Annotated in this window: 67 protein-coding genes and 1 pseudogene; 40 read left to right on the top strand and 28 right to left on the bottom strand. The window is 48.8% G+C overall.

Annotation, left to right across the window (positions count from 1 at the left end; all coding sequences use genetic code 11):
• The 4 genes from BP71_RS33645 to BP71_RS33630 form a co-directional block, all read left to right on the top strand.
• On the top strand, nucleotides 1-894 hold an 894-nt coding region (locus BP71_RS33645; protein ID WP_496386053.1), incomplete at its 5' end, for a T9SS type A sorting domain-containing protein.
• Between the two features lie 40 nt (nucleotides 895-934).
• On the top strand, nucleotides 935-3,409 hold the full coding sequence (locus tag BP71_RS33640) for a DUF8693 domain-containing protein (RefSeq protein WP_496386052.1): 2,475 nt from the start codon (nucleotides 935-937) through the stop codon (nucleotides 3,407-3,409).
• 33 nt (nucleotides 3,410-3,442) lie between these two features.
• On the top strand, nucleotides 3,443-4,243 hold the full coding sequence (gene ubiG / locus BP71_RS33635) for a bifunctional 2-polyprenyl-6-hydroxyphenol methylase/3-demethylubiquinol 3-O-methyltransferase UbiG (protein WP_496386051.1): 801 nt from the start codon (nucleotides 3,443-3,445) through the stop codon (nucleotides 4,241-4,243).
• Nucleotides 4,244-4,440: 197 nt separating this feature from the next.
• Entirely contained in the window at nucleotides 4,441-5,424 is a 984-nt protein-coding gene (locus BP71_RS33630) for an aldo/keto reductase (RefSeq protein WP_496386050.1), read from the top strand.
• Nucleotides 5,425-5,655: 231 nt separating this feature from the next.
• On the opposite strand, the gene BP71_RS33625 is transcribed toward BP71_RS33630, so the two are convergent.
• The 3 genes from BP71_RS33625 to BP71_RS33615 form a co-directional block, all read right to left on the bottom strand.
• Nucleotides 5,656-6,498, bottom strand: coding sequence for an SDR family oxidoreductase (locus BP71_RS33625; RefSeq protein ID WP_496386049.1), 843 nt, complete (start codon nucleotides 6,496-6,498; stop codon nucleotides 5,656-5,658).
• An 84-nt stretch (nucleotides 6,499-6,582) separates the two neighbouring features.
• Complete coding sequence (locus BP71_RS33620; protein ID WP_496386048.1) at nucleotides 6,583-7,455, bottom strand: helix-turn-helix domain-containing protein; 873 nt, start codon at nucleotides 7,453-7,455, stop codon at nucleotides 6,583-6,585.
• A 93-nt stretch (nucleotides 7,456-7,548) separates the two neighbouring features.
• The gene (locus tag BP71_RS33615; RefSeq protein ID WP_496386047.1) at nucleotides 7,549-8,454 is read right to left on the bottom strand and encodes a helix-turn-helix domain-containing protein; all 906 of its coding nucleotides are present in this window, start codon (nucleotides 8,452-8,454) and stop codon (nucleotides 7,549-7,551) included.
• A gap of 185 nt (nucleotides 8,455-8,639) precedes the next feature.
• Between BP71_RS33615 and BP71_RS33610 the strand changes: the two genes are divergently transcribed.
• The 10 genes and pseudogenes from BP71_RS33610 (at nucleotide 8,640) to BP71_RS33565 (ending at nucleotide 19,473) form a co-directional block, all read left to right on the top strand.
• A complete protein-coding gene (locus tag BP71_RS33610; protein WP_496386046.1) occupies nucleotides 8,640-9,092 on the top strand; it encodes a cupin domain-containing protein in 453 nt (150 codons plus the stop codon).
• A gap of 30 nt (nucleotides 9,093-9,122) precedes the next feature.
• Nucleotides 9,123-9,587, top strand: a complete 465-nt coding sequence (locus BP71_RS33605; protein WP_496386045.1) for a nuclear transport factor 2 family protein — start codon at nucleotides 9,123-9,125, stop codon at nucleotides 9,585-9,587.
• Nucleotides 9,588-9,615: 28 nt separating this feature from the next.
• Nucleotides 9,616-10,248 carry a flavodoxin gene (locus tag BP71_RS33600; protein WP_496386044.1) on the top strand — a complete coding sequence of 211 codons (633 nt, stop codon included), beginning with the start codon at nucleotides 9,616-9,618 and terminating at the stop codon, nucleotides 10,246-10,248.
• Between the two features lie 4 nt (nucleotides 10,249-10,252).
• Nucleotides 10,253-10,966 (top strand): carboxymuconolactone decarboxylase family protein, encoded by a 714-nt coding sequence (locus tag BP71_RS33595; RefSeq protein WP_496386043.1) that lies wholly within the window; start codon nucleotides 10,253-10,255, stop codon nucleotides 10,964-10,966.
• 16 nt (nucleotides 10,967-10,982) lie between these two features.
• Nucleotides 10,983-11,462 (top strand): (2Fe-2S)-binding protein, encoded by a 480-nt coding sequence (locus BP71_RS33590; protein WP_496386042.1) that lies wholly within the window; start codon nucleotides 10,983-10,985, stop codon nucleotides 11,460-11,462.
• A 17-nt stretch (nucleotides 11,463-11,479) separates the two neighbouring features.
• Nucleotides 11,480-12,121 carry a hypothetical protein gene (locus BP71_RS33585; protein ID WP_496386041.1) on the top strand — a complete coding sequence of 214 codons (642 nt, stop codon included), beginning with the start codon at nucleotides 11,480-11,482 and terminating at the stop codon, nucleotides 12,119-12,121.
• Nucleotides 12,122-12,148: 27 nt separating this feature from the next.
• On the top strand, nucleotides 12,149-14,305 hold the full coding sequence (locus BP71_RS33580; protein WP_496386040.1) for a molybdopterin cofactor-binding domain-containing protein: 2,157 nt from the start codon (nucleotides 12,149-12,151) through the stop codon (nucleotides 14,303-14,305).
• Nucleotides 14,306-14,429: 124 nt separating this feature from the next.
• Entirely contained in the window at nucleotides 14,430-14,885 is a 456-nt protein-coding gene (locus BP71_RS33575) for a (2Fe-2S)-binding protein (protein ID WP_496386039.1), read from the top strand.
• A gap of 31 nt (nucleotides 14,886-14,916) precedes the next feature.
• A complete protein-coding gene (locus BP71_RS33570) occupies nucleotides 14,917-17,169 on the top strand; it encodes a xanthine dehydrogenase family protein molybdopterin-binding subunit (RefSeq protein ID WP_496386037.1) in 2,253 nt (750 codons plus the stop codon).
• Between the two features lie 36 nt (nucleotides 17,170-17,205).
• A pseudogene (locus BP71_RS33565) lies at nucleotides 17,206-19,473 on the top strand (xanthine dehydrogenase family protein molybdopterin-binding subunit).
• A gap of 24 nt (nucleotides 19,474-19,497) precedes the next feature.
• On the opposite strand, the gene BP71_RS33560 reads toward BP71_RS33565, so the two are convergent.
• On the bottom strand, nucleotides 19,498-20,607 hold the full coding sequence (locus BP71_RS33560) for a serine hydrolase domain-containing protein (RefSeq protein ID WP_496386036.1): 1,110 nt from the start codon (nucleotides 20,605-20,607) through the stop codon (nucleotides 19,498-19,500).
• A 494-nt stretch (nucleotides 20,608-21,101) separates the two neighbouring features.
• Here BP71_RS33560 and BP71_RS33555 point away from each other — a divergent pair, with 494 nt between their 5' ends.
• Entirely contained in the window at nucleotides 21,102-21,500 is a 399-nt protein-coding gene (locus BP71_RS33555; RefSeq protein ID WP_496386035.1) for a hypothetical protein, read from the top strand.
• 168 nt (nucleotides 21,501-21,668) lie between these two features.
• Here BP71_RS33555 and BP71_RS33550 read toward each other — a convergent pair whose 3' ends face one another.
• The 7 genes from BP71_RS33550 to BP71_RS33520 all read right to left on the bottom strand — a co-directional run bounded on the left by BP71_RS33550 (nucleotide 21,669) and on the right by BP71_RS33520 (nucleotide 29,656).
• Nucleotides 21,669-22,517: a DUF6625 family protein gene (locus BP71_RS33550; protein ID WP_496386034.1), complete on the bottom strand. Its 849-nt coding sequence runs from the start codon at nucleotides 22,515-22,517 to the stop codon at nucleotides 21,669-21,671.
• A 97-nt stretch (nucleotides 22,518-22,614) separates the two neighbouring features.
• The gene (locus BP71_RS33545; RefSeq protein WP_496386033.1) at nucleotides 22,615-22,812 is read right to left on the bottom strand and encodes a hypothetical protein; all 198 of its coding nucleotides are present in this window, start codon (nucleotides 22,810-22,812) and stop codon (nucleotides 22,615-22,617) included.
• A gap of 83 nt (nucleotides 22,813-22,895) precedes the next feature.
• Nucleotides 22,896-24,443: a cysteine peptidase family C39 domain-containing protein gene (locus BP71_RS33540; RefSeq protein WP_496386032.1), complete on the bottom strand. Its 1,548-nt coding sequence runs from the start codon at nucleotides 24,441-24,443 to the stop codon at nucleotides 22,896-22,898.
• 84 nt (nucleotides 24,444-24,527) lie between these two features.
• Entirely contained in the window at nucleotides 24,528-25,364 is an 837-nt protein-coding gene (locus tag BP71_RS33535) for an O-fucosyltransferase family protein (protein ID WP_496386031.1), read from the bottom strand.
• A 57-nt stretch (nucleotides 25,365-25,421) separates the two neighbouring features.
• A complete protein-coding gene (locus BP71_RS33530) occupies nucleotides 25,422-26,249 on the bottom strand; it encodes a hypothetical protein (protein ID WP_496386030.1) in 828 nt (275 codons plus the stop codon).
• A gap of 169 nt (nucleotides 26,250-26,418) precedes the next feature.
• Entirely contained in the window at nucleotides 26,419-27,228 is an 810-nt protein-coding gene (locus BP71_RS33525) for a beta-barrel domain-containing protein (RefSeq protein ID WP_496386029.1), read from the bottom strand.
• Between the two features lie 43 nt (nucleotides 27,229-27,271).
• Nucleotides 27,272-29,656: a peptidase domain-containing ABC transporter gene (locus tag BP71_RS33520; protein WP_496386028.1), complete on the bottom strand. Its 2,385-nt coding sequence runs from the start codon at nucleotides 29,654-29,656 to the stop codon at nucleotides 27,272-27,274.
• A gap of 518 nt (nucleotides 29,657-30,174) precedes the next feature.
• Here BP71_RS33520 and BP71_RS33515 point away from each other — a divergent pair.
• Nucleotides 30,175-31,392: a T9SS type A sorting domain-containing protein gene (locus tag BP71_RS33515; protein ID WP_496386027.1), complete on the top strand. Its 1,218-nt coding sequence runs from the start codon at nucleotides 30,175-30,177 to the stop codon at nucleotides 31,390-31,392.
• Nucleotides 31,393-31,660: 268 nt separating this feature from the next.
• On the opposite strand, the gene BP71_RS33510 is transcribed toward BP71_RS33515, so the two are convergent.
• A complete protein-coding gene (locus BP71_RS33510; protein ID WP_496386026.1) occupies nucleotides 31,661-32,149 on the bottom strand; it encodes an OsmC family protein in 489 nt (162 codons plus the stop codon).
• 217 nt (nucleotides 32,150-32,366) lie between these two features.
• Here BP71_RS33510 and BP71_RS33505 point away from each other — a divergent pair, with 217 nt between their 5' ends.
• The 3 genes from BP71_RS33505 to BP71_RS33495 are packed head-to-tail and all read left to right on the top strand — an operon-like array spanning nucleotide 32,367 to nucleotide 34,067.
• Complete coding sequence (locus tag BP71_RS33505) at nucleotides 32,367-32,693, top strand: ArsR/SmtB family transcription factor (RefSeq protein WP_496386025.1); 327 nt, start codon at nucleotides 32,367-32,369, stop codon at nucleotides 32,691-32,693.
• A gap of 1 nt (nucleotide 32,694) precedes the next feature.
• Nucleotides 32,695-33,189, top strand: coding sequence for an SRPBCC family protein (locus tag BP71_RS33500; protein WP_496386024.1), 495 nt, complete (start codon nucleotides 32,695-32,697; stop codon nucleotides 33,187-33,189).
• Nucleotides 33,186-34,067, top strand: a complete 882-nt coding sequence (locus BP71_RS33495; RefSeq protein ID WP_496386022.1) for an alpha/beta fold hydrolase — start codon at nucleotides 33,186-33,188, stop codon at nucleotides 34,065-34,067. The genes BP71_RS33500 and BP71_RS33495 overlap by 4 nt, the downstream gene beginning before the upstream one ends.
• Nucleotides 34,068-34,182: 115 nt before the next feature.
• Here BP71_RS33495 and BP71_RS33490 read toward each other — a convergent pair whose 3' ends face one another.
• On the bottom strand, nucleotides 34,183-34,659 hold the full coding sequence (locus BP71_RS33490) for a group II truncated hemoglobin (protein WP_496386021.1): 477 nt from the start codon (nucleotides 34,657-34,659) through the stop codon (nucleotides 34,183-34,185).
• A 436-nt stretch (nucleotides 34,660-35,095) separates the two neighbouring features.
• Here BP71_RS33490 and BP71_RS33485 point away from each other — a divergent pair, with 436 nt between their 5' ends.
• Nucleotides 35,096-35,710 carry a RhiA family protein gene (locus BP71_RS33485; protein ID WP_496386020.1) on the top strand — a complete coding sequence of 205 codons (615 nt, stop codon included), beginning with the start codon at nucleotides 35,096-35,098 and terminating at the stop codon, nucleotides 35,708-35,710.
• A gap of 25 nt (nucleotides 35,711-35,735) precedes the next feature.
• On the opposite strand, the gene BP71_RS33480 is transcribed toward BP71_RS33485, so the two are convergent.
• The 4 genes from BP71_RS33480 to BP71_RS33465 all read right to left on the bottom strand — a co-directional run bounded on the left by BP71_RS33480 (nucleotide 35,736) and on the right by BP71_RS33465 (nucleotide 38,731).
• Nucleotides 35,736-36,548, bottom strand: a complete 813-nt coding sequence (locus tag BP71_RS33480) for a helix-turn-helix domain-containing protein (protein ID WP_496386019.1) — start codon at nucleotides 36,546-36,548, stop codon at nucleotides 35,736-35,738.
• A 38-nt stretch (nucleotides 36,549-36,586) separates the two neighbouring features.
• A complete protein-coding gene (locus tag BP71_RS33475) occupies nucleotides 36,587-37,558 on the bottom strand; it encodes an aldo/keto reductase (protein WP_496386018.1) in 972 nt (323 codons plus the stop codon).
• A 215-nt stretch (nucleotides 37,559-37,773) separates the two neighbouring features.
• Nucleotides 37,774-38,154: a hypothetical protein gene (locus BP71_RS33470; protein WP_496386017.1), complete on the bottom strand. Its 381-nt coding sequence runs from the start codon at nucleotides 38,152-38,154 to the stop codon at nucleotides 37,774-37,776.
• 232 nt (nucleotides 38,155-38,386) lie between these two features.
• Nucleotides 38,387-38,731, bottom strand: coding sequence for a carboxymuconolactone decarboxylase family protein (locus tag BP71_RS33465; RefSeq protein ID WP_496386015.1), 345 nt, complete (start codon nucleotides 38,729-38,731; stop codon nucleotides 38,387-38,389).
• A 322-nt stretch (nucleotides 38,732-39,053) separates the two neighbouring features.
• Here BP71_RS33465 and BP71_RS33460 point away from each other — a divergent pair, with 322 nt between their 5' ends.
• From BP71_RS33460 to BP71_RS33435, 6 genes are all read left to right on the top strand, one after another.
• Nucleotides 39,054-39,662 carry a sigma-70 family RNA polymerase sigma factor gene (locus BP71_RS33460; RefSeq protein WP_496386014.1) on the top strand — a complete coding sequence of 203 codons (609 nt, stop codon included), beginning with the start codon at nucleotides 39,054-39,056 and terminating at the stop codon, nucleotides 39,660-39,662.
• Between the two features lie 251 nt (nucleotides 39,663-39,913).
• The gene (locus tag BP71_RS33455) at nucleotides 39,914-40,966 is read left to right on the top strand and encodes a FecR family protein (protein ID WP_496386012.1); all 1,053 of its coding nucleotides are present in this window, start codon (nucleotides 39,914-39,916) and stop codon (nucleotides 40,964-40,966) included.
• Between the two features lie 182 nt (nucleotides 40,967-41,148).
• Nucleotides 41,149-44,670 carry a SusC/RagA family TonB-linked outer membrane protein gene (locus BP71_RS33450; RefSeq protein ID WP_496386011.1) on the top strand — a complete coding sequence of 1,174 codons (3,522 nt, stop codon included), beginning with the start codon at nucleotides 41,149-41,151 and terminating at the stop codon, nucleotides 44,668-44,670.
• An 11-nt stretch (nucleotides 44,671-44,681) separates the two neighbouring features.
• Nucleotides 44,682-46,133, top strand: a complete 1,452-nt coding sequence (locus BP71_RS33445) for a RagB/SusD family nutrient uptake outer membrane protein (RefSeq protein ID WP_496386010.1) — start codon at nucleotides 44,682-44,684, stop codon at nucleotides 46,131-46,133.
• An 87-nt stretch (nucleotides 46,134-46,220) separates the two neighbouring features.
• Nucleotides 46,221-50,924, top strand: coding sequence for a VPS10 domain-containing protein (locus tag BP71_RS33440; RefSeq protein WP_496386009.1), 4,704 nt, complete (start codon nucleotides 46,221-46,223; stop codon nucleotides 50,922-50,924).
• A 76-nt stretch (nucleotides 50,925-51,000) separates the two neighbouring features.
• Nucleotides 51,001-52,347, top strand: a complete 1,347-nt coding sequence (locus BP71_RS33435) for an amidohydrolase family protein (protein ID WP_496386008.1) — start codon at nucleotides 51,001-51,003, stop codon at nucleotides 52,345-52,347.
• 143 nt (nucleotides 52,348-52,490) lie between these two features.
• Here the strand turns inward: BP71_RS33435 and BP71_RS33430 are convergent, their stop codons facing one another.
• Nucleotides 52,491-53,474 carry a GlxA family transcriptional regulator gene (locus tag BP71_RS33430; RefSeq protein WP_496386007.1) on the bottom strand — a complete coding sequence of 328 codons (984 nt, stop codon included), beginning with the start codon at nucleotides 53,472-53,474 and terminating at the stop codon, nucleotides 52,491-52,493.
• A gap of 195 nt (nucleotides 53,475-53,669) precedes the next feature.
• Between BP71_RS33430 and BP71_RS33425 the strand changes: the two genes are divergently transcribed.
• The 4 genes from BP71_RS33425 (at nucleotide 53,670) to BP71_RS33410 (ending at nucleotide 55,824) form a co-directional block, all read left to right on the top strand.
• On the top strand, nucleotides 53,670-54,239 hold the full coding sequence (locus tag BP71_RS33425; RefSeq protein ID WP_496386006.1) for a dihydrofolate reductase family protein: 570 nt from the start codon (nucleotides 53,670-53,672) through the stop codon (nucleotides 54,237-54,239).
• Between the two features lie 280 nt (nucleotides 54,240-54,519).
• A complete protein-coding gene (locus BP71_RS33420) occupies nucleotides 54,520-54,777 on the top strand; it encodes a hypothetical protein (RefSeq protein WP_496386005.1) in 258 nt (85 codons plus the stop codon).
• Nucleotides 54,774-55,058 carry a helix-turn-helix domain-containing protein gene (locus tag BP71_RS33415; protein ID WP_496386004.1) on the top strand — a complete coding sequence of 95 codons (285 nt, stop codon included), beginning with the start codon at nucleotides 54,774-54,776 and terminating at the stop codon, nucleotides 55,056-55,058. The genes BP71_RS33420 and BP71_RS33415 overlap by 4 nt, the downstream gene beginning before the upstream one ends.
• 7 nt (nucleotides 55,059-55,065) lie before the next feature.
• Complete coding sequence (locus BP71_RS33410; RefSeq protein WP_496386003.1) at nucleotides 55,066-55,824, top strand: SDR family NAD(P)-dependent oxidoreductase; 759 nt, start codon at nucleotides 55,066-55,068, stop codon at nucleotides 55,822-55,824.
• Between the two features lie 6 nt (nucleotides 55,825-55,830).
• Here BP71_RS33410 and BP71_RS33405 read toward each other — a convergent pair whose 3' ends face one another.
• The gene (locus tag BP71_RS33405) at nucleotides 55,831-56,724 is read right to left on the bottom strand and encodes a helix-turn-helix domain-containing protein (RefSeq protein ID WP_496386002.1); all 894 of its coding nucleotides are present in this window, start codon (nucleotides 56,722-56,724) and stop codon (nucleotides 55,831-55,833) included.
• Between the two features lie 206 nt (nucleotides 56,725-56,930).
• Between BP71_RS33405 and BP71_RS33400 the strand changes: the two genes are divergently transcribed.
• The 7 genes from BP71_RS33400 (at nucleotide 56,931) to BP71_RS33370 (ending at nucleotide 72,945) form a co-directional block, all read left to right on the top strand.
• Entirely contained in the window at nucleotides 56,931-61,019 is a 4,089-nt protein-coding gene (locus BP71_RS33400; RefSeq protein ID WP_496386001.1) for a hybrid sensor histidine kinase/response regulator transcription factor, read from the top strand.
• Nucleotides 61,020-61,318: 299 nt separating this feature from the next.
• Nucleotides 61,319-64,459 carry a SusC/RagA family TonB-linked outer membrane protein gene (locus tag BP71_RS33395; protein WP_496386000.1) on the top strand — a complete coding sequence of 1,047 codons (3,141 nt, stop codon included), beginning with the start codon at nucleotides 61,319-61,321 and terminating at the stop codon, nucleotides 64,457-64,459.
• A gap of 78 nt (nucleotides 64,460-64,537) precedes the next feature.
• The gene (locus BP71_RS33390; protein ID WP_496385999.1) at nucleotides 64,538-66,121 is read left to right on the top strand and encodes a RagB/SusD family nutrient uptake outer membrane protein; all 1,584 of its coding nucleotides are present in this window, start codon (nucleotides 64,538-64,540) and stop codon (nucleotides 66,119-66,121) included.
• 12 nt (nucleotides 66,122-66,133) lie between these two features.
• Nucleotides 66,134-67,327 (top strand): IPT/TIG domain-containing protein, encoded by a 1,194-nt coding sequence (locus BP71_RS33385; RefSeq protein ID WP_496385998.1) that lies wholly within the window; start codon nucleotides 66,134-66,136, stop codon nucleotides 67,325-67,327.
• Nucleotides 67,328-67,412: 85 nt separating this feature from the next.
• A complete protein-coding gene (locus tag BP71_RS33380; RefSeq protein ID WP_496385997.1) occupies nucleotides 67,413-69,542 on the top strand; it encodes a glycoside hydrolase family 44 protein in 2,130 nt (709 codons plus the stop codon).
• A 53-nt stretch (nucleotides 69,543-69,595) separates the two neighbouring features.
• Nucleotides 69,596-70,492, top strand: a complete 897-nt coding sequence (locus tag BP71_RS33375) for a hydroxypyruvate isomerase family protein (RefSeq protein WP_496385996.1) — start codon at nucleotides 69,596-69,598, stop codon at nucleotides 70,490-70,492.
• A 134-nt stretch (nucleotides 70,493-70,626) separates the two neighbouring features.
• Nucleotides 70,627-72,945 (top strand): RICIN domain-containing protein, encoded by a 2,319-nt coding sequence (locus BP71_RS33370; protein ID WP_496385995.1) that lies wholly within the window; start codon nucleotides 70,627-70,629, stop codon nucleotides 72,943-72,945.
• Between the two features lie 391 nt (nucleotides 72,946-73,336).
• Here BP71_RS33370 and BP71_RS33365 read toward each other — a convergent pair whose 3' ends face one another.
• The gene (locus BP71_RS33365; RefSeq protein WP_496385994.1) at nucleotides 73,337-74,305 is read right to left on the bottom strand and encodes a GlxA family transcriptional regulator; all 969 of its coding nucleotides are present in this window, start codon (nucleotides 74,303-74,305) and stop codon (nucleotides 73,337-73,339) included.
• Nucleotides 74,306-74,438: 133 nt separating this feature from the next.
• Between BP71_RS33365 and BP71_RS33360 the strand changes: the two genes are divergently transcribed.
• Nucleotides 74,439-74,993 (top strand): dihydrofolate reductase family protein, encoded by a 555-nt coding sequence (locus BP71_RS33360; protein ID WP_496385993.1) that lies wholly within the window; start codon nucleotides 74,439-74,441, stop codon nucleotides 74,991-74,993.
• A gap of 18 nt (nucleotides 74,994-75,011) precedes the next feature.
• Here BP71_RS33360 and BP71_RS33355 read toward each other — a convergent pair whose 3' ends face one another.
• From BP71_RS33355 to BP71_RS33345, 3 genes are all read right to left on the bottom strand, one after another.
• Entirely contained in the window at nucleotides 75,012-75,650 is a 639-nt protein-coding gene (locus BP71_RS33355; protein ID WP_496385992.1) for a class I SAM-dependent methyltransferase, read from the bottom strand.
• 219 nt (nucleotides 75,651-75,869) lie between these two features.
• Nucleotides 75,870-76,973 carry a redoxin domain-containing protein gene (locus tag BP71_RS33350; RefSeq protein ID WP_496385991.1) on the bottom strand — a complete coding sequence of 368 codons (1,104 nt, stop codon included), beginning with the start codon at nucleotides 76,971-76,973 and terminating at the stop codon, nucleotides 75,870-75,872.
• Between the two features lie 68 nt (nucleotides 76,974-77,041).
• A complete protein-coding gene (locus tag BP71_RS33345; protein ID WP_496386061.1) occupies nucleotides 77,042-77,800 on the bottom strand; it encodes a M56 family metallopeptidase in 759 nt (252 codons plus the stop codon).
• A gap of 505 nt (nucleotides 77,801-78,305) precedes the next feature.
• On the opposite strand from BP71_RS33345, the gene BP71_RS33340 reads away from it, so the two are divergent.
• Complete coding sequence (locus BP71_RS33340) at nucleotides 78,306-78,665, top strand: SnoaL-like domain-containing protein (RefSeq protein WP_496385990.1); 360 nt, start codon at nucleotides 78,306-78,308, stop codon at nucleotides 78,663-78,665.
• Between the two features lie 37 nt (nucleotides 78,666-78,702).
• Here BP71_RS33340 and BP71_RS33335 read toward each other — a convergent pair whose 3' ends face one another.
• The 5 genes from BP71_RS33335 to BP71_RS33315 form a co-directional block, all read right to left on the bottom strand.
• On the bottom strand, nucleotides 78,703-79,629 hold the full coding sequence (locus tag BP71_RS33335; protein ID WP_496385989.1) for a helix-turn-helix domain-containing protein: 927 nt from the start codon (nucleotides 79,627-79,629) through the stop codon (nucleotides 78,703-78,705).
• Nucleotides 79,630-79,753: 124 nt separating this feature from the next.
• Nucleotides 79,754-80,659 (bottom strand): NmrA family NAD(P)-binding protein, encoded by a 906-nt coding sequence (locus tag BP71_RS33330; RefSeq protein ID WP_496385988.1) that lies wholly within the window; start codon nucleotides 80,657-80,659, stop codon nucleotides 79,754-79,756.
• A 613-nt stretch (nucleotides 80,660-81,272) separates the two neighbouring features.
• The gene (locus BP71_RS33325) at nucleotides 81,273-81,629 is read right to left on the bottom strand and encodes a nuclear transport factor 2 family protein (RefSeq protein WP_496385987.1); all 357 of its coding nucleotides are present in this window, start codon (nucleotides 81,627-81,629) and stop codon (nucleotides 81,273-81,275) included.
• Between the two features lie 85 nt (nucleotides 81,630-81,714).
• On the bottom strand, nucleotides 81,715-82,410 hold the full coding sequence (locus BP71_RS33320; RefSeq protein ID WP_496385985.1) for a cytidylyltransferase domain-containing protein: 696 nt from the start codon (nucleotides 82,408-82,410) through the stop codon (nucleotides 81,715-81,717).
• Between the two features lie 199 nt (nucleotides 82,411-82,609).
• A complete protein-coding gene (locus BP71_RS33315) occupies nucleotides 82,610-83,005 on the bottom strand; it encodes a hypothetical protein (protein ID WP_496385984.1) in 396 nt (131 codons plus the stop codon).
• Between the two features lie 314 nt (nucleotides 83,006-83,319).
• Here BP71_RS33315 and BP71_RS33310 point away from each other — a divergent pair, with 314 nt between their 5' ends.
• On the top strand, nucleotides 83,320-84,000 hold the full coding sequence (locus BP71_RS33310) for a flavin reductase family protein (protein WP_496385983.1): 681 nt from the start codon (nucleotides 83,320-83,322) through the stop codon (nucleotides 83,998-84,000).
• Nucleotides 84,001-84,269 lie beyond the last annotated feature (269 nt).

Genomic DNA, 84,269 nt, shown 5'->3' with positions numbered 1-84,269 from the left:
TTGCTGCAAGGCACAGGCCGGATCCCGTCCGCCAATTTTACGGGGGCAGGAGGAACAGTCTCGCCCGGCTATTCACCCGGGACAATGACTTTTAATGGTAACGAAGATTTCAGCAACAGTACCATAGCCATGGAAGTGAATGGAACCGGTGTTGCGGGTACGGATTTCGACCAGATCGTAGTCAATGGAACGGCAACATTGGGTGGTACGCTGGCACTCACTTTCAACTTCCCGATACCACACGACGGCGATGTAGTTACAATTATTGACGCTACTGCGCTATCCGGTACATTCAGCTCGGTAACGGGCCTGCCGGAGCACTGGGATGTAAAATACAATTCGCCCAATTCCGGGGAAGTAAGCCTCGAATATACCAATGCGATGCCGGTAACCCTGGTACGTTTTACTGCAAAAAAGCAGGACAATAGTGTCAAACTGGATTGGCAAACTTCGGAAGAAATCAACAACCAGGGGTTTGAAATTGAACGCAGGCTTGACAATGGAATGTGGGAAAAAGTCGGTTTCGTGGACGGAAGCGGGACCACAAAAGAAAATAACGCTTACGCTTTCCTGGATCTTAACCCTTTATCCGGTATGAACTATTACCGGTTGCGCCAGCTGGATTTCGATGGTAAAGTGGAACTCTCCCGGATTATTGGCGTAAAAATGGACAGTGGGAAACTCCTGAAAATTTACCCCAATCCAACCACCGGAATTATCCATATAGAGGGAGCAGGCTCCAAGATCAGAGTCCTGAATATTCTGGGCAGAACGATGATGAATGGAACAATCGTCAACCAAAAAATCGACGTTTCCCATTTACCCGGTGGCTTTTACATCCTGTCAGTTTCTTCTGACAACAAAGTAAAATCAATTCCAATTGTGAAACAGTAGCACCGAAATCACCGGCTTCGGTGAGCATGTCGAATTAATCATGTATTTACTCAAAGTTATTATGCATAACTATACTTTATCGTCTAATTATCGCCTTCAAAAAACAGCCGGATCCGGAAGAAGCAAATTCAGCTTTAAACTATTTGAGCTATCCATCAGAGGGCTAGTCACTGTTGTACTGCTCTTTGCCAATAATGCATTTGCAGATACTTACTGGCAAGGGGACATCAGCAATGATTGGAACACAGCAGGCAATTGGACGGCTGGTGTGCCCGATGCGTCCGACGTCGTAGAGATCCAAGGTGTGGCGCTGCCCAATGTTAATCCCATTATCACCAGCGCAGCCGTTGCCAAGACTGTTATCGTAGCTTATGGTGGATTTCTCACCATAGCTGTGGGCGGAACTTTGTCCATTGCTGATTCTCCAGCACATGGGCTAGACATTTATTCGGCCTCGTTTGAAAATAACGGAACGTTGAATATCAATAATGTCGCTTTTACTGGTATTGGGATGTTTGATGGCGTTTTTACGAATAAGGGCACGATTAATGTCGGAAATGCAGGGGATATTGGCTATAGCGCTATCGACAGCGACGCCAGCACTTTTGTAAACGAAAGTGGGTCCATTTCCATTAACCGGACCTGTAAGACGGCAACAAACTGCGGAGCAATTACAAATACCGGCTCAGGCAGCTTCACTAACAAGGCCAGCATCACCATTGGCGGGGTTATACCTGGACTTTACGACGGTAAGGGTATTTGGTGCGCCGATGAATCGGTTTTTTTAAATGAAGCTGGCGGCCTTATTTCAATTAGCCAAACGGTCTCGGATGGGCTCTATAATGGTGCGACTTTTACCAATCAGGGATCAATTGATATCGGTGCAGCGGGGGACATTGGCGGTGATGCCATATTCAACCGTGGTTACTTTGACAATACCGCCAGTACTGCCTACATCAATATTGCATCAGATAACGTCATAAACAATGCATTCGGAGAATTCTACAATGGAGGCGTAATCATTGAAAACGCTTCGGGCAATAGCAGCATCACTGAAAACACAGGCGTAGTGCAAAACCTGAATGGCGGCAGTTTCGGAATTCCCTCAGGTCCAGCCGCAATTACGGCGACCGGTCAGATCTGGACGGGCTTCTCCGATGCGGAATGGAATAATCCATCCAATTGGCAAAACTCACTAGTGCCTACGGTAACCGATGATGTGACCATCGCACATGTGGCTACCGACCCCATCATCAACCCCCTTGATGCTGTGGCAAAGTCAGTCACCGTGCAAAATGGCTCTGTTTTGACAATAGGGGGTTCAGGCATTTTATCTATTAATGGCGGGGATGTTCAAGGTTTGTTAAACAAAGGAACGGTTGTAAATAACGGCCTGCTCAAAATTGGTCTCACCACAGGCACTGGAAGCTATGGAATTAGAAATGAGGGAACATTCAGCAATAGTTCGGGGGCGGTGAATATCGACAATGCTACTCATGCAGCGTTGTATAATTTTTCAGGCACGTTCACAAACAGCGCATCGCTCTCTCTTAAAACTGCGGATGCGGCACCCTTTTTAGTCAATTCAGCAGCGGGCACTATAAGCAATGACGTATCCGGGATATTGTCTGGTACCGGTGCAATCAACCCTACGCATTTCACCAACAATGGCGGTGTCCTATCGCCGGGATATTCGCCTGGGGTACTCACTTTTAATATCGGTGTAAATTTAAGCAACAGCACCATGGCCATGGAAGTGAATGGCGCTGGTGTTGCCGGTACGGATTTCGACCAGATCGTAGTGAATGGAACTGCGACATTGGGAGGTACTTTGGCGCTTTCTTTCAACTTTCCGGCGCCGCATGACGGCGATGTAGTTAAAATTATAGACGCTAATGCGCTATCCGGCACATTCAGTTCGGTAACAGGCCTGCCAGAGCACTGGGATGTAAAATACAATTCACCCAGTTCCGGGGAAGTAAGCCTGGAATATACCAATGCGATGCCGGTAACCCTGGTACGTTTTACTGCAAAAAAGCAGGACAATAGTGTCAAACTGGATTGGCAAACTTCGGAAGAAATCAACAACCAGGGGTTTGAAATTGAACGCAGGCTTGACAATGGAATGTGGGAAAAAATCGGTTTCGTGGACGGAAGCGGGACCACAAAAGAAAATAACGCTTACGCTTTCCTGGATCTTAACCCTTTATCCGGTATGAACTATTATCGGTTGCGCCAGCTGGATTTCGATGGTAAAGTAGAACTCTCCCGGATTATTGGCGTAAAAATGGACAGTGGGGAACTCCTGAAAATTTACCCCAATCCAACCACCGGAATTATCCATATAGAGGGAGCAGGCTCCAAGATCAGAGTCCTGAATATTCTGGGCAGAACGATGATGAATGGAACAATCGTCAACCAAAAAATCGACGTTTCCCATTTACCCGGCGGCTTTTACATTCTGTCAGTCTCTTCTGAAGACAAAGAGAAATCAATTCCAATTGTGAAACAGTAAATAAACCTTTAAACCAACCTAATCAGAAAAAACATGGAAAAGATAGCACCGGAAATTTATAACCAGATAGACAACGACCTTTACAACGCGGAAGGTGACCTGTGGTGGAATCCCGAGAATGTTTTGCACATCTTAAAAACTTCTGTAAACCCTTGGCGGGTAGGTGTTGCTACTGATGCGTTGAAGAAGCTGAATTTTGACCCCAAAGGTAAAACAGCCCTTGAAGTGGGTAGCGGCGGTGGAATTCTGACCGAGGAAATTTGCAGGATGGGGTTTATCACAACCGGCATTGAGCCAGCAGAAGAGTCGATACGCACTGCGGCGGGCCACGCCAAAGCCATGGGGCTTGATATCACCTATGACCAGGGTACAGGAGAGCGCCTTCCTTACCCCGATGCGTCGTTTGATTGTGTTTTTTGTTGTGATGTCCTGGAACACGTTGCCGATTTGCCGAAGGTAATTTCTGAAATTTCAAGAGTACTCAAACCCAACGGTGTTTTCCTTTATGACACGCTCAACCGAACATTTGTCAGCAAGCTTGTCGCCATCAAAATCTGGCAGGAGTGGAAACGATGGGCATTTATGCCACCTAACCTGCATGTATGGAAAATGTTTATCAAACCGGAAGAAATAAAGGGACTTCTCGCCAAAAATGGTTTGGAGTGGAAAGAGCATAAGGGCTCCGAACCCAACGTGTCTATTCCTAAAATGCTGGGTTACCTCAGAAAGCGGGTTAAAGGGGAGTGGACTTTCGTGGAACTTGGGCAAAAATTCCGGTTGGTCGAAAGCAACGACATGAATATACTTTACGCCGGGTACGCAGTAAAAAAATAGCGACTTTGTTTGCTTTTTCTCTCACGAATCCCTTTCCGTAATTTGGAAGGGTCGTGAGAGAATTTGTTTGTTAAGCAACCTATCCATCGCAAAGTGGTCAAAGGCGAAACAGTGATTTTGGTAGATAATCCCGTAATTGATATAAGCCTTGCACGCTAAATGTGCGCGAAATTTGTGAGGTCTAAACAACTGGCACAATGGAAAAGAGAAAACTCGGAAAAAGCGGACTTGAAGTATCGGCGATCGGATTTGGCTGTATGGGGCTGAACTACGCTTACAGTCAGACGCTGGACCGCAAGCAGAGCATTGATCTCATACGCGCTGCCGTTGAGCAGGGGGTCACATTTTTTGATACCGCTGAAATTTACGGGCCCTATACGAATGAAGAGCTGGTGGGTGAGGCTTTGGAACCCTATAGAACGGAGGTAGTGATCGCTACCAAGTTCGGTATCACGCTTCAAGACGGCAAGCAGGTCCAGGACAGCAGCGCGGCATATATCCGCCGCTCGGTAGAAGGCTCTTTGAAAAGGCTGAATACCGATTACATCGACCTTTATTATCAGCACCGTGTCGACACGAATACCCCGATCGAAGAAGTAGCCGGCACAATCGGTGACCTGATCGGCGAGGGCAAAATCAAGCATTGGGGACTTTCCGAGGCGGGTACGCAGACGGTTCGTCGGGCACATGCCGTGCAGCCTGTGGCAGCCGTGGAAAGCGAATATTCCTTGTGGTGGCGACGACCGGAAGTGGAATTAATGCCCGCGCTGGAAGAACTAGGGATCGGTTTTGTTCCTTTTAGCCCGCTCGGTAAAGGATTTTTAACCGGAAAGATAACCAGGGATGCCACTTTTGATAAAAACGACTTCCGCAGCATCGTCCCGCGCTTTTCTCCCGAAAACCTGGATGCCAATCAGGGACTGATCGATCTGCTTAATGAGGCAGCTGCACAGAAAGGTGTGACGGCTGCGCAGGTTGCGCTGGCGTGGTTGTTGTATCAGAAGCCATGGATAGTTCCGATCCCGGGTACGACGAAATTGAACCGCCTGCAAGAGAATCTGGGCGCGGCCGAGGTGATATTGTCGGATGACGATCTTGCCAATATCGCCGCAGCCCTCGACCAAATCGAGGTGTCGGGAGAACGATACCCCGAAGAACTCGAAAAACGGACCGGATTGTAGGAGTATGTTTGGCGCTGCCATGGCGGTTGTCTCAAAAGCCCTGGATAGTGCCATTTCCGGAAAGAGTATAGCGGCTTTCATCGCTACCATTGTAGATAATCCCACATTGTATCAAAATGAGAATTTGGGGATCAGTAAGCCGGAGTAAGATGTAAAAACGGTTGCATCGCTGTTCCAGTCAGTTCGAAGATGCCATCAGATGATTTAGCATCTGGAATTCAAGATGAAATGCTAGTCGTCCCCGTATGCGAGCGAGCACGACAATTCCCGATGAGCATTAATTTGCGCCTGGAGTGTTAAGGCCACCTGTTCGGCAGCACCAATGGCATCTGCGCCTGCAATGAAGCGAACCGGTGGGTTTTCCAGGCTTGCAATTTTAACCAGGGCTTGTGCAAGTTTGAACGGGTCGCCGGTTTGCTGGCCATTTGCTCCGCTCCAAAACTGCATTTGTTGCGATCTTCCATGGTCATAATCTTCAACGGAGGCCGCCGCGTAGTGGGTCGATTCTTCGGTGAGAAGTTCCGTCCGGAAAAAGCCGGGATTGACAATCGTGGTATGGATACCAAACTGCGCTACCTCAGCTTGCAACGACTCCATCCAGCCATCCAGGCCAAATTTGGATGCTGCGTAGGCCGAACAAAACTCAAACCCAACCAAGCCGGCAAGTGAAGAAATTGAAATGATTTGTCCCGACCGTTGCCTGCGCATTTGCGGAAGAGTTGCGCGTGTTACATTCATAGGTCCAAACAGGCTCACCGACAGCTGCTTCTCGATTTGCTCCGGTGTCAGTTCTTCAAAGTAACCCGCATAGAAGCTTGCTGCGTTGTTAACCAACACATCGATGCGACCAAACTGCTCCACGGCAGCATTCACCGCCGAAACCGCATCCGATTTACTGGTAACATCTAACTTCACTACCAGCAAATTATCAGATGATCCGATTGCCCCGGCGACCTTTGACGTATTACGGCCTGTGGCAACTACTTTGTGCCCCGCAGCAAGTACTGCCTTGGCAATATCAACGCCCATTCCGCGTCCTGCGCCGGTAATAAGCCAAACTTGTTCTTTTTGCATTATTTTCTTTGCTTTAATAACCCCACAAAGGTCGGGCTCCCTGACGACGAGAAATAAAGAAAAACAAAGAGAAATATAAGAAAATCAAAGATGGGCGACTCGAATAGACCTCGGCGCCTGACCGGTTCTTTTTTTAAAAAAATTATTAAAATAGGTCGGATATTCGAAGCCCAGCGCATAAGCTATTTCTCCAATACTCCAGTCCGAATGCAGCAGCAATGCTTTTGCTTCAGTGACAATACGTTCGGCAATATGGGTGGTAGTGGATTTTCCGGTAACCCGTTTTACGGAGCTGTTTAAGTAATTGATGTGAACTGCCAGGTTTTGGGCAAAGTCCTGGGCTGTTCTCACCCGGAGCGGAGTAGCAGCGCTTTCAATAGGAAACTGCCTTTCTAAAAGCTCAAAGAAAACGGAAGTAATTCGCTCTGCCGCGTTTTTATTCCCGGAATAATTTTCCGCTGGCTGTATTTTCAGCGCCTCATGCACGATCAGGCTAATGTAGTTGCGGATAAGCTCATCTTTGAAGGCATAGGCGGATGTTTGATCTGCGAACATTTTTTGAAAAATCGGCGAAGTAGCATCTTTCTGAGCGCCGGTTAATGCTAAAATTGGTGTCCCGCCGACCTTAAACAACGGCGATTGCAAAAGACTTTCCGACCGCTCATTGAATTGTAAAAATGTCTCGGTAAACAAGCAGGCATATCCATCGGTTGTTGGGGATATGATTTCGCAGGAGTAGGGGATCCGCGGGTTCCCAAAAAACAGGATGGGGCCATCGGTTTCAAAACTCCGGTCCGCATAGTGAAATTTGTATTTTCCGGACGTCAGGCTGATTTTATAAAAATCCTTCCGGCTATAACTATGTCCCGTGGCATTCTGGTCGGTCTCGTACACTTTGAAACCGCTAAGCCTTATTTCAGAACTGAAATCGGTTGTCTTTGGCGTGATATTGCACATGCCGCAAAATTAAGAAAAACAAAGTTTTAGTAAAATGCGCCTGGCATCCCGTTAAACGTTCTTATCGTTCCGTAGCTACCCGATTCCGTTTGCTTAGTTTAAATCTCTCAGCATGCGGTATTCATGGGGTGTTTTGCCGAGGCGCTGCTTAAAAAGACGTGTAAAATGCTGCGGGTACCGGAAGCCCAGCTCATAGGCGATTTCACTCACCGATTTGTCCAGATCGAAAATGCACTCCCGGGCCATGTTGATGATCTTCGCCTGGATGAACTCCTGCGCGGAATTACCGGTCTCTTTTTTTATCATATCTCCAAAATAATTGGCCGACAGATGAAGCTGATCGGCACAATACCCAACCGTGGGCAGCCCGAGCTGGTGCGGCTTATCGGAGTGAAAATAGTCATTAAGTAAGGCTTCGAATTTCTCCAGAATACCCTTGTTCGCCACATCGCGGGTGAGGAACTGGCGGTCGTAAAACCGCACGCAATAGTCGAGAAACAGTTCGATATTGGCCGTAATGAGCTTCTTGCTATGTTTATCGATACGCTGGCTTATTTCGTATTCAATTTTGGCGAAACAGTCTTTGATAATCTGGCGCTCCTGCTCGGAAAGGTGCAAAGCTTCATTTACTTCATAGGAAAAAAAAGAATAATCGCTCATATGGCGGCCGAGCGCCGTGCCATTCAACAGGTCGGGGTGGAATATGAGGGCGTGTCCTTGCGGCTGATAAACGTTGTCGGGGTTGTTTTCGCCGATGGCCTGGCCTGGTGCCAGAAACACCAGCGTGCCTTCCTCATAGTCGTAGGTGTTGAGGCCGTAACGCAGATCACCGCAATGGATTTTTTTCAGGAACACTACATAGAACTCATAAACCATCCGGCGTGATTGCCTCGGATCGGCCTTCGAAAGATCGACTATGCTGACCAGCGGATGGAGGGTTTCGTGATTGTTGAACGCATTGTACTCGCGTATGCTGTTGAACCGGAGGACATTTTCCATAAACCTGAAATTTAAGACTTAACCAAATTTACGGCTTCTCCAGCGACTTGCGGCACCGGCAAAGAGCAATCAGTAATATTGGTAGGTTATACAGTAATCTGTATACAGCAATTAGGAATAATTGCAGGCAACTTTGCATACCGTCGTTTTGTACGTCACAAACCGGCCACTAACAGTTCATTAAAATGAAAAATCTAATCATTCCGATAACTCTTGCATTCGCCGCGTTAGCCATCCAGGCAAAAGGACAGGAAGGCCCTCTTTTCCCGAAAGGAGAAAAATCGCCGAATGTGCATCACGTGGGAAATGTGTGGCTTACGGAAATCAATACGGCCGACAGCGTATTCAGCTACGGAACTTCTGTCGCGATCTTCGACCCCGGTGCACGATTGGATTGGCATTCGCATCCGGGCGGCCAGATCCTCATTTTCACGGAAGGCGTAGGGTATTACCAGGAAAAGGGCAAAACCCGGCAAACCGTTCGCAGGGGAGAAGTGATCAAATGTGCACCCGGTGTGGAGCATTGGCATGGTGCAACACCCGAGAGCGGCGTCACCTACATTGCTACGTCGCCTGCCCAAAAAGGGAAGACCGTATGGCTACACCGCGTTTCCGACGCGGAATATGGCAGCAAATAATCAGTAAAAACCACATAACCGAACAGGCCAATGCAAATCAGAACACCTTTTCTCCTGGCGGCGCTATCGCTGGGATTTTCTCTTCCAATGATCAATGCATCCGCACAGACAACCCGGAATGAGGGCGGTTCAGAGCGGGAGGTTATTAATTTATCCAAAAAGAAATGGCTTTGGATGGCTGATAAAAAAGTCGATACGCTGGCCACGTTGTTCGATGAAAAGGCGGTTTTTGTGCATATGGGCGGCACAATGAGCAGGGAGCGGGAGCTGGACGTGATCAAAAGCGGCGGCATCCATTACAAGCGCGCCGATATCGAGGAAACATCAGTGCGGTTCATCGGCAACACGGCCATTGTTTTGACCAAACTTCGCCTGCTGGCGGTCGTCGGAGGCAATGAAGTTACCAACCCTTTTGTAGTGACCGAGGTATATGTGAAACAGGACAATGCCTGGAAGCTGGGCTCGATGTCGTTTACGAGATTGCTGGGGCAATAGTCCGGAATATTATAAAATGGGATGGCGTATGAAGATATCCGGCTCTGGAAGGCAGTTACTATTGGCTTTTTTGTTTCTGATCTCAGCTTGTTCCTCCGCCCAAAATGAGGGTGTGGAGGTTACGGTTGATAGCGATGCGAAATCGGGAAAAGTCTTGACAGTATACTTATCGAGGACGAATAACACAAAAACGGTGGCGGAAATCATTCAGAAGCACGTAGGTGGGGAACTGGTTGCGCTGGAACTGGAAAGGCCGTATCCTGCCAACTATCAGGCTGCGGTACAACAGGTTGCAGATGAAAACGAGACGGGCTATTTGCCGCCATTGAAGACCAGAATCGATAACATTCAAAACTATGGTGTCGTCTTTATAGGCTTTCCCACCTGGGGTATGAAACTGCCTCCACCTGTGAAAAGCTTCCTGAAACAATATAATCTAAGTGGAAAAACGGTCATTCCTTTTAATACCAACGGCGGCTATGGTATCGGGAGCACCTTCGATACCGTCCGTGAGCTCTGTCCGAATAGTAAGGTCCCTGAAGGTTTCACGACCCGGGGTGGACTGGAGAGAGATGGACAACTATTGATGATCCTTGGAGAAAGGGCAAAACAGACAGAAACCGAAGTGAAAGTATGGTTGCAAAAGCTGAAAATGATTTAGACGCATGGTTCGGATTTTCGTGATAATATCAATCGTCGTATGCAGCCAGGCAATTGTTTACAGTCAAGCTCGTAACAGCGAGACGCTGGACGCGAAACAGGAAAGCATTGTGGCCATTTCGGCGTTTACGGCAAAGGGAGATTTGCCGCGTCTGAGGCAGGCATTTCACGAAGGGCTCACGGCTGGTCTTACTATCAATGAAATTAAGGAGGAATTGGTCCACCTTTCGGCCTATTGTGGTTTTCCAAGAAGTCTGAACGGAATCAACGCATTCAGTGCTGTCCTAAATGAACGCCAATCGAAAGGCATTACCGATGTACCGGGTAAGCCGGCGTCCAAAGTGGCGGATTCAAATAAATATGATACAGGTAAAAAAGTGCTGGAGTCACTCACGGGACGGCCGGAGGTTTGGCCAAAAACCGGCTATGCGGCTTTTTTGCCCGCGATCGATACGCTTTTAAAAGAGCACCTTTTCAACGACATTTTTACACGCGGCGTACTCGATCACCGGCAGCGGGAACTTGCTACGGTTTCTGCGCTGGTCACATTGGGAGGTGTCGAATCCCAGCTGGCCGGGCACATTAGCATTTGTCTGAACCTGGGTTTGACCCGAAAACAGCTCGAACAAGTACTCTCGATCATTAAGATCAAAATAGGGAAAGATCAGTCGGATGCAGGCACGCTAGTTTTAGATAAAGTTCTCAGTGCGACCAGGTAACAAACCACTATTCATCATGGCGAAGATCACATTAAATATCAACCAAAAGGATTACCCGCTCGAAGCGGATCCCCAGATGCCGCTACTATGGGCAATAAGGGACCTTGCGGGGCTAAAAGGAACCAAATACGGCTGCGGCGTCGCGCAATGCGGGGCGTGTGTCGTGCACCTGAACGGGGAGGCGGTACGCTCGTGCGTCACGAAGGTAAGCCGCGCAGTGGGTAAGAAAGTCACGACGATTGAAGGGTTGTCGGAGAACAATAACCATCCGGTTCAGCAAGCCTGGCAGGAAATTGACGTGCCGCAATGCGGCTATTGCCATTCGGGCCAGATCATGTCCGCGGTGGTATTGCTCCGAGAGAAGCCCGATCCGACCGATCAGGATATCGATGACGCCATGGCCGGCAACATTTGCCGCTGCGGCACTTACCTGCGCATCCGCAAGGCGATCCATTTGGCCGCAGATATGCAGAAAAAGAAAGTGAGCCAGGGATAAACCTTAATTCCGTGAAGATGAGACATTCAAAAAGAGGGAAGGGCAAGTTCTTTTCCATACAAACGGCCACCCTATTGTCGGTCTTTCTGTTCATGATTGCCGTTGGGGCAACTGCGTTCAGAAACGACGGACCGGTAGCGGATGAAATAGCGCTCCGGCCGATGGCGCCGGACAGCGTCGGATCGGTGAAGGCATTTGAAACAGTTTATAAAGTGCTGATGAGCCCGCGCTGCATGAACTGTCACCCTGCCGGCGATGTGCCATTGCAGGGCGACGACAGCCATTTGCATACGATGTTCCCGAAACGGGGCGTGGATGGCAAGGGTGTGTACGCGATGAAATGTTCCAATTGTCACCAGGAAACCAACACACCGGGCTTGCACACGCCGCCGGGCAATCCCGACTGGCATTTGCCGCCCGCGAACATGAAAATGGTTTTTCAGGGAAAATCGCCGCATGAGCTTGCCAAACAGCTTGTTGATAAAAAGCGGAATGGGAATAAGGACTTGAAAAAGCTGATCGAGCATGCCGACGACGGGCTGGTGCTTGCCGGCTGGAACCCTGGGGAAGGGAGAACGTTGCCGCCGGTAACGCACGCCGAGTTTAAGAAGGCGTGGCTGACCTGGATCAATAAGGGCGCTTATGCCCCCCGGAAATAACTTCATTCAACAGCAAATAGAAAGGTCATGGACAACCAGACATTATCCAGAAGAAATTTCCTGAAAGCCTCGGGTATGACCGGGGCAGTGCTTTCGCTGGGTTTTTATTGGCCCGAAAATGCGAAATCCGCGAAGGTTATCAATGCTGCGGAAGCCGGTAAATTCGGGGTTGAAATGAATTCCTGGGTTCATATTGATGCATCGGGCAAGGTTACGATCTTCGATCACCGGGCTGAAATGGGGCAGGGTTCCTACCAGGCCGTTCCGCAGATCGTGGCGGAGGAGCTGGAAGTTAACCTCCACGAGATCAATGTAGTTTTTGCCCAAGGTGATAACAAGAAATACGGCAACCAGATCACCGGCGGCAGCTCGACGGTGCGGGGTTCTTATAAAAACCTTTTGAAACTGAGCGCCACCGCCCGCGAAATGCTGGTGCAGGCCGCAGCCAACCAGTGGGGCGTGCCTAAAACCGAATGCTTCGCCGAAGGTGGCCGCGTCATCCATAAACCTTCCGGTAAGAAGTTACATTACGGCGAGCTGGTGGAGGCTGCTTCGAAACTGGAAGCGCCGAAGGATGTAGTTCTCAAAAAACGGTCGGAATACAAGCTGATCGGCAAGCCGCTGCGACGCCTGGATACGCCATTGAAAACGAATGGTACCGCGGTGTTTGGTTTGGACAAAATGATCCCTGGCATGCTATACGCGGCCGTTGAACGCAACCCGAGACTGCGGGGTGTAGTGAAAAGCTTCGATGACAGTGCGACGCGAAAAGTGCCGGGGGTGAAAAATGTCTTTAAGGTTAGAATGGGCGTTTTCAATACCTATCGGGAGGGTGTGGCCGTCGTGGCAGATTCGACCTGGGCCGCCATTCAGGGAAAAAAGGCATTGAAAGTGGAATGGGACGACACAGGCTTCGAACATCTGAATACCGAGGATATTTACAAGCGGCAAGCCGAGGCTTTGCAAACCCAGGAAGGACTGCCATTTAAAAAACAGGGAGAACCTTCCGAAATCATCGCCAAGGCAGCCAAAAAAATCGACGTCGTTTACGAAACCCCCTATCAGTACCATGCGTGCTTGGAGCCATTAAACTGTGTGGCGCACTACCAGGCCGACAAACTGGAAATCTGGGGGCCTATCCAGGCGCCGGAATGGGTACAGGACTACATCAGTAAGGAGATGAGCCTGCCCCGCGAAAGCGTGATCGTGAATATGACGTTTCTGGGCGGCGGCTTCGGCCGGAAGGCATTTATGGACTATCCGCACGAGGCCGCGGTGATATCGAAGGAGATCAATGCGCCGGTGCAGGTGGTGTGGACGCGCGAGGACGATGCTATCCAGGGGCCTTACCGCCCCGGGATCACCTATCGCTGCGAAGGCGTGATCACCAACGGCGAGATCGAGGCATTTAAAGTGAAAATGGCCGGACAAAATAACGACCATTGGCGCGGAGGAAAAAAGGATGTGCCCAACCGGAGTACTTCCGAAGGGTTCCTGAAACCTTATATGGACTCGATTAAAAATCTGGCGATCATGGACGTGCCGTTTGAAACGCCCATTCCGACCATGTGGTGGCGGTCTGTGTATGCCTCGACCAATGGGTTTGCCTATGAAAGTTTCCTGGACGAACTGGCCTTGGAGGCCGGTAAGGACCCGCTCGACTTTCGGCGTGCCTACCTGAAAGAGGATCGCCTGCAAAAGCTGATCGATAAGATCGAAGCCGTGTCGGGCTGGAAAAACCGGAAGAAGGGAGAGGGTTACGGCGTGGCCATTACCGAATGCTTCGCGAGCACGGTCGGGCAGGTGGTCAAGGTATCCAGGGCGGCAAATGGCGGCGTGAAGATAGACCAGGTGTGGGCCGTCATGGATTGTGGCTGGTATGTGAATCCCGACACGATCAAAGCACAGATCGAGGGCTCGGTAGTAATGGGGCTCGGCGCGGCAACGATCCATCAGGTCACTTTTAAAGACGGAAAGGCCGTCGACAACAATTTCAGCACTTACCAGATGCCGCGCATCAACGACGTCCCGCCCATTGAAATACACATTATGGACAATGACGCCGATGCCGGTGGAGTGGGTGAGCCCGGTTTGCCGCCTTTCGCCCCGGCGCTTACCAACGCGATATTCGACCTGACGGGTAAAAGGATCAGGAAATTGCCGTTCAGTTTGCAGACAGTTTAGACAGTTGAAGGTCGTTTGTCGAGAAAACGTGTTGTTGAGGAGCGGGTGTCATCTCCTGTTTTTTTCTTTGAGTCAATAATAATTATATTAGATCTTGTATATTAAATATTAAAATACTACAACATTGGCGAAATTCAGCTTAAAGATCAACGGAAAAATCAGGCAAGTGGATGTGGATCCGGCCACGCCTGTGTTATGGGTCCTGCGCGACCACCTGGACATGCCGGGGACCAAATATGGTTGCGGGATCGCCGCTTGCGGGGCTTGCACCGTTCACCTCGACGGAAATGCGGTCCGCTCTTGCCAATTGCCCGTCTCGGCAGTAGGGAAGGCTTCTGTAACAACCATCGAAGGGTTGTCGGAAAAAGGCGATCATCCGATACAAAAAGCCTGGATCAAGCATGACGTGGCGCAGTGCGGCTACTGCCAGTCGGGTCAGATCATGAGTGCTGCGGCGCTGTTGAAATCGAACCCTAACCCGAAGGACGAAGATATCGATGCTTTCATGAGCGGTAACATCTGCCGGTGCGGCACTTACCTTCGCATTAAGGAGGCCATCAAGTCGGTAGCAAAGAAGTAATGACGGCCTTCACTCCCTACAAAACTCGACTATGAACGATAGCAAAACCACCTATAACCGGCGCTCTTTTTTAAAAGCGTCCATACTTTCCGGCGGCGGCATGATGCTGACTGTCAGCTGGCTTTCAAGTTTTAAGTCCGCCGATCATTTACAGGCATTCAACCTGCCCGCAAAGGGTGCACAGCTCAATGGCTACATTCAGATCACTGCCGACAACGTCGTCAGACTGATTTGTCCCAATCCTGAATTCGGGCAAAACGTGATGACCTCGCTGCCGATGATCCTGGCCGAAGAGCTGGATGTGGATTGGAAAAACGTGGTGGTGGAAATGGGCCCGCACGACAGTACGAAACTGGGCGCGCAATTTACGGGCGGAAGCAACTCGGTGCGCATGTACTGGAAGCCGCTTCGCGAAGCAGGCGCCGCAGCCCGGCAAATGTTGCGGGAGGCAGCAGCCCAAACCTGGGGAGTGCCGGTTGGAGAAGTCACAGCCGAGGCAGGGCTATTGCGTCATGCAAGCGGAAAATCGGCTAAATATGGCGAAATGGCAACCACGGCGGCTACGCTGCCTGTGCCGAAAGACATTAAACTGAAAGCCCCGAAGGATTTTTCGATCGTAAGAAAGCCGACGAAGAATGTGGAGGGACAAAAAATAGTGACCGGAAAACCATTGTTCGGGCTGGATTACCGGCAGGAAGGCATGCTTATCGCCATGATCCAGCATCCGCCGGCTTTCGGAATGAAATTCAAGTCGTTCGATGCTTCGGAAACCCTCAAAATGCCTGGCATTAAAGACGTTTTCAGCCTGAAATTGTATGAAGAAGGGTATGAACAGGCCGGTTTCGATACGCGGACATTCAACGATTTGCTGGTAGTGGTAGGGCGCTCGAGCTGGGAGGTGATGAATGCCCGCAAAAAGCTCGTCGTACAATGGGAAGCGGCGGGAGACTTGAAGGATTCGATGGCCGGCAGGAATGGAAAACGCGAGGTGATCGTTCCGGGAGAGCTCGAAAGTACCAATGCGCAGCTTGAAAAGATGAAGGAATATGCCGGGAAGCCGGCCCAGCAGCTGCGAAGGGATGGTGATCCTGAAACCGCTTTTAAAAATGCGGCGAAGATCGTCGAACGCACGTATACTGCGCCTTTTCTCGCACATAATTGCATGGAGCCGATGAATTTCTTCGCCCATGTTACCAGTGAGAAAGCGCTTTTGGTAGGTCCTTTGCAGTCGCCCGGCTGGATAGAGCCCACATTGACCAAGATTTTGAACCTTCCCGCCGATAAGATCGAAATCCAGATGACCCGGATGGGCGGCGGGTTCGGGCGCAGAGCGTATGGGCATTACCTTACGGAGGCGGCTTTGATCTCGAAAAAGGTCAATGCACCTGTTAAACTCATGTACACCCGCGAGGATGACATGACCTATGGCATTTACCGGCCGATGTACACCGCCACTTACCGGGCGGCGCTGGATGCGAACAAGAACCTCATCGCCTTCCATGTAAAGGGTGGCGGCGTGCCGGAGCATCCCATTCACGCCAACCGATTCCCGGCAGGCGCCGTGGACAATTATCTCGCCGAAGGATGGCAGATCCCGTCCAATATCACCATCGGCGCATTCCGGGCGCCGCGTTCCAACTTTAATGCCGCCGCAGAGCAGTCATTTCTGGACGAACTGGCCGAAGCAATGGGTAAGGACCCGATCGAGTTCAGGCTGGAACTGTTGAAACGGGCGAAGGAGAATCCGGTGGGGAAAAACAACGAATATGATGCCGACCGCTACGCAGGCGTACTCAAACTGGTGCGCGACAAAGCCGGCTGGAACCAGCCAGGGAGTGAGAAATACAGTCGTGGAGTAGCGGCATACTTTTGCCACAACTCCTACGCGGCACACGTGGTGGATATGGTGGCGCGCGACAGCAAACCGTACGTCGAGCGGGTGTTTAGCGCGATGGACTGCGGCATTGTGATCAACCCGGACGCTGCGAAGAATATGGTGCAGGGCGCTGTGGTCGATGGCATCGGTAATGCGTTTTATGGAAATTTGACGATGAAGGACGGGGTACCCGACCAGAATAATTTTGACCGGTACCACATGATCCGCCATAACGAAGCGCCCCAATCCATCGAAGTGCATTTTGTGGAGAATGACATTGATCCCACCGGTCTCGGCGAACCGCCGTTCCCGCCAGTGTTCGGGGCAATGGCCGCCGCGCTGTACAAAGCGACCGGAAACCGTTTTTATAATCAACCTTTCCAACCTGACCTCGAAAAGAGGCTTTAAGATCGTTTACTAGTGATGGTAAATTGATTTCGCATGATGAAAAAAGCTGACAGAGATCTTGACAGGCGTTCATTCCTTAAAGTCACCGCATTGGGTGGGGGCGGCATGTTGCTGGCCATCGGACGGCTGACCGGCTCGGCCGCAGCCGGCATTCCATCGCATGCCGATGCGTGAAGCGGTTTGAATGGCTATGTGAAGATCACTCCCGAAAACGTCATTTACATTATGTCGCCCAATCCTGAGGGCGGGCAAAATGTGAAGACTTCCATGCCGATGATCGTGGCGGAAGAGCTGGATGCGGATTGGAAAAACGTGGTCGTGGAGCAGGCACCGCTGGATACCGACCGCTTCACCCGCCAGTTTATCGGGGGAAGCCAGGCGATCCATCAAAGCTGGCAGCGGCTTCGCACTGCGGGAGCCACGGCACGTCAAATGCTTCGCACGGCGGCGGCAGCGGCATGGAAGGTCCCGGTGGATGAAGTCAACACCAGCGCGGGTGTTTTATACCATACAAAAAGCGGGAAGTCAGCTAAATATGGCGAAATGGCTACGGCGGCAGCACAAATCTCCATTCCCAAAGATGTGCCGCTGAAAGATGTAAAAACATTTACCATCATTGGCCATTCCCAGAAGAATGTGGAGCTGCCCAACATTATCAAAGGCGCACCGCTGTTCGGGATCGACCAGTCGGTGGAAGGCATGCAGATCGCGATGGTCACGCATCCGCCTGCATTTGGAATGAAACTTAAATCACTGGACGACACCGCCGCCCGGAAAATGCCCGGGATTACGGACATTTTTGTGGTTAAATCCATGATGCACGATTACGAAAGGCAGTTTTTCGACACCTGTACTTTCCCGGAAGTGGTGGCGGTTGTGGGGAAAACGACCTGGGAAGTGATGCAGGCCCGGAAAGCCTTGAAAATAGAATGGGAGCCTTCTGCTGAACGGACCGAAAAGCGGCAGGGCAGGAGTGAACCGTGGAAAATCCCCGCCGGACTCGAAAATTCGGACGACCATCTTGCAAAAATGAAGGCCATGACTTCCGGCCAGGCCGCGACGAGGCGAAAGGACGGAGACCCGGATGCAGCCTTCAAAAATGCCGCAAAAGTGATTGAACGCACTTTTACAGGCCCGTTTTTGGCACACAATTGCATGGAACCGATGAATTTCTTGGCAAATGTGACCGACGAAAAAGCCGAACTTTTCGGTCCGCTGCAAAAGCCGGAGTTTACCGAAAAGACATTGGCTGCCCGGCTGAATATGCCTTTGGAGAAAATAGATTTTAAAATGACCAGGCTCGGCGGAGGCTTCGGCAGAAGATCGTATGCTCATTTCGCTCTGGAAGCTGCACTGATCTCTCAAAAAGTGAAGGCACCGGTTAAGCTGCTCTATACCCGGGAGGACGACATGACCGCGGGTATTTACCGGCCCGCCTACACCGTTTATTTTCGTGCTGCACTGGACGCGGATCATCAATTGGTCGGGTTTCACGTCAAAGCGGGAGGCATATCGGAATCACCGCTTTCGGCTAACCGTTTTCCCGCTGGTGCGGTCGATAATTATCTGGCGGAAGAGTGGACATTGGAATCCAATATCACCGTCGGCTCATTCCGGGCGCCCCGGTCCAACTTCATGGCCGCTGCCGAGCAATCGTTTCTCGACGAAGTGGCGGAGGCGGCAGGTAAGGACCCGATCGCATTCCGATTGGAGTTGTTGCAAAGGGCGAGGGAGAATCCGGTTGGTAAAAACAATGAATACGATCCTTCCCGGTACGCCGGTGTGCTGGAACTTGTGAGGGACAAATCGGGCTGGGAGCAGGGTAAAAAGACGAAGAACCTGGGCGTATCGGCCTATTTCTGTCATGACTCCTATGCTGCTCACGTGCTGGATCTTGAAATGAAGGATGGGCAGCCGGTTGTTAAAAAAGTAACTTGTGCGATAGATTGTGGCATTGTGGTAAATCCTGACGCCGCCATGAATATGACCGAAGGCGCGATCGTCGACGGGATCGGCACTGCGATGTTCGGTGAAATGAAATTTAAAAACGGGGTGCCTGACAAGAGCAACTTCGCGCAGTACCGGATGATACGCATGCACGAAGCCCCGAAGGAAATCGATGTCCATTTCGTGAAAAGCGACATCGACCCAACCGGCATGGGCGAGCCTGCCTATCCCCCGGTTTTTGCTGCTTTAGCTAATGCATTGTACAAAGCGACCGGTAAGCGGCTTTATGATCAACCATTCAGCAACTCGCTGAATGCCGGAAGTAATCAAAGAAGCGAAACAGATTCAAAATTTTGACAGGCCCGCGCCGCATTGCCTTACTCATGATTTGTAAAGCAGATCGATCAGTTTTCTCCATTCGAAGTAATCGGAAAGCTCCCCATTCATTAAAATAATCAGGCCTTTTTTCGAAAACGGGTCATAGAGCATGTAGGTGGATATCCCCGGACCGTGGCCGCTATGGCTGTACATGGGTGTTTCCGTGTTAAACAAATACATAAACCAGGTGTGGAAGCCCAGGCTCATGTCCTTGGGTGTGAGGCTCTGAACGGCAGAGGCTTCCAACACGTTTTTGCCCGCGAATGCGCCGTCGTTGGACCAGCACGCAAGGAATTTCGCCAGATCGTTCACGGTGCAACGGAGACTGCCGGCGGGATAGTCCGGAAATGTACTTTGAGGATGCCTCTTGAATTGCCTGAGGGAGTCGGCGTAGGAATACGGCACCGCCAGCCGATTGACCGGAAGGCCGTTTAAAAACCAACCGGATTCTTTCATTTCGAGCGGGTTAAACAAGTGCAACCGGCAGTATTTGTCGAAAGGCATTTGAGCAATTCGTTCAACGAGATAGCCCAGCAGTGCAAACCCGATATTGGAATATCCGAACTTTGTATCCGGCCTGGCCCCGATAAAGTTCTTGCTGCCATGATAATTCCGTCCGTCCGTAGAAAGATAGTCACGGAGAAAGGTCTCCAATGGGATGTCGGCACCCTGGTACTGATTTTCCCAGAAAGGCAGTAAATAATCCATATTGTCGGCAATCGACGAACGGTGACGCAATAGCTGTCTAAATGTAATCGCCACATTCGGGAATAGTGGATTGGATACCTGAAACGGTAAAAAACGGTTGACGTCGTCGTCCAGGCCGAAATGCCCTTTTGAATACAGCTGCATAACAGCCGCAGCTGTGATCGTTTTGGAAATGGAAGCGACGTGAAACACCGTCTGCGCATTGACCGGAATTTTCTTTTCAAGATCCTGGTATCCGTAGCATCGCGACCAGAGAACCTTTCCGTTTTCCACTTTTGCTGCCGCCAGGCCCGGGATGTGCAGCCGGCTCAATTCTTGCGTTATAAGTGAATCAATTTTTGGGGTTTGTGCTGTGCTTATCTGAAATGAAGCTGAAAACAGTAAAGTGAGGAAAACGTGTCTCATTGAAGGATGTTGAAGATAAAACCAGGACACTTAACGGTAAGAAACCGACCCATCAACGTGCGGGTGCCTGAGAACCCGGCCTCAAAAAAAGGCCAGGCGTATCAGGCTCAAAATGTCAAACGACAGGGTGGCGAGCTTAACCCAAAAGGTGGAGCGCTTTTTATTTTCCATAGATATGACAGTGATTGTTACGCAATATTTAACTTAAAAACGATGCGGACAACGATTATTTTATAAACGGTTAAACTGCGATAGTTAGCCGACTGTAACCTGTAGTGCGTTCATTTTCAAATACTAACGTTCGGTTTTGAACGCTGAAAAACGCCGGTAAGGCAAATTTAAAAATAGCTTTATATTGTTATAAGTATCTGATATTGAGTGCTATGAATGGTTTTTGGTTTGCTTTATTTTCTTTGGTACAGACCTTGGCACGTCCTTTTTTTATTTAGAGTCAACTGTGCATTTGTACAGATCCATCTTAAATAAATATAGCCATGAAAATCTCGATTGTTTCAAACCTGATCTGCGCTGTGGCGCTTACTTTGTCTCTTACCTCATTTGCAGCAGACAAAAAGAAAAACAATGAAGAAAAGGAAACTGCCAGTGCGGTGACTTTTGACGCAGCATTGTACAAAATCAACAATACCAACAAGGTAACCCTGGCGGTAGACAAAAACGCGAATGACAGGCTGCGTGTGGTCCTGAAAGACAAAAGCGGCAAGATCTATTATTCGGAAGTTTTCAATGAAAGAAATTCCAAATACCGCCGGGTATTTAATCTGGACGAGATGGGCGACGGTACTTATTACTTCGAGCTGTTCCATAAAAAGAACAAGCTCATGAAGGAAGTAAATATTCAAAGCACCAATGCCAAAATGATTTCGCTGCAATAATCTGAAAGGAAATTGATAGAATGAAAAGGGGGTGTCTCGACATCCCCTTTTGTTGTGTTAAGCAATGACGATTTAGTTAAACACACCCCGATATCCGGATCGCATTATTCCGATGCTCCGCGAAACGATTTCGAGGAGTAAGAATGATTTTACTCCTGTCAGTATCGGTCAAAAATAGATTCGTGTGGGGCTGATATTGAATTGATCGGGGATATTTTTTGGGGATGTCCGCGGTGTGTACACTCTTTTTAGCATGTAAAGATGGTACAGCATTGCTTCGAATTGGTTGTTGTAAATGAGCTTCCCGTTCCTGAATTTGATTTTTCCCGTAATTCCTTCGATCAGCAGGAAATCGAAATGCGCTTTTATTGCCCCGGTTTGTTCTGCCTCTCGAATAATGTGGGTGTAGCTGTAAATTTCGGTATCAACTTCCCAAATCGACTTTCCGGCATTCAAAAGAGGCTGTACGAAGTTGCATTCGTCGAAACAATAGTGGGTTGAACCGGACAATACCTTTTCAATGTCTTTGCTTTTCCGGAAAAGGTTGTTTACCAATGAATTGTTTTTAAATACAGAAAAGCAACCCGTGGTGAAGTCATGTCTGACGCTGATATAATCGTAATCGGCGTCAAAAATATCATCCAGGAAACAGCGAAGATCGCCATATATCACATCGATATCACTTTGCGCCCAGTAATCGTATTGGTGCAGGAGGTCATTAAAGATCAGACCGAACATAGGTTTAAAGTCGCACACTTTATAGCCATTGGTGACCTGTGTTGCTATGCCGAGTTTGGATGAAGCCAGATCGTTGAATTCGGCGATGCTCATTTTAACGAACGTGACGTTCTCAGGTGCGTCCGTGTGCGCAACGAGGTGGTCGGAAATCACATAGAAATCAATACTAGGATTGAACCGGCACGAATGGAGAAAATAGTTGAAATACCAGGGCATTGGTCCAAAATAACAAATGATGGTACCGACTCTTTTTCGACCGTTTGTAAGTTGGTCTGTCATTCGATATGCCAATAAAGTAAGCTTGCCGTAATCCACAGACCCGGCAAGCTTACAGGTTCAGATTAGGAACAGTTTAGGGAAATCCCCGTGCATATATCTAGCCGATGTATACGCAGATATTTCCATTCCAGGTATCACAATATCTTCCCTGACAACATGCATCTCCCTGACCAGGCGAAGCCATGGGGTTGCAATTGGGAATGGATTCACAGCCTTGTCCGGAACCAGCCATGATCTTTTTCATCTCGTCTCTGGTGAGAGATGTCAACACATTCTTCAAACTGATCTTTTTCATTGTATTGATTTATGTAGTGAGCTTACATCTTAAACCCTGTAAGCGTAGGTTCAATTAACAGGTACTGTTTTGAATAATTGATATTAAACGGATAATAAATGCTCTAAATCGGTGAGTTTGTATTGTGTGGGAAGCTTCCGTCCATTAAAGAAATAGGTTGGGGTAGCGGTAATATTGTTGGCGCGGGTCCACGCAAACATGGCCTTGATCTTTTCGTCCTGTTTTTCGAGGATTTCTTCTTGGAGAGGGTGTAAAGCGGAAAAATTTTCGAAGTTTTTGTTTTTACTGAAATACCATTGGTCCAGTAATACTTTCATCTCGGGCAGTTCGGCAGTTTCAGCAGTTGCCATAAAATGCCTGACCGGCTCCCGCCCCGCGTCGAGGTGCGACACCGAGGAATTATAAATGATCTGAATACGGGCATTTAAGTTTTCATCCAGGATCCTGCTCAGATCCTTGTGCGCTTCCGCGCATGGGTTGCAATAAGGATTACAGATTTTCAGGATGGTGTTGGGAGATTGCAGATTACCTAATGTGATGCCCAGCCCTTCAGTGCCCGAAACGCTGGTTTGTTTATTGAGAATGGATTCAAATATTTCCCGGTTGTTTTTTAGTCTCGTCAGCTCGTACTTATACGACTTTGATTCATGATTTTGAATCAGTACCGGCTTCAAAAGAAACCATGATGCGGCAATAAGCGAGAAAATCAATATAAGATTGAGAACGGGGATTATTGCCGACGAAAGCTGGGGGAAAGTAGCCGACGTGGCAAATTGACCGAGCATGGAGCCTGTCAATTCCAAGAGCAGCAGCCCCATAACCGACAGGCAGAGTACACACCATTGCCTGATTACGAGCCCTTGATAAGAAAGCGAGAAAACAATAAATGGCAAAGCCAGTAAATTGAGCCACGCCACATAATGGATGTATTGTGGGAAACTAAGCAGGTAAAGTAAGCTGGCAGTAAAATAAAACCAGCCCACTTCACTCCAGCTGAGCCAGGTGAATACCTTGGAGCGGTCGGAGTTGAGGATCGCATTGCAGTCTGTCTTTTTGCCACTGCCTCCCATGCAAAGTTTCTGAATGGCCGGGTTATACTTATCGATCTCAAACCAGAGCAGCACACTCGTGATGCCTATCCCGGTCAACTTGGCCAAAATCAGTATGCCGTAACCCATTGCAGAACGGGCGTCTGTGGCAAGCAGGTCCAGGGACAATGCAATGATCCCGGCTAATGAGGCGAGGAAAATGAAGGCAGGGATCAGGCCTCTTTTTTGCTTCCTTTGTTCCTGGCGATAATTTTTCTCCCCCGCGTCTGCCGCGGCTTCCGCGAGTAACACCACGCCGTCCCACGATTGAAGAAAATCCTTCCTGTTTACGGTCCGGTTTCTGCCGTTTTCGTCCGAAAGCACCACGTGATCATCCGTAACGCCGACCACGACCATAAAATCGCTGTGAGAATGCGCCATAAATGGAACGGAAACCGCATCAAGCTGGGCGGTTTCGACTCGTACCGCCGCGTTTTCAACTTTCCAATGGTGCAGACAGTCGCTCACGGCGAGCAAACTGGGGTAATCCGGGTGTGAAAGAATACGGTTTTCCAGCGTGCGTTCCGACACTTTTACATTCATAGCTTTCAGGAACCGACTGACTGTTCCAACAACAGGTTGACGAGATCGTAGAGAAAAAAGCGGCATATCAGGTACTGAGTTGGTTTATGGTTCGATCACAAGGTGCAACAGGTCCGGGTTAAGGAATGTGGCAAACAACGACATGGACGATTTGGAGGAGCTTAGCAACAACTGGCACTTCGACAGCACATAGCATTCCATCAGCGCATCCAGGGCACTCAGATAGGGCGTGGTGTGTGAAAAATGCAAGCCTTCATTTGTTTGGAGTGCCGCATACGTGCTTCGGAATTCATACATAATGGCTTTCTCTTTGTATTTTTCACGTACATACTCTTTTAGATGCAGCTCATCCGTTGCGAAGAAAAACTTATCGCAAATGCCCTTGGTCAGCATCAGTTCGATCCTGTGTTCATAGGCACTGAAATCAAGTAAAGGTGTTTCCCTGACTTTATCGGTTCCCCTGAAATGCACACCCACTATTTTCAGGCCTTCCAAATGCTGTTTATAAAAATCTTCAATCGGTTTGTGAATAGAGGTTTTAAGTACGAAATACTTATTGATCAGTAAGTTGGAAATAATCTTTTCGGAAGTGGATATGCGGCACCAGGATAAAAAATGGCCGGGATCGGAGATGGTGATTTTTCCAAGATTTGATAAATCGTTCTCACTTTTCCGATGACTTTTCCGATAGAAATATTCAAAGACATTCCGGCCTTTTTCTTTCTCAAAATAGAGATTCTTGTCGCCCAGAACCACGACAGGTTTGATGTCTTCCATTTCGCAGATATACAAACCATATAAAATGCAATAGAAGCAGGCAAACAGGCCGTGTGTAATGCTTTCGATAATGCAGTAATCATTTCTTCTAACTTCTCCGGTGATTTCAATTGTACCATATTTCTCAATCAAATAAGAATTCATATCAGCATCTCACGAAAATAAATGACCTGTATACATTCGTTTATCGGCCGACGGAAGTCATCTGTACCGGGTATCTACAAGCGTTCTTAATTCAGGTACCCGGTCATATTGATGTAAAATAAAAAATTCTGAACGAGAGGAATTTACCACCCGTCCGTTTGCATTGACAGACATATTTCCGTCGAGCAATTTAGTATGGTACTGGGCCTTTTTTGCAGGATCCATCGTAGTTCCCGCTTGTAATGTCCAGGCGTCCTCATGACTGGAAAACCGGGTTGTTTTTGACCAAACCCGGGACGAAAGCAGGATATTCATCGCCGTTTGGTCGGGATTGGAGATTGGGTTGTGTTTCGATAACAGGAAGATCTGCAATGCCAGATCGGACAGATACGCTGGTTTTCCTGCAATCACGCCGGCATTGTAAATGATTTGTTCCTGCATTGCGAATGCGACATCCGGGAAAGAATGGAGTAGATTTTCGTTGCTCCAAATTTCGTCTTTGTATTTTATTCCTTCCGAAGAAACAATCAGGCCAAACTCCGGTTCGGCTCCGAATGTATCCAGAAAATCGGACGGATTTTTTTGAAAAACGACGTCTCTTACGTCGGTCACAATGGCATATCTGATGTCATTCTGCTCTGCCAGAAACGAATGCAGGATGAGAAATCGGTCAACAACAATTAATGGAGAAACATAATCCTCCGGGACATCGATCACTTCCGCTTCTATACCCAGGTCTGTTACTTTTTCAACAGTTTCGTCCGTAACGTTGCCGAGAATCAATACTTTCCGGCCCTCGAATCCACATTGCGCCAAAGACTTTATCCAATTGTTCATCGCTGGAAATTCGTAACCAATGGCAATTCCAATGATCAGGTCATTCATTCCGACAGCGTTTTTTGATTGACGATGATTAATGATGTCTCGAAGCGAGCATATGTAATAATTGTAAGACTTTTTTGTATTAAAAATACCCTTAGTCAAGATCAAAAAAAATCAATTTCTCAAAATACTGGGAATGGAAACCTTATACAGTTCTCATTATCAGGTTCTGTTAATTTTTCAGGAAGAGTCGTTCTGCCAGGCGCCTTTCTCTTGTAATAATTTTTGCCTGTCCGCGCATTCCGATGCGATAGGGCAGTTCCTGTCCCTGTATCGTTTTTAATTTTTGCGGCAGATCGACATACCCCCAATACAAATTATCCTGCCCGGGCGACATCGACACATGCGATAAAGTTCCCTCGACCAATCCAAATTCCCTGTACGGGAATGCTTCCAGTTTGATAAGTACTTTCTGGCCAATGGCTATTTTTCCGAGGCTGGATTGGGAAAGGTGAATGACTCCCTGCACACCGTCAGTTGTCGGCAGGATGCTTAGTAACATTTGTCCCGGAGGAGATTCCCGCAGTTGCTGCCATGGGGCAGCGAGCAGGACCCTGCCCGACACGGGAGCTGCTAGGGTATTTCGTTTTGCAGGACCAGCGATTTTCCCTTTTGGCATTGCATGGCCGCTGGCTTTGTCTTCGGTGTATGCCAGAATTTGTCCTTCGACTACCAGGTCACCATCCTGTACCAGAATATGAGCCAGTTTTTCCTCTGACGGCAAGGACACCCTGGTGGGTACTTTACCGGAAGCCAGGGTGATGGGTGCAGAAACCGTGTCGGGATAACTTATGAGCCACGAGCCGGCAAGCAATAGGAGCATCAGGACAAAAAACAGGGTAACCCCCCAGCGGACAGGCCAGGTAGGCGGGCGACGTATGATCTCATGCAGCTCGTTGCTGTGAAGTTCGTGAAAAGGTCGGGCGATGGGCCCGGGGTCGTTTTTCCGTTCGGCGCTTTCAGTCATAGGGCGTTGGGGCATGCGGATAATGGTGGCCGGCAATATCGGTTGATCTGCATTCAGGTCATTCTGCTGCCAGGGCAAGCTGATTGCTTACGAGTTCAAAATACTTGCCTCTGAGTGCGACGAGTTCATCGTGTGTGCCGCTTTCAGCGATTTCTCCTTTTTCCATCACAATTATCTGGTCGGCATTTTTGACCGTGCTGAGCCGGTGGGCTACCACCACGACTGTCCGGCCCTGAAAAAACTTGTTCAGGTTCTGCACGATAACTGCCTCGTTACTGGCATCGAGCGCATTGGTTGCCTCGTCGAACAGCAGTATGTCGGGATTTTTGTAAACAGACCTTGCTATGAGGATGCGTTGCTTTTGTCCCTGGCTGATACCATTACCCTCCGCGCCGATCCTGGTGTGATAGCCTAGCGGGAGGGACTCGATAAAGCTATGGATATTGGCCGTGTGAGCGGCGCGATGCAATTTCTCCTCATCAATGATTTCATCGGATACGGCGATGTTGCGGGCGATGGTGTCTGAAAATATGAAGCCGTCCTGCATCACCACACCGCATTGTTGTCGCCAGGCACGATGCGAGATCAGTTTAAGGTCCAGCATACTTTCGTCCGGGCCGGTCGGAGGGTTCAGGTAAATTCCGCCACGCTGCGCATCGAAAAACCTGAGCAATAGTTTCAGCAAGGTCGTTTTCCCGCTCCCGCTGGTGCCGACAATCGCAGTAGTCTTGCCGAATGGAATGGTCAGGCTGATGTTTTGAAGCACCGGGAGGTTGCCGGCTCCCGGATAAGTGAAGGACAAATCGCGGACGACGATATCCTGGCCGTTGTCCCAGTTCGTGGAAGCGGCGATGTCCAAAGGCTCTTCATCCGGCATCTGATGAACTTCGTTGAGCCGTTCGAGGCTGATCTTTGCATCCTGCCACGATTGCAGAAATCCCATCATCTGTTCGACTGGTGCGTTGAACTGGGCCAGAATATATTGGACAGACATCATGGCTCCCAATGTAAGCTGGCCGTCGATCACAGCCTTGGCAGCCAGAAACGTAATGAATATGTTTTTGCCATTGTTGATCAGCAAAGCACCGGCCTGCTGCGATTGAGACAGTGAAAGGCTTTTGACGCTCCAGTTGAAAAGTTTGGCTTGCGTGCGTTCCCATTCCCACCGTTTCGATGTCTCCGCGCCGGAAAGTTTGATATCCTGCATACCCTGTACCAGTTGAACGATCTGGCTCTGGTTGCGCGACGAGGCCTCGAAACGATAGGTATCGAGCTGCCGGCGCCGTTTCAAAAAAGTGACTACCCAGATGGCGTAGACGACCGATGCGCCGATTGCAACCATAAAGATCGTTAGCTGGTAATAGGCCAGTACTGCACCAAAAACGAGGAGGTTGAAAAGTGAAAACAGGATATTCAATGTCTGTCCCGTCAGAAACGCCTCGATTCTTTGATGATCGCCAATGCGCTGTATGACATCCCCGAACTGCTTGATTTCAAAAAAGGAGATAGGCAGGCGCATCAGCTTGGATAAGAAACCCGACAGGATCGACAGGTTAAGCCTGGTGCTGATGTATAGCAATATCCAACTTCGGAGGAAATCGACGGCCGCTACGCTGAGCAACAGGACCAGTTGTGCGATAAGTACCAGGTATACGAAGGAAATGTTCCGGGTATCAATGCCGATGTCGACTACGGACTGGGTAAGGAACGGTATGATCAGGGAAAAACCGCTTCCTGCGAGCAGTGCCAGGAAGAGCTGTATGATTAGTTTTTTATAATGCAAGAGGTATCTCAGCATCGGCGTGAACCCCTGGTCATTGGCTTTTTCGCCCTCTTTTTCATAGAACCGGGAAGTTGGTTCAATCGAAAGTGCTATACCCGCCTTGGAACCATTTGTCTGGGTGCTAAGCCATTTGCTCTGAAACTCGGCGGAGTTAAAAGTAACGAGGCCAACGGCAGGGTCGGCAATGTAAAATGTGGTTTCAGCAAGCGTGTTGTCAGTCCCGGTCTCAGAAATTTCACCATTGAAAGATGGGGGTCTGTTTATATGAGCGGCATCCGTGACAAACGGTTGCTGATATTGCAGGGCGGTAGTTGGTTTTCGGCCGCCCCGGAGCGTCGCGAGGAACCGGCGGCTAAGGCTTTCCGGCGTTTTTATTTTATAAAGTACAACAAAATGACTTTGCCCCCAATGCAGAATGCAGGGCAAAGTCATTTCATGGACCAGTTTGGCAAAAGTGGTTCTGACTCCCACCGCTTTCATTCCGATGGATTCGGCAGCTTCGGCGATTCCCAGCAGGGAAACCCCCTCCTTGTTGATCTGAGCGCTTTCCCGCAGCGTCTGGGCAGTGTAATTTCTCCCGAAATAACTGGAAATCATCCGCAGACAAGTCGGCCCGCAGTCCATCTGATCCAGCTGTTTGAAATGAGGAAAATCAGGCATTGACGAAGTATTCAAGGGATGTGACTATACTTATACTTGAAAGACGGCAAGTAGACTCCAATACTCTTTTGACTGACTTTACTTCAAAACGACCTGTATTTGCGGGTTGGTTCAAAGCGGCATGGTGGCTACCGGTAGACCCTAATTTACAAGTTTCCTGATCTCTCTGCTGAACCAGGGAAAGGGTTGTAAAATACTTCTAGATTTAGTGTAGTATTTGTGTGTTGTAAAAATTGTTTATATAAAAATTTGTAATAATACTTCGAATATTTACATTTGAAGTAACCAACAGGCACCCACCGAATATTCCGTATTACTGACTTACATTTTGGACAAAATGTAGTGGGTTATCAGTCGCACCTGACCGTACGGAATCCCTATTTGACATTACCTCTGACTCCGCATTGAGACCCGGTCGTTCATTGTGGTTGACTCACTTTGGCCATTCTGTTCGACAAGGGCTTTTGTTACCAGAATTTTATCGCGTTCAATAATTTATTCACTTTAAATCTTCTAAAATGAAAGTGACGTCTATTTATCGTTCCTGGGGTGCCTGGCGAGTCGCTTTGCCTCTGCTGTGTTGTTTTTTGATACTGGCTTTTACCGCGTCGGCAATTACTATTAGTGGCCCCACGAAGTTATGTCCTGGTGGGGCCGGTACGTATACTGTGAGTGGATTGCCGGCAGGTACCAATCATTGGAAATGGTACGTCAATGATCCCGGTCTGGGCGTAGTACACGACAGGGTTGTTGGTTCCGGTTGGGATTTCTCCTATACTTTTGCCAATACCGCGGCCAATGCGGTAGTGGTAGTTGAAGCCTGGGCGGGGCTGGTTAAGTTGGGCGATCAGTCGCTGAATGTTTCTCATACTCCGCCGTCACCCGGCATTCCTAATGGCGGGTTCGTACTGGGTTGTTCGGCCAATCAGGAAGTACCTATTTCTTCGCTTCCGATCTTGCAGAATAACGCTGCCGACTGCTATTTTCACTGCGGAATGAGGTGGTCGGCACCCTCGGGATGGAGCTTGAAACGGGTTGGATTTCCATCATCAAACCCATTGAATTTTGCGGAATCCGTTGTATTCCCGTCCGGGCTGTCGAATGGAAATGTCGGAACGCTGACGGTAACAGCGCTGTACGCTGACTGCGGCGGGTTTATCAATACCTCCTCAAACGCAACACTCTGGTATGGTCCTCCGATTGTGCAGTTTCCCAATCAGCAGTTATTTGACGCAGGATCAAACATGTGGGAGCTATATCATAGTCCGCAGCCCGGAACAACTTCCGGCTGGTCGGTCGTGTCGGGTTCAGCTTCATTGGTACCCGTCGGATCGGGTGTATATGCCAGTTCAATGTCCGGAGCAGTCGTTCAACTCACCGTTACCAACAGTTGTGGCGCCTCCACGCCGTACAATTTCAATATCCCTCCGGCAGGAAGCATGCTGCTCGCGTATCCCAATCCGGCCAAAACGACGCTAACGTTACAGGTCAAAAACGCCGATTTTACACAGCATCTACCGGAGCAGGTCTGGCTTTATTCAGAGAAAAGCGGTCAGAAAGCAATGACGATTTCTGTTCGTGAAGCGTTCGGCGAATCTTCCGCAGGGCCGGGGAAAATAAATGTCGACGTTGAAAAATTGCCAAGGGGAATTTACTATTTGCATGTTCCGCCATCGAAAGATTCCAAAGATTCCAAAGATGCCAAGATTGAGAAATTACGTGTCATTTTAGAGTAGAACAATTTGGCCGTTGTCTGTTCGTGAACAGGCAACGGCCATGCTTTATCAATTCAATATGACGGGCGCTGGTTTCTGCGTCCATTTTTTTCTGCGTGGCGAAACCGAAAAAGAACACGTCGTCAAATTCAAACCCTCATATCAGGTCATCCCATGGTCGGCGTAGGAGAGGCCTGAATAGTGCAGCTTGTTCCGTTTAAAACCGGCGGATGACAATGGTTACCGACAGGTTGTGGCTGAATGAATCAGTCTCCCAAAGCAAATAGAGCTACTCATCAGTTGATTCCGATCCCGCAATGGCCTTTGCCTGATGGTGCACCGGGAAGTTGACTGAATTTGCAATGAAACAAAGCGCATTGGCCCGTTCGTGAAGCTGATTGGCGAGCCCGATCATCGAAGAATCCGCAACAGTCACAACCGGGTAAAGCGTCACTTCTGTAAAATGCCCGCCGCCGTCCGGCGTCTCGGCCATCGTTCCGGTGGCTTCATCGATATAACCGGTGACCACAACCCCATGCGTTGTGCACACATGCAGGTATGAAAGCATGTGACAGGTTGACAACGCGGAGAGCAGCATTTCCTCGGGATTGTGCCTGGACTTGTCCCCGCGAAAAGCCGGATCGGAGGAGCCGTCGATCTGAGGCTTTCCTTCGACCAGGATACTATGGCTGCGTTCATATGAGCGGTACGACGAAGTGCCGGTGCCTGTGTTGCCAGTCCAGCGGACGGTGAGCTTATAGTGATGTTCTCCTTTCATAGTCCTGTTATTTGCAGTGCAAAACTAGTACGGTTTCCCGGCTTTTGGCTGTCCAATTTCCAGAAAGTAAATGTACCAATCTACCCGGCGGGCTACGGACGACGTTCCGGCCAAGTCTGCTTCGGAGCCCTTGCGCTATAAAAAAGCGTTAATCATGAAAATAAATTTGCGCAATTAAATGATTGCACATATATTCGCAATCATTTAATTGCATGACATGATTTTACGACGAGATGTTTTTCAGGCTATTGCAGATCCTACCCGGAGGCAAATTATCGATCTGCTGGCAGAGCAGCCGCTCAATGTGAACTCAATAGCGGAACGATTCGAGGTGAGCAGACAGGCTGTTTCGGTGCATGTAAAAATCCTTTCAGAATGTGGCCTGGTGATCATCAGGCGGCACGGAAAAGAGCGGTATTGCGAGGCGCAATTGGGCAAGCTTGGTGAGGTGGCGTCCTGGACCGAGCAGTATAAAAAATATTGGGAAGGCAGGTTCACGGCCCTGGATACATATTTAAACACTTTAAAAACCAAAAAATCCTAAAATGCAAAAAGACCAACCTGGGGTCGACGCTGCGTCGGAGTACGTACAGATCACCCATGTTTTTGACGCAGATGCTGAAACGGTTTTTGCCGCCTGGACAAACCCCGCCCATTTGCCCGCCTGGTATGCGCCGGAAGGGTGCAGTATCGAATTCCGGAAACTGGACATCCGCAAAGGGGGGAGCTATCATTCCTGCATTCATAATCCGGAACACGGCGATTGCTGGTGTAAAGGTACCTATGTAGAATTGATCATTCCCAGCAAGATCATTTTCACAATGGAAGTTACGGATGAAGAGGGCAATGATGTCGACCCTGCAAGCGCCGGTATGCCGGCGGACTGGCCTGCCAAAACTGTGGTGACCGTCGACTTTAAACCGATGGGACTCAAAACAGAGATGACGCTTCATCAGACGGTGAATGCTTCCCTTGCCAAATCTACGGGCGCGCTGCCAAGCTGGATTCAGATGTTTAACCGACTCGCCAGGCAATTATGAAACGGATATTGATCGGGTTATGCACAATTCTATCCTACACCGCTGTGGCTGACGGAAGTATGTCAGAAAGTGATATGAAGGGAATGAACAGCAACGATACGGTGCCATTCAAAAGCGGGTATTCGACTGTGAATGGAATCAAGATGTATTACGAAATCTATGGAAAAGGATTCCCTCTCGTCCTGATTCACGGCGGCGGATCAACGATCCAGACTACTTTCGGACGTGTTATTCCAATTCTGGCCAAACATCGACAGCTCATTTGTGTTGAATTACAGGCTCATGGAAGAACAGAAGACCGAAACGCACCGCTTTCATTTGATCAGGATGCCGATGATGTGGCCTCGCTGTTAAGCAACCTTTCAATCGAGAAAGCCGACTTCTTTGGATTCAGTAATGGCGCAAATACAGCTTTAAAGGTTGCCGTTCGGCATTCACGAATATGCAACAAGGTGATCGCGGGATCTTTTTTGCTTAAACGCAGCGGAACATTCCCGCAATTCTGGCAATCGATGAAAAGCCCCAGTTTTTCGCAGATGCCACAGCCATATAAGGACGCCTTTCTTCATGTAACGCCCGACTCGGCGAAACTGCATAACCTGTTTCGCAAGTGTGCCGACCGGATGAGCAACTTCAGGGATTTCACAGACGAGGAGATAGCCTCTATCAAGAGCCCGGTTTTACTGGTTAATGGTGATGCGGATGTTGGTAGCTCACAGCATGTTATCGATATGGCCAGGCTTATTTCATCCTGCCATATCGCGATCATCCCCGGTGGTCATGGCGCCTATATTGGAGAGATTGTTGCCCTCCGGTCGGGTAATAGTCTGTATCGCTCTTTCGTGCCTGTCGTAGAGGCATTTTTGGATGAAAAGTAACAGCCTTCAGCTGCAAAAGGAATTCAGCGCCGCAGCCACGACGCCCTGAGTTATACCGGAAGGGCAGTCCAATCCTGAAGAAGGTTGTGAGTTGCAAAAAAGGTCTCAGACTGTCCTATCCCATATAGGGCCCTCCCGGAACACCCCAGCCCCATTTGGGCATCGGCTCATCGGGGTTCATCTGCAGGTCGTCGCTATTGGAATTGATGACGGCAATCCGGGTGCCCCATTCGATATAGGCGACGAATGCCGAACGGAACTCGGGATCGTCGGGAAGGTTGATTTCATCGGCAGTCTCCAGAAGGAGCGAAACCCACCGTTTGCGATGTTGCTCGGTAAGGTGCCTGGCCAGGTGTTTTTGGATCATTTTAAAATGGCTGCCCTCGGCTGTGCTGTACCATTCGGGGCCACCCAGTACTTCGGCAATGAAATGCGCGACATGCAACTGGTGTTCGGGGGACATATGCTTGAAAACCGGTTCCAAAAGCGGGTCTCGCAGCACTTTTTTGTAGAATGAATCAGTTAGTTTTTCAAAAACAGGCATTCCTCCGGCCCATTCGAAAAGGGTGGGGGGAGAGATTTTTTGAGTCATGGCAAGTTAAATAATAGATGATAATGATGGTGCATCGAATCACCGCTCCGTTAGGGGCGCGTCAGTAGCAGTCTTTGTCCTTGAACCTGAAATCCGCTGCTCAATGTTGCAAATTAAGCAGACATAGTAAACCAAGCTAACTTTAACAACTAAAATCACTATTGCGTGACGGTTGTTCGTCGGCAGCACCCCAAGGGCGTGGCGTGCAAACGTATGTGTTGGTCCGGAACCCCCGAAAGATGAGAGATTTGGAGGGCCATCAACCCGTTCATGACCGGTTAATAAGATTTCTTTATGGATCCCGGGAAAATCAGCGGGTGCCGGCCTTTCCCTCGCAGGATGTTCCGATATCGATTTGCCAGGCATCGAAAATGCCGGGGATCAGCACTGTTTTGAACCGGAAAGCAATCACTTTAAACCCAGACAACCATCGACCATGGCCACTTACACCATCAATTTTCTCAACGATTCCAGCACAGCGGGGAGCTTCTGCGTGTTCCAGCAAAATCCCAATAGTCCAAACCCGGGCAGTTTCCCGCTGGCATGGCTTGTGCAACCAGCTAACCCACACAGCAGGGTGCCGATTTCCTGGAATACAGATTTGTATTTTTTCTGGGCCAAAACCGGAGAATTGATGCCGGGGGTGATCTTTAATGCCGGAGATGCATTACGGACCAGTCTCACCGAAAACAATGCGGTAACAGTAACCAAGCAAGACGGCAATTATCGATTTGTTGATCAGAGAAATGGATATCAGCAAGGTACGCTGAATGTCATGAGCGACAATACCACTGCTTTTCACCAGGCGAGCGTGGGCATAGGCATGTCGGGTTCGGGTACGTTCGCAGTGCAGGCGCAACCTAACATGACGTTTTCGTTTTCCCCCCGCCCCGAGTACTGGATCATGTTCGGTGAGTTTAAGCAAGGCCAGGTGATGGACCAATCCCAGATGCACAATGCAGCTCAGATTGTTTTCCCCTACGGCATCTTTTCGATGAATGCTACGCTTAATATGGATAACACCTGGACCGTAACACAGGGAATGGATTAGGAAAACGTCGACACTTCCCCGTTAGCTAAAGCGACCACTCGGTGGGTGCCTTACCGAATTTTTTCTTGAATGAATGGGAAAAGTGGGAGAGGCTTTCAAATCCAAGGTCCAAATAAATTGCGGATGGTTTTTTGTTCTTGGTTTCAATGAGATGTCTGGCTTCCACGAGCCTCCTTTCTTGAAGCCAATGGCGGGGAGCCATGCCAAATATCCTCTGAAAATCACGCTTGAAACCGGCCAGGCTCCTTCCTGTGAGCCTGGCAAACTTTTCAACCGGAACATTATAATGAAAATTGCTGAGCATGAATTTTTCCAGATCCATTTTGTAAGGTTCTGAAAAGTCAAAAAGTAATTCTTCCAGCTCGGGCTTGGTATGCATAAGCAGATGCACCGCTTCTTTGACTTTAAGCATACCAAGCCTGGTAGTGATTGGTTCCCCGGGGTTACGGATATACGGGATCACCGACTGAAAGAAAGCACGCAGAAAGTCATTCGCCGGAATGAGTACATTAGGCGGCCCGGAATATTTATGTCCGGTTTCTACCTGTTCTTCAAGGGCGATCGTCCGGAGCAGGTCCTCCTGCAGACAGATAACGATAGTTTGGTAATCCTGGCCGTCGAGAGGTGTCTTGGTGATTTCGCCCAGTTGGTTCTTTTGTATCAGCAGCATCTCACCGGCGTCCATCCCAATCTTTTGCGTAGCGGTTTCGAGCGAAAAACGGCCCGAGACCTGCATTACCAGCGTATTATGTTCCAAAAAAGCCACTTTATCTTTTCTCTCCTTCGAGAAATAAGAGTAAAAGACCACGCCGGGGACTATTTCAGTTGGATTTATCACGCGGTAAAGATATTAAATCCAGGGCTTACTCGGCCCTGCTATCGTTGAAGGTAAGTGCCGCCCAGTATCGCGCCCGGAGCAAAATGTGTGTCAAGCGCCTCTTTCTCCTCCGCATCGAACGTGATTTCCATCGCCGCCAGGTTTTCGGGCAGCCGTGATCTGCGGCTCATGCTTACCAGGGGCATGATATGATCGCCCTGCGTATTCACCCAGGCGATCGCCAGCTGTGTAGGCGTGCATTCTTTTTGCTTTGCCATTTGCTTCAATATTTCTACTTTTTCCAGGTTCCGGACGAGGTTCTCTTCCTGAAACCGGCTGAAATGATGCCGGTAGTCGCCGACAGGAAGAGGAGCCTTCATGTCGCCGGTGAGCAGCCCCTCGGCTGTGTTGGCAAAGGCCACCACCCCAATACCCAGCTCTTCGGCGGTGGGGAGCAGGTCACTTTCAATTTGCCGGTCGGCCAGTGAATAGCCGATTTCCAGCGCCGTAACAGGATGAACGCCATGAGCTTTGCGTAATTGGTCGGCGGTAATTTCGGAAACGCCCAGGTAACGGACTTTTCCTTCTCCGATCAGGTCGCCGACGGTGCCGATCACATCCTCAACCGGAACACTGTTGTCGAGCCGGCAAGGCTGATAGAGATCGATGGTATCGATGCCCAAACGTACGAGCGAATAGTTGACGAAGTTTTTGATGGCTATCGGGCGCAGATCCAGCCCAAGCCATTGCCCGTTGTAAAAGATTGCGCCAAACTTGACACTGATGAAAGCATCGTTACGGCGTCCCCTGATGGCTTTGCCGACCAGCAGCTCGTTGTGCCCGGAACCGTAAAAATCTCCCGTATTCAGGAAGTTAATGCCGCTATCCAGCGCCTTTTGAATGGTCGCGATGCTTTCGGCTTCGTCATGGGCAGGCCCTCCCCATACGGGGGACATGCGCATACAGCCTAATCCAAGTTTGGAAACGAGTGGCCCGTTTTGGCCGAGGTTTATTTTTGCTATCGTTGTCATCTTGTTTGATTTTAACGATACAAAGGTGGGCCGTTATGACCCTCTGCCGATTTCCTCCACGGCTCAAATTACTTGCCTGTACGGATCAGTATAGTGGCGAGCAGCCTTGAATGCATGCCCGATTGAAGATCATTTTGGGTATCAGATGGATTTTGCAGCATAGGATAGCGCCGTTACTGCCATGCATTGTTTTGACAGGGCCGGACGCCTGCTGATTATTGATAGGCACTCATCATGGAGATATAATAGTTTGCACAATGTAGCGAAGTCATCAACAGCACCTCTTTACCGGAAAAAAGCTCAAAATCATCCGATGTGGTTATCTCAAATTCATAATTCATCTTGCTCCATTTGAGATGCGGTTTCATGACTAAAAGCTCGGCCCCGCCTTGGTTTGCAAGTATAAACGATTCCTTAAAAAAACCTCTGTGTTTAAAAACATAGCCTTTTTCATCGTCGTTGAAATGAGTTTGTATTACAATTTCTCCATGCCAGTTCATCTGGAATTTTAGTATCACTTTTTCGTGCTGTCTGACTTCAACAGTCGTTCCCCAAAAACCTTTGGGTTCGACCTGGTAGTTCGCGTTGTTTGTCATTTCCATTAAAGCGTCAAACCTGAACCAACTTTTGTAGGAAAGTTTTCCGATCAGTTTGTCACCTTCTGTCAGATCAAAACGTAGCGAGTTGTTCGGTTTTGCCTGATAATTCTGCCATAGTCGTTTCGGTTTTTTTGGTTCGGACAGGGCCTGATCTGGTTACACATGCCCCGGTAACTGGCTCGTTTTCAATACAAAATACGCAATCTTATTTTGCATTGTTATAGGCGCATCAGGATTGTTTCTGGCTGATTTCTTCAAAGAGCCTCATGGCGAACAAGCCGTTGCCTACCGCGCCACCCGCGCGTAATGCGGCGGCGATAAAAACCGTTTCTGCGATCTCTTCACGGCTTGCCCCGGCGCGGACCGCATTCTCGATATGCGATTCGATGCAGAAAGAACATTGGGTGGTCAGGGCGACCGCAACCGATATCAGCTCCCTATATTTCACCGGAATCACGCCATCTGCACGTTCGGCAGTGTGTTTAAGATTAAGGAACGCCGCCGCTTCTTTTTTTGCTGCATTGATCAGGGTTTCCGTGTAAGCCCGGTCGCCAGGGTTTTGATATTCAGCCATCGGATATTTTGAATGTTTGGAAAGTATGAGATGAAAAGGACCAAATATCTGTAAGTTACTTTTCTTAGGGCAGGCTTTAAAAAGACCGACAGGTGGTTGTGCCGGTTGGTTTATGATACGGCCATGGAAGCCAGCGGTGGGTCGCTGCACTTTAAAGCAGTCGGGTTAGCCTGGAAACAGATGTACTGTTCTTTCCGAACCATTTGCACTTCCGCGGGATAATTCGTAAAATGCTTACGGAGAAGCCTTTTATGGCATTGGCCATCCTGGCTGAGAGAGACGGCCGTTTGCGTCCGGTATAACCATTACAGATAATCGTTTTATGACACCAGGAGCTGATCAGACGAACTACGATCTGTATTCGACGCTGCCCGATGAAATGCTGGGAAGACTGCTTTTCACGGGAGACGCGAAAGCTTACGAGGCTATTTACCAGCGTTACTGGCGGTCACTTTTCTCTGTCGCCTGCTGGAAAACGAATAGTCAGATCGCCGCCGAGGAGCTGGTCCAGGAGATATTTGTAAGATTGTGGGAGAACCGGCAAAAGACGCTGATCGAGAATCCGGAGGCCTACCTGAAAACGGCTCTTAGATACAGTGTGATTGGCTTTATTAAATCGAAGCTTGCCAATGCCAAAGCCGAACTGGGAGAGGCGTCGGAACAGCCTGCCGACCAGCTTGCCGACACCGGCGTAGATCTGGCGGAATTGTCGACGGCACTTGAAAATGCCCTGAATATGCTTCCCCCAAAGACCCGGCTGGTATTTCAGATGAGCCGTTTCGAACATCGCTCCACCTCCGAAATAGCACGTCAGCTGGGATTGACCGATCGCGCTGTTGAATACCACATCACGCAGTCGCTTCGACTGCTGCGATTTCAGTTGAAGGACTATCTGGCCTATACGGTCGTCGCCTCGCTGCTGTTTTCATAGTTCTTTTTTCGCATACACACATATTCCAGCCAGATCTTCAATGGAACTCCCACCGGCTTTGTCAGCTGAAACCGGGTTCTGGGCAGCTATTTCTTTTTTTGTTGAAATGTATTTTGTAATTTGATTATTTCAAGATTATTTGAGTTTTGTTTGTATTTATTTTTCATTATTCGAATAAGTGCAAATTTTCTTTACGGCTCCCTCACTTTTTTTTCACTATATCTGTGAGAACCAACTGATGTCGCAAAATAATGAATCGATCTACTCTTCTTGACTTATTGACTCGTTATGAAGCGCATTCGTGCACGCCCGAGGAATGTCAGCTGGTTGAGCAATGGTATGAGCTGCTTGGAGAACCCATCGAAATTCCTTTAACGGAAGAGCAATGGCTTGTCATGGAGCGAAAGCTTTGGCGTCAGGTTCAGCCTCCGGTACCCGAAGAGGAATCTGCTTCCGAATCGCCGGTGAGGCCGCTGTGGCATAAAGTGGCATTGATCGCCTCCGGAATAGCTGCCGCTGTTGCAATTATTGTCGGTTTAAATTGGAACGAAAAGCTACTGCCCGGCTGGTTTGGACGGCAGTCGCTGATCCACCAGGTAGAGCAGACAGACTGGAAGCATTACGCAAATGAGACGGGGAAACCCCGGGACATCAGGTTGCCGGATGGAAGTCTGGTTGTGCTGTCGCCGAATGCGCAGCTGGCTGTGCACAAGTCCTTTAACAAGAACAACAGGGATGTGAGGTTATTGGGAGAAGCCAGTTTTAATGTACATCGCGATCCGGGCCGACCGTTCCTCGTTTATTCCGGCGATATCATTACGAAAGTACTGGGTACGACTTTTAAGATCCGTGCAGGTGATCCCGGGCAGCCTATTCAGGTAACCGTTCAAAGCGGCAAGGTAACGGTGTTCCGGCCGGCTGCGGACGAACTTGCCAGCGTCAGTCCGAACCGCGGTGTCATCCTGACGCCCAATCAGAAGGCAACTTATTTTCCTGATAACAAGCAATTTGTTACCGGTATTGCCGAGGATCCCCAGCCTATTGCGGCCTTAGTGGAGGCGAAAGATGTACCACCGTCCCTGGAATTTACGGATACGCCGATAGGAGAGGTGATCCGTCAGCTTGAAGACATTTACGGGATGGAAATCGAACTGGAACAGGAATCCCTGAGCCATTGCCCGTTTACGGGAAATCTCACCCATCAGGCCCTCTATACCAAGCTGGAATTGCTTTGCGGGACGATCAACGGGAGTTACGAAGTGCGGGGAACCAAGATCCTGGTTACCGGAAAAGGCTGTCAATAACCCATCTCTAAACCCAGTAATTATGCGCTGAACTTTATCTGACCTCTGGAAATGAAATCGGTACCGTGGCAGCGGTACCGACTTTCTCCGCCCTTCCTGTATCTCGCAGAACATCCATTTCAGGGTGTGACAGGGCTCTTTTTGCTAAATCCTAAACAAAAACTTAACAAACATTCAAAAGTATGAAAGACCATCTACTTTGTCAATCCTGGCTTTGGGTAGTTATGAAACATTCACTGTACCAACTTTTCCTGGCCGCTTTTTTTATGAGTGCCATACAGGCCCGCCATACCCATGCACAAAACCTGCTGGAACGGATCGTCACGGTCCATTTTGATCAGACAGACGTGAGCACGTTTTTAAACACCCTTGAAAAATCGACCGGTGTGGACTTCGTATACAGCTCGAAAGCGATCGGGGCAAACCGGAAACTATCCGTTCACCAGACTAATCAGAAACTGGCATTCGTACTCGAAGCAACATTAAAACCGATGAACATCGGTTTCCGGCAAGTGGATGGTTCCATCCTTCTGCACCGGTCGGTGGGAACTTCCCAGCCGGCAGACGGTGATCCTTCGAATTCCGTGGGTACAGTTCCGGCATCGGCTGCCCAGGATGTCACGATCACAGGTATTGTTACAGACGAAAAAGGAGAAGGCCTGCCCGGCGTGAGCGTGGTGGTTAAAGGTACCCAGCGTGGAACAGTCACTGCCGCCAATGGCGCGTACAGCATCGGCGTGACGTCGGACAACGATATGATCGTGTTTTCTTTTGTTGGATACCTGTCACAGGAAGTGGTTGTCGGAAATAGGAAGAAGATCGACGTGCTGATGACCACCGATACCAAAGCGCTGGAAGAAGTAATGGTGGTGGGCTATGGCACCCAGAAAAAATCGGACCTTACGGGGGCGGTCAGCTCGGTAAAGGGGGCCGACTTAACCCGGCTGCCTACCCAGCGCGTGGACCAGGCCTTGCAGGGGCGTGCGGCGGGCGTGATGGTGCAGAATACAGACGGCGCTCCCGGCGGCAATGCCACTATACGCGTCCGGGGCGGCAACTCCATTACAGGAGGTAACAACGCACTGGTAGTGGTGGATGGGATTCAGGGCGTCAATATCACAACCATCAACCCAAACGATATCGAATCGCTCGAAGTTTTGAAGGATGCATCGGCAACGGCGATTTACGGAGCACGTGGGGCCAATGGCGTTATATTGATTACCACCAAAAGGGGCGCATCCGGGAAGGCAGTTTTTAACTACGGTTTTAGTATGGGCGTTCAAACGCTCAATCATAAGCTGGATCTGATGAATGCAGGCGACTATGCCCGGAAGTCCAACGACTGGGCCGCAACACAAAATGGTACGCCAAGCGCCCCGATCGAGCCGGTCCTGCCTTTTTCAACGGAACAAATTGCAAAACTGGATGCCGGCGGCGGAACCGACTGGCAGGAGGAGATTTACCGCAATGGCAAAATGCAGAATCACCAGCTATCGGTCAGCGGCGGGAATGAGTCTGCGCGGTATTTTGTGTCTGCCGGATATATGAACCAGCAGGGCATCGTGCTGAACACCAAATATGCCCGCTATAACCTGAGAAGCAACCTCGATTTTAAGGTTACCAGCTGGATGAATGCCGGCATCAATCTGAATGTGATCAAGGACAAAGGCAATGTTCCTCCGGTGGGAGAGGGGACGCGTTTCGGAGACATTCTCGGGCAGGTGATCAATACCGTCGCGCGATTTGACCCGGTTACGCCCGTATACGATGCGAATGGAAATTACAACACCAAGGCATTGAAGGGCGGACCGGACGGCTCCAAGATCTATGCCGACAACGACGTGTGGAACCCGGTGGCTACGGCATTGGAAACAAAGTCGGAGAAGAACAATATCACAAATGAGATCAGTACCTTTCTTGACTTCAAACTACTGAAAGGATTGTCGCTGAGAGTTACCGGTGCTGCCAGCATCAACTCCAGTGATGAGCAGCATTATTACAGTACCAAAACGCAGCCCGGGCGCGGTGTGAGCGGATTGGGCGACCTGGCTGAAAACAGTTACCAGTACTTCCAGAACTCCAACATCCTTACGTACAGCAGTATTTTCAACAAGAAGCATGCGCTCACCGTTACCGGAGTGGCCGAGCAGCAACTGATACAGTCCAAAAGTTCTTTTATTTCAGCCCAGGGGTTTTTCAGTGATGACACCGGGATCAACGATCTGGGTGGTGCATCCCAGATCAATGAGCGGTATAATTCCCAGGCCAAGCAGGTACTGAACTCTTTCCTTGGCCGGGTGAATTACGTGTTTGACGAAAAATACATGATCACGGCCAGTTACCGGGCAGACGGTTCTTCGGTTTTCGGATCCAACAACAAATGGGGCTACTTCCCCTCCGCTGCCGCCGCGTGGCGGATTTCCCAGGAGGAGTTTCTTAAAAACGTCAATGTCATTTCCAATTTAAAGCTGCGGGCCAGCTGGGGCAAAACCGGTAACCAGGCCATTCAGCCGTATCAGACGCTGGCGACCGTTGCGTCCGGTTTTAACTATCCTTATGACGGGAACGATACACCCAATATCGGCTTCCAGCTGGGCAGGGCTGCCAATCCGAATCTGAAATGGGAAACCACCAAACAGGCCAATGTGGGGGTGGATCTGGGGTTCTTTGGCGAACGACTGGTGGCGACGGTGGATATCTATAAAAAAACGACCACGGACCTGCTGCTTAATAAACAGGTAGAGGCGTACACGGGATTTGCCACCATTCTCTCCAATGTAGGCTCAATCGAAAACAAAGGGCTTGAAATTTCGGTTGGCGGCAAGCCTTTCACAGGCGAGAAGCTGAGATGGAACACTTCCTTCAATATTTCTTTCAACCGGAGCAAAGTGCTGACCTTGCTGGATAATGCTCCCCTGGCTATTCGTACCAATACCGGCGGTGGTTACCAGATCTATGGAAGCGGTTTTTCCCTGAAATACCTGCAAGTGGGACAGCCTGTGGATCAGATGCGCGGCTACGTCAACCTGGGTACATGGAGCGAGGCGGAAAGGGAGCAAGCCAAAAAAATGGGACAGGCGCCGGGCGAGGCCAAATGGAAGGACGTTAACGGCGATGGAAAAATAACAAGGGCCGGCGATGGCCTGGAAGTGATCGGAAATGCGTCGCCCAAGTTCATCTATGGCTGGAACAATAGCATTAGCTACAAAAACTTCGATCTGACATTTCTCATACAAGGGGGGTATGGTAACGACATTTTCAATGCAGTGCGCATTAAGACAGAAAATCCTTCAAACGGTTTGAGCAGCAACCTCAAAAAACGGTGGACGATCGACAACCAGCATACCAGCGTACCTGTATTCATGGGTACACGCGAACGGAATTCGCTGGAACTGGGTGCTAATCAGACGGCGGGCATTGGTGTGGATCAGCGTTCAAGCCGGTGGATTGAGAATGGCTCGTATCTCCGGATGAAGAATGTTACGCTGAACTATACCATTCCTGCTGCCATCGCCGGCAAGATCGGTGCCAGCAGACTGTCGGCCTACGTCACGGCTATCAACCTGTTTACCCTTACCCGATACACGGGATACGATCCCGAGGTGAGCTCGTTCAATGCGGGTGGTGCCGGTGGGCTGGGTATAGACCTGAGTAATTATCCCACGGGCAAAGTATTCATGTTTGGGGTCAATCTTACATTTTAACAAGCACCAAAATGAAAAAGAAATTAGCATATACAGGCATACGTTGCACAGCTATACTATTAATGATCGCCGGGTTTTCATGTCAAAGTCTGGAAGAGTCGCCGGAAGGTATCTCCACTCCCCAGAACTTCTATTCTACCGTAGCCCAGTGTGAAGCTGCCTATGCGGGCTCAATGAATGCGCTGTTCGTCGAGTGGGGAGGTTATCAGAATATCCCTGCATTTCCGGACGGGCAGTTTGAAGGTACCAGCCTCGATTTCGCTTCCACTTCATTTAATGAGTTGTGGAGCTGGCATTATAAGGCCGTGGCTAATATCAATGCGGTTTTGAAGGCGGTTAAAGCGGGTAGTCTGGCAGGTGCGCCGCAGGCCGATATTGACAATGTGGTTGCCCAGGGGCGGTTTCTGAGAGCTTTCAATTACTTTACGCTGGTGCGCTTGTATGGCAAAATTCCATACCTCACAGAAGATACCCCAGACCCGGTATTGACCCCGTTAACGCCTGAGTCGCGGCTCGATATTGCGAAGGTGTATGACTTGCTGGAAGCCGACCTGACCTTCGCCGCGGAACATCTCGGCGACTTCGAGGCTGCTGTATCCGGTAAACCCAATAAATGGACTGCGAAGGGATACCTGGCCAAAGTATACCTGACGCGCGCGACGGCACCGCTCAATCAGACGGAGAATTACGCAAAAGCGCGGGACTTGGCAAACGATGTTATCACCAATGGCCCCTATAAGCTGTTGCCCGGTTTTCAGGATGTTTTCAAAACAGCTAATAACCACAATATGGAAATCATGTTCGCTTTTCATACGACACCCCAAACACCTTATATGCCGGGGAATGCCTGGGCACCTTCGGAAATGGACGGATGGAGCGGCGGTCCTGTGAAGATCTATTGGGCATCGAACATATATCCGGAGCAGCCGCGCAAACATAATTATCTGCTGCTTGACTTCACATCGGATATTTATGATCCCGGAGCACCCGTTATCAATTGGGCCAAATCCGCCGACGGAGTGCCTTATATCGGCAAGTACAACATGCCCAACCTGACTTATGATCAGCAGGTGGGAGGCGGCAATGCAGGCATTGAAATGAAACTCCTGCGTTTTGCGGATATATTGCTCATTTACGCAGAGGCAGCCAACATGGCCGGCAATGGCCCGACCCAGCTTGCGGTAGACCGGCTGAATATGATCATCGACCGTGCCAATGCCGGTACCGGCAAGGAAGCCCGCGCAACGCTATCACTGACCAGGGCGCAATTCGACCAGAAAGTGATCGACGAAAGAAGCTATGAGCTTTGTTTTGAAAACGACCGCTATTTTGATGTATTGAGAAAAAGGATTCTGGAGCAGGTCAATTTACCGGACAATGCTCAGGGATTTGACGAAAATGACTATCTCCTGCCCATACCGGCCCTCGACGCGAAAGCCATAGGCCAGAACCCGGGCTACTAACCCCAAGGGCCCCTTCGAAACGGCGGCCGAAAGCAATGCCGCCGTTTCCAATAATCCGGGGCTTTTCATTTAAACCCGTTTTCAGGTATGTATTTCAAAAGCTTATGGAAAGTCGCACTTTCCCTGGGGATGCTTGCCGGCGTTTTTGCGTTCCGGTTTGTATACCTTGATAATCATATAGAGAAAGATCAAAAACTGCAATGGGAGAAGATCGGGCCCGGCGGTGGGGGCGCTACTTTTATTCCCACATTCTCCTATCACAGCACCGCCGATTTTCTTCTTAAATGTGACATGACCGGGTCATACCATACCAAAGATGGCGGGAAATCGTATGATCAGACCAATTTTCCAAACGGGGCAAACAGTTTTGCTTATGACCCGGCGGATTCGAATACGATTTACATCGGATCCAATACCCTAAACAGGAGCAAGGATGGTGGAAAGACCTGGGAGCAGCTCTTTCCTTCAAAAACAGACATACTTAGCGAGTCGTACTCGGGCGATCACGCTACGTACGGGATTCAGACCCAAACCGGTTCCCTATACGAAGCGGACGAAGGACGTATAGGAAGCATCCGTGTGGATCCGGTTCGTTCTTCCTCCTTGTATTTCGGCATGGGCCGCTTTCTGTTTTATTCTTTCAACGGCGGGAAAACCTGGGAGAAGAAGGATGTCGGAAAACGGATTGATTACCTGTACAGCAACACTTCGGGAATGAAAGATGAGCTGGTCGTCTTCACCGCGGAATCAGCCTTTATTTTTGATAAGAAAACGCATAAAATCACCCTCAGGGCCTTCCCGAAAGAGATGAGCCCGGCGTTTTCATTTACCGCGGGCAGCGAATCGAAAGGAGGAAAAGAAATATTCTACGCATTGCACCATGACCCCGAACAGGAGATCCGGGAGGAATTTGGTCACAGTGAAGTCTGGGTTTCAAAGGACCAGGGACGTAGCTGGAAACGCAACTCTAATCCATTTATTATCAATACAAAAGCAGGTGTAGAACCCAGCTATTCGATGATCTCCTGCGCCGAGTTCGATGCGCGGCAGGTCTATCTGGTCACAAACCGTTACGAAGAGAAACAGGGCAATGGTTTTGTCTATTGGTATGGGGCTTTAAAAACGGATGATGCGGGTAAAACCTGGGATTGGGTCTGGAAGGGCGGGGGAGGCTCGGGCAGGTATGGTGTAAAGGATGGAATGGATGCCGCTAACCTGACAGATGCCTGGACAGCAAAAGCGTTCGGAGGCGAATACATCAGGCTGATGGATGTGGGCGTGTCGCCGCTGGACGGAAACGTGGCGATCGTCACGGATTGGTACCGGACCATGAAGACCATCGACGGGGGGAAATCGTGGCTTGAAATTTATAGCGAACGACAACCGGATGGTTCCTATCAAAGCAGAGGACTCGACGTTACCACCAGCTACGGTGTTCATTTCGACCCTTTTGACAGCAGCCACATTGCGATCAGCTATACGGACATCGGTTTTCATCATAGTTTTAATGGTGGTAAAAGCTGGATCCGGTCCGTCGAAGGTGTTCCTGCGGAATGGGTCAATACTTGTTACTGGGTGGAATTTGACCCGAAAGTGAGCGGAAAGGTATGGTCCGTGTGGTCGGGTATGCATGACTTCCCACGGGGCAAAATGACCAGAAACCCATCCTGGAAACAAAGCGCCAAAGGAGGTGTGTGCGTCTCCGCAGACGGCGGCAAGACCTGGCAGCCCAGTGTGGAAGGCATGGGGGCGGATTCTCCCGCAACCAGCATCATTCTGGATCCAGCCTCCCCGCCCGGAAAGCGTACTTTATATGCCAGCGTATATTCCAAAGGGGTATTCAAATCCACGGACGACGGCAAAACATGGCAATTGAAAAACAAAGGGATCGGCGAGAACACCTGCGCTTTCGAGCTGACCCGTACCAGCAATGGTACCCTTTTTCTGACCATAAGCGCGACACCCGCGCATAAAAACGGCAAAAAGGGCAGGGAGTTTTATTCGGGAGCGGTTTACAGATCGACAGACGGGGCTGAGAACTGGACTAAACTGCATGTTTCCGACGGACTGCTTTTTCCAAACGGAATAGAATATGATCCTCAGAATCCCAACCGGATTTATCTGGCCGGGTGGGCAGACATTGACCTTAGCGACCTGATCGGCGGGGACGTGGCGCGGTCGACAGGTGGTAATGAGAAACTGGAAATTCCAGGAGGGATTTTCCTTTCCGAGGATGGGGGAGCTACCTGGAAAAGCATTTTTGACCAGAAACAGTATGTGTATGATGTGACTGCCGATCCGTATCATCCGGGAAGGCTCTATTGCAATACTTTTAACAGCGCCGCTTACCGCAGTGATGATGATGGGAAGACCTGGGACAAAATCAAAGGCTATGATTTTCATTGGGGACAAAGAATTTCCATTGACCGGAATAATCCGGACCGGATCTATATCAATACTTTTGGGTCCAGCGTGTGGCATGGGATTCCTTCGGTAGATCCGGCTAAATACAAAAACCCAAACGGCAGGAGTGATAAATGGGGCTTTATGGGGTTTGGCGGGGGAGGAGCCATGTTTTATCCGGCAGTGAGCCCGCATAATCCCCGTCGTGCCTTGGTAGCCTGCGATATGACGGGATCTTTTGCGACCGTTAACGGCGGGAAATCGTGGCGGATGTTCAATCTGAAAGGACCGGTCAATTACTTTGTTTTTGATCCGGCTGACTCCAATACGGTGTATGCAAATTCCATTGGTTTATATAAAAGCACCGACCAGGGGAATACCTGGGCGCTTTTTTATCCGTCTCCATCCGATGTCAGCGGAATCGTTTCGCAAGGTGATCATGCCAGTGAGCAACTGGTGACAAAGGACAGTATCCGGAGAAAAGTGGAGGCCTTTGCGGTAGATCCGGCAAATTCGAAAAAGTTATACGCCGCCATTTCCCTGAATGAGAGATCCGCCTTTTATACTTCGGATGACGGCGGGGTAAATTGGCGGAAGGAACGGGAGTTGGCAGGGCAAACTAAAAACATTTACATCCATCCCGCGTCGCCCGGAAACGACAGGACGCTGTATGTTTGTGGCAAAAATAGCATTGCCAAACGTGAAAAAGGTATCTGGACGATCAGCAAAAACCCCGATGTCAAAGAGCTGACCCAGTTTTCGGGCGGTTTTGACAGAAAAAGTAAAAATTTCATCATCTACGCCATTTCAGGTACGTCTTATTTCCATCCCGAAAAAGAAAACCCAGGGATTTTCTACACCAAAGATGGTGGTGAAAGTTGGGAAAACCGACAAAAAGGGCTGACCGGATTTGCAGTAAAAGGTACCGGAGCGCCGGAATGGAGAAGCATTGCCACCAGTGCATTGCACCCGGAAATGGTGTATGTCTCCTATGCAAATTTGAAAGTGCATGCCGACACGACCTGCATTGGCGTGGCCAAAAGTGAAGATTACGGGAATACCTGGAAGCTGGTTTGGAAAGATGACCTGACCCCAAACAAAAACGTCGTCTCCCCCAATTTTGAAAATGAGTGGATCAACGAGCGCTTCGGGCCGACCTGGGGAGAAAACCCATTTTCGATCGGCGTTTCACCTGTGGATCCCGACATTTGCTACGCGACCGATTTCGGGCGCACCATCAAGTCGGAGAATGGAGGAAAGAGCTGGGAGCAGGTGTACACGCGAAGGAAGAACAACGGCGGCTGGATTTCCCGGGGGCTGGAAGTGACTACGAGCTACGCAATGGTTTTTGATCCCTTTGATCATCATCATGTCTTTATCGCCAACACAGACATCGGGCTCATGGAGAGCCAAGACGGAGGAGAAAGCTGGCTAAGCGCAACGCAAAACAACGGGGTTCCGCGGGCGTGGGCCAACAGTACTTACTGGCTGGAATTCGATCCGAAAGTAAAAGGGCGTATGTGGGCTGTCATGAGCGGAACACATGATCTGCCCCGGCCGAAAATGTGGCGAAAAAGTGGTACGGACCAATATGAGGGCGGCGTACTGCTGAGTGAAGATGCCGGTAAAACCTGGAAGCCCGTCAGCCGGGATATCGGCGAAGGTGCTATGACGCATATTCTGATCGACCCTGAGAGCAATCCGGAAAGCCGGACATTGTACGTTTGCGCTTTTGCCAAAGGTGTGTATAAGTCGATCGATGGCGGTAAGAGCTGGCAATCCAGGAACAAGGGTATCGAAGGCCGTGAACCCTTTGCCTGGCGCATGTTCCGAAGAGAAAAAGACCACGCTCTATTTCTGATTGTGAGCAGGCGAAGCGACGATGGCTCTATGGGTGCGGGTGACGGAGCACTTTACCGATCAACCGACGGAGCCGATTCCTGGACACGAATGACGCTTCCTGATGGAACCAATGGCCCCACAAGCCTAGCTATCGATCCTGAAAATTCGCACCGGCTGATTCTTTCCGCCTGGGGCCGAAAAACGAATGGTCGGTTTTTACCGGATACGGGCGGCGGTATTTTCATTTCCGATAATGATGGCAAAACCTGGCAGCATGTCTTACAAAATGATCAGCATGTCCATGACATTACTTACGACGCCCGCGTCGGGACCTTTTACGCGTGTGGGTTCAATGGCTCCGCGTACAAGTCTGAGGATTCGGGTAAGTCCTGGGAGCGTATCCATGGATACAATTTTAAGTGGGGGAAACGGGTGGAGCCCGATCCCCGCGATCCTGAAAGGGTATTTATCGTAACATTTGGCGGAGGGATATGGTATGGCCCGGCAAAGGGCGACCGGGCGGCATTAGAAGACATTATCGACTAAATTCTGAAAGTGCCGGTATCAAACAGTTATAAAACCTACGAACCGCAGTTTAAATAGAAATTAACTATCCATGGGCATGATTTTATCCAACAACAGGAATCTGATTTTAAAAAAATGGAGGATCTGGACTCTCTCTTTCGCCGTGATGTCGGCTGTATGCGGTTGCAATACGGAAACTTCGACGGCCACTGGTTCCAAAACCATTCATGAGATCAACCATAAGGAAATTCCTGCCGGAGGAAAGACGATTGCCATCACCGGGGCCACAGTTATCGACGGAAACGGTGGCGAGCCGGTCCGTAATGGCTGCGTGGTTGTTGAAAATGGGAAAATTATTGCGGTCGGAGAAAACGGGACCATTGCCATTCCGGGCGGTGCTGAAATTGTGGATGGAAAAGGAATGTCGCTTTTACCGGGGTTTATCGACTCGCATTTTCACCTGGACGGTCAAAACGGTCTTCCTTCCCTGTTTTTACAACATGGCGTTACTTCTCTGCGGGATCCGGGCGCGTGGATTGAAGCGTACGGCGGCGAAAGACGATCGGGCAGGGCGGTACCCCGTTTGTTTCTCGCAGATCCGCATCTGGATATGTTTCCGCCTGCCTACCCCAAAGACGCATACGTCGTGAGGGATGCACAGGAGGCGGTAAATCAGGTACATAGAATGGCCGACCGGGGCGCCTCTGTCATCAAGGTCTATTTCAGATTGCCGGCAGGGATGATCGGGGAAATTTGTAAGGCAGCACACGAGCGGGGCTTGCCGGTGACGGGCCACCTGGAAACCACCGAAGCGATGGAGGCTATCCATGCCGGCCTGGACGGAATCGAGCATATCACCTCTTTTGGCCTTTCCTTGCAATCGCAGATCGAGGGCGAAAAATACCGTCAGATGGTCCTCGCCGACAACAACGCCAGAAAGCAAGGGCGCTACGACGTTTGGAAAAAACTCGATATCAATGGGTGGCGTGCCGATACATTAATTAAGTTTTTGGTAAAAAAAGGAACATTTGTGAGCCCGACCCTGGGTGCATTCGAATATCAGATTCCAGGCGTAAACGATGCAGAGCCCCTGGATTCCACGAAATTAGCCGGATTTAAAAACATGAAAGCCCTGACCGCCAGATTGAAAAAAGCAGGCGTGAAAATCGTGCTCGGCTCCCATTCCATGATCGCCTATGCCGAAACCGGCTGGGCATTTCAGCGCGAACTGGAGTTATTTGTGGAAAGTGGAATAAGTCCGTCAGACGCCATTGTAGCGGCAACGATGGAAAATGCCCGCTTTTTCCGGATTGACGACAGGCTGGGCAGTATCGAAAAAGGGAAGATCGCCGATTTGATTTTGGTGAAAGGAAATCCGATTCAGGACATCAGGGCCACAAGAAATGTGGTAAAGGTCATGCTGAACGGCCTTTGGGTCAGGTAGGGATAGTATCGATGTATGATGTTGGTAAATGCCGGTTTGAGGATGGCTGCGTGATCCGGATACGTTTCCCGGCGCGGACGATTCCGGGAGGGCCATTCTGCCGGATGGTGGCCTGAGGCGGATCAGGTCGTCACTTTTTGTTCCTAATCCAGCACCACCTGCTTGTTATACTTGTTCCGGTAGTCAACCGGCGTCAGTCCCGTGATCTTTTTAAATACATCTCTGAATGTCTTGGTATCCGTATAACCTACTTCATACATCACTTCGCTCACATTCATCTTACCTGATTCCAGTTTTCTTTTGGCAGCTTCTACTTTCACCCGCTGCACATATTCATTCACCGTATTATTTGTGAATTTCAAAAAACGGCGCTGAAAGTTCCTTCTGCTGATAGCGAATTTGTCGGCCAGCTGATCGATGGTGATTTTCTCGAGGTAATTTTGTTCGATGAAATTCTGGGCATTTTTTACCTCTTCGTCGGTATGGTCCTTTTGTCCATCGAAAATAATAAAGGACGACTGGCTTGGTTTGTCGATATCTATCACAAAGCCCTTGGCGATTTTGATGGCCATTTCGCGGCCTGCATATTTTTCAATCAGGTATACCAGCAGGTTCAGGTAAGAAAATGCACCGCCGCTGGTGTATAGCCCGTCCTCGTCGGAGATAATCTTCGAAGGCATCATCCTCGCTTCCGGAAAAGTCCTCTTAAATTCATCTGCCAGCATCCAGTGCGTCGTACAGGGTTTGCCGTTGAGTAAACCTGTGGCAGCGAGCAGGAAAGCCCCGATACAAAGACTGGCGACCTCTGCACCCTGATTGTATTGTTGAATGATCCATGGAATAAAGTCTTTATTCATTTCCACAGCTTTGGCCTGGTCACCCTGCATGGAAGGAACAATGATCAGATCGGTTTTTACGACGTCCGTTATCAGCACATCGGGCGCGATGGTGAACAAGCCGTTTCGTTGCGGTACCTGGCGCCTCAACCCCACCAGTTGTATGCAGAACAAGGGACCCTCCCCATTTTTCGCACGCATTATATTTACTTCCGATAATATTTGCAGGCTGCCTTCAATATTTACCAGACTGCTTTGACCTAGCGGAACGATAATCGAAATATGCTTCATACAAAAGAATTAAAATGGTTGGCATAATCTCCCCCCTTAGTTGTCATCAAACCCTACAAGGAATTCTGTGCGCCATTGATAGCTTTGTATCGTTCAAGGCGGTCGTAAAAATAAAAGAATGACCCAAATAAATAGCCAAGGCTCTTTCAGAGCAATATGGGAAAGAAAATTTCAAACCAATAAAATGTAGTCAAAATGAGAAAGCTGGTTTTATTTGCGCATATCTCTCTCGATGGTTTTGCAGGAGATAGTAATGGAGGCCTCGATTTTTTGTTGTATGACAAAGAATTGGAACAATACGCCGGTGAATTGGTAAAAACTGTTGGCGCACCTGTATATGGCAGGACCACTTACCAGTTGATGGAAGGTTACTGGCCGACCGTATTAGACAATCCCAATGCCAGCAAGCATTCGCTGGAGCATGCGCAATGGGTGCAGGATATCCCGAAAGTAGTGTTCTCAACAACGCTGGATAGTGTAAGCTGGAATAACACTACGCTGATCAAAGACAATGTTGTGGAAGAGGTGAATAAACTCAAACAACAACCCGGCAAAGACCTGGTGATATTCGGCAGCCCGGGCCTCGCCAAAAGTTTCATGAAACTGGGACTGATAGACGAGTATAAACTAACCCTGCATCCTGTGATACTGGGGAACGGTATCAGTTTGTTCGATAGCAGTATCACGAAGAACGCCCTGAAACTGCTGGACTCAAAAACGCTCAATTCAGGCGTGGTTACATTGCATTATACGGCGAACAGGTAGAAAGGTCAATGCCGGAATGCATTTCTTCTGATGGTTGGTGGCCGGGCTCAACGGGCGGATAGTACATTTTTAACCAGGAAGGCGCGCACCCGGGCGCCTTCCTGGGATTTTGGAACCACTTTAAGCATTTCTTGTTGCGCGTGCATTTGTGTCAGAGAATGCTCTTTTTGTGTTAAGGGATGCCTGCATTGTTTTGTAGATTTGTAATGTATTAATCGTCAGTCGATTTGCCGGTAGACAGAGGCATATGAACTCATTCATTATTGTAAACAGGGAAGCAATGCGACATTTCAAATCACTTCATGAGCTGGCCCGGGCCAGTGGTGTTGAGCCTCCCAAGCATCCTTTGGTTGGTCTGTTGCGCATCACAGACCACACGGTGCTCAATAATGAAGCATTTACGACGGATTTTTATAAAATTGGATTTAAGAAGATAAAGGCGGGCTATATGCTCTACGGCCGCACCCGGTTCGACCATGAGACTGGCTCGATGATGTTTGTAACAGGATACTCCAAACGTATATCCATAATGGTATGATGGAGAACGGACTGCCCGGGGTAGCCGATATGGCCGCTCAGCTGAATATCTCCCGCCGTTACCTCACTGACCTTTTGAAGATCGAAACCGGCAAAACGGCCCAGGACCTGATCCATATAGCGTTGATTGGAGAGGCCAAAAACAGGCTTCGGACCGATGACAAGTCGGTTTCTGAAATAGCGTATGCGCTTGGCTTTGAAAACATGTCGTATTTCTCGCGGCTGTTCAAAAAAGAGACTGGCGTGTCGCCGACCCAATACAAAAACCAACATTTAAACTGATTGAATCGTGAAAAAAGTACTCATAACCGGTGCCAGTGGCGGCATCGGGCTGGAAGTGGCTAGACTTTTAGCAACCAAAAATTACCAGGTAACACTCGTTGCAAGGCGTGAGGACGCGCTGAAAAAAGTAAAGGCAGGACTTTCCGGAACCGGGCATTCATTCATAGTAAGTGATTTGACCAAACCAGAGGACGTCGCAAAACTGGCCACCCACATTGACGCCAATGCTTACGATGCGCTGATCAACAACGCCGGTGTGGGCATGTATGGTCAGTTTATCAAAATGCCGCTTGAAGATCAGCTGTCCAGCATGGCGGTGAATATGCATGCATTAGTAGTGTTGTCGTATGCTTTTTTGAAAAAAGCTAAATCAGGCGATGCACTGGTGAACGTGGCGTCTACGCTGGCGCATTCTTCTTTCCCGGGCGCATCGGTGTATGCAGGAACGAAAAGCTTTGTAGCCAATTTCTCTGAATCGCTGTGGTTTGAGTTTAAAAAGAAGGGTGTTTTTATTCTTGGATTCAATCCCGGCGCTACCAGGTCGGATTTTCACAACAATGCAGGGGCGCAAACTTCCGCTTACTCCGATTTTGTGCTTTCCACCAGCGAAGATGTTGCAAGCGACATGGTAGCTGCACTGGAAAGCCGCAAAAAACCAAGGGTTATATCAGGTTGGAAAAACCGCATGATGCTGTTTGCATTTAAGTTCTTTGGCCGGGCCGCAGCCGTCAATATCATGGGCGGGATTAGTCCGGGTATGAAATAGGTTGGATCAGAGCTGATCTTCAATGGCCGAAAAATCGACTTGCTTCCTGTAAACGCCGGGCGTAAGGCCCATTATCTTTTTGAACGTCCGCGTAAAATGCGAAAGGCTTTCGAAACCGGTAAGGGAAGCAATTTCGGTGTTCGAAGCCCGGCTGGTGGCCATCATGTGGACTGCCCGTTCCACACGGGCTTCGTAAATAAATGATAACGGGAGCGTGCCGGTATGCTTCTCAAATAGCCGGGAAAAGTATTCCGGGTTCAGGCTGGCCCTTTCTGCAAGGGATTTCACTTTGAGTGGGAGGTGCAGATTGGCGTATACAAAGCGCATGGCGTCCAGTACCTTGGCAGGAATGACCTTCTTTTCCCTGACCTGAAAAATCTCGGGAACGGTGAAGCGGGATAACAGTTGAAAAAGTATGCCCTGGGTTTCAAGAAAATCCGAAATCTTCTGATGGTTGTTAAGTTCCTGATATTCTTTATAATAGATATTTTTCTCGTAGACCTGAGGATTGTCGGAGCGATTAATCCCCCGTCCCGGGTTGATATCGACCAGGCGACGGAAATTAATTGGGTCGATATCATTGGCTTTGACCCGGTGAACAAGGCGAACATCGGAAAACAAAGAGGTGCCGTCGGTTGATCCCTCAAAAAACTGCACGAAATACTGACTCAGATAACTTTCACAGACCAGGTTGCAGAGGGTGTATGAAGGAATCATATAGAGGTAGCCGGCTTCCAGTTTCAGGGTTTTGGTGGTATCGGAAATTTTCCCTTCGCCGGCATCGATGTAATAGACCCGATGGTAGGGACTGATGACATTTTTGTAGTTCCACCGGGAATCGAGTTGGACGTAGTCGGTGTTGAGCAGCGACAACGTAGGTTTAAGAAACCTTTTGTTCATAATTCATGAGAAAATAGACCTGAAAATAGTTAAAATCTGTTTTAGTCAAAAAAAAGTCTGTTTTTGATCCGATTTTTATTCGCGTAGCAAGTTAGTTTTGACTGTCAGTTAGAATGGATAAATGTGGACAGTCTAAAAAATCTGTGGTGAAACGATCTAGTTTGTTGGTGGCTGCTCGCGTGTTGATGACGTTCTTACTGATTCACATGGCATTAAGGTCAGTCGGACAGGAGCGCCGGTTTGTACACATTGATGCCCGTCAGGGGCTTTCCCACGCTCATGTAAAGGCAATCTATCGCGACGCAACCGGTTTCCTTTGGATTGGTACCGAATCGGGTCTCAACCGTTTCGACGGTTACACGATCAGGGTGTTTCGCAACGATGCATCCGATTCGACCTCACTTTTCCACGACGATATTGCCGGGTTATTCAAGATGCCGGGTGGCAAAATGGGGATTCTTACCACCCTCGGCCCTTGTATTTATGATCCGGCAACCGAAACTTTCTCGAGGCCTTCCCAAGGTTTTCAGGCATATTCCATTCGGAAAGCTGTCGATCTGAAAGCTGCCATAGCAGATAACAGGGGCAATTACTGGTTTGTCATGCAAAACGACGGACTGATCTGCTACAATGAAAAAAGCAGAAAAGCCATTTCGATAAGGCATCTCGATCGTGATACGACTTCAATCGCCAGCAATAACGTCACCTCGATCGCACAGCACGCTGATGGTACTTACTGGATCGCTCATGGCAATGGGCTTGTCGAAAATATAGTCCTTGACAAACGGGGTGTGCGGGTGGTTAAAAGGTTCAATTTCTTTTATGACCGCAGGCTCAGTAAGAACGATAAACTACATTGCGGGCTGGTACCGGATGGGGATGGGGACATTTGGGTTTACCCCACGAACTTCGACATGGGGGTGGCCTGTTTAAACAGGAAAACTAATAAGATACAGTATTTCGGAACGGCCTTTGGAAGTGCCCGCCTGAGCTCCGATATGGTTACGGCCGTGGTGAGCGATGACCGGGGTGACGTCTGGATTTCCACCGGGCAGGTGGGGATCGATGTGCTGGATAAAAAGACTATGTCGATGACTCATATGCCGCATGTGCCGCAGAATGATCATTCGTTGAGCCACAATTCGGTTTCCGCCATGCTCAAAGACGATGACGGGGTGATCTGGGTGGGTACTTACAAAAGCGGGTTGGATTACTTTCACAGGAACGTGAAGCGGTTCCCGCTTATCAACAAGTATTCGAAGCCCGAAGGCCTGCCTTATGAGGACATCAACGCGTTTGTGGAAGACGCCAAAGGCAACCTTTGGCTCGGGACCAATGGCGGGGGACTGATCTATTTCGACCGGCGGACCGGAAAATTCACTACCTACCTGCACGATCCGAAGGATCCACAGTCGCTAAGCACCGACGGCATCGTCAGTTTGTGCCTCGACCATGAAAACAAATTGTGGATAGGGACTTTTCTCGGCGGATTGAACTGTTTTGACGGGAAAAAATTCACCCGCTACCAGCATAATCCTGCCAGGCCTAACAGCCTTCCGGGACGAAGCGTTTGGGAGATATGCGAAGACTCGCAGCGACGACTCTGGATCGGTACCCTCGACGGGGGACTTTGCCTGTTCGACCGAAGTACAAAAAGTTTTACCAGGTACCACCATCCCAAGCAGCGGGCGCTGTATTCCACCTATGTTCCTACCATTTTCGAGGATTCGAAAGGTAATATGTGGTTTGGAACGCCCACCGGCATAGATGTAGTGATGAAGACTTCCGGGGATTTGGTTCATTTCGAAAATGAAAAAAACAATCCCGCCTCCATTGCCAACAACGATATTTTTGAGATACTGGAAGATTCGAAGGGAAGGATATGGGCCGCTTCAAGAGGCGGGCTTAGCCTATGGAAACCGGAATCGAACACGTTCATCAATTACACCGAAAAGCATGGCCTTTCTCATAAAACAGTTCTGTCCATGGTGGAGGACGAAAATGGGCGGCTCTGGTTGGGCACTGCGAACGGGCTGTCCTGCGCGACCATCTCTTCCGGGAAGGCAGGCCTGCGGGTGAATTTCAGGAACTATTCGGAGATGGATGGCTTGCAGGGCAGGCAATTTACCGAGAATGCTGCGCTCAGAACCAGAAATGGAGAATTGATTTTTGCCGGTGGCAATGGCTTCAACCTGTTCAGGCCGCAGGATCTCGGTCAAAATAAAATTGCCCCACGCCTGGCATTTACTGATTTTCAACTGTTTAACCGCAGCATCGACCCGGTCCCGCCTGCGCAGGGCGAGTCGTCGCTGCCTGCTTCGATCACGACAAACCCTCCTATCGTGTTGCAGGCGAGTGATAATGTCTTTTCCATTGAATTCGCTGCCCTGAGCTTTATACAGCCTGCCAAAAATCAATACAAGTATAAACTGGAAGGCTTTAATGACGATTGGCTGACCGCTGATGCCAGCAACCGGAAAGTAACGTTCACCAACCTTGATGCCGGCGAATATACCTTTCGGGTCATAGCATCCAACAACGACGGGCTTTGGAACAATGAAGGGATATCGCTGCCCATTAAAGTGCTTCCTCCTTTCTGGAAATCGTCTGTGGCCTACGTCGTCTACGCGCTGGCGATCGTGTTGCTGCTCCTGGCCATCCGCAAGATCATTCAGGATAGGGAAAGGATGAAATTCGATATCCGGCAGACCCGCGAAGAAGCAAGGCGGTCCCGGGAGCTTGACCTGCTGAAAACCAGATTCTTCACCAACGTGAGCCACGAGCTCCGTACACCGCTTTCATTGATTCTAGCGCCGGTTGAGAAGCTGACCGAGCGGGCCGTGGACAGCCAGGATCGTAAGCAATTTGAACTGATCCAAAGAAATGCGAAGCGTTTGTTGAACCTGGTCAACCAGCTGCTCGATTTCAGAAAGTTGGAAGTAAACGAAATCCGGTTTCACCCGTCGGACGGCGACGTTGTCCAGTTCATTAAAAATACAGTCTATTCATTTTCGGACTTGTCTGAGAAAAAAGATATCCGGCTTACCTTTCATTCGAATGTCGCGGTACTGGTGACGATCTTTGACCATGACAAACTCGAAAAGATTTTGTTTAACCTGCTTTCTAACGCAATTAAGTTTACGCTGGGGCCTGGTGAAGTGTCTGTGACGGTCGAGGTTAGGGATGCCGGGGAAAACAATATGGTGGAGATCAAAGTCAGTGATACAGGCATTGGAATACCTCCTGGAAGACATGAATTGATCTTCGAACGGTTCTTTCAGAATGATTTGCCGAATACGATCATCAATCAGGGGAGCGGTATTGGTCTGGCTATTACCCGGGAATTCGTGCGCATCCACGGCGGGTCTGTGCGGGTAGAGAGTGAAGTCGGAAAAGGAAGCTGTTTTGCGGTAGTACTGTCATTAAGAAAACTGACCCAGGCGGTACATGAGGTTGTCAACGAGCCTGTGCAGCAGCCTTCGGTGCCGGACCATCAAATCCAGGCCGAACACGGATCGGCAGGCAAGCCGCTCATTTTGATTGTCGAGGACAATGAAGATTTCCGGTTCTACCTGAAAGATAACCTCAAACAGTCTTACACCGTAATTGAAGCGTCAACAGGGGAGGAGGGCTGGGAAAAGGCCCTCGCGCAACGCCCGGCCCTGATCGTGACCGACATCATGATGCCCGGGCTGAACGGGCTCGATTTCTGCCGGATGGTGAAATCGGACCAACGGGTTTCCCACACCCCGGTTATTTTGCTTACCGCACGGTCGGAGGATGAACAATATCTTGAAGGCTTTCAAGCGGGCGCAGATGACTATATTCCCAAGCCTTTCAACTTCCAGATACTCGAATCCCGGATACGGAACCTTATCTCTTCGAGGCAGAATCTCCATGCCCTTTTCGCATCGAGAAATGGTATCAAGGCAAGCGAACTGAAGATCACGCCACTGGATCAGCAATTTCTCAGGGACATGGTCCAGACAATCGAGAAGCATGTTTCCAATGCCGAATTTACGGTTACCGATCTCGCCCGCGAGATGGGTATAAGCCGTTCACAGTTTTTTAAGAGGGTTCAGTCACTCACAGGGAGATCTCCGCTCGAAATTATCCGGGATATCAGGTTGCAGCATGCCGCTCAGCTATTGGAGAAGAGCCAGCTTTCGGTTTCTGAAATTGCCTATCAGGTGGGTTTTAATAACCCTAAATATTTCGCCCGCTACTTCAAAGAGTTTTACCAGGTACTCCCCTCCGAATATTCGTGCGGTAAGCGGGAGCCAAGCCGCTCGTAGCCCCGGAACCTACTGCCCCGTCCGGATCCCGTTTCTGATCTTTACCTGCAAACTAGTAACCGGGAAAACATTAATTTTCTTCTGTTTTTTGGCTATTTAATGCTATTCTGGACTTTTTATCCCCCTCATTCGGACAAATTCATACCCGTCCATAGCTCGTTGGTGATCTACCTTTGATGCAAAGAAACCCTGTTATTGTGATAGTCGGATAAGGTAAGTGGCGCGCCTGCCTTGGGACTATTGTGATAAGGGAAATCTGTTCTCAAACTGCATTGTGTAACGTACTTAAGGCAAAATCAATGATGAAAAAAATTTACAGAACCTTCTGTGTTGCTGCCCTTATTTTGTTTTCCTGTATCGTGACCCACGCGCAGCGACGTCAGGTGTCCGGGACAGTGAAGAACGAAACAGGCGGCGTGATGCCGGGTGTGACCATCCTGCTGAAAGGAACAACGATGGGTGTCACAACTGATACCGATGGAAAGTTTGCTATCCAGGCAATGCCCGAGGATGTGCTTAAAATTTCCTTTATCGGTTATCTGTCGGAGCAAATTCCGGTAGGCAACAAAACACAATTTAACATTACCATTCAACCGGACATTGCCACACTTTCAGAAGTGGTAGTAATCGGGTATGGAGAATCGAAAAGAAAAGATGTTACCGGCTCGATATCGTCTGTGTCCGGGGCGGAACTGCGTAAAACCAATCCGGTTACCATCGATCAGGCTTTACAGGGGAAAGTGGCCGGTATGGTAGTGCAGCAGGCATCGGGGCAACCCGGTGGAGGCGTTTCGGTGCAGATCAGGGGGATATCCTCCTTCGGGGGCGGGGGGCCGTTGTATGTGATCGATGGTGTGATTATCGGTGGCACTGCCACGCTGGGCGCTGGTACCAACCCGTTGGCTGCTATCAATCCGTCTGAAATTGAGTCGATTGACGTACTCAAAGACGCTTCTGCTACCGCTATTTATGGTTCACAGGCCACGAATGGTGTCATTATCATTACCACAAAGCGTGGCGCGGTAACACCTCCAAGAATCTCTTACGATTTCTATACAGGTTTCCAGCAAGTGCCAAAGCGAATTCCCATCATGAATTTGCAGGAGTACGCTACCTTCATCAATGAGCGAAATGCAGGTTTGCTCTGGGGATTCGATAAGCGGCCTGAATTTGCCAATCCGCAATATCTTGGAAAAGGAACCGACTGGCAAAAGGAGCTCTTCAGAAACGCACCGATGACTAACCACACAGTTACCATCAACGGAGGTGACGCCAGAACCCAATACCTGTTTTCAGGTTCGTATTTCAAACAGGAAGGGATTGCTACCGGCTCGGATTTCAGAAGGATATCCGTTAGACTTAACCTTGACAACAAGACGACCAACTGGTTGAAGATCGGCACCAGCCTGCAACTGGCCAATATCAAAGAGAATGTAAATTCGACCAGTTCAAACGTCATTAACGCCGCGCTCAGCCAGACTCCCGACATCGCGGTGAAAAGTAGCGATGGCAGCTGGGGTGGTGCGTATAACCCTAACGGTTGGGTGAACAGTACCATCAATCCATTTGCGATCGCGATGATCAACAAGGACCAGGTGAACAGAAATCAGATATTTGGAAATGCCTATGCTGAGATTCTGTTGAGCAAATCGCTGACGTTGCGGAATGAGGTTACGGGAAGCTTTTCAATGGCTACTGAGGATAGATTCAACCCAACCTACACGATGGGGCTTGTGAAAAACACGAACAACAACGGTTCGTACCGTTACGAACAAAACATGTATACAACGGTACGAAATTACCTCACCTATTCGCATTTGTTCAGCGACAAATACAATACAAATGTCATGGTGGGACACGAGGCGCAATTGAGCAAAGGCGAGAATGTAAGTGCGGAACGCAATAATTTCCCGTCCAACAATGTGCAGACGATAAGCAGCGGGGATCCAACTTCTGCTATTAACTCAGGCTCAAAAAGTCAGAATGCACAGGAATCGTACTTTGGCCGGTTGAATTTGGGGTTATTTGACAAATACCTGATCACCGCAAACGTACGGAGCGACGGCTCTTCGAAATTTGCTGCCGGAAACCGATGGGTAACCACCTATTCGGGTGCGGTTGCCTGGAAGATCCAGAATGAAGACTTCTTGAAAAATTTCAAGGATATCAATGAATTGAAGCTTCGGATTGGATATGGTCTGACTAATAACCAGAACGTGCGCGATTTCGCCTATACATCTACATTAGCTACGGTCGCCACCGGTTTGTCGGGTATATCCCAGCTCACGGAGAACATCGGGAATCCGTATGTGGAATGGGAAAAAACAAAATACAGCAATATCGGTCTCGACGCTGCATTGCTGTCCTGGCGCCTGACCTTCTCCGTCGATTTTTATAACCGGAAAACGGATGGTCTTTTAATGCAGATCCCGTTGCCATTTTACTCGGGAACGACCGTTGGCTGGTCTCCGGGGGCATTGGATGCGCCATACGTGAATGTCGGTACGATCAGCAACAAAGGATTCGACTTTAAGATCAGCTCTACCAACATCCAGGGTAAGGATTTGACGTGGAAGACAGACCTGACGGTATCCCGTAACGTCAATAAAGTGTTGAAACTGAATACCGACGGGGCGTCGCTTGTTGGGTCGCCATATAGCCAGACGGTTGTAGGGAACTCGATCGGTCAATTCTTTGGATACAAGGCAGACGGTGTTTTCGCGAAGAAAGAGGATTTTGAGACGCATGCTTTGCCAACCAAGAACGGAGCTCCCCTGCCCGTGGGCGCGGCGGGAGGCAGTATCTGGTATGGCGACCTTAAATTTAAGGACATCAATGGCGACAAGATGATTGATGAGCGCGATCAAACCTTCCTCGGATCACCGATCCCGAAAATTCAACTAGGGCTGAACAACTCGTTTTCCTACAAAAAATTTGATTTGAATGTATTCCTGACCGGCAACTACGGCAACAAGGTATTCAATCAAATGCGCATGAACGGAGAATATCCGGGGACTAGCTTCGGATATCTTAAAGCACTGAACAACTACGCCAAACTTGCTTTGATTGATCCTGCCAAGCCTGCAACCGACATCAATAACGTGTATGTGGTTAATCCTGATACTGATATTCCGGGCATTAGAAATGACAATACAAACGGGAACAACAGGGTGTCGGACAAATATGTTGAGGATGGTTCCTTTATCAGATTTAAGACTATTTCGCTGGGATATTCGCTTTCCGACAAGCTGCTGGAAAAGGCACATATTCATTCATTGCGGGTTTATGTAAACGTATCCAATGCGTTCCTGATCACCAAGTATAAGGGAATGGATCCGGAAATTGGCTCATGGAATCCGCTGAATGCAGGCTATGACAATGGTTTTTATCCGCAACCGCGTGTGTTTACTGTTGGCGCAAGCTTGCAGTTGACGAAATAATTGCTTCGAAACAGGTGTCAAACACGAATGTTCGGAGACAATTCTTCATTTGATGTGAATCTATAAAAATATTGAGCAATGAAAATCAAAAAAACAATGGCGGCAGCCGGGGTTTGGCTTGCCCTGTTCTCAGCCGGATGCAGTGATAGCTTTTTGGACCGACCTCCATTATCCCAGATAAGTGCAGACAATTTTTATCAGACCACCAATGACCTCAGACTGGCCACGGCGGCACTCTACGGTGGCAAGCCATGGGCCGAATGGAATTATAACTGCTTCTTGCCTATTGGCGAAGTACTTAGCGGTAATATGGCCGTCAATTATTGGGGAGATGCTGTGCAGTTGCATACGTTTGCAGTTACGGGGAGCAACGAAATTATGATCGCCAACTGGAAAGGCATGTACAAGGTCATCGCGCATTGCAATGTGACCATCAAAGCCATTGAAGAAAAGGCACCGGCTTCCATTCCTGAAAAAGACAGGCTCGGTGCCATTGCCGAAGCGAAGTTTTTACGGGCATTTGCTTATTACAATCTGGCCTTGTTATGGAGAGATGTGCCGATTATTAAAGACAACACAGAGTTGATAAGTACACCACTGGTTCACCGCAATCCCCTGGAAGACGTGTTTCGTTTTGCTGCGAATGACCTTCTTTTTGCAGCAAAAAACCTTCCGGTAAAGGATGCTGCGGGAAGATTGACAACCTGGTCGGCACAAGGTATGCTTAGTAAAGTATATCTGACCTGGGCCGGAGCAGAAGCAAAGGGCAATGGCCCTCGTAACCAGGCGCTTCTCGACAGCGCCAAACTGCACGCAGGGAATGTCTGCAAACAAAGCGGATTGTCGTTGCTGCCCAATTATGCCGATCTTTTCAAAACGCAGTTTAACGATAATCAGGAATCCTTATTTGCATTGCAATGGGCACCGGGCACCGGCTGGCTTGAAGGAAACATGCTGCAAGTTTATTCGCCCGGTGGCACGGAGATATCGGCGGCTGGTCAGGCGGGTTGGTTTGGCATAGCACCTACTTATGACCTCTACAAGCAATATGCGAAGGAAGACACGATCAGACGGAAAGCCACCATGATGCTCAAAGGTGACTATTACCCTGAGTTGAATGCGGCAGGAGGAGGATATAAATTCACAGGAAACGCCGGTTTGAAAAAGCACATCATCGGTACCAGGGTCGATAACAGTGCGCCGACGATGACATTGACATCTTCCACAGAGCACAATGCATTGCTTAGGCTTGCCGAAGTGTACCTGATTTACGCGGAAGCAGTGATGGGCAATAGTACCGCTACTACCAATGCGGATGCCCTGCTGTATTTCAACAAAGTGCGTGCAAGGGCCGGCCTCGCTCCGGTAACTTCCCTGGACGAGGAAACGCTGCTCAGGGAGAGAAGGGTTGAGCTCGCAGCCGAAGGGCATTATTGGGAAGATCTGGCAAGACTTTCTTTCTACAACGAACCGAAGGCTATCAAAAAATTGAACGAGCAGGAACGGATCCTGTTCACTTATGACAACGGTGTTGTAACAAAAGGAACCCCGCTCGCCGCTATCACGCCCGCCAGCTCCAATACATTCAAATTCCCGATTCCCTCACCCGAAGTGACGGCTAATCCCAAATTGCTCGAAGCTCCTGTGCCTTATTCGTTTTAACAACTAAGAGAAATGAAAAAAATCATATATAACAGAATTTGCTTTTTGCTGTTTTGCTGCATTGCTGGTGTTATGGTGCTGTCCGCATGCGAAGAAAAGGACGACATGACCGCTCCACCGGTTATTACCGAAATACGAAATTACGCCGCGTCGCCCAGCGACAGCCTGGTGGACACGCTGAGGGCCGGGCAATGGGTAGTTGTGCTCGGGCAGAATCTGGGAGAGATTTCACAGGTCAACTTCGGCAGCAGACCGGCCAACATTAACCCGACCTTGATCACGGACCAAAGCATTGTGGTGCAGGTTCCTTCGATTCCGTTTGACTCTATTGCAAGGGAAAAAGTGAATGTCGTGACAGTAGTAAACCGCGCTGGCTCAACTTCGTTCACCATTAATATTACCGGTCCGCCTATTATTTCCCGGGTAAGGAATTATGCCACTGCACCGAAGGATATGGTTACCAGCGTCATTGTGCCCGGTCAGACGATCAACATCATTGGATATAACCTCAAAAAAGCCTTAAAAATAGCATTTCAGGGAGTAAATGCTGATTTAACAGCGGCTGTTTACACCGATTCGAGTGTGATCGTGAAGGTTCCCGGCAATTTTTCCGGTGGGGACCCTTTACTGGCGAATAAAATCACTTATGGGACAGCGGCCGACACAATCAATTATTCCATCCGGATTTTTGACCCGGCAATCCTGGAATACTATAAAGATCCCTTGTTTACATTGCTTGCCGGCGGAATAGGCAAAGAGAAAACCTGGGTACTCGACCTGGATGCAAAAGGTGTTTCAGCCAAATTCAAAGGTCCATTGTACTTCTCCGGCGTAGATTATGGCTGGGATAACCAATGTACTAAAACTGGCGGAGATTGCTGGCTGTATGATGCGAGTTATGAAAGCTGGATGGGCGCCGCGCAGGATTATGGCTCCATGACTTTCGGCATTAAGGCAGGTTCAGCCGAGCCTGTTTTGAAGGTGATCCAGAAAGGAATAACTAAAAACGGGACATTCCAGGGCAGTTACTTTTTTGATATCAAGACAAAAACTATATCCTTCATTGGTGCCGTTCCACTTAATATGGGAAGGGACCAGGTTTGGTCCAAAGCCTATGTCATCAGTCTCAAAGAGGACAGGATGCAGCTCGGTTTCAAAGATCCGAATAAGGCCGAATTTGCCATTCACAACTATATCCGCAAGTAACGGCAAGGCCTGCGCAGGCGGGCACAGGTATGACTCTCCTTAAAGCATCAAGAGGAAATAGCAACCAAAATTAAAACAATTCGTAATGAGAAAACCAATACTTTACCTGGCCCAAACGAGCCTGGTGTGGGCATTCATTTGCGCTGTCTCGATCACGGCCTATGCGCAGAATGTCACTATTTCAGTAAATGCAACGCAGAACAAACGCCTGATTTCACCATTCATATACGGGAAAAATGATTTCCTTGACCACCCTATACAATTTTACAAAGATGCGGGGCTGCGTTTCGCGCGGATGAACGGGGGGAATAATGCATCAGCTTATAACTGGCGTCAAAAACTGGCAGTCCATCCCGATTGGTACAACAATGTTTACCCTGCTGATTGGGATGCATTGGCCCAGAAAGTGAATACCAATTTTCCCGGCATGCAGGGGATGTTTGCCTTTCAATTGCTGGGGAGAGTTGCATCCGACGGCAGTAACAACTTCAACGACTGGGCATTCAACCAATCCCAGTACTGGTCGGGCCACGGTCAGAATTTAGCGGGTGGGGGACAGGTTAATACAACCGGCGGGAGCCAGGCCCTGGTTGACGGAAACATGGATTTGTTCAGCAAGCCATGGCCAGCCGATTCTTCGGTAGCAATTCTTGATCACTGGTTTGGTACGAATGGTTTGGGACTTAACAGGGACCAGTTCCGGTATTGGAGTATGGATAACGAGGTAGATATCTGGAATGGGACACATGACTGGGCTATGCCGACATTGTTATCGGCCTCCGCATTTATGGATCGCTTCATTGAATTAGCGAAGAAGGCCAAAGCCATAGATCCTACGATCAAGATCTGCGGACCTGTTACAACCTCTGAATGGCAGTGGTACAAATGGTCCAACGAAAGTATATTTATAGATGGCAGGTACTATCCCTGGATGGAGTATTTTATCAAACGCCTCGGCGATGAATACAAAGCAAGTGGTGTCAAACTCCTTGATGTAATGGACATTCACAATTACCCCTGGTATAATGGTGATGATGCCGCGGCTTTGCAAGGGCACCGGATCTATTACGATGAAACCTATGACTACCCGGGTTCAAACGGCCTTAAATCGAGCACCGGCGGATGGGATAACTCGCTTACCAAACAGTATATTTTCAAACGGATCGACGACTGGTTGACCGAGCATTTCGGGCCAAACCACGGCATAACGCCGGGTGTAAGTGAGTGGGGGACGATGTCGGGCAGCAACCCAAGCCTCGAATCTGTGATCTACGGTTCGCACCTGGGCACATTCGCAAACCATGGTGTCGAGTTGTTTGCTCCGTGGAACTGGTCTATCGGCATGTGGGAAACGCTGCACCTTTTTAGCAGGAATGCAAAGGAATACAGTGTTTTGAGTACTTCTTCCGATGAAAACATGGTGTCCGGCTACTCATCCGTAAACACGAATGCCGACTCATTAACAGTAATGCTGATCAATCGTGACATGAATGCTTCCCGCACGGTAACGATCAATCTGAGCAATTTCAACGTAGCCGACGGCAATTACCGAACGTGGCAGCTGGCTTCTTTGCCGGCGACGGAGACTTTCGTTTCGCATACCCAGAATGCGTCGCAGGAAAGCACGGTAGCGGTAAATTCAAACTCGCTGACCATTACTGTCCCGGCGCTTTCCACAACGGCCATTCTGCTGGCTAACCAAACTACTTTGCCCGTCCATCTGATCAGTTTTTCGGGAAAGGCTTCGTCCGAAGGGAATATATTGAGGTGGAGCACGGCGGAGGAGGTAAATAACGAAGGATTTGAAGTCGAGAGAGGTCAGAATGGTGTGACGTTCGAAAAAATTGGTTCTGTCACAGGCAAGGGCACGATGTCGGCCAGAGTTGATTATCAGTTTATCGACAAAAAGCCGTTGGCAAATGCCTATTACCGCTTGAAACAGCTCGATTTTGATCATAGCTATACGTTTTCGCGTACGATCCATGTTAAAAACGAGTCGGGGATTAAAATGATCGTTTACCCGAATCCGGTCAGGGGAATATTGAAGTTTGATGTTCCGCCAGCCAAAAGACGGTTAGTTGTCCGGAATACAGCGGGAGTTGTTGTAGACGACAAAGCTGACTTTTCGGAGAGCACTTATGATACTTCGCACCTTCCCAAAGGCCTATACCTGATCTCGCTGGGAGTCTACACATTTGATGTCCTTGTAGAGTAAATGAGGCGAACAATCCTGACAAAATTAATTACCACAAACTGCAACCAGTTAGAATGAAAAGTACAACCGACAGACGTACCGCACTGAAAAACATTGTCACCGGAGCGGGAGCTTTGAGCCTGCCGTTATCGATTACCAACGTCATGGCTGCCTCCCAAAAAAGCCTTGGTCCCAAACTCAACGGAAAAATCAATCACTCCGTTTGCCGCTGGTGCTACGGCAAAATCCCTTTGGAGACGCTTGCCGTGGAAGCAAAGAAAATAGGACTTACTTCCATAGAACTTTGCGGAGTGGAAGAGTGGCCGATATTGAAGCAACATGGCCTGACGTGTGCGCTTCCATGGGGAGAAGGCCTTACCAGAAGCCTGGATAGAGGGTTTAATGATCCCAAAAACCATGAGGAGCTGATCAAAGGTTTTACCGATATCATTCCCAAAGTGCATGCGGCCGGTTACAATCAGATCATTTGTTTCTCCGGTAACCGTCGGGGTATGAGCGATGTGGATGGCATGATGAACTGTGCCGTTGCGCTTCGCAAATTGATGCCGCTGGCTGAAAAACACAATGTTTCGCTGGTAATGGAACTGCTGAACAGTAAAGTAGATCATAAGGACTATATGTGCGATCGTACGGAATGGGGCGCCGGGTTATGCGAGATGGTTGGATCAGAGAAATTCAAACTGCTTTATGATATTTACCATATGCAAATCATGGATGGCGACGTAATTGCCACCATCAGGAAATACCATAAATACATCGCGCACTACCACACAGGCGGCGTCCCCGGCCGGCACGAAATTGATGAAACGCAGGAGCTTCACTATCCCGCTATCATGAAGGCCATTGCCGATACAGGTTATAAAGGCTTTGTCGGCCAGGAGTTTATCCCAAGTCGTAATGACGATCTTGCATCTTTGAAACAAGGTGTTACCATCTGCGACATTGCCTGATGGTCCGCTGACCGTCGAAAAGCTCAATTCCATCCGCTGACCTCTCCCTCCGGCCAGCGGATTCCCGGTGAATGCATACCCTCCCCATAATTCAAAAAGGAAAGAGAAAGCAAACCAACTAAAAGGAATTCAAGATGGAAAAACGAGTACTTTACCTGGCCAAAATGTGCCTGGGATGGGCACTGTTATGCTCAGCGATCACAGCCTTCGCGCAGAACGTCACTATTTCAGTGAACGCTACTCAGAACAAACGCCTTATTTCCGCCAACATCTATGGCCGAAATGAAGGCTTTGACAAAGCCGACCAATTTTATAAAGATGCAGGGTTGCGCTTCGCGCGCATGAACGGGGGAAATAACGCGTCTGCTTATAACTGGCGTCAAAAACTTGCGGTTCACCCCGACTGGTTCAACAATGTTTACGGAGCTGACTGGGATGCTAATGCGCAAAGGATCAATAACAACTTTTCCAACCTGCAGGGCATGTTTGCTTTTCAGTTACTGGGCAGGGTCGCATCCAGCGGGCAGAACAATTTCCCCGACTGGGATTACATGCAGGCCCACCCGGGATGGAATGGTTATCACCAGAATTTGGCTGGTGGCGGCACGCCTAATCCGGATGCCTCGGGAGCGGCCCTGGTGGATGGAAACAAAGATCTGTTCAGTAAGCCGTGGCCGGCGGATTCTTCGGTAGCCATTCTTAACTCCTGGTTTGGGGTCAATGGTAAAGGGTTTAACAAAAACAAGTTTGTTTACTGGAGTATGGATAACGAGGTAGATATATGGAGCGGCACGCACGATTGGGCGATGCCGACCCAGCTATCCGCCGCCGCCTTCATCGACCGCTACATTGAACTGGCGAAAAAAGCGAAAGCACTGTATCCCGGCATCAAACTCTGCGGCCCGGTGAATACCTCGGAATGGCATTGGTACAAATGGTCTAATGAAAGTATATACATCAACGGTAGATATTATCCCTGGCTCGAATACTTCATCAAACGGCTCGGCGACGAGTATAAGGCAACAGGCATTAAGCTCGTGGATGTGCTTGATATTCACAACTACCCTTATTATAACAATGACACCGAGGCGTTACAGGGGCACAGGATTTATTATGATGAAACTTACGACTACCCGGGTTCAAACGGCATCCGGACAAGCACCGGCGGCTGGGATACTTCGCTCACGAAACAATACATTTTCAAACGGATCGACAGCTGGCTGACCGAGCATTTCGGAGCAAATCATGGCATTACCCCGGGTGTGAGTGAATGGGGCACGATGTCGAGCAGCAACCCAAGCCTTGAATCGGTCATATATGCCTCTCACCTTGGCACGTTTGCCAATAATGGCGTTGAGCTTTTCTCACCATGGAACTGGTCCATCGGCATGTGGGAAACATTACACCTTTTTAGCAGAAATGCCAAAAAATACAGCGTATCCAGCACTTCTTCCGTTGAAAACACGGTTTCTGCTTACTCGTCGGTGAACGAAAATGCCGACTCGCTGACTGTGATACTCGTCAACCGCGACATGAGCGCTTCCCGCACGGTTACGATCAATCTCAGCAACTTCAATGTGGCCAATGGCACGTACCAGACCTTGCGGTTAGCCTCTTTACCGGCCACGGAGACTTTTGTATCGCATACACAAAATGCATTGCAGCAAAACTCGGTGTCGGTCAATTCCAATTCGCTTACTATTACGGTGCCGGCACTTTCCACGACGGCCATTCTGCTGAAAGCACCTTCCGTTACCTATGTTAATTTCAATAACCGGGCTACCGGTTTGCTGATGGACGGGATGTACAGATACTCGGATGGTTCGCTCGCGGGGCAGTGGCATTCCAGCGGTAGCACAGCGCAGCAATGGACTATTGAGACAACCGGAAGTTATGTGAAGATCAAAAACCGTGCTTCGGGCCTTTATCTCGACGGCAATGGTAACACTACCAATGGGGCAGGTGCAGTTCAAAAAGCGGCCGGTAGTAGTTTCAATCAGCAGTGGCAGCAAGAAGTGGCAGGGAGCTATGTAAAGTTTAAAAACCGTGCTACCGGGCTGTATTTGGATGGTCTGGGTCAAAGCCAGGATGGTTCGGATTTAGGCCAATGGCAAACCAGCGGCAGTTCCAACCAGCAATGGTCGGTCACCACACTGGGAGGTTCGCCGAACGGGAGGCAAAGCGCTTTATTGATTGATGAGCATGAACCCGATCAGACCGGCATTAAAGCTTATCCCAACCCGTTTGTCTCTCATTTCCAACTTGAACTGCCGGATTCCGGCGAGCCATTTGAAGTAGCGTTTTTCGATATGACCGGCAGGGCCGTCGAAAAGACGACGCATTCCGACGGCTCCAATGCACTAACATTGGGATTCACCCTTCGGCCCGGTTTGTATGTAGTCAAGGTAAATGGTGTGACCTGGTCAAAATCCTTCAGAGTACTTAAAAAATAAAGTATGGTTCCATGACCCTTTGTAAGCGGGTCATGGAACTGAATACAACCAGCGGGTTGCATTGATAAAAAAACATTGGTGTTATCAAATTGATTATTCTTGACAGCGTTGCGGTCTGTCGGGCAGCCAATTCTATAAAAAACCGGAGGCTGGGGATTTTTTCCGGCGCCGGTTTTTAATATTTCAACCGTACAGGCGTTCAAATTCAATTTTTCAGGATAGCAAGAATACCGTCCAAATCGCCAACAAATGCCTCACATCGATCCTTGTCCATGTGTTCACTTTTCACCGACTCCTGTCTTGCCGCGATGCCTGACAAGCCAGTGCGTTTTCTTTCTTACGACCCAAAAAGTTGTTGCCGGCTATCAAATTTGCTTTTGAGTTGATGTTGTTACACCCTCGCGTATTTTCGTTTGTATTCCATCGGTGATAGACCGGTTATGCGTTTAAAGATCTTTCGGAACGCTTTCAGGTCGCTGTAACCGGTGTCTTCCATAATAAAGGGAAGGTCCTTATGGTTCATTTCAATGGCTTTTTTTGCCGATTCTATCCTTACCCTTTGCAGGTATTCAAAGGGCGTATTATTCGTAGCGGCCTTAAAACGACGGATAAAGTTGCGCTTACCCATATTGGCCAGGCTGGATACTTCGTCCATCCCGATATCGTTCTGGTAGTTTTGTTCAATGTATTGCTGCGCCCTCAGAATGCCTTTATCGCCATGCTGGTGTTGCCCGGTGAATACCTTAAAATGCGCCTGGCTTGTTCTGTCCATCTCAATGGCAAACATCTTGCTGACCCATAAAGCGGCTTCGCGACCGCAAAATTTCTCGATCAGGTACAGAATCAATTTAAGTGATGAAAATGCCCCGCCGCTGGTATAAACCCCATCCTGGTCTGTGGTTACCAAATCGCTTTTCATGCGGATTTTGGGGTAGTGTTTCTGCATGTCGGCCGCTACCGCCCAGTGCGAGGTAACTTCCTTGCCATCGAGCAAGGCGGCTTCGGCTAAAAAGTAGCTGCCAACACACAGGCTGGCTATTTCGGTGCCGGCGGTGTACATTTTCCTGATCCATTCCACGGCCGCTTTGTTTCGGTCCAGCACGCCGTCGCTATCTACGCTGAATGACGGAATAATGATCAGATCGGCCTGCTGTACATCCTCATAATTTAGCTGCCGGATATCGGCATTGTTAAAATGGAAGGGGATCTCGTGGCCCTGCTCTGTAACCAGGCTAAGCCCGAATACAGCGTTTTTCCCGGCGCGCGCCATATAACGGTTGGCCCCACTCAGTAAATCTACTACACCCGTAACCGAAGACGGGACAACTTCATCAAAAATATACAGGCAAACATTGAGCATGATTGAATGGTCGTTGCAATTACACAAACTTAAATATATTATCTGTCAGTTTTGCACCTCCAAGTTGTCGTTTATGCCACCTGAATTACATGGAAAATCTACGGAGATTTGTAAGTCAATAAACCAGCAGATCATGAGCAAAATAAATGTATTTAATTTCATTAGCCTGGATGGCTATTATAAAGATCCTGACAATAGTATTAACTGGCACCAGCACGGCCAGGAAGAAGGGGAGTTCAGCGCCAAAAATCTGGAACATGACAGCATGCTGCTATTCGGCCGGGTAACTTATGAAATGATGGCATCGTGGTGGCCATCGCAAGATGCAATTAACATGATGCCCGAAGTAGCCAACGGCATGAACCAGGCCGAAAAGATGGTGTGTACTAACACCCTGAAAACCGCCGATTGGCAAAACACACGGATTATCAGCGGCGATATATTGACCCAAATAGCAGCGCTAAAGAAAACGTCGTCCAAAGACATTACCATTCTGGGTAGCGGCAACCTCACGACCCAACTGGCCGAAGCGGGTTTGATCGACACCTATCAAATCATGATAGACCCTGTCGCCATTGGCGGAGGTACGTCTATTTTTAAAGGAATGCAACGGCAATTGAATCTGAAATTAACGGATACGCGCAGTTTTAAAAGTGGTACCGTATTGCTGAGTTATGAGGCGGTATAAATTTACCAATCGTCCTCCTTACTTCTTCTCAGCCCAGATATAGGCCCGCCTCGTCTGGTATTCCATGTTTTCATGCGGACGTCTCTCTATGGCGTCCGCGATGTTAAAGCCGGCTCCATCCAGTAACGATACGATATGGTCTGTTTTATAGAAATACAAATCAATATCTATTTCTTTTTCATGCGCTTTGTCAAAATGGACGATCTCGTCTCCTACATGAAACGAAAATAGAAAATCCCCGCCGGGTTTCAGTACCCTGTTTATTTCTCCGAAGCACTTTCTCACCTGGTCGGTGTCAAAATGTACTATTGAATAGAATGCCAGTACACTTCCAAAATATTCCGACGGATAACCAATGTTCAGCAAATCTCCGGTCTCAAATTTAATTTCAGGAGAAAGTCGCCGTGCAGTGCTGACCATCGCTGGTGACAGATCAATGCCAACGATGTCTTTCAGGCCATTGTCATATAAAAATTTCGTTGTTTGTCCGGGACCACAGCCAAAATCGGCGCATAGCCCTTTGTCTTTATTGACAGATGCAAATTCCGTCAACAACAACCGGTCAATATGTTTTTTAGAGAGTTCGTCCCAACGTTCAATCGCATAGTCGTCGGCTACCTTATTGTAACAATTTAGTACTTTCTCTTGTGTGTTCATTTTATTTTACGTTTCAGATCCTTTTGCAATAAGGCAAATAAATCACTTTAATCCTTCGCTGGTTGAGACCATCTATGGCAAAATGGATCCGCCTTTCTATCTTTCCTTTTTAATCCAGATATATCCTGCTTTTTGTAAAGGCGCGATGAATCTGTGTTTTTTAAGGTGCTCTGCTGCCTAGGTAAGACTGCGAACTGATATATTGAAGTCGTAAAAACATCACTTTAGGATAGTCCGAAGTGTGTCGTGAAGTTTCATCCCTTTGAGGTTCAACGCAACTATTTTCCCCTCCGGGTCCAGTAAAAGGTTAAATGGGATGGTGTTTATGGAGTAGGCTAGGGCAACCTGGTTCTTCCAGTATTTCAGATCACTTACATGATACCATTGCAGATGATCATCCTTGATGGCTTTCAACCATCTGGCGCGGTTTGAGTCGAGCGAAACGGATAGAATCTGAAACTTTTTTTCTTTAAATGTCTCGTGAGCATTTACCAGATTGGGGTTTTCTTGCCTGCATGGCCCGCACCAGCTTGCCCAAAAATCAACCAGTACATATTGCCCCCTGAAGTCTGATAACTTCAATCGGTACCCCGATGTGTCAGGCTGGGAGAAATCAGGAGCGGGTTTGCCAATGATCAACTTTTTGGCCAATTCATACTGCTTCCGGAAATACCTAACCTGTTTGTAGTGAGCTACGGTTGATTTCTCATATATACGAAGCAAGGAGTCCGCACTATCCAGGTCTTTATCAAGGTGTGAACTGATGTAACCGTTCAATTGGCCGATACTAGCCACGGCGAGTGGGTATTGTGACATTAACCGTCGGATGGCAATCTTTTCCATGTCATATAGCCTGGCCTCGTTGTATTCTGCTTTTCGGACGGCTGCTGTGTCATTTCGGCTTTTTGCCTCATTCAGCTCGGCGGCGATGGATCCGTAATCCGAGGCAAAATAGACCTGGTCGAATTTTTGACGGATGTTTTCTTCTTGAGACCCGGTCACCCTCGCAAGCCAGAGAGAATCGGCGTCTCCAACAATGCGCATTGGCACGTTTTCGACCAGAAAGCCAATACTTTTTTTAGTAGAGCCGACTTCTAATGTGAAGTATGAAGGCGCTTCCACGGCTCCTTTCAAAATGAATTTGCCATCCCCGTCAGCTCTTACTGAATCCCGCTTAGGATTTTCAGAGAAAAGGGATTCTTCGGTGAAATAGAGTATTTCTGATCCGGCATTTTTCAATTGACCGGCGATTTCAAATGATGCTGGTTTACTCTTGCTTTTTTGGGCTGACGCGGTAGCCACAGATATCGTAATAAATGCCAAGAACAATCCTGATTTCATACTGGTTTGCTGTAACGATTGGGGATAAACGCCTGGTTATAAGTGGTATCTTATTGCCTGTCAGGTTCTTGTGGTAAATTTCGGAAAACGGGGCCTTCCATTTGCTTGCTAAATACGCCTTGTATTACTGCTCGTTCCAGGTTGCCTTCTCCATTTTGGAACTGAGGGAAATCCTCTCTTAGTTGTATACTTCCCGCTTTTGCCTGCAGTTTAAGAAATGCAGGATCAACCATCTGTCTGTAAAATGAATGATGGCCCGCTATATGCCCCTGAAAGCCATTAGCCAGACACAGGCAGATGATGATCGACACGGACACCAGCCCATACCAGGCTACGCTTATCGGGCGCGATGCAGTTCGGTTCATTTCAACGATCCGTCTTTTCAGATCCGCATTTGTGTAAAAGTTTTTGAGCTCAACGGATGGCTTCATCAGGCTGGACCCAAGAAGGCTATATTGATATCCCTTTCGGTCGATACCCAGCAGGAGCACTTCCCGGTCGGCGATATACTCCAGGTTTTGTTGAATTGTTCTGCCAATAATTGGCATTGCCGGATTAAACCAGCATAATATCGAGGTCAGTCTGGTCAATAATACATCGACAGTATGCCACTGCCGGACGTGTATATTTTCATGTTGCAGAATCATTATAAGATCCGTTTTCGTATACATCCCTGGATTCAGGTAGATGTATCGCCAAAAGCTAAAGGGAGACGCGTCTTGTTGAAGTTGTTTAACTTGAAATCCATGAATTTTCAGGTTTCGGGCGCCTCGGTGCAACTTTACAATTGAAAAGAACTGAACCGACATGCGTAATAACAGGGCGAGGACCCCTAACGTATATGTATAAGTACAAAACCGCCAGTCTTCAAAACGGTTGATCTTCCCATAAGCTGCAATGAAGGGAGCATAATCTGCTGATCGGGCCAGTACGATATCGACAGGGCTAAATTGCCTCAACAAAGGATTGATGTCCAGGAATGGGGTCGTGACTGAGAATGCCAGCCCGGCAAGTAGATAGGCTCTGTTGAGCTGGTAATGGGTAAACCTTCTTAAAACGGTTTGATAAGGCAAATACCAGACCAGCAATGCAACATTCCCAATTAGCAGTTTTAAGAAAAATGACGACATAGTAGTCTGCGTTCCTATTTTCAATCAGGTAACTATTCTTATAATTACGAAATATTCGTAATGTTACGAATGTTTCGTAATTACTCCAATAATGCCAGAAAGTTTTAGATATAAACGCTGTTAAGTAATTTATAAGGAAAGTGCTGCTAATTTGTAGTTTTTAAAAGACACAAAATGCATAGTCATGACAGTAGAACAAATTGCAAACCGTCTGGCAAATTATTGCCGCAATGAACAATTTAGCCTGGCGCAAGAGGAACTCTATGCCGATGATGCCGTCAGCATAGAGCCTTTCGAAGTTCCGGGTTTCGAGAAAGAAACCAGGGGCTTGAGCGCGCTCATGGAGAAGGATAAAAAATTTAGTTCGATGGTGGAATCCCGACACGGTACCACCGTCTCCGAGCCATTAATCGCCGGGAATGCATTTTCCTTCGTGCTGACGATGGACATCAAAATAAAAGGCAGGGAGCGTGAACCGCTGACGGAACTGTGTGTGTATACCGTCAAAGACGGTAAAATTACTTCCGAGCAGTTCTTTATGTAAGGCCTGATTTATAGTTTATTCATTGACTGACAGGGTATTAATTGGAATGGAAGGATTGCCGGAATTCCACAGGAGAAAGATTGGTTTTTAGCCTGAACAGCTTGCTGAAAGACTGCGGATGCTCAAAACCCAGCTCATAGGCTATTTCTGCCACAGAGAGGTCCGTCGTCGATAACTTCTCCTTGGCTTTTTCGATCAGTTTTTCATGGATATGTTGCTGCGCTGTTAGTCCGGTCAGCACTTTCAGCAAGCTACTGAGGTATTTGGGCGAAACGTTTAATGCAAGGGCGACATCTTGCACAGTAGGTAATCCTTTAATCAGAATATCTCCGCCATTAAACCAGTTTTTGAGCAGCGCTTCCAGGCGGTCCAGGACCTTATGATTCGTAATTTTGCGGGTAAGGAATTGGCGATGATAAAACCGCTCGGAATAGTTCAGCAAGGCTTCGAGGTGGGATACAATAATATTCTGGCTGAACTGGTCAATATTGGAGTGATATTCCTGCCTGATGTTGCCTACAATCCCGTGCACTGTTTTTTCTTCTTTGTCGGACAGAAACAGCGCTTCGCTAACGGTGTAACCAAAATATTCGTATTGCCTGATACGGTTGGCCAAAGCGGTATTCCACAGGAAATCAGCATGAACCAGTAGCAGCCAACCGGAACGTTCGACGCTTTGTTCAGGCTCGGCTTCAATGCGGAAAACCTGGCCGGGGGCAATAAAGAACATGACGCCGTCATCAAAATCGTATTCCTGCTGACCATATTTCAGCTTGGCGTTCAGACCTCGTTTAACGGAAATCATATAGAAATCAAGCACCCAGTTGATTTCGCTCATATCCGGCGACCGCTTAATATCGACGTAATCGATGATGCTGATGAGCGGATGCTCCGGCCCCGGCAAGCCCCTGAGCTGATGGAATTCGCTGATCGTTCCCACTCTTTTTGTTTTGACACCTGTCATAGCTGCGGCATTATATCGGTCGTAAATTACAACATAAGTGAAATTATGCAGGTTACACCCGGCTCAAAGAGGTTCCCGTACGGGGCACTTCCTGCCTCGATACAACCTGCGTAATTTCCCCGGATCATTCGGCTTTAAAGGCTGATGCAAAATCACCGGCGAAATCAGCCAGTTTCACCTTGCCGGGAACCGGTTTATGGCGGTAATAGTCCTCGTACAACAGGCCATTGCCCTGGCTAACCTGCAATTCCACAAAGCCTTTGGCAACCTGTGGGTTAAAGCCGGCCGCCAACCAATCATAAAGCAGTTGCTCGTTGGAAATTACCTTCCATGGCAGGTCCGGTTTGCCAATCGCTGCACCCAGTACCCGGGCGATTTCATTGGGCGATACCTCGTCGCTCGCGACATACCTGACGGTCCTTCCCGAAAAAGGATGTTCCATCTCACAGGCAATTACCTCCGCAATATCCAGCGGCGACACCCAGGGTTCTTTTTGATCTCCCCCGTAGTTAGAGATAATGGCGCCTTTATTTTTGATAGTGCTGATAAAAGAAAACATATTGAGATAGAACCCCACGGGCCGTATGAACTTAATGGCAATCTCCCCGGGCAATTGCCTTAATGTCTGTTCCACATTATAGTGAAAACGGAGGATACCATTTCCCTGATCCATATGCGCCCCGACACTGCTCAGGTGTACGACCCGCTTCACTCCCGAAGTTTCGACAGCTTGTTTGTAATGCGCTCCGATCCTGCTGATGGTACCGATAAAATCGACTGAGGGGTCAAAGATATCGCCCGCCGACTCCATGGTTTCCATCAGGTATACAATGTCGGCGTTCCGAAAGGTCCGCGTTAAAAAATCAGTGTCAAACATACTGCCGATTGCCGGCCTGGCCCCCAATGCCCGTATAGCTTCCTGCCTTTCAGGCTTGCTGCTGATTACTGTTACAGAATGGTTGTTTTCAACCAAATGACGTGTGAGCGGCTTCCCGATATTTCCCAGGGAGCCCGTTAATACGATATGCATGATTTTTGTTATTTGTTGATACAAAAGTCCGCAATCGGGAATAAGCGGAAGTAGCCAAAAGGCGCAACATTGAAGCCAAAAATCAATCACCTGAGGCGAATGCTTAATCCAATCAGGCAAATACTTTTTCCATTACCAGCAGCAACCAATCAGAACTGGAGTCGTGCAATGGTAATTTGACAGTTTTTCGACTGGCTGATGTATGCATTGGGGGGCGGTTATTCACCGCCGGAAGCCAAAGCTTGAACACCGACACCTAAAAGGAATGAACGCCCTGATCAAAAAGTTTAAGGAATATGGCCATATGGACGGTGACGTCGAAAAGCGCCTTGCCGGGAGAGTAAAATGCCTTGCAAATCGGAAAGGCGATTTACTGGTCAAAAAGGGACAAGTTGTTTCCGGCCTGTTTGTAATTGAAAGCGGTTTTGTCCGAACTTACTATACTAAAGGCGAACGGGAGACAACTTCCTGGTTCGGGTTTGAAAATATTGTATCAGCATATAGGCTCACTGCCGACAGAAACTGCGGCACAACTCTCTGCTTAAAGCCCAGCCGGATGTCCAACAGCGGATTTCTCTTGGGGATATCAATGGGGAATAGGAACCGCGTGAATTCACTTTGGAGCGGTTTCGATGACGAAAGCCTTTAATTCGGCCATTTTGCCGTCCTGGAATCGCCAGACATCGCAGTAGGAGTAATCGACCAGTCTCCCGTCTTCGTTCTTCATGCTGATTTTGCCGAGTGCTGTAACAAACTCGCCTTCGGCGATTAAGTTTTCGACCCTGAACTTTGGAGGCTCCGCATAAGCCTTAACCATATACTGCCGGACGGCTTCCTTCCCCCGTAAGGTCTTGTCGCCTACAAATGTCCATTCCGTATCGTCCGTGCAAAAAGATAAAAACCCCTCGTTGTCGCCGCGGGTGATGGCGGCATTTGCTTTTTCCAGTATTGTTTTATGATTCGGATTCATGTGGTGTCTCTAAGTTCATGTTCAAAATGGAACCTCGGCCGGTAGATCTTCTTGCACAGGTTACGCCGACAGTCCGGTTAATGGCCTATCTCCTGAAAACACGGGGAAAGCGATGACGGTTCTCGTCGATAAAAATGCCGAGCCGGTAATTCTCCTCCGAATCGATCGCCAGGTTCTCGATATCGTCGATACCGCAGGCAAAAGGCTTTTTCCCTACCTTACGGTTGCCGTTGGCAAGGAATGTGGTGCGACTAAACACATGCAATATGCCGTCTTCCACGAAGGTGTTGGGGCGATCTTCCCGTATGAAATCCGTATCACTGTCGTAGTATCTGCGGTTCAGGGTCCTGATGGTGAAGACGGAATCGTAGCTGCGGTCCTCAGGATTCACAACATACTTGTCGTAGGTCTCGATCACGTCGTCGATTGTCTGCTGTTTAAGGAATGGGAAAATTGGTCCGAGTTGGAGGAAATGCTCTCCCTCCGCATGTGCGAGTACTGCGGCGGTTGCCCTGTCCGAGGTGAGTTCCAATTCGATCTCCTGCGGCTCTGCCCGGTAGACGTCGATTACTTTTACTTTGCCGGAGTGGGCGTAGCTATTTTTAATTGTGCCGGAATCGGTGTTGACAATAATTTTGCCGACCTGTGGGATCGCTTCGAGCTTATCAATCATGGCGCTATAGAGCGGACTGCCGGAAATGCGTTCGAAATGCCTGTTGGGAAAAAAGTAACCCGCCTCCTGAGGAATTGAAATGAGTGCCGTCAATAGAAAATTGCTCATCGTCTAAATACTTGTTAGTTTGTGAGCTAATGTACAAATCGCACAGCACTATTGCCGGCAAGTTCGGGAAAAGTCCGGAGTGGTCGGAACTGAAAAGGTTTTAATACGGCACTTTATCGAGAACCTGTAAAATAATCTGTTGCATACCACTTGCACACATTCTCTTTTGCGAGTTACCGGTAAAGCGGGCTTTACTCGGCTACGGGCAGGCAGTACTGCTGACACCGTCGTAAACCACCATTTTTGTCTGCATCAAATTCAACTGACAGTATAGCGGTTGATTTTTGCGTTCGGCTTCGGGATCGTAATGAAATTGCAATTGAAATATCGTATCTCTTTTGCACAAATGTTCAGGAAGATTGATGACGGCTGCCATATAGACAATACCGCCATGGTTATTGGTATCCAATTGAGTTGCGTAATTACTAGGCTTCATAAAGCGGACAAGCTGTGTTGGCGCCTTCGTGGGGCAATAGGCTCCGACATATCTGGCAGGTACGCATTGAACTGCGGACACTGGCTCAGCTGCGTCTTTATCGCAACCCAGCAGCAGCATCCAGAGGAATGACAGCCGCGATAATTTAAGTACTTTCATATTTCGCATCGTTATTGTGAGACCAAATCTTATCAGTTGCCCTTTCTTGCAGCAGTCAACTACGCTGATACGTCATTAATACTAATCTTTTCAGGTTCATCGGGTAAATATCACCTGAAAAAATAATTGTTAAACAGTCTTCGGCGAGCTTCTTCGGCAATTGGAAAGACACGACGCAGTCGGGATGGTTGTACACGGGTTACAAGTTTTTACAGGTGGTGTACCCAGTGAGGCTGGTGTATCATACGGAGTGTGATCAGCAAGAAACGGGTTTTGCCTGACGGCAGGGGTCACCAAATTTGATGCAAAAGAAAATGAATTTTATGCATCACATCAGCAATCCCTCTATTTTATATTTCGGCACCCCGGTTGTGCTGGTCGGTACGGTTAATGAAGATCATAGCTATAACCTGGCACCCATTTCTTCTGTGTTCTGGCTGGGATACCGGTGCATGATCGGTATTGCCGCCCATTCGAAAACAACGGAGAATATCCTCAGGACCGGGGAATGCGTCCTCAACTTACCTTCGGCAGATCAGGCGTCGGCAGTGAACCGTCTGGCGCTGACCACCGGGTCAAATCCGGTGCCGGAAGGAAAAAAGCTAAAGGGATATAGGCATGAAGCCGATAAATTCAAACGCGCGGGCCTTACACCGTTAGCCGGCGACCTGGTTAAGGCCCCCAGGGTTCGTCAATGTGAGGTTCAGCTGGAAGCCTCATTTGTAGCCATTCACCCGCTTGCAGCAGAAACCGGCATCGCAAACATCAGAAGTGTCAGTATTGAACTGCGGATATTGAGGGTACACCTCGATGAATCGATTCTGGCGGCCGGGACCAGTGACCATGTCGACCCCGACAAATGGCGGCCTTTGATTATGAGCTTTCAACAATTCTACGGGTTGGGGGAGAGGCTGCATCCGTCCACACTGGCAACCGTTGGTGAACATTTATACAGGACCCGGGATACCGAGCTCGCTGCGACCGGCGGTAATTAAGTTGTTTTGGTAATAACAGCTATATAATTATAGCAAATCTTACCTGAAGAAGTTCTCGACAATGGTTGAGTCCTTGAGATCAAAATGTTCGTCGTGAACCGAGTTGCGGGCAACCTGGATAAGGATATTTTCACTTTCTCGTTGAAATTGGACAGCCGGCGCATAGTAGCAAAGTGTATTTTGAGAACGATAAGATTACAAAGATACTTTCCGATTCTTTGCCCTGCTAGGTGTTTCGTGCCCGAATACATAAGCTTACTCGATTTTGA

Source organism: Dyadobacter ginsengisoli DSM 21015, from assembly GCF_059568735.1.
Note: the sequence above shows the minus strand (reverse complement) of the source record. Positions and strands in the feature narration are given on the sequence as shown.

Bases quoted from the DNA above. Each gene is read 5' to 3' on its own strand.
- BP71_RS33640 (WP_496386052.1), top strand. From the start codon at position 935: ATGTATTTACTCAAAGTTATTATGCATAACTATACTTTATCGTCTAAT.
- ubiG (WP_496386051.1), top strand. From the start codon at position 3,443: ATGGAAAAGATAGCACCGGAAATTTATAACCAGATAGACAACGACCTT.
- BP71_RS33630 (WP_496386050.1), top strand. From the start codon at position 4,441: ATGGAAAAGAGAAAACTCGGAAAAAGCGGACTTGAAGTATCGGCGATC.
- BP71_RS33625 (WP_496386049.1), bottom strand. From the start codon at position 6,498: ATGCAAAAAGAACAAGTTTGGCTTATTACCGGCGCAGGACGCGGAATG.
- BP71_RS33620 (WP_496386048.1), bottom strand. From the start codon at position 7,455: ATGTGCAATATCACGCCAAAGACAACCGATTTCAGTTCTGAAATAAGG.
- BP71_RS33615 (WP_496386047.1), bottom strand. From the start codon at position 8,454: ATGGAAAATGTCCTCCGGTTCAACAGCATACGCGAGTACAATGCGTTC.
- BP71_RS33610 (WP_496386046.1), top strand. From the start codon at position 8,640: ATGAAAAATCTAATCATTCCGATAACTCTTGCATTCGCCGCGTTAGCC.
- BP71_RS33605 (WP_496386045.1), top strand. From the start codon at position 9,123: ATGCAAATCAGAACACCTTTTCTCCTGGCGGCGCTATCGCTGGGATTT.
- BP71_RS33600 (WP_496386044.1), top strand. From the start codon at position 9,616: ATGAAGATATCCGGCTCTGGAAGGCAGTTACTATTGGCTTTTTTGTTT.
- BP71_RS33595 (WP_496386043.1), top strand. From the start codon at position 10,253: ATGGTTCGGATTTTCGTGATAATATCAATCGTCGTATGCAGCCAGGCA.
- BP71_RS33590 (WP_496386042.1), top strand. From the start codon at position 10,983: ATGGCGAAGATCACATTAAATATCAACCAAAAGGATTACCCGCTCGAA.
- BP71_RS33585 (WP_496386041.1), top strand. From the start codon at position 11,480: ATGAGACATTCAAAAAGAGGGAAGGGCAAGTTCTTTTCCATACAAACG.
- BP71_RS33580 (WP_496386040.1), top strand. From the start codon at position 12,149: ATGGACAACCAGACATTATCCAGAAGAAATTTCCTGAAAGCCTCGGGT.
- BP71_RS33570 (WP_496386037.1), top strand. From the start codon at position 14,917: ATGAACGATAGCAAAACCACCTATAACCGGCGCTCTTTTTTAAAAGCG.
- BP71_RS33560 (WP_496386036.1), bottom strand. From the start codon at position 20,607: ATGAGACACGTTTTCCTCACTTTACTGTTTTCAGCTTCATTTCAGATA.
- BP71_RS33555 (WP_496386035.1), top strand. From the start codon at position 21,102: ATGAAAATCTCGATTGTTTCAAACCTGATCTGCGCTGTGGCGCTTACT.
- BP71_RS33550 (WP_496386034.1), bottom strand. From the start codon at position 22,517: ATGACAGACCAACTTACAAACGGTCGAAAAAGAGTCGGTACCATCATT.
- BP71_RS33545 (WP_496386033.1), bottom strand. From the start codon at position 22,812: ATGAAAAAGATCAGTTTGAAGAATGTGTTGACATCTCTCACCAGAGAC.
- BP71_RS33540 (WP_496386032.1), bottom strand. From the start codon at position 24,443: ATGAATGTAAAAGTGTCGGAACGCACGCTGGAAAACCGTATTCTTTCA.
- BP71_RS33535 (WP_496386031.1), bottom strand. From the start codon at position 25,364: ATGAATTCTTATTTGATTGAGAAATATGGTACAATTGAAATCACCGGA.
- BP71_RS33530 (WP_496386030.1), bottom strand. From the start codon at position 26,249: ATGAATGACCTGATCATTGGAATTGCCATTGGTTACGAATTTCCAGCG.
- BP71_RS33525 (WP_496386029.1), bottom strand. From the start codon at position 27,228: ATGCCCCAACGCCCTATGACTGAAAGCGCCGAACGGAAAAACGACCCC.
- BP71_RS33520 (WP_496386028.1), bottom strand. From the start codon at position 29,656: ATGCCTGATTTTCCTCATTTCAAACAGCTGGATCAGATGGACTGCGGG.
- BP71_RS33515 (WP_496386027.1), top strand. From the start codon at position 30,175: ATGAAAGTGACGTCTATTTATCGTTCCTGGGGTGCCTGGCGAGTCGCT.
- BP71_RS33510 (WP_496386026.1), bottom strand. From the start codon at position 32,149: ATGAAAGGAGAACATCACTATAAGCTCACCGTCCGCTGGACTGGCAAC.
- BP71_RS33505 (WP_496386025.1), top strand. From the start codon at position 32,367: ATGATTTTACGACGAGATGTTTTTCAGGCTATTGCAGATCCTACCCGG.
- BP71_RS33500 (WP_496386024.1), top strand. From the start codon at position 32,695: ATGCAAAAAGACCAACCTGGGGTCGACGCTGCGTCGGAGTACGTACAG.
- BP71_RS33495 (WP_496386022.1), top strand. From the start codon at position 33,186: ATGAAACGGATATTGATCGGGTTATGCACAATTCTATCCTACACCGCT.
- BP71_RS33490 (WP_496386021.1), bottom strand. From the start codon at position 34,659: ATGACTCAAAAAATCTCTCCCCCCACCCTTTTCGAATGGGCCGGAGGA.
- BP71_RS33485 (WP_496386020.1), top strand. From the start codon at position 35,096: ATGGCCACTTACACCATCAATTTTCTCAACGATTCCAGCACAGCGGGG.
- BP71_RS33475 (WP_496386018.1), bottom strand. From the start codon at position 37,558: ATGACAACGATAGCAAAAATAAACCTCGGCCAAAACGGGCCACTCGTT.
- BP71_RS33470 (WP_496386017.1), bottom strand. From the start codon at position 38,154: ATGACAAACAACGCGAACTACCAGGTCGAACCCAAAGGTTTTTGGGGA.
- BP71_RS33465 (WP_496386015.1), bottom strand. From the start codon at position 38,731: ATGGCTGAATATCAAAACCCTGGCGACCGGGCTTACACGGAAACCCTG.
- BP71_RS33460 (WP_496386014.1), top strand. From the start codon at position 39,054: ATGACACCAGGAGCTGATCAGACGAACTACGATCTGTATTCGACGCTG.
- BP71_RS33455 (WP_496386012.1), top strand. From the start codon at position 39,914: ATGAATCGATCTACTCTTCTTGACTTATTGACTCGTTATGAAGCGCAT.
- BP71_RS33450 (WP_496386011.1), top strand. From the start codon at position 41,149: ATGAAAGACCATCTACTTTGTCAATCCTGGCTTTGGGTAGTTATGAAA.
- BP71_RS33445 (WP_496386010.1), top strand. From the start codon at position 44,682: ATGAAAAAGAAATTAGCATATACAGGCATACGTTGCACAGCTATACTA.
- BP71_RS33440 (WP_496386009.1), top strand. From the start codon at position 46,221: ATGTATTTCAAAAGCTTATGGAAAGTCGCACTTTCCCTGGGGATGCTT.
- BP71_RS33435 (WP_496386008.1), top strand. From the start codon at position 51,001: ATGATTTTATCCAACAACAGGAATCTGATTTTAAAAAAATGGAGGATC.
- BP71_RS33430 (WP_496386007.1), bottom strand. From the start codon at position 53,474: ATGAAGCATATTTCGATTATCGTTCCGCTAGGTCAAAGCAGTCTGGTA.
- BP71_RS33425 (WP_496386006.1), top strand. From the start codon at position 53,670: ATGAGAAAGCTGGTTTTATTTGCGCATATCTCTCTCGATGGTTTTGCA.
- BP71_RS33420 (WP_496386005.1), top strand. From the start codon at position 54,520: ATGCGACATTTCAAATCACTTCATGAGCTGGCCCGGGCCAGTGGTGTT.
- BP71_RS33415 (WP_496386004.1), top strand. From the start codon at position 54,774: ATGATGGAGAACGGACTGCCCGGGGTAGCCGATATGGCCGCTCAGCTG.
- BP71_RS33405 (WP_496386002.1), bottom strand. From the start codon at position 56,724: ATGAACAAAAGGTTTCTTAAACCTACGTTGTCGCTGCTCAACACCGAC.
- BP71_RS33400 (WP_496386001.1), top strand. From the start codon at position 56,931: ATGGCATTAAGGTCAGTCGGACAGGAGCGCCGGTTTGTACACATTGAT.
- BP71_RS33395 (WP_496386000.1), top strand. From the start codon at position 61,319: ATGATGAAAAAAATTTACAGAACCTTCTGTGTTGCTGCCCTTATTTTG.
- BP71_RS33390 (WP_496385999.1), top strand. From the start codon at position 64,538: ATGAAAATCAAAAAAACAATGGCGGCAGCCGGGGTTTGGCTTGCCCTG.
- BP71_RS33385 (WP_496385998.1), top strand. From the start codon at position 66,134: ATGAAAAAAATCATATATAACAGAATTTGCTTTTTGCTGTTTTGCTGC.
- BP71_RS33380 (WP_496385997.1), top strand. From the start codon at position 67,413: ATGAGAAAACCAATACTTTACCTGGCCCAAACGAGCCTGGTGTGGGCA.
- BP71_RS33375 (WP_496385996.1), top strand. From the start codon at position 69,596: ATGAAAAGTACAACCGACAGACGTACCGCACTGAAAAACATTGTCACC.
- BP71_RS33370 (WP_496385995.1), top strand. From the start codon at position 70,627: ATGGAAAAACGAGTACTTTACCTGGCCAAAATGTGCCTGGGATGGGCA.
- BP71_RS33365 (WP_496385994.1), bottom strand. From the start codon at position 74,305: ATGCTCAATGTTTGCCTGTATATTTTTGATGAAGTTGTCCCGTCTTCG.
- BP71_RS33360 (WP_496385993.1), top strand. From the start codon at position 74,439: ATGAGCAAAATAAATGTATTTAATTTCATTAGCCTGGATGGCTATTAT.
- BP71_RS33355 (WP_496385992.1), bottom strand. From the start codon at position 75,650: ATGAACACACAAGAGAAAGTACTAAATTGTTACAATAAGGTAGCCGAC.
- BP71_RS33345 (WP_496386061.1), bottom strand. From the start codon at position 77,800: ATGTCGGTTCAGTTCTTTTCAATTGTAAAGTTGCACCGAGGCGCCCGA.
- BP71_RS33340 (WP_496385990.1), top strand. From the start codon at position 78,306: ATGACAGTAGAACAAATTGCAAACCGTCTGGCAAATTATTGCCGCAAT.
- BP71_RS33335 (WP_496385989.1), bottom strand. From the start codon at position 79,629: ATGACAGGTGTCAAAACAAAAAGAGTGGGAACGATCAGCGAATTCCAT.
- BP71_RS33330 (WP_496385988.1), bottom strand. From the start codon at position 80,659: ATGCATATCGTATTAACGGGCTCCCTGGGAAATATCGGGAAGCCGCTC.
- BP71_RS33325 (WP_496385987.1), bottom strand. From the start codon at position 81,629: ATGAATCCGAATCATAAAACAATACTGGAAAAAGCAAATGCCGCCATC.
- BP71_RS33320 (WP_496385985.1), bottom strand. From the start codon at position 82,410: ATGAGCAATTTTCTATTGACGGCACTCATTTCAATTCCTCAGGAGGCG.
- BP71_RS33315 (WP_496385984.1), bottom strand. From the start codon at position 83,005: ATGAAAGTACTTAAATTATCGCGGCTGTCATTCCTCTGGATGCTGCTG.
- BP71_RS33310 (WP_496385983.1), top strand. From the start codon at position 83,320: ATGAATTTTATGCATCACATCAGCAATCCCTCTATTTTATATTTCGGC.